This window comes from Buchnera aphidicola str. Bp (Baizongia pistaciae) (assembly GCF_000007725.1).
Classification (GTDB): Bacteria; Pseudomonadota; Gammaproteobacteria; order Enterobacterales; family Enterobacteriaceae; genus Buchnera_B; species Buchnera_B aphidicola_H.
On sequence record NC_004545.1, the window covers coordinates 461,372 to 576,714 of the forward strand.

Here is a 115,343-nt window from a genome sequence, read left to right on the forward strand (position 1 = left end):
AGAACTAAAGTTCTAATTTTAGATCAAAAATTTTAACATACGACGCAGAGGTTCTGAAGCCCCCCATAATAACTGGTCACCAACAGTAAATGCAGACAAATATTTTTGGCCTATGTTTAATTTTCTTAATCTCCCAACAGGAGTATTTAAGGTTCCAGTTACTGCAGCAGGAGTTAATTCTGTCATTGTATCATGTTTTCTGTTGGGAATAACTTTCGTCCAAGAATTATGATTTAATAAAATTTGTTCAATTTCTGGTATAGAAATATCTTTTTTCAATTTTATAACAAAAGATTGGCTGTGACAGCGTAATGCTCCTATTCGAACACATAAACCATCAATTAAAATATCTTTATTAGAAGACAAAATTTTATTGGTTTCTGCTTGAATTTTCCATTCTTCTCGACTTTGTCCATTTCTCATTTTTTTATCAATCCAAGGTATTAAACTTCCCGCTAATGGAACTTTGAAATTTTTTTTAGGAAATTTATCAGAACAACTTAGATTTCTAACTTTTTTCTCTATATTTAAAATACTATGAGCTGGATTTCCTAAATAACCAGAAGCTTCAGTATACATAGATCCCATTTGCATTAATAATTCTTCAATATATTTAGCTCCGCTTCCTGAAGCAGCTTGATATGTAGAAACCGTAATCCATTCTATAAGTTTTTCAGAAAAAAGACCACCTAATGACATTAACATTAAACTAACAGTACAATTTCCACCTACAAATGTTTTAAACCCACTATCAATAGATTCTCTAATCGTATTAGAATTAACTGGATCAAGTATAATTACAGTATCTTGATTCATTCTTAAAACTGATGCAGCATCTATCCAATAACCATTCCACCCAATATCACGTAATTTAAAATACACTTTGTTAGTATAATCACTACCTTGACAAGAAATAAGAATATCTAGTTCTTTTAATATATCCAGATCATACGCATCTTTTAATACACCAAAATATTCCCCATTAATTGTTGGCCCCTTACTATTTTTTTGAGAAGTAGAAAAAAAAATAGGATTAAAATGAAAAAAGTCATTTTCACATATCATTCGTTCTACTAAAACAGACCCAACCATACCTCTCCAACCAATCAAACCAATATTTTTTTTCATCAGAAAAAATACCCAATTATTAGAAATGATACACCAATTCTACCATATCATAAATTAACGAACGCACTTACCAATTACATTTTAATAAAAATACGACAACGATATTATTTATTATATATGTTATATTCGTTTTAATAAAACTTTATTAAAAATACCTAACATTCAAAAACCAAAATATTCTCTTAAATTCTTTTTAAAAAAATGATAAAGATTTAAAGTGCTAAAAAACTTTAAAAAACACAATCTTAATATATTTAAATATAACAGCGTCTCTCAATATTAAAACTATGTTAGTTCACAATATTACTTATATATTAATTCTAAAAACACTGAAACTTACTTTAATATCATGATTCATATATAATTTTGTTAAATGCATCTATAACAATTACATACATATATAAATATGATTTTTACATTAATCACTAATATAAATATTTATATATTATTACAAATAATAATTATATTTAAAATTTTCTAGTTTTTTTTAAAACTTTTATTATATAAGTTTTTAACTATTAAAATCCTGTTACTTTTATTTACTAGGAAATTTATTATGAAAGAAATAATTTCTGTTACCATTTTATTAATTTTAATTATGGATCCACTAGGAAATCTACCTATATTCATGTCCATATTAAAACATTTAGAACCACAAAGACGAAAAAAAATATTAATTCGAGAAATGATGATTGCACTATTAATAATGCTATTATTTTTATTCGCTGGAGAAAAAATTTTAATTTTTCTTAATTTGCGTGCAGAAACAGTATCTGTCTCAGGTGGAATAATATTATTTTTAATAGCAATAAAAATGATTTTTCCGACCTATGAAAGCAAAAAAAAATCAGGTAACATTATTAAAAGAGAAGAACCATTTTTAGTACCATTAGCTATTCCCTTAGTTGCAGGACCATCATTATTAGCTACACTAATGCTATTATCTCATCAATATCCTAAAAAAATTTTATATTTAATCGGATCATTGCTAATCGCATGGATGATAACGGTAGTCATTTTACTATTATCTGACATTTTCTTACGTCTATTCGGATCTAAGGGAGTGAATGCTTTAGAAAGATTAATGGGATTAATTTTAATAATGTTATCTACACAAATGTTTTTAGATGGCATCAAATCTTGGTTTTATATATAAAAACAATATAAAATATCATATTAACATATGTCATCATAGAAATTTTATAAATAACATATACATCATTTTAATTTATAAAAATGTTCAATTTACATACATTAAATACTTCATTCAATATGAAACTATAAAAAAATCCGTCATTATTCATAAAAATATGCAATATGTTTGTTAAAATAAATATTACGATATGACATAATTCTCAGCTAATGTTGTATTTATGAATAAATAATAATATTATATGGAAAAAAAATATGTCTATTATTAAAATTACTGATTTAAATCTTTTAAATAAAAAAGTTCTTATTCGCTCAGATTTAAACGTACCAATAAAAAACAATAAAATTTCATCATATGCACGTATTCATGCATCACTTCCAACAATTAAATTTGCTCTAAAAAATCTAGCTAAAGTAATTGTCACTTCACACCTAGGTAGGCCAACTGAAGGCATATACAAAAAAAAATTTTCATTATTTCCTGTTTTTAAATATTTTAAAAAAATACTTCCTGAAACTAATATATATTTTTCTCAAAATTTAACTGAATGCTCTTCAATAAAATCCGGTGAATTAATTATATTAGAAAACGTGCGATTCAACCAAGGAGAAAAAGAAAATAGCAAAATTCTATCTAAAAAATATGCTACTTTATGTGATATATTTGTCATGGATGCATTTGGTGCAATACATAGAAACGAAGCATCAACTAATGGGATAATAAAATACGCTAAATTAGCATGTTCTGGGTTATTACTTGAATCAGAACTAAAAACATTAAATTCAGCTTTAACTAATCCTGTTCGTCCTATGGTTGCAATTGTAGGAGGAGCTAAAGTATCTACTAAGTTTAAAACATTAACTACATTAGCAAAAATTTCAGATACCTTGATAGTAGGAGGAGGTATTGCTAATACATTTATATCTATTGATCACAATATTGGAAAATCTTTACATGATCCAAAATTTATTGAACAAGCTAAAATACTAAAAGAAAAATACAACATTTTTATTCCAACAGATTCTCGAGTTAGCACTACGTTTACATATGACAGTATAGCCACTATAAAAAGTACATCTGATATTCACGCTAATGAAGAAATTATGGATTTTGGCGATATTAGTATTAAAAATATGATAAATATAATAAAAAAAGCTAAAACTATCTTATGGAATGGACCAATAGGAGTGTTTGAATTCAAAAACTTTAGTAAAGGAACAGAACAATTGTCAAAAGCTATCGCTTCCAGTGATGCATTTTCCATAGCAGGTGGAGGTGATACATTATCAGTTGTTGAAATGTTTAAAGTACAAAATAACATCTCATATCTTTCTACTGGAGGTGGTTCGTTTTTAAAATTTTTAGAAGGGAATAAATTTCGTATAATTGAGTTATTAGAAAAACACTTTAATAAATTTAAAAATAATAATTTTTAATTATACTATTTTGATCTAACAGGAAAATGTAATTCACTATGTGTAATATTCTAAATAAAATTAAACCAGGCGTAATAACAGGAAATGAAGCATTAAAATTATTTAAAATAGCAAAAAAAAATCATTTTGCCATACCAGCTATAAATTGCATTAACACAGATTCTATCAATATAGTACTTGAAACAGCTAAAAAGGCTAAAAGTCCAGTCATAATACAATTTTCTTATGGTGGATCAAATTTTATTTCAGGACCAGGATTAACAACAAATATATTACACAAAAAAGCAATCATAGGCGCACTGTCAGGAGCTAACCACGTACATATTATGGCAAAACATTATAACGTTCCCGTAATTTTACATACTGACCATTGCAATAAAAACATGCTTCCATGGATTGATGAATTAATTAATGTTGGAACAAAACATTTTAAAACATATAACAAACCTTTATTTACTTCTCATATGATAGATTTGTCTAATGAAAAATTAGATTATAATATTAATATTTGTTCAAAATACCTAGAAAAAATGCGAAAAATAAACATGTTACTAGAAATAGAACTTGGATGTACGGGTGGAGAAGAAGATGGTATTAATAATACAAAAATAAATAAATCTTTACTATATACGCAACCTAATGAAGTTAACTATGCTTATGAACGCCTTTCTTCCGTCGGACCAGAATTTATTATAGCTGCGTCATTTGGAAACGTACATGGAGTATATAAATCCGGAAATGTTCGTTTAACACCAGATATTTTAAAAAAATCGCAAAATTACGTAAGCAAAAAACATAATTTATCTTGTAATCCATTATGTTTTGTATTTCATGGTGGGTCTGGTTCCTCAGAAAAAGATATAAAAAAATCCATTAAGTACGGAGTCATAAAAATGAATATTGATACTGACATACAATGGGCGACTTGGCAGGGAATATTAAATTTTTATAACAAAAATAATAAATATTTACATAACCAAATAGGAAATTTAGATAATGAAAATAAACCTAATAAAAAATATTATGATCCAAGAACATGGATCAGATCTTCCCAAATTTCCGTATCAAATCATTTAACAAAAATATTTCGCATATTAAATTCTTGTAATACATTGTAAAAAATTATAAATTTGTTTATACATACTCAAATTGTTAAAATTAAAGGAGAATTGAAATGTCAATGTTCTCCTTAATTTTAAAATTAAAACAATAATATCTATATAATCATTCCAAACATTATTAATATAATCTATTAACATTTATCGAAAATAATACAAATGACACAATTAAATGTAGTAAATGACATCAACCATGCAGGAAATTGGTTAATAAGAAATCAAGAACTATTACTAAGCTATATTATTAATTTAATTTCATCAATTATTATATTAATAATAGGTTTTTTTGCTGCTAAAATAATTTCAAATTTAATTAACAAAGTGTTAATTACTCAAAAAATTGATACTACAATTGCTAATTTTTTAGCTGCATTAGTTAGATATATTATTATTACTTTTGCATTAATAGCTTCATTAGGATGTATAGGGGTACAAACTACTTCTGTAATTGCAATATTAGGTGCTGCAGGAATGGCTATTGGATTAGCTTTACAGGGATCTTTATCAAATTTTGCAGCTGGAGTATTATTAGTTATACTACGTCCATTTCGAACTGGGGAATACGTAAACTTAGAAAAAATATCAGGAACAGTGTTAAATATACATGTATTTTATACAACTTTTAGAACACTAGATGGAAAAATCGTTGTTATTCCTAACGGAAAAATTATATCAGGAAACATAATTAATTATTCTAGAGAAAAAGCCAGAAGAAACGAATTTATTATTGGCGTATCATATGATTCTGATATTGATAAAGTTATCAAAATACTTAAAAATGTTGTGAAAAATGAAAAAAGAGTACTCAAAGATCGAGATATAATAGTGGGATTAAGTGAATTAGCACCTTCTTCTTTAAATTTTATAGTACGATGTTGGAGTCATACTGATGATATAAACATAGTATATTGGGATTTAATGGTAAAATTTAAAAAAGCATTAGACTCCAATAATATAAATATTCCATACCCTCAATTTGACATTAACTTAAAGAAAAAATATTAATAATAAAAATAGAAACCATGTTTACATTATATAAATCTCTTAAATTTAATCTATTTGTTAAATCAGCTTTCAAAGTGATATTAAATGAACCATTACTAAATCCATTAACTAAAGAAATATTCATTGTAAACAACAAAGAAACAGAACAATGGATCAAAATATTTATAGCCAAAAAATATAAAGTTTGCACTAACATTAAATTTTTTAAACTCAAACATTTTATTTTAAATATTTTAAAACAAAATACTCCTAAATTATATTCTAAATCAGAATTTAGTAAATATTCAATAATGTGGAAAATAATAAATATACCAGACATCCAACATTTACTTACTAAAATTGTTTCTAAAAATAATACCTATAGCACATTATTTAAAATAGCATCTTCTATATCAAATTTATTTCAATTATATTTAAAGTATCGACCAGATTATATAAAAAAATGGGAACAAAAGTCTAATATCCCTAAAACTCGTTTAAAACAAAAATGGCAGCAAATAATCTGGATGCGCATTATTAAATATACAAAAGATGCAAACAAACCTATTTTACATTTTTCAAATTTACTATATGACAGTATAAAAAAAATGCAACGAAATAACTTTATTAATACAAAATTACCTGTCAGAATCTTTATTTTTAATATAACACCTATTACCCCGCAATATGCAATTTTTTTAAAATCTATAAGTAAATATTGTTCTGTGCATTTTTTTTATGCAACAGCATCATATAATGATAAACAAATGTTTTCCACTAGTTTTATTAAATTCAAACAAACACAAGAAATTTCAAATAATCAATTATTATCTTTACTACATTCTAAAAATAAAAACATTATTTATCATGAAATTGAAAATTTTCAAAAAAATACTAAATTTCAATCATACTGGATAACATATGAATATGAGCAAATGTTATTTTTGTCATTAATAAAAGACAAAACAATTAATTTAAACTTTAAAATAAAACAAAATTCTCTATTACAATATCTTCAAAATAAAATATTAAATTTACATAGCATTCAAAAAAAAAATAATGAACAAGAAAATAATAAAATACTTATACTGAAGACAGATAAATCTCTTTCAATACATTCTTGCCATACTTTAATAAGAGAAATTGAAGTTTTGCATAATAATTTACTTAATATTTTAAATGATAACAACGACATTTTATTCCAAGATGTACTAGTTATTAGCAAAAATCTAGATACATATATTCCTTATATAAATCAAATTTTTAATTCTGCTTCATCCAAAAATTTTATTCCCTTTTCAATTAATTACAAGAATATAAAAAACATTGAATTTTATAAAACTATATTAGAATTGATAGATTTACCTAATATTGAACTAAATATTAATAAAATTACTAATTTATTGAATATTCCAACTTTATTAAAAAAAGTACAAATAAACGAACAAGAAATACCTATTTTATTACAAATTATAAATCAAACTGAAATACAATGGGAAAACGACAATATCTTATCGAACGATTGGTTGTCTAACGACATAACAAAATGTTGGGAACATGGATTACAAAGAATTTTTTTGGGACAAATTATAAATAATATTGATTATAAATTTTGGGAAAATATTGTACCCTATAACGAATTTAGCACGCTATATTATAACATTTTTAATAAATTAATATCTTTAATATCACTACTCAATAAATGGAAAAAAATATTATCTAAACCTAAATTCTTATCACATTGGGATATTACGTTTAAAAAACTATTAAATGACTTTTTTACAGATCATGAACAAAAACAACCCGAAGCTAAATTAATTATAAAAAAATGGACAGAAATAATACATTCCGGAATGCAAGAAAAATATACTAAAAAAATTTCTATAACATTACTAAAGAACGAACTATGCAATTCTGTTTCATACATTTCTCAATCAAATTATTTATTTTCTGGAAAAATAACATTTTGTAATAACTTTACTTTAACAAATATTCCATTTAAGATAATTTATTTAATAGGATTAAACGATAACATAAGTTCTAATACACATGAATCATTCGACATATATAATTTACTTAAATTACACCCAAGAGCATATGATCCATGTGATGAAATAAATCATAAAAATCTACTTTTAAAAACATTATTATCAGCAAAAAAATTTTTCTATATAAGTCATCAAATTGTCTCTAACAATTATAAAAAGTTAAATAACATTCCTATTGCAATAGACAAAATTATTAAATATATTACTCAATACTTTTATATAAAAAATAAAAACAAAGACAATTTCAATGATAACTTAAAAGATATAAAATCTCACATATATCATAATTATACTTTTTATGCCCATGAAAAAAGAAATTTTTTAGAAAAACTAAATTATCCTAATTTTAATACAACAATATGGAAAATGGCTACTTTAATTAATAATTCTCATAAAGAATTTATAAAAAAATTACCATCCATTAAAAATCAAACGATAAACTATAACACATTAATCTTATTTTGGAAAAACCCTATTCAAACATTTTTTCATGTACGTCTTAATATTCAATTAAATACAACAAAAAATAAACATATGCACCAAAACAAACATTTTATAAACAAATTAGATCAATATAAAATGAATAAAACACTTTTAAAATTTTTTTTATATAAACAAAATACTAACCAATTATTTCAATATTATAAAAACATAGGAATTATTCCTAATAACAATATTGGAAACATTATTTGGGAATATACAAAAAAATTAATAACACCATTATACGACCAAATTATGAAAATAAAAAAAATATTAAATAATTCTAAATTTTGCATAAATGTTAAAAATAAATGTATGTTACACGGACAATTAAAAAATATTAATAGTTCAGGAGGATTATTACGCTGGAAAGCAACAAAACTTAGTTTTCAAGATATCATATCGTGCTGGCTAGAACATTTATTATATTGTTCACTATATAAAAAACATAACAGTATATTAATAGGAACTAATCATCAAATAATTACTTTTTATAAATTAGAAAATAAAACAGCTAAATACTATTTGAAAAAATACATATCGGGCTATTTTGATGGAATGGAACAACCAATATTGCTAACTAAATCTGGAATTAATTGGATTAATGCAATTTATGACAAAAAAAATAACAAGTTTTATACTAATACAAATAAAAACCTAAATGCTTATAAAATATTTCTAAATACATGGAACGGAAATAATTGGATAACTGGTGAAAAAGATGATCCGTATATACAAAAAATGATAGTTTATTTAACTAAAAAAAATATTCAAAAAATATATAAAACAACTAAAAAATGGTTAACACCAATACTAAAAAATATTTCTTATTCGAAATACCATTAATAATTTATAAAATTCATTAAAATATACACAACAAAAACTATGATTACAACTATACCAAAATCTATAAATGTAACAACAATTCCTTTATCTGGAAAAATTTTAATTGAAGCTTCAGCAGGGACAGGAAAAACATTTTCTCTAACTATTTTATATATTCGCCTACTTTTAGGAATCACAAATCATGTTAAATATAAAAAAGGATTATTAATTAAAGAAATTTTAGTAGTTACATTTACCGAACACACTCGAGCAGAACTTGAAATAAGAATTAAAACATATATTAAAATTTTTAAAACAGCATGTATAAAAAAATATAGTAATAACTATGTATTATCAAAGTTACTATCTAAAATCACTGATTTTCCAAAAACTATTGATATACTATCTAAAGCGGAAAACTCAATACACGAATTATCAATTTATACAATTCATGGATTTTGCTATAAAATATTAAAACTAAATAAATTTAATTCAGAGCTAATGCTTCAAAATAAAATTCTAAAACATACATATCCATTATACCTAAAAATAAGTATTAAATTTTGGAAATACTATTTTGCTTTTCTATCATTAGATATTACTTCCATTCTTTTAGAATATTTTAATAATCCTAAAACTTTATTAAAAGAAATTTTACCTTTACTCAATAAAACACAATTAATAAGTAAATTAACTAAAACTAAAAGAAAAAATATTGTCCAAGAATATTATATCTTGATTAAAAAAATAAAACTATTTAAACAAAAATGGGCGAACTATAGCCACTTAATACATTCTGAAATTATAAAAACCAATGTTAATAAACGAATATATACTAAAAGTAATTTAAAAAGATGGATAAATAACATTACCGCATGGGCTACTCAAAAACAAACAAAAAATTTTTTTATACCTTCAGAATTAAAATACTTCAGATATAGTTTTATAATTAAAAAAACAACGTCAGAAAAAATTTTAGACGATAAATTTTTCAAATTTATAGATACATTTTTAGATTCAAAATTCTCTTTAAAAGAAATATTCATAATAGATGCAAGTCTAGAAATAAAAGCTATGTTTATGCAAGAAAAAATAAAAAACAGGTATTTCGAATATGACGATTTAATTACATTTTGCTGGAATATGGTTAACAAAAATAATTTCAATATATCACAAACAATACTAAAAAAATATCCAGTAGCATTAATTGATGAATTTCAAGACACAAATAATAAGCAATATAATATTTTTAAAAAAATTTATAAAAAAGAAAACTTATTAATTCTAATAAGTGATCCCAAACAAGCTATCTACAGTTTTAGCGGTGCAGACATTACTTCCTATTTGCAAGCAAAATCTAATATAAAAAATCAATATTTTCTTGACACTAATTGGAGATCATCACCAAAAATTATAAATAGCATTAATTTATTATTTTCTAGGCTTAAAAATCCTTTTTTAACAAAAAATATTACATTTTATCCTGTAAAGTCATCTCGTATTAACAAAACAACAAAATTTGAAGTTAACGGAAAAAACCAACCCGCACTACGATTTTTACTAAATAAAAATAAAAATATTTCAATAAATGAATATAAAGAATGGATTTCTATTACCACTGCAAAATATATATCTTATTGGATATCTTCTGGAATAAAAGGGAATGCAACTATAACAATATCTAATAAAGTTCGTACTGTAAACTTCAGTGATATTGCTATCATAGTACGAAATAACTTAGAAGCAAAAACAATACAACTAGAACTTACAAAATTAAATATTCAATCTCTATATCTCACTTCTAAAAATAATATCTTTCAAAGCAAAGAAATATTAGAAATATTATGGATATTACAAGCAATTCTTAATCCTAATATTGAACGATTATTAAAAAGAGCCATGTCTACCAACATAATGTCAAAAAATACAAAAGAAATTATATCTATTCCGAATAACCATTCTTATTGGATAAAACTATCTCAAGAATTTAACCAATATTTAATTTTTTGGAACAACTATGGAATTTTATACGTTATTCAACAATTAATAATTAATTATAATATATCTAATAATAACAATTTACTGCACAATTTTTCCCCAAATATTAAAAATATATTGTATATAGGAGAACTACTAGAAGAAAAATCTATTACAATAAAAAATAAATTTTTATTAATAAATTGGCTCAAAAAAAATATTACACAAGATTTTTATCTAACTAAACCAAAATATATAAAACCTAACTATGAAAAAAACAACTATATTAAAATTGTAAGTATACATAAATCAAAAGGATTAGAATATCCCATAACAATTATTCCTTTTGCCACAATAACATTTAACAAAACTGTAAGTACTGTCGAAAAAATATGTTTTAATTTAAATAATACTAAAATAAAAAAACAAAAAACTTTAAAAATAGAAAAACATAAATTTTCAGAAGATATACGATTATTATACGTAGCACTAACTAGATCTATCATACATTGTAGCATTGGAATTTCGTTAGCACAAACAATAACACAAAAAAAAAAGATACAAAAAGAAAAATCTAAATTTAAAATTAACGTTCTAAGATATATTATTCAATCTGGAAAAAATCATATTAGTACAAAAAAATTGTATACTGAATTATCTATTCTAAAAAAAAATAAAAACATAGAAATTATATCCGAAATACCAAACATTATAAAAAAAAATTTTCAAATACCAACACTTAATACTAACAGTCAATCTTTAATGCATTATCAAGTATCTAGAAAATTTAACTATAACTATAATTTTACTAGCTATTCGCAACTAAAAAAAAATATTAAACCGTCTACTATGTATTCAACATTAAACACAAAAAAACTATTTGAGTTAAATGTAAAAAAAAAACACTGTTTCGAAAATAAAATATTAACACCACATACCTTTCCTAGCGGGAAAATATATGGAACTTTATTACACAAAATTTTGAAAAATATTTCATTTCATAAAAGTATTAACTCCAATTGGTTATTAAAAAAACTCTCTGAATACAATCTTGACAAACGTTGGTGTCTAATATTAAAAAATTGGATGTATTCAATACTATACAAAAATTTAGACAAAAATTATAACTTAAGATTATCTAAACTAGATTCTAAAAACTATATCAAAGAACTAAAGTTTTTATTACCTATTAAAAAAAAATTAACAGCTTTAAAATTAAATAATATTTTTCAAACACACCAATGTTCTAGCTTAGAAAACAAATTATGTTTTCATCCAATACAAGGAATACTATCTGGCTCTATAGATTTAGTTTTTCTGTGGAAAACAAAATATTTCTTAGTTGATTATAAATCAAATTGGATAGGAAATTCAAACCAAAGTTATTCACAACAAAACATTAAAAAAATAATAAAAAAACATCATTATAATTTTCAACTTCAACTATATAGTTTAGTATTACACAGATATTTAAAACAACACATAAAAAATTACAGTTTTTACAATCATTTCGGTGGCACATATATACTTTTTATACGATCTATTAATGAAATTCCATCTCAAAATGGAATCTTTTATTCTATTCCTAATATAGAAATAATAAAAAAATTAGAACAAATCTTTTAAAATAAACTTATTCGGACAAATATGACAATAACATCAATATTACAAAAAATGGTTAAACTTAAAATAATCACATCATCAAATTTTTATCTTTCAACTATGTTATTTAATAAAAACACTTTAGCAACATTTCTATCTATATGTGTTAATCACTTCACAAATCATGGACATGTATGTCTACCTCATGTTCTTATTCAACATCAAAAAATATTTTTCACAAATCATATAGCATTAATTACAAAACTATGGGAAATAGCTAAAATAAATACATGTGGTTGGATTGAACAGCTATTAAATAGTAATACCATCAGCAATGGCTCAAAAAATACACCTTTCATATTTTATAAAAACAATTTTTATATTAATAAATTTTGGTTAGCTGAACAAAAAATTTTAAAATTCATTTCTCAAAAACAAAATTTTAAATTAATTAATAAAAATAAAATTCAAAAAATATTGAAAAATATATTTAATACGAATATTGACGACACGCAAAAATTAGCAATAATTTTATCAATAATTAATAATATAACTTTTATTATTGGTGGACCTGGAACAGGAAAAACCACCATAATACTTAAAATATTACTTGTACTAATTCGTTTACATAAAAAAAAAATTAACATAAAACTAACTGCTTTGACGGGAAAAGCTGCAAATCGTTTGTCTGAATCAATTCATGAAAATATAAAAAAATTAAATCTAACTGAACATGAAAAAAACATTTTTAATCAAAAAACAACAACTTTACACAATTTATTAGATTTAAAACCTAACAAATCTTTCAATTATTCATGTTGCAAAAACAAATTATATAATTTAAATCTATTAATAATAGATGAAGCGTCAATGATAGATATAACAATCATGGATAAACTTATTTCTTCTATACCTAAAACTACAAAAATAATTTTTTTAGGAGATTATAATCAGTTACCTTCAATAAGTGGCGGGAATATTTTAAAAAACATATGTAGCTATTATCAAGAAGGGTTTAGTACAACTACAAATAAATTTCTAAAACAACTATTTCCAAATCGTATAACTATTAAAACAATTAAAAAACATCAATTCTCTAATATCAATGATAAAATAATAATGTTAAAAAAAAGTTACAGATTTAAAAAAAAATCAGATATTTTTAAAATATCTGAAATGCTTACAAAAAATAAAATAAATAATATAAAAACACTATACCAAAATATTAATAATGATGTAAATTTTAAACAAATATCGTCTAAAACTAATTACAACAATATAATATTTGAAATTACTAATAGTTATAGCAAATACTGGAGTGCACTAAAGCAATCATTACCATTTCTTAAAATAATAAATATATTTAATAATTATAAAATATTATGCATTTTAAAAAACGGATTATTTGGTATTACAGAATTAAATCTAGCTATAGAAAAAGAAATGAAAAAAATAGGTTGGATTAAAAAAGTAACTATTATTAATGGTCAAACGTGGTATTTTGGAAAACCAATATTAATATTAAAAAATAATGAAGAAATGAATCTTTTTAACGGAGAATGTGGATTAACATTATTAGACGCTAACAAAAAACTAAAAGTATTTTTTTTACCAAAAAATCAAGAACAAATCTATTCAATACCTATACATCTAGTTCCAGAACACCAAACAAACTGGACTATGACAGTTCATAAGTCACAGGGGTCAGAATTTTCTGAAGTAGTATTAATTCTTCCAACGATTATGACATCAATATTGACTAAAGAATTAATCTATACTGCTGTAACTAGGTCAAAAAAAAAACTAACAATATATTCTGACGAAAACATATTTATTAAATCATTAAAAAAAAATATAATACGATATAGTGGATTATCTATACATCAAAAAATAAAATTTTAAAAATAATCTAAAATATAAAAAGTTTACATTCATACTTTTGGTTGCGGGGGTCGGATTTGAACCGACGACCTTCGGGTTATGAGCCCGACGAGCTACCAAACTGCTCCACCCCGCGATTTCTATATATGAGAGTAGTTCATTTTTCTATTAAAAGCAACCTTTTTTTTTAATAAAAGCTTAAAACACAAATAAAAAGTCTATAATTGTTTAAATAACAGTCAAATTACATGTACCATTATTTATAAAATTTTTACTTGAAATTATCACAAAAGATACAAATTAAAATTTTATACATCATATAAATATATTTAAAAATTGCAATAAATATTGCTATCTTCTTAGTAAAAAAACATTTAAAATAAATTAAACTATGTGAAAATTATTACTTACATCAAACATGAAAATAGTTCAAGAAACAATTTCCACAAAAACTAAAAAAAACATTGCCATAATAATAAGTAGATATAATAATTTTATTAATCAACATTTACTAGATGGAGCACTTGATATTCTTAAACGAATAGGCCAAATTAACCAAAAAAACATACCTATAATACATGTTCCAGGAGCATATGAAATACCAATAATCGCTAGCATTATTTCAAAACAAAAAAAATATAATGCTATTATAGCTTTAGGTACTATTATTAAAGGACATACTCTTCATTATTCACATATATCTCATGCTGTTAACTCTGGATTAACTAACATTAGTATTACTAACAATATACCTATTTCTATTGGAATAATAACTGCTAATAATATAGAACAAGCTATAGAAAGAGCAGGTACAAAACTAGGGAATAAAGGCTCAGAAGCTGCATTAACAGCATTAGAAATGATCAATATTATTAATATTCTTGCACAAAATAAATAAACGAAATAAGATTAATCAAAAAAAACCACGCTAAATATTTGTTATAAATGTAACATCTTTATTATAAGTAAGGATTATCGAAATTCGTTATGAAAGATATTTTTTATATGAAAAAAGCTATTAAGTTAGCCAAAAAAGGAAGTTTAACGACATCACCTAATCCTAACGTAGGATGTATTATCGTTAATAATAACATTATAGTAGGAAGTGGATGGCACAAAAAAACTGGGATGAAACATGCAGAAATCTATGCTCTAAAAACTTCTGGAGAAAAAGCAAAAGGAGCTACTGCATACATAACATTAGAACCATGTAGCCATTTTGGTAAAACTCCCCCTTGTTGTGTAGCGCTAACAAAATATGGAATTTCTCGCGTTGTTATAGCAACATTAGATCCCAATCCTAAAGTTTCTGGAAACGGTGTTAAATGGCTTAAAAAACATGGAATATTAGTTACAATAGGAACCTTATCTAAAGAATCTATAAAAATTAATAAAGGATTTTTTCAAAGAATGACAACAGGAATACCGTGGATTAAACTTAAATTAGCTAGTTCAATTGATGGACGTACAGCATTAAATAACGGAAAAAGCAAATGGATTACTTCTGATAAAGCGCGCCATGATGTTCAACATGTTAGAGAAAAATCAGACGCAATTATTAGTAGTAGCGAAACTATACTTTTTGACAATCCACTACTAACTGTGAGAAATACTAATAATAATGATAACAATCAAAAATTATTAAAACACTCTAAAACGTTTTTAAAACAACCTATTCGTGTAATTATTGATAGCAAAAATAGAATAACACCATCACATAAATGCATTAAACAACCAGGTTTACTATTCTTAATAAGAATACACAGCGATAATAATATATGGCCAAGTCATATTAAACAAATTATATTAAATAATAAAAGCAAAAAAATAGATTTAATAGATTTAGTAAAAATGTTAGCCAAATACCAAATTAATAATATACTAATAGAGGCAGGGCCATCATTGTCTAGTTCATTTTTAAAATTAAACATAATTAATGAATTAATTATATATATAGCTCCAAAAATATTAGGAAATTATGCTAAACCCCTATTTTTCCTAGAAAATTATTCAAATTTATCAGATGTTCCACAATTTAAATTTGAAAAAATTACTCAAATAGGAAAAGATTTAAAATTAATATTAACAAAACATAACTCAAGCTAAACAAAAATGTTATTTTACTTTATAAAAAAAGTATCATTAAACATATGACATTCAATTATCCTCACACCAGTTTTTATAATTTAATACATATGATAATAAAATACCTTATTTTAATATTCATATTAAATAAACAAAATAAAACCATTTAGGAACATATAATTTCATGAAATCTAAAACAAAAACTAGACGTAAAGCACGGGAATATGCCGTTCAAGCATTATATTCATGGCAAATATCCAAAAATGATATTTATGATGTCATTAATCATTTTAAAAAAAATAAAACTATTAATGAAATAGACCAAATATATTTTTATGAACTGATAATCGGAATTACTAAAAACTTAAAATATTTAGATGAATTAATGAGACCTTATTTATCTAGAACTATACAAGAACTTGGACAAATTGAAAAAGCAATTCTAAGAATATCATTTTTTGAACTAGATAAAAGATATGATATTCCTTTTAAAGTAACAATTAACGAAAGTATTGAACTAGCAAAATTATTCGGAGCTAAAGATAGTCATAAATTTATTAATGGTGTTCTAGATAAAGCTTCTTTAAAACTTAGAAAAAATAACTCTAACAAAAACTAAAAATTTTAATATCTATAACTAATAAATTTTTGTTGTTTTAAGCAAAATAAAATTTGTTCTCGAATTCCATCTGTATCTAATTTATATTCATTACGAATTTCATTTTGATCACCTTAAGACACAAATTTGTCTAAAATTCTTATATTTAAAACAAAAACATTTATTTTTTGTTTCATGAAAAATTCGTTAACACCACTTCTAGCTCCTCCTGAAATAATATCTTCTTTAATTATAACAAAAAGACTATAATTATGAGTCAAACCAAGCATTAAAGAAAAAATCTAGGGTTTTAAAAAGCGCATATCTACTAAAGTAGCATTTAATTCTCTTTAAATAATCTCTGCATGTATATATAAAATACCAAAGTTTCGAATTACTAAATTCTTTCCATACTGCTGAATTATTTCCTCACCTACAAGAATTAAAGATTTAGGTTTTAACACTTGTCTCCTATTCCAAAACCTTTTTGAATACCTAACCATACTTAAACCGTAGTGATAACAATAACCAGTATACAACATTTACAAACACTCATTTTTATTACTTAGGTGTCATAATAATTAAATTTGGGATGCATCTTAAATATTCTAAATAAAATGTTCCTTGATATGTTTTTTAATCGCAACCAAACTATACCTCTTCAATCAATAGCATAAACAAAACAAGTAATTTTTGAAGTGCAACATCATGTTATCAATTGATTATAAGCACGTTGTTAAAAAGTAAAATAAACCGACAAAACAGGTTTATATCCTCCTAAAACTAATCCAGAAGAAAAAGTTACTGAATATTGTTCAAATGTCGCTACATCAAAACGTCGTTTAGGAAAACACTTTGAAAATGTCTCCATTCCAGATCCCTCTGTCATAGCTGGAGCAACCCCATTAACCTTTTATCCTCATTTGCTACAATACATAAAAAAAATTACCAAAAACTTTGGAATAATTAAAAATTTTTGATTTAGAAGTATAAAACTTTACACTAGAAACACTAAACTTAGGAACGGAATACCATTCCATGGAATTTAATTCAGATAGTAAATAATTTTTTCCTCTTTTAGTTTTTATATGTAACAATTTAATATTAGATTTAATTTTTAATCTGTTCAGAACGTTAATTAATAAATATACATCATGCCCATCTAATAAACCAAAACATTTTAAACCTAAACTTTCAAAAAAAGTATTAGATGAAGCAATATTTTTAAATATTTTTTTAATATATTTTATCTTTGTATAACAAGTCATATTTTTTACAAAACGCACTTTGAAATTTATACGCTATAATATTATCTTTATTAAAACGAGAATTAAATAAATGTTTGTGTAAAAACACCAACATTTTTAGAAATAGACATACTATTGTCATTTAATATTATAAGCAAGTAAATTTTGTTGTATTGAGCATTATTTATTCCTTCAAAAACAATACCTAAAGTTAATGCCCGGGGGGTTCACCAATAACACATACTGTATTTCTATTTTTTTATTCTTTTTTTGATGTAACAGCTAATCCTATCCCTGTACTAATAGACGTAAAAGAATGTCCTACACCAAAAATATCATATTCGCTTTTACTTTTACAAAAAAACATGTAAGCTATTTTTACGAATACTTTGAATGCTATCTCTTCATTTAGCCAAAATTTTGTGGAAATCAATTTGATATCCAACATATCCCATACTAGATTTTCAAAAGAAGTATTTGATACATAATATAATGCTACTATTAATTCTACTTCCCCAAGATTAGATGCTAAGTGCCACTACTGGATTAACTCATTACATCTAATAAATACTATCTTAATTCACAACATAAAATTGGTAATTTTTTAATAGGAAGTAACTTTAATTACTTTACTAAATTTACAAAATTTAATGTAGAATATTTTATACAATCAAAATTCATTAAAAATTACTCATTAAGACATAACACATTTATTTTTAATGATAATGCCATATGAAAATTTTTTAAAAAAACATCCATAAATTTAAACTTTACAGTATTTTAATATTCTAAAAATTTTTATATAAATTTTTATTTTATACGGGATTATAAAAATAAAACAAATGTAACAAAACATGTTTTATTATGTATTTATCATCACTATAATTATTCTTTATACATCAATTAAATTAAATAAATTCATAAATTATATTGTTGTAAATAGATTTAAAATATTATGTTAATTAATTTTGAATAAAATTCTAACTAAAAAAGTTTATGTCTTCTTGAAAAACACATTAATACAAAATTAACACTAATTACATAAAACATTCAAACAATACTTCTGTTTTATACTAATAAATTTAAAATCTAAAAATAACTCTACAAACATTGCTGTTGTTCCGAAAATATAATATAGTTCTAAAATCGTGTTGATATAAATAAAACACTATATGCTCTTGTTATAACATTGTCATTTAGACAAAATATTAACAAACAAACATTTCAACATATTTCCTACTAAATGCCACTTGTAAAATATCCCATATTCATCAATATAACCAAAAAGTAAAATACTCCACCTATATGAATTGTTGTCTAACACTAGTATATTTACTGTAAATTAAAGTTAACCTAATTTTTACCACTATATAACAATAAAATATATTACGTAATATAAAATAACAAATAATATTAAAATAATCATGTTATTCAATAGTCAATACTTAAAATTATTAATATAAATTTTATTTAAACCAGTAAACTTTAAAAAATTTATTTACATACATCCCGTTTTAAATACACCATAAATAATATAAAAGTATTACATTAATATATAAAAACAAAATCATATATGAATAATTAACAATAAAATATTTCTATATTTATACTAAATAACATTATACTATAATTTATTTTATTAAATATAAAATACTTGTTATAAACCATAAAATAGATACTACAAACTCAAAGAATAACACTTCAAAATAATTTAAATAACTAAACAATATACCCCCAATTATTCCTCCCATAGAAGAACCCAAAAATTGACTAGTAGAATAAATCGCCATTGTCGTACTTTTATAATTTTTAGAAGAAAATTTATTTACTAATGCTGGAAGTATAGTTTCTAAAAATATAAATGCTATAAAAAATATCTGCAATCCCAATATTAATGATATATTGTTATGTCCAAATAATAAAAATATCCCATAACATAAAACAAATAAAAACGCAGACGTTGTTATCGTAATATTACTATACAATACTTTTGATTGTATGAAACAAATACAAAATAAAACAATTAAAAATGATACTAACAAAATTACTATATATATAATTTCAGGAACATACTCAAAAAATTCAAATATTTTCTTTAATTCAACCGGTATAATAATAAAATTACACATTAAAAAAAAATGAATAAGAAAAACACTTAAATTTATTTGACATAAAACTCTATTACTTAAAATTTTAAAAAAATTGCTTATTTCACTCCTAAAATTACAAACAACATTTTTATTTAACAATGATGCCGGAATATAAAACATTCCAAAAAAAAGACAAAAAATCGATAACAAAGAATTTATTAAAAATAAACAATAAAAACCAAACATATTTACAATAATAGGACTTAATATTACTGCTAAAAAAAAACTAATTCCAAAACTTACTCCCAATAATCCCATAATTTTAATTCTATTATGAGGTAATACTAATTCAGATAATAATGTCATACATACTGATGAAATTGCACCTGAACCTTGTAATCCTCGACCAAGAATAATACCCCAAATAGAATTAGAGCTCCACGCAATAATATTTCCTAATAAAAAACATAACAATCCAATATTAATAATTAATTTTTGTCCATATTTGTCAGATAACCATCCATATGGAATTTGAAAAATAATCTGAAATATTCCGTAAATACCAATAGCAACTCCCACTAAAAAAATATTACTATTTTTTAAACACATTCCATATGTACTAAGCACAGGAACAATCATAAACATACCAAATACACGTAAAGAGAAGATCATAAATATGCCTATTATAGCCTTCTTATTATGTGTTTTAATTTCATCAAAACTCATATTATATTTCCAATTCATATTGCAAATCTGAACATACCACATATAATAAAGTAGTTTACGTATTTAAAGTTATCATAATAATAAAGTTGCAACATGCATACGTAAATAAAATAACATTCATACTATTAACAAATAATTAATACGCAATATCATGAACTATATACCCGATTGGAATGAAGAATTAGCAAAAAAGATTGCAAAATCAGAATTTATAAACATGACACCAGATCATTGGGAAATAATATACATTATAAGAAATTTTTATCTAAATTTTAATCTAGCACCTTCTATAAGAATATTAATAAAAACACTAGAAAAAATGAAATATAATAAAAAAAAATGTTCAAGTAGATATTTATTAAAACTATTTCCTAAAAATCCTATTAAACAAGCTAGTAAAATTGCAGGAGTTCCAAAAACTAATGATTGTATATAATTATTTACCAAATATCTAAAATATTTATTAAATATTTATTCGAAAAACATTTTTGTTATACAAAACCAAATAACATAATAATATTTAATAAAAAAATGACAATAATAGACCATCTAAAAATGTTTTTAGCCCACAATTTACTATTTTTAATAGTCAATTCTAATAAAGAATAATATAACCATGTTAAACATAAAAAAAACGAAATTATTAAAAATTTATAATTGATACTATTTATAAAAGTAAGCACAATAACAGAAATAAAAAATAGAATAATATGCAATATTATATGATATCTAGTAATTTTAAATCCATATATAACTGGAAATACTGGTATATTAGCAATTTTATAATCTCTAAAATGAAGAATACATATTGCATAAGAATGAGGAATTTGCCATAAAGCAAACATAATTAACAGATTTAATGAACAAAAATCAAAATTATTAGTAACAGAGCAATAACCTACTATAGGTGGCAAAGAGCCAGAAATACTACCAACAATCGTTGATATAGCTGACGTTTTTTTTAAAAAAAAACTATAAAGAAATATATACGTCAACCATCCTAACAGAAACAAACAAAAACATACAACATTAATAAACTTAACACAAAGAATTAATCCTAAAAACAACATAAACATTGCAATTAAAATTGCTAATTTACAAAATTTATTATATTTTACTAATAATCTACATTGAGTTCGAAGCATTATTTTGTCTATATCACAATCAATAACGTTGTTTAATACACATGCAGACCCAACAATTAAAAATAAACTAAGCGAATCTAAAAATAATAATTTAGAATATATATGTCCACGTGCTGCTACACCATATCCTCCATATAAAGATAGTAAATTCCCTAAAATTATTTTTGGTTTCAATACTTCTAGCAGATACAAGATGACATTTACATAATACATAAATTATTATTTAAATTTTTAATAACCCAAATAGAACCTAACAATATAATTAAACCTACAACTAAAGAAAAAATAACGGATATCAACTTCCATCTTTGTTCTAATGAAAAATCTAAATTTAAGAAAAACTTTATATGGGCTAATATTTGAAAAAACAAACATACAATTATAAATGCATACAAATAGTTTCTAGAAAATATTCTATATATAATTGCAAAAATAGGCATTATACTTAAAATACTTAATAAAATTAAAATAAACAGATATTTTAAATATCGATTTTTCAACATAAATTACCTTAAATTTTAAAAAACATTATACCATTCCAAACAAGTATACAAATGAAAATATAAATACCCATACTATATCTAAAAAATGCCAAAATAAATTTAAACACAACATTCGATAATAAATTAAATTAGTAATATTAAAAGTATAAACGTACTTAATCATTACTATAATCCAAATCAATCCTGAAATTACATGTATTCCATGAGTAGCTATTAAGACGAAAAATGACGATAAAAAGCCACTTCGAGTAGGCCCGAATCCTAAATTTATTAAGTGAAAAAACTCAAACAACTCTAAAAAAACAAATAATAATCCTAATAAAAATGTTATACCTAACCATAAAAAAACCATATATAAATTTTTATTCTTCATTTCAAATAATACTAAATTACAAGAAAACGAACTAAACAAAAGCAAAAACGTTTCTATAATGATTAAATTATTCTGAAAAATATTATGACCCGATGGACCTTGAGCAACATTATCTACTAAAATAAAATACACAGAAAACAATGTACAAAAAATAATGCAATCACTCATTAAATATAACCAAAATCCAAGAAGTTCTTTTGAAAAAATATTAGTATCAATCTTATATTTTTTTTTCATATCATTTTTACATTGAAATTTTTTATTTATCACAATTGTTTTAATCCATCTTTTTAATATTAATACATTTTTCAATCTCTTTAATCTCTTCTATAGAAATAATATAATCACAATTTGTATCTAAACTCTTTATAACCAATAAATAAATAATGACAAAAAAAGATATAAAAAATAACCAAAAAATGTACCAAACTGCAGAAAAACCTAATAAAAAAGCAAAAAACCCAATTAAAAAACCAAACTTGGTATTTTTAGGCATATGAAAACTAGTATACAATATTGGTAATTTATTACTTTTGAAACTTTTCTTAGACTCCCAAAAACTATCTCGAAATTGCACTATAGGTAATACTGCAAAATTATAAAATGGTGGAGGAGAAGTAGTCGACCATTCTAACGTCCTACCATTCCAAGGATCACCAGAACAATCCCGATTCAAATTTCTATCTCTAATCGAAACAAATATTTGAATTATCTGGAATACAATTCCAATAAAAATTAAAATTGTTCCCAAAGCAGCAATCGTTAACATAGAATGAAATTGAGGATTAATATTTTGACTAAGACGACGAGTCATTCCCATTAATCCTAAAGCATAAAGAGGCATAAAAGCACAAAAAAAACCAAAAAACCAACACCAAAATGCACGTTTTCCCCATTTTTCCGATAGCATAAAACCAAATAATTTTGGGAACCAATAAGTTATTCCAGCAAAACATCCAAAAACTACTCCACCAATAATAACGTTATGAAAATGCGCTACTAAAAACAAACTGTTATGTAACGAAAAATCTATAACAGGTAAGGATAATAAAACTCCAGCCATACCGCCAATAGAAAACGTAATTAAAAAACCTATTGTCCATAACATAATAGAATTAATTCGAACATTTCCACGATACATGGTAAATAACCAATTAAAAATCTTTACCCCAGTGGGAATAGAAATAATCATGGTTGTAATACCAAAAAATGCATTAACGTTTGCACTTGCTCCCATCGTAAAAAAATGATGTAGCCAAACTATAAAAGATAAAATAGTAATAACAATAGTAGCCCATATTAAAGAAGTATAACCAAACAGTTCTTTACTAGAAAAAGTAGCTACTACTTCAGAAAAAATTCCAAACACAGGTAATATTAAAATATATACTTCAGGATGCCCCCAAATCCAAATTAAATTAACATACATCATCATATTGCCTCCGAAATCATTTGTAAAAAAATGAAATCCAAGATATCGATCTAACGTAAGCAATAATAAACTTACAGTTAAAACGGGAAAAGAAGCAATAATTAAAATATTTGTACAAAAAGACGTCCACGTAAAAACAGGAATTTTAAACCAATTCATTCCAGAAGATCTCATTTTAATAATTGTTACTAAAAAATTAATAGCTGTTAGTGTCGTACCAATACCAGATATTTGTAAACTCCAAATCCAATAATCTACTCCAACACCCGGGCTATATTGTAGTTCTGATAAGGGAGGATACGCTAACCAACCAGTTTGCGCAAACTCTCCTATACCTAAAGAAACGTTCATTAAAAGAGCTGAAAAAATAGTTAACCATAAACTTAAATTATTTAAAAATGGAAACGCTACATCACGAGATCCTATCTGTAATGGAACCACAAAATTCATTAATCCAATTACTAATGGCATAGCCACGAAAAAAATCATGATAACACCATGAGCTGTAAATATTTGATCATAATGATGTGGCGGCAAAAAACCTGTTCCATTTCCATGATATGAAGATACCAAAAATTGTTGCATTCGCATCATAATTGCGTCAGCAAAACCACGAAATAACATTATAAATGCTAAAAAAATATACATCTTAGCTATCTTTTTGTGATCTACTGTACAACACCATTCATTCCATAAATATTGCCACTTTTGAGCTATCGTAATTATTATGCTAATAACAAGAAACACTAAAATCACTACACAGCAAGTAATCATGATAATAGGATCATGATATGGTATTGAATTTAAACTCAACTTACCAAACATTATCTACACTTCCTTAAAAATGTATTCCACTTATTTAGATAAATTAAAAAAAATTGTATATTATTTTATTCTTATAACGAAATTTTTAAAACATTCGCTATTACTACATTAAATAAATTTTCTTTTAAATTAGAAAAATATTTAATAGCATTATTATCACTCGGTATTGCTAATTGATTAAATTGATACATAGAATTTAATTTATATTTAGATTTTTGAATTTTTTTTACCCATTCATAAAAAAAAATATGATCAGAAGTAACTAATACATCAAATTTCATATTTGAAAATCCTTTTCCGCTGTAATTAGAAGAAAATCCCTTAAACTGTCCTAATTTATTAGCTATTAAATTCAAATTAGTTTTCATTCCTGGCATAACATATATTTGACTACCTAACGAAGGAATAAAAAATGAATTCATTACAGAACCAGAAGTTAAATTAAAAATTATTGGAGTATTAATTGGAATTATTAATTTATTAATTGTAGCAATTTTTTGATCTGGATAAATAAATAACCATTTCCAATCCAACGAAATTACATTAATTTTAATAGGTTGAACATTAGATACAATAGGTTTTTTAGGATCTAAATCATGAACCGATTTCCATGAAAAAATAGATAAAAAAACTATTATAATAATTGGAATTCCCCAAATTAATAACTCTATTATATTAGAATGTGACCACTTTGGATCATACGTTTTAGAAAAGTTTGATTCTCTATAACGTAAAACAAAAAAAATAGTCATAAAAATGACTGGAATTATTATTAATAACATTGTAAAGAAAGAAACAAATAATACAAAACGCTGTTCTTGAGCAATCAATCCATTAGGACATAAAATTGTACAGTCACATCCATTAATACAAAAAATACAACTTACTAATAAAAATTTCAAAATATAACTTTTATACTTGATAAATTGCATTTTTATAGCTCCAAACATTTTATCTTTAGAATAAATAATATTACTTTAAAAATAATTAATACAAACTAAAATACTAAAAATAGCGTTTAAATATTCTATACTTATGAAATTATTATAAAAATAATAAATATTTCACTTAAAATTTATGCTAACTAAACTTTTAATATACAAAAATATATTGTATTATTTAATTAACAATGACTAAACTGTCTAAATATTCCATGTAAAACGAAATAAATTTATAAGATATAACAACCTCTAAACACGAATAATGCTATATTATATAGCATACGAAGTAAATATTTACTTATGTATAATTAATTTTATTCTACCTTTAACTAATCAAAAATGATAAAACAAAAAATAATAAATTTACTTCAAAAAAAAATAAACTACGAAAAATTAAAAATATACAACGAAAGTAAAAAACATAATATAACTCACAATAAAAATTCTCATTTTAAAATTTTAATAGTTAGTAACTATTTTATAAACATTGATATTATTGACAGACACAGAAAAATATATTCTTGGTTATCAATATTTTTTTTTAAATATAAAATAAAATCACTATCAATATACGCTTACACTACTTTAGAATGGAAAAATAAAAAATGCAAAAGTTTTTTTAACTCTCCCTTATGTAAAAATAAACCTAATTCATAATCATACTAAATAATACTTTAAATATACGTACTTATTAGAAACAATGCTTAAAATACTTATACAATTACATATATCAAATTTCTAATTTGAAAAATTTTAATATTCATTAATATTCTTACGAGTATAACTAATTTCAACAACGAAAGAATTATTTGTCAATTTTATCTTCCTAAATGTAAAATCGACAAACTATGCATTACGTGTATCAAAAATGTTTAAAAATTTACCAAAATTTTCATTCACAATACAATTTTGACATGCTTCTAAAAAATACACATCATTACTTACAAAAGATATCAAAATATATAAATGACATATCAAAATCTCTAAATAAATCTTAATACTATTTTAACATACATAATAAATAATCTGTTAACTTAAAAACTATACATTCTTCTTTTCAAATATAACTTCTAAACTATATCTAAATTTTAAATAGCGCTAATATTTTTTAAAATAATTTAAATAATAAATATGAATGTTTTGACACTTATTAACACATACTAAAATAAAATTAATATTTAACTAAAATACGACTACATAATGTAAAATATTATTGGTTCAATAATGTAAAACTAAATACATGTAACATAATTCTGGTAAAAAATATAATTTCAATAAATCCTAATATTCAAGAGACACTATAATGACACTTTATGACAAAGAAATTAATAAAAATTCACTTCTTATTCCTATGGTTATCGAAAAAACTTCATATGGAGAACGTTCATATGACATATATTCTAGACTTTTAAAAGAACGAATAATATTTTTAACAGGAACTATAGATGACAACACAGCAAATTTAATAGTAGCTCAAATGTTATTTTTAGAAGCCGAAAATGCCAAACAAGATATTTATATCTATATAAATTCTCCAGGAGGGGTGATTACAGCTGGAATGTCTATTTACGACACCATGAAATTTATAAAACCCAATGTAAATACTATATGTATAGGACAAGCGTGTTCTATGGCTGCATTAATACTAACTGCAGGAAAAAAAGGATATAGATACTGTTTACCTAATTCTAGAATTATGATTCATCAACCTATAGGAGGTTATAACGGACAAGCTTCAGATATCGAAATTCATGCTAAAGAAATCATAAAAGTAAAAAGAAAACTCAATGAACTAATGGCATTTCATACTTCACAAAGTATTAATACTATAGAAAAAGATACCGAAAGAGATTGTTTTCTTTCAGCTAATCAAGCTATAAAATACGGATTAATAGATACTATTTTAAGCTACAGAACATAAAAACTACTATTTAAAAACATTATTACATTTTTAAAATATAAATTATTACATTTAAAATTTTTTGTTAAAATAAAGAGAAATCAATGGTAGATAATAGCAAAAACAATACCGAAACACTATTATGTTGTTCTTTTTGTGAAAAAAATCAAAAAGAAGTAAAAAAACTAATAGCTGGATTATCAGCGTATATTTGCGATGAATGTATAAAATTATGCAATAATATTCTTGAAGAAGAAAATAACAATTTATCATCATATTATGATGTTAAAAAAAAAATACCTACACCATATGAAATATTTAAACATTTAGATAACTATATAATAGGTCAATTACACACAAAAAAAGTACTATCAGTTGCAGTATATAATCATTATAAACGCTTGAACCATTTAAACTCAAAAAAAAATAATAATATTGAACTAGGAAAAAGTAATCTATTGCTAATCGGACCTACAGGATGTGGAAAAACTCTATTAGCTGAAACATTAGCAAAATTTCTTGATGTTCCATTTTCTATATCTGACGCTACAACGCTAACTGAAGCTGGGTATGTAGGAGAAGATGTTGAAAATATCATCCAAAGATTATTACAAAAATGTAATTATAATATAAAAAAAGCAGAAACAGGAATTATTTATATAGATGAAATAGATAAAATTTCTCGAAAATCTGAAAACCCTTCTATCACCCGTGACGTTTCTGGAGAAGGTGTACAACAAGCATTACTAAAATTAATAGAAGGTACATTAGCTTCAGTTCCAATGCAAGGCGGAAGAAAACACCCGCAGCAAGAATTTTTAAAAGTGGATACTTCAAAAATTTTATTTATATGCGGAGGAGCATTTTTGGGTTTAAATAAAATTATTGAAAAAAGAACAAAATTAGGTACTAAAATTGGGTTTAATGCTAAAGTAAACAAAAATCTTAAAATTTGTTCTAAAGACGCACTAATGCAACAAGTCATTCCTGAAGATTTAATTAAATTCGGACTAATACCTGAATTTATCGGGCGCTTACCTATATTAACAATACTACATGAATTAGATAAAAAAATGTTAGTTAAAATTTTATCTGAACCTAAAAATGCACTAATTAAACAATATCAAACACTATTTAAACTTGAAGATGTTGAACTAAAAATTTGTACAAAAGTTATAGAATATATAGCTCAAAAAGCTATGAACCAAAATACAGGAGCACGAGGTCTACGATCAATTATAGAAATGCTTTTACTAGACACCATGTACCGCTTACCTTCTATGACTAATATAAAAACAATTATAATAGACGAATCAACCATAGTGAACAATAATTTAACCCCAATATTAATTTACAAAAAACATGATTCTAAAACCACATCTGGTAAATAAAACACATAACTATCTAGTTTCTAATAAGATTAGATTATTTATTTTTAAGTTAATAACGTTAAATACCTCGAGTATTTATTCAAAACATACTCAAAATTTTATTATAGTTTTTAAATAATATGGTGGTCTACTCAGTATAATTTTTTAATTTTTAAAAAATTATCATTGAAACTAAGAGAGAATCGTATGAATCCAGAGCGTTCCGAATATATTGAAATTCCTGTTTTACCGCTACGTGATGTAGTTATCTATCCGTATATGGTAATTCCATTATTTGTAGGAAGAGATAAATCTATTAAATGTATTGAAGCATCTATGAATAAGAATAAAAAAATAATGTTGGTTACACAAAAAGAAGCAGAAATTGATGAACCTACAGATAATGATTTATTTACCATTGGAACTACAGCTTCTATTTTGCAAATGCTAAAATTACCTGACGGAACAGTAAAAGTATTAGTAGAAGGATTACAGCGTGCAAAAGTTAAAAAAATTAATAATGAAAACGGCTATTTCACTGCTCAAATTCAATTAATATGCACACCTGAAATCACAGAAAAAGAACAGTCTATACTAATCAGAACAACATTAAATCAATTTGAAAACTATGTTAAATTCAATAAAAAAATTTCTCCTGAAATTTTAAATTCATTAAACAATATTACAAATGCTTCGCAATTGTCTGATATGATCGCTATTCATATGCCGCTAAAATTATCAGAAAAACAATCTATATTAGAAACATATAATACTAATGAAAGATTAGAGCGTCTAATGGCAATAATGGAATCAGAAATTGACTTATTGCAAGTAGAAAAACGAATTCGAAATCGAGTTAAAAAACAAATGGAAAAAAGCCAAAGGGAATATTATTTAAACGAACAAATGAAAGCCATACAAAAAGAATTAGGTGAAATGGACGAAACACTCGATGAACACGAAATTTTAAAACGAAAAATAACTACAATAAAAATGCCAAAAGAAGCACAAGAAAAAATGGCATCTGAATTACATAAATTAAAAATGATGTCACCTATGTCTGCTGAGGCTACAGTAGTCAGAAGTTATATAGATTGGATGATTCAAATCCCATGGAATATACGTAGCAAAGTCAAAAAGAATTTAACACAAGCTCAAAAAATTCTTGATTCAGATCATTTTGGATTAGATAAAGTCAAAGAACGAATTTTGGAATACCTCGCAGTTCAAAGTAGAATTAACACAGTAAAAGGACCTATTTTGTGTTTAGTAGGGCCTCCCGGGGTTGGAAAAACATCTTTAGGACAATCAATAGCACGCGCAACAGGAAGAAAATATATTAGAATGGCACTAGGTGGTATTCGAGATGAAGCTGAAATACGTGGACATCGAAGAACTTACATAGGTTCTATGCCAGGAAAAATAATCCAAAAAATGGCAAAAGTAGGCGTAAAAAATCCATTGTTTTTATTAGATGAAATAGATAAAATGTCTTGCGATATACGCGTTGATCCAGCATCAGCACTATTAGAAGTACTAGATCCAGAACAAAATGTAGCATTTAACGACCATTATCTAGAAGTAGACTATGATCTTTCTAACGTAATGTTTATTGCAACATCTAATTCTACTAATATCCCAGCACCTTTGCTAGATCGAATGGAAATTATTCGCATTTCAGGATATACTGAATTTGAAAAATTAAATATAGCAAAATCATATTTAAAACCAAAACAAATTAAGAGAAACGCTTTAAAAAGCAACGAACTAACTATAGAAGACTCTGTTGTTACTAACATAATTCGATACTATACTAGAGAAGCTGGAGTAAGAAACTTAGAACGCGAATTATCAAAAATTTGCCGAAAATGTGTTAAAAACTTAATTCTAAACAAATCCTTAAAAAAAATAAAAATTACCACTGATAATTTACACGATTATCTTGGAATAAAAAAATACGATTTTGGAAAAACAAACTACAAAAATCAAATTGGGCAAGTAATTGGTTTAGCATGGACTGAAGTAGGCGGAGAACTATTAACAATCGAAGCAGCTTGCATATCAGGTAAAGGAAAATTAATTTATACAGGATCTTTAGGAGAAGTAATGCAAGAATCTATTCAGGCTGCTTTAACAGTAGTACGTTCACAAGCAAACAAACTGGGAATTAAAAAAAATTTTTACGAAAAAAATGATATTCACGTTCATGTTCCTGAAGGTGCTACACCTAAAGATGGACCTAGCGCTGGTATAGCTATGTGTACAGCAATAGTATCTTGTTTAACCGGAATTCCTGTAAAATCTGATATAGCTATGACAGGAGAAATAACTTTAAGAGGCCAAATACTAACTATAGGAGGATTAAAAGAAAAACTCTTAGCAGCACATAGAGGTGGTATAAAAAAAGTTTTAATTCCTTATGATAATGAAAAAGATTTACAAGAAATTCCAAAAACAATTCTTAAAGGTCTTTTTGTACATCCTGTAAAGCACATTAAAGAAGTTTTAAACTTATCTTTAGAAAATACTCCTTATTTTAGTTCTAAATAAAATATAACCTTGTTATTAAATAATTTTAAATTTTATCTGGCAAATTAAAACATAGTTTGCCAGACTGCAATTATAAATTTACATATAAGGTAACTTAGTATATTAACAATGCACAAACTAACATCAAAATTATCTAATTTAATTCTACTATTATTAATAATAATAATTTTTATATCATTAATTTTAACAAACTTTAATAACTATTTGTTAGAAAATTTATCAGAATACGAAATTAAAATAAACAATACAGAGATTAGTCGAGAAGAATTTATCCAAAGATATAACCTAGAATGTTTCTATAATGATAAAAATTTTAAAAACGATATTATTACAAATCCTAAAAATCCAAAATATATCTCAGAAATTTATAATATAACATTATCAAACATAATATATGAATCATTATTACAACAATACGTACATCAACTCCATTTTAACATTGATTATTCACATGTAAAAAATTATATATACAAACAAACTATTTTTAGACAAAATCAAAAATTTAATAAAGAAAAATACTATGAATATTTAAAAAAATTACAAATAAGTTCTAATGAATATATTAAAAAAGTTATGACATATTTAGAAATAAAAGAATTTATTAAGACTCTTACTAATACAGACTTTATACTAAATAATGAAAAAAATAATATTCTAAAATTATTTGAACAGGGTAGAATAGTTAACAAATCTTATGTCAATCTTAATAATCTAAAATTAATAGAACACATAAGTAATAAAGAACTCAAAAGATATTACATTAATCATAAACATCAATTTTTATCACCAAAAAAATTTAAAATTAGTTATTTTTTAATAAATAAAAATAATGTTTTTGTACCATGTATTAAAAAATTTTATTTTAAAAACAAAGATAATACTTTTCAACATGAATTATTTTTACAACACAAAAAATCAAAAAAACAAAATGATAATATTATTAAAAAATTACTGACAACACACACAAATACCTCTCAGTTTAAAAATATTATTCAAAAAAATAACATATGTATACATCATACACCATGGTTAACACAAACATTATACAAACACGAAAAATTACCTAAAAAATTATTAAAATATATTATTAACAATAATATTTTATTTCATAATAACAAAAACACTATTAAAAACTATCCTACAATCATACATATGAATAACAATAATGCTTATGTTTTATGGATACAAAAATATGAAAAAGCAACAATAGAAAATTTTTCTAAAAAAATTCGAAAAAAAATTATAAATATTCTAAAAAACGAACATTCTAAAAAAATTCGTTACCAAATTGTTCAAAAAATAGTATATCAATTAAATCATGGTGACACGAACTTGTTTAGTCAACTAAAATTAAAATTCAGTAATTCAGAATATTATTCTAGATTTAACACTAATACATTAACTAATAAAATATTTTCACTGCCAATTCCAAAAAAAGGACAAAAAATTTATTTTATATTTCATGATCAAAAAAAACTATTTTTATACCAATTTTCAAATATCTTCTATTTTAAACTTACTAAAAAACAAAAAAAAATGATTGCGTCTTATATATCACAATCTCATTCAGAAATAATACTAAATGCTATTTTAGAAAATTTATATAAAACAGCACATATTTCTTATAAAGGATATATTAATTAATATTAATAAGTAAGTATATGTTACAAAACAAAATGCAAAATTTATTTTAATTTACTAAACATAATTATCAAAAAAGTACATTGTTTTTCTAAAATTTAAATACAAAAATTATTATTCCAATATTAATATTTATTTAAAAAAATATACTAAGAATATAAATATTAAATTTTAATAAGCATACTATTAAATTATAAAAAATTAAAAATTCTTACTTTTGAAGAAATATTCTATTATCTATTTAAATAAAATTTACTTTTTATTTAATATAAAAATAATGTTATTTCATATTTACTATTTAAACATAATTCAAAAATATAGTTTACTATAAAATAATAATATTAATTTTATAAAATTCTTTAAAATACTGATTGCGTTATCTAAAAAATTACCAAAAAAAAAATAATAAATTAATAAAGAAATTATTATAAAAACAATTACTATAGGAACTATATGTGCAACTACTTAAACAACTAAAATGGTATTTCATACAAGAATACAAAAACTATACCATAGCAATATTCTTATTAATTTCTATTTCTATCTTGCAATTATATCCTCCAAAATTAATAGGAATGCTAATAGATATTAGTATTAGAAAACAAACACAAAAAGCACCAATATTGCCTTTAATTTTAATAATTTTATTTATTTCCATAATTATTTATATTTTACGCTACATGTGGAGACTATTTTTATTCGGCGCATCCTATAAATTGGCTATCAAACTCAGAATTGAAATTTATAATTATTTATGTCAACAAAAAAACGATTTTTATTTAAAACATAAAACAGGTGATCTAATCGCTAGAATTACCAACGATGTAGACAAAGTAGTATTCGCAGCTGGAGAAGGTGTCTTAACTCTAGTGGATTCTTTAATCATGGGAGTATCTGTCATTATAGTTATGATTACTCAAATAAGCTGGAAATTAACTATCATTTCTCTAATTCCTATGCCAATTATGGCTATAATAATAAAACGTTTTGGTAAGAAATTATATTCGAGTTATCATGATGCTCAAACTACATTTTCGCATCTTAATAATTATGCGCAAGAAAATCTTAATAATATCCACATGATTAAAGCATTTGGATTAGAAAATTACTATAGCAAAAAATTTCTTAAAATCGCTCATAAAACAAGAAAAAAAAATATAAAAATCGCAAAAATTGATTCAAAATTTAATCCAATAATTCACTTATTTATTTCAATTTCACACTTATTAGCTATCACTATTGGAAGTTATATGATTACATATAACGAAATTAGCACTGGAGAATTAATGAGTTTTATACTGTATCTAGGACTTATAATCTGGCCAATGTTAGCATTCGCATGGATGTTTAATATCATAGAAAGAGGAAGTGCATCATGGGATAGAATAAAATCAATGATTAATAACAATTTATTTATACATAAAAAAAAATATAAAAATATATCCAATATTCCAGGAATATTAGAAGTTAAAATTAATTATTTTAAATATTCCAAATCTAATAAAACAATATTAAAAAATATCAATTTTAAAATTCGTCCAGGACAAATACTAGGTATTTGTGGTCCTACTGGATCAGGAAAAAGTACACTATTAAAACTAATACAACGTCAAATTGAACTTTACGACGGAAAAATATCATATCATTCCATTCCTATTACACAATTTAATATAGTAGAATGGCGAAAAAAAATGTCTATAGTTAATCAAACCACTTTTTTATTTTCAGATACAATTGCAAATAACATTAAATTAGGAAAGCCATATGCTTCACAAAAAGAAATAGAACAAGCAACTACTTTTTCTGACCTTCATAATGACATTATGACGTTTCCTCAAGGGTACAATACACAAGTAGGAGAACGCGGAATTATGTTATCAGGAGGACAAAAACAAAGAATATCAATCGCACGAGCGCTATTACTAAAATCAGAAATATTAATTTTAGATAATGCTCTATCATCAGTTGATAACAAAACTGAAATAAATATTTTAGAAAACCTAAAGACTTGGAAAAAAAACAAGAATACTATCATAATGTGTACACATAGATTATCTTCATTAATAAACTCAGACCTAATAATCGTTATAGAAAATGGTTCTATAACACAAATTGGAAAACATAAGCTATTAATTCAAAATTTAAAACAATGGTATGGAAAAACATATTTACATCAAAAATTATCCAATCATTAAAAAATAAAAATAAGGACAATTTTATAAAATGAATAATGTTATAGATTTTTGGCCTACGTTAAAACGTCTATTATATTATGGCACAAATGTCAAAAAATATCTAATACTCGGATTTACTTTGTTGTTATTTTCATCTATTTTTGAAGTTTTAAATCCAATACTTATTAGTTGTTTTATTAAACATTACTTCATTAACAATACAGTTAATTATTCATTAAAAATTATTACATATTATTTAATTCTACAAATATTAGCAGCTATATTAAATTATCATCAAAACATAATCTTTAATAAGATATCCCTTACTGTCATTCAAAAATTACGTTATGATGTAATGTCTTCTACACTTCAACTTCCAATTAAAATGTTTGATCAAAGACCAATAGGTCAATTTATCTCTCGAATCACAAACGATACTGAAACTATTAAAGAATTATATGATACTGTAATAAAATCATTATTCCAAAATATTATATTAATATTAATTACCTTAATAACGATGTTTATACTAGAATGGAGAATGGCATGCATAGCTTCTATTATTTTTCCAATCGCGCTAATAATAATGTTATTATACCAATATTTTAGTAAACCTATACTCAGAAAAATAAAAGTTTATATTGCTAATATTTACAATATATTTAACGAAATAATTAACGGAATAGATGTTATTCAACAATTTCATCAAGAACAAAAATTTAGAAAATCCATTAAAAAAATTAGTATATCTCACTATTACTTTCGAATGAAAATTTTAAAATTAGACAGTTTTTTGCTACGACCACTATTAAATTTTTGTTCTACACTAATATTATGTGGACTAATATTAATTTTTGGCATTTATCCAATTGGATTTTTTGAAATTGGAACACTATATGCATTCATTACATATTTAAATAGATTAAATGAACCCCTAATTACTATAACCTCACAACAATCTATTTTTCAGCAAGCTATTGTAGCCGGGGAAAGAATATTTGAAATAATACATACGCCCAAACAACAATATGGAGATGATTCATTACATTTTCGAGAAGGAAATATAAAAGTAAAAAATTTATATTTCAGTTATACCAATAATAACGTTTACGTATTAAAAAATATTAATATTTTTATTCCTTCTAAACAATTTATAGCTTTTGTTGGAAGAACTGGAAGTGGAAAAAGTACGCTATCAAAATTATTAATAGGACATTATCCTGCAACACTTGGTAAAATTTGTTTAGACGAAAGAAACATTCAAACATTTACTCATAATGTCCTTAAAAAAAATATTTCTATTGTGCAACAAGATCCTATAATACTTAATGATACAATTTTAGAAAATATTACTCTTGGAAGAAATATATCAACAAAAAAAGTTTTAAAAATTTTAAAAACAATAAAACTAATACAATTTGTAAATTCTTTGCCAAAAGGACTAAAAACATTATTAGGCGAAAACGGAAATATTTTATCAATTGGTCAAAAACAATTATTATCTATCGCTAGAACTTTAATTTCTTGTCCTAAAATTTTAATATTAGATGAAGCTACATCAAACGTTGATTTAGATACGGAAAACAATATAAAAAAAATACTATCTTCTGTTAAACATCTCACAACAATCATAGCCATAACACATAGATTATCTACAATCAAACACGCAGATAACATTTTCGTATTCAATAATGGGGAAATTGTAGAATCAGGTACTCATTACAATTTAATAAGAAAAAAAAGCTACTATAAGAATATGTATTATTCTCAAGCAATAAAAAATTAAAAAATTAAAAAATTTCAATATAAATTAGATAATATATAATTATACTAAAACTAACAATCTCTGTTAGTAATATTCGTAATACCTGTACTGTCTTAATATGGCTGCTATTTTCCAATCCTGACCAAATTCTTAAGAATTACAGTATTATAGAGTACTAACAGAGATTTATACTAGTTATATTGCACTAAAAATTTATTAATTGCAAATTTTTTTCCTAATTTTTATTTTCGAAACATATATTGTAAAAATCTTCTTAAAAAATTTTATTTGTGATAAAATAAATTAAACAAACTTGATATTTAATCAATCACTTAATACCATGAACTATCATATTTTAGCTAAAAAATGGAGGCCACAAACATTTAATGACGTTATCGGACAACAATATATTGTTTCTGCAATCTCTAATAGCTTATTATTGGGTCGCATACATCATGCTTGGTTGTTTTTTGGAATTCGAGGAACAGGAAAAACTACTATTGCACGAATATTGGCTAAAAGTTTAAATTGTAAATTAGGAATATCTCCAAATCCATGTAGAAAATGTTCTAATTGTGTAGAAGTAGAACAAGGGAACTTTATTGATCTATACGAAGTAGATGCAGCATCTCGTACTAAAGTTGAAGACATGAAAGAACTACTAGATAATATAAGATATTTACCTTCTAAGGGGAGATTTAAAATATATCTAATTGATGAAGTTCATATGTTGTCACGATATAGTTTTAATTTTTTACTAAAAAACATAGAAGAACCACCACAACATATTAAATTTATTTTAGCAACTACTAACTTAGAAAAAATACCAGATACAATACTATCACGCTGTTTACAATTCCAGTTAAAACCAATAAATTTAAATGAAATAGTTGCTTGTATTTCTAATATTTTACACAAAGAAAACATTACATATGAAATCAAAGCTTTATCTTTAATATCTCAAAAATCAGAAGGTAGCTTGAGAGATGCAATTACGTTAACAGAACAAATGATATCCATGGGAAAAGGAAACATAACTGAAAAAATAGTAAGAAAAACTTTGGGAATGTTATACGAAGATCAAATATTATATATTCTAACAACACTATTAAATAAAGACCTAAAAAATTTAGTCTTATGTTTTAAATATATTTCAGATACACACATTAATTTTGAAAATATATTAGTAGAAATATTACAACTATTACACCAAATTTCGATAATAAAAATTATTCCTTCTATAAAACTAAACGATACTAAATATTCTAAAAACATGCAACATGCAATACAAAAAATAGCTGAACTATCTAATTATAATGATATATATTTATATTATCAAACTGCATTATTAGGAAAAAAAGAACTACATATCGCTCCTGATCAAAAAATTAGCATAGAAATGACATTATTACGCATGTTTAATCTAAATACCAAACCTATATACATAAAATAAAAAAAAATACTCTAAATTAGAATTAAAAAACGATTTCTAAAAATAAAAATTATAATTAATAAACATAAACATTTTGACAATATTGATTACATTGACCGAAATATTGCAACTTCAATTTTTTTAAACTATTATACATAATAAAAAGTTTAACGTCTTAAATAATTCTTTAAATAACATATATAAAGCTGCTATATTAACAATAATCTTAATTATTAAGGATTCTTATGTTTTCAAAAGATGGATTAAATAACTTAATGCAACACGCACAAAAGATTCAAGAACAAATGAAAAAAATACAACAAGAAGTATCTGAAATAGAAGTTACTGGAGAATCTGGAGCTGGAGCAGTGAAAGTAACTTTAATTGGATCACACTACTGTAAAAAAATTGAACTAGACAAAAACACAATTTTAGAACATGATAAAGAAATATTAGAAGATTTAATCACAGCCGCATTTAATGATGCAGTACGAAAAATATCTGATCTTCAAAAACAAAAAATGTCATCCATATCATCAGAAATGAAATTTTCTAATAATTTGAATTTACCCTTTTAGTTCACAAAAACTATCTCAAAATAAATATTTTTTTTTTAAATTATTCTTGTACATGGTAAATTATCATTCTAAAACATTTACCTACTTTAATGATCATATTTAACTCTACTACTACAGCGAATAAATTTATGACTGCAAATAAAAATCAAAAAAAAACATATAATTTTAAATCAGAAACAAAAGAATTATTACATTTAATGATTCATTCTTTGTATTCCAATCGAGAAATATTCTTTAGAGAATTAATATCTAATGCTGCAGATGCAATTGACAAATTAAAATTTAACGCAATATCTGCACCAGAACTATACGAAAATGATACTAATCTATACATTAGAATCTTCTCAAATAAAAATAATAATAGTTTAACAATTAGTGACAATGGCATTGGAATGAAATATGAAGATATCATTAATAATTTAGGTACAATAGCTAAATCTGGTACAAAAGAATTTATAAAAACGTTAAATAAAAACAACAAAATAAAAAACGATTTAATTGGTCAATTTGGAGTGGGATTTTATTCTTCATTTATCGTATCTGAAAAAGTTATTGTTAAAACTAGATTTGCAGGATTAAAAGAAAATCAAGGTGTTATATGGACATCAGATGGAAAAGGAACATATGAGGTTAATGAAATTAATAAAAAAGAACGAGGAACTGAAGTTACATTATACCTCACAAAAGATCATTATGAATTCTTAGAAACATGGAAAATACAAAATACAGTTAGTAAATATTCAGATCATATTTCTATTCCTATCGAATTGAACACATACGATGAAAAAGAAAAAACTTATTTTTGGAAACAAATAAATCAAGCTGAAGCTATATGGACTAGACCAAAATCTGAAATCACTGAGTTACAATATAAAAACTTTTATAAAAAAATTGCTAATGATACCAACGATCCTCTCACATGGACACACAATAAAGTAGAAGGAAATCAAGAATATACAATTCTATTATTTATACCTTCAAAATCAGCCTGGGATATTTGGAATAGAGACAATAAACACGGATTAAAATTATACGTAAAACGTGTCTATATCATGGACGATGCAGAACAATTTTTGCCAAATTACTTAAGATTCGTAAAAGGAATTATAGATTCTAACGATTTACCTTTGAACGTCTCTCGAGAAATATTACAAGACCACAAACTAGTTTATAATCTAAAAAAATCACTCACAAAAAAAGTATTACAAGTACTTCATTCATTAAGTCAAAATGTTTCAAAATACGAAATATTTTGGAAACAGTTCGGTTTAATTCTAAAGGAAGGACCTGCTGAAGATTCAGAAAATCGGACATCAATTTCCAATCTTATCAGATTTTCTTCGCTGTTAAACAATACTCAAAAACCAACTATGTCACTAGAAAATTATGTAAAGAATATGAAGCAAAATCAAGAGAAAATATATTTTATAACAGCTGACAATTATGCCTCTGCAGTTAGTAGTCCGCACTTAGAATTTTTCAAGAAAAAAAATATAGATGTATTAATTTTATCAGACAAAATTGACGAATGGATGATGAATTATTTAATTGAATATAATGAAAAAAAATTCCAATCAGTAAGTAAAGATGATAAATCTATTGAAAAATTGGTACATGAACAAAATAGTCAAAATGAAACTTATCAAGAAAACATGAACGATTTCTTAAACAGAGCTAAAAAAACATTAAGTGATAAAATTAAAGATATACGATTTACACATAAACTAACCAATACTCCTGCTATGGTCATCACTGATTCTAATGAAATGAGTACTCAAATGGCTAAACTTTTTTCTGCTGCAGGACAAACAGTCCCAACTATAAAGTACATCCTTGAAATAAACCCAAACCATCTTTTAATAAAAAAAATTAATAATGAAAAAAATGAAAAAAAATTTAAAAATTGGATCAATTTCTTATTTGAGCAATGTTTACTTGCCGAAAAAAATACATTAGACAATCCTAATAAATTTATAGCTAGAATAAATGATTTACTAATAAATAATTAAAAAACTTAACTACATCAAACAAACAATCATTCAAAATTTAACAAGGACAAATTATGCATATCGTTTTAATTGGAGGGCCTGGAACAGGAAAAGGAACACAAGCAGAGCTTCTGTCAAAAAAATATATGCTTCCTGTGATTTCTACTGGACATATATTACGAAAGATTAGTACAAAAAAAACATTGTTTGGAGAAAAAATAAAAAATATTATAAATTCAGGAAAATTAGTTCCAGACACTATAATCATTAAAATAATTACAAATGAAATTCTTCATAAAAATTATACAAATGGATTTATTTTAGATGGATTTCCAAGAACAATAAAACAAGCAAAAAATTTAAAAAATACTAATATACAAATAGATTATGTCTTTGAATTTATATTACCAACAAAGTTGATTTTTAAAAGAATACAAACCAGGACAATTAATCCAATAACAGGAACCATATACAATAATGTAATACAAAAAAATTCAGAATTAAAAAATCTTAAAATAAATACCTTAAAAAGTAGACTTGACGATCAATATCCTATAATTCTAAAACGACTAAAAGAACATAAAAAAAACATTGTTTATCTTAAAGATTTTTACATAAACGAACAAAAACATAAAAGTCTTAAATATCATGAAATAAATAGTCAAAATACAATTAAAAATGTTAATATCGAAATAAAAAAAATTCTTGAAAATAAACTTTAATATACTAAGCGAATTAAAAAATTATAATATCCTTATGTTTTTCTCTGCGCTCTATAGGATTCGAACCTATGACCTACGGCTTAGAAGGCCGTTGCTCTATCCATCTGAGCTAAGAGCGCAAATACTTACTTGTTTTATTTCGATTTATACATACATTAAATAATATAATACCATTAATTTTAATAAAATAAATTTTTTTTTAAATTGAGTGTACACTAATATGCTAAAAAAAGTTTTAAACGGAACACGCATTGCAAAAAAATTAGAATTCAAAATCCTAAAACAAGTTAATTATAAACTTTCTTTAGGACAAAGACCACCCGGTTTAGCTGTTATTTTAATAGGATCTAACTCTGCATCCACAATTTACGTTAAAAAAAAACGTTTCATGTGCGAACAAGTAGGATTTATATCAAAATTTTGGAAATTTTCAAAAAATATACAAGAATCAAAAATTCTTAATCTTATTTATAAACTAAATTATGATACTACTATTGATGGAATTTTAGTACAATTACCCATACCCCCGAACATAAACAATCAAAAATTATTTAGTAGTATTATTCCTACCAAAGATGTAGATGGTTTTCATCCATATAACATAGGTTCTCTATGCCAAAAATCACCTTACTTACGTCCTTGCACACCTTTCGGAATAATTACGATGCTGAAACATTATAAAATAAAAATTCGAGGATTACACGCAGTAGTTATAGGAGCTTCAAATATTGTAGGAAGGCCCATGAGTATGGAATTATTACTGGCCGGGTGTACTACTACAATCACGCACAGATTTACAAAAAATCTCAAACACTACGTAAAACAAGCTGATCTAATAGTTATAGCCATTGGGCACGCCCATTTTTTAAAAGGTACTTGGATTAAAAAGGGAGCTATCGTTATTGACGTAGGAATAAATCGTCTAAAAAATGGAGAAATAGTAGGTGACGTAGATTTTAAAACAGCATACAAAAAATCATCATACATTACACCAGTCCCTGGTGGAGTAGGTCCTATGACTGTAATTACACTATTAAATAATACTTTAAAAGCTTATGAACAAATATCTAAAGATTGCAAATAAAATCTATCATTACACATTTACTGCAATGATCTCCAAAAAGTGTTAAAACTAGTATCCTCTAATACTATGCCTAATTCCAATAATTCTTTGCGTATTCTATCAGCTCTAACCCAATCTTTAACTCGTCTAGCTTTATCTCGTTCATATATTAAACTATTTATTTTCCCTATGATACTATTATTACAATTAAAGTTATTCTGTAAAAAATATTCTGGATCTTTTAATAAAATTCCTAAAATACTTCCTAATTGTCGTAATTTACTAGCTAACTGACTAGCCTTATTGCTATCTATTAATTTAAATTTATTTATTTCTTTAGATAACCTCAATAATATTGACAAAGCCAATGGAGTGTTAAAATCACTATTCATAGCTTTATAAAAATCAGTTTTAAAATTATCAACAATATCAAGACCCTTTATGTCAAAATCTACTCCACGTAAAGACAAATATAACTTTTTCAATAATTTACTCGAATTACTCAAATTTTTGTAACAAAAATACAAAGGGTGCCTATAATGAGTAGACAATAAAAAAAATCGAATAATTTCTGAATCATATTGAGTTAATAAATCTCTTAATAACAAGGTATTATTCAATGATTTTGACATCTTTTCATTATTAATAATCACTAATCCTGTATGCATCCAATGTTTTATAGAAAAATTACTATCAATACAAACCGATTGTGCTAACTCATTTTCATGATGGGGAAATAATAAGTCTACACCTCCCCCATGAATATCTATTTTATTTTTAAATGCAGATCTGCACATAGATGAACATTCAATGTGCCAACCAGGTCGTCCATTACCCCAAGGAGAATTCCAACCAACAAATATACTACTTTTCGAAGTTTTCCATAATGCAAAATCTGCAATATTTTTCTTAGTAGAATAATGTGAAATATTAATTTCTTTATTTAATATTTTTGAAAATTGATTAGATAATGCACCATAATTTAAATAACTGCTTACAGAAAACATAATATCACCATTGCATGCTACATACGCATGCTTTTTATTTAATAAAATAGAAATAAATTTAATAATATCACTAATATTTTCTGTAACACGAGGTTCACTATCTGGAGGCAAAATATTTAATGCAGAAAAATCATCCTTCATATTAGAAATCATTCGATTAGATAAACTTATATAACTTTCATTATTTTTTAAAGATGCAGCAATAATTTTATCATCAATATCTGTAATATTGCGAACATATTTTAATGCATATCCTAGGGAACGTAAATAACGTACTACTACATCAAAAAATATGAATGTTCTACCATGACCAATATGACAAAAATCATAAGCTGTAATGCCGCACACGTACATATTAATTGTTTTTTTTTTATCTACTTCTAACTGTTCTTGTAATCGCGTGTAAGAATTAAAAATTTTTAACATAGTATTAAATTTCATAAAAGAAAAAAGATTATTACTATATAATATGATAAAATTTTATATAAATGCAAAAATATATATAAAAAACTATTACAATTAAAATTAACATAAAAAAACAAAACACATGATCCTAAACTATTATGGCTAGAGGTATTATTTTTATCTAACCTAACTGCACTAAACTCTAACAACTTATAATAATTTCTACACAATTATGTATTCTTAATATTCAACCTAAAATTTTTAATATTATAATGAAAAATAATTAAATTTTTAATTTTTAAAATTTATCAAAAAAATAAATTTTTATCTTATTACAAAAAAACTAACAAAATTAATTCCTAAAAATAAAATATTTAAAAAAAACTCTTATTAAACAAATACGACAATTTTCTATATAAATTCAAAATAGGAATAAAAATGAGAAAAAATAAACTAGAAAAAATGTTAAAATTTCCTTGTTTATTTACATATAAAGTAATTGGATTAGCACAACCAGAACTTGTTGATAAAATAGTTAAAATAATTCAATGTAAATTACCTGGAGATTATGTTCCTCAAATAAAATCTAGCAATAAAGGAAATTATTTGTCTATCTCCATTACTATATGTGCTAATACCTTTGAAGAAATAGAAAGTCTCTATTATGAATTAAGTAATATTAATATAGTTAGAATGGTCTTATAAATAAAAATGCACAAAAAAATAATCACTCCAAACACCAGACAAAATATAAAAATGTAATGCAGCTTTATTACTAGCGCTGCATTACGACATTAAAATATTTTTAAAATAATTTTAATAAAATTATAAACTAATCACATTAGCCGCTGATGGCCCTTTTGCTCCTTCGGTAATTTCGAATTCAACACTTTGACCTTCTGATAAAGTCTTAAATCCGTTGCTTTGGATAGCTGAAAAATGAACAAAAACATCTTTGCTTCCATCTTCAGGAGTAATGAAACCAAACCCTTTAGATTCATTAAACCATTTTACATTACCTTTAATCTTGGACATCTATATTACCTTCACATGAAAAAATATACACTAAACTTTAAATTACAAGTTAGTACAACGAATTGTAGATTATTTTATTTATAACTAATCTATGTTAAATTATTATAAATAAATACTATATAAACTAAAAGATAGATTAACACGTAAATTATCTGTTAGCTAGTATCTATTCTATAAATTCTAAATTTTTCGTAAAAAAAATAAAATTTTTTATAGAATTTACTTTTTTAAATAAATAAAGCTTTTATCAATACAAAAAAAAATCCGAATTTAGATTTCGGATTTTTGAAACCTGGTAATGTCCTACTCTCACACAGGGATACCCTGCACTACCATCGGCGTTGAAATGTTTCACTTCTGAGTTCGGCATGGTTTCAGGTGGTACCATAACACTATTTTTACCAGGTTTAATATTCTTAAAAAATGTAAATAATAAATGTTTAAGAAAATATATCGGATTGCAAGAATATTTTATTTAAATTTTATTTAAACACCTCTGGTGTTGTAAGGTTAAGCCTCTCGGGTCATTAGTACTGGTTAGCTAAACATATTACTACGCTTACACATCCAGCCTATCAACGTCGTAGTCTTCAACGTCCCTTCAGTAAACCAAAATATAAGTTTCAGGGAAGACTAATCTTGGAGCAAGTTTCGCGCTTATATGCTTTCAGCACTTATCTTTTCCGCATTTAGCTACCGGGCAATGCCATTGGCATGACAACCCGAACACCAGAGATGCGTCCACTTCGGTCCTCTCGTACTAGAAGTAGCCCTCCTCAATCTTCCTACGCCCACGGCAGATAGGGACCGAACTGTCTCACGACGTTCTAAACCCAGCTCGCGTACCACTTTAAATGGCGAACAGCCATACCCTTGGGACCTGCTTCAGCCCCAGGATGTGATGAGCCGACATCGAGGTGCCAAACACCGCCGTCGATATGAACTCTTGGGCGGTATCAGCCTGTTATCCCCGGAGTACCTTTTATTTGTTGAGCGATGGCCTTTCCATACAGCACCACCGGATCACTAAGACCTGCTTTCGCATCTGCTCGCATTATCACGCTCGCAGTTAAACTGGCTTATGCCTTTGCACTAACCTTACGATGTCCAACCGTAATTAGCCAATCTTTGTACTCCTCCGTTACTCTTTGGGAGGAGACCGCCCCAGTCAAACTACCCACCAGACACTGTCTCTATACCGGATTACGGTATTAGGTTAGAAAACTAATCATTAAAGGGTGGTATTTCAAGGTTGACTCCACTTAAACTAGCGTCTAAGATTCATTGTCTCCCACCTATCCTACACATTAAAAATAAATTTTCAGTGTCAAGCTATAGTAAAGGTTCACGGGGTCTTTCCGTCTTGCCGCGGGTATACTGCATCTTCACAGAAATTTCAATTTCACTGAGTCTTGGGTGGAGACAGCCTGGCCATCATTACGCCATTCGTGCAGGTCGGAACTTACCCGACAAGGAATTTCGCTACCTTAGGACCGTTATAGTTACGGCCGCCGTTTACCGGGGCTTCAGTCTAGAGCTTTAAGTTGCCTTTAACTCCTTCGATTAACCTTCCGGCACCGGGCAGGCGTCACACCGTATACTTCCACTTTCGTGTTTGCACAGTGCTGTGTTTTTAATAAACAGTTGCAGCCAGCTGTTATCTTAGACTGGATTCAGCTTATAAAAGTAAATTTTATTCACTTACTACCAGTGTGCCTTCTCCCGAAGTTACGGCACTATTTTGCCTAGTTCCTTCACCCAAGTTCTCTCAAGCGCCTTAGTATGCTCTACTTAACTACCTGTGTCGGTTTTAGTACGATTCAATATTACTTATAGCTTAGAGGCTTTTCTTGGAAGTATGGTATAGATTACTTCGTCACCGTAATGACTCGTCATCACGCCTTGTATTTTAAAAGAAGACCGGATTTTCCTAATCTTCATACGTACACGCTTAAACCAGGATAACCGTCACCTGGATAACTTAACCTTCTTCGTCCCCACTTCGCAAATAACATTGAGCACAGGAATATTAACCTGTTATCCATCGATTACGCCTTTCGGCCTCACCTTAGGGGTCGGCTCACCCTGCCCCGATTACCGTTGGACAGGAAACCTTAGTATTTCGGCGAACAGGTTTTTCACCTGTTTTATCGTTACTCATGTCAGCATTCGCACTTCTGATACCTCCAATATACTTTACAATATATCTTCACTGGCTTACAGAACGCTCCTCTACCCAACAAAAAAACATATTTTGTTGCCGCAGCTTCGGTACATAATTTTAGCCCCGTTAAATCTTCCGCGCAAGCCGACTCGACCAGTGAGCTATTACGCTTTCTTTAAATGATGGCTGCTTCTAAGCCAACATCCTGGCTGTTTATGCCTTCTCACATCGTTTCCCACTTAATTATGATTTTAGGACCTTAGCTGGCGGTCTGGGTTGTTTCCCTTTCCACAACGAACGTTAGCACCCGCTGTGTGTCTCCCGTAATAACATTCTTCCGTATTCGGAGTTTGCATCGGATTGGTAAGCCGGGATGGCTCCCTAGCCGAAACAGTGCTCTACCCCAGAAGATGAATTTACGAGGCGCTACCTAAATAGCTTTCGAGGAGAACCAGCTATCTCCCGGTTTGATTGGCCTTTCACCCCTAGCCATAGGTCATCCGCTGATTTTTCAACATCAGTCGGTTCGGTCCTCCAGTCAGTTTTACCTAACCTTCAACCTGCCCGTGGCTAGATCACCGGGTTTCGGGTCTGTATCCTGAAACTAATTCGCCCAATTAAGACTCGGTTTCCCTACGGCTCCCCTTAACTCGGTTAACCTTGCTACAGAATACAAGTCGCTGACCCATTATACAAAAGGTACGCAGTCACTCCTAAAAAAAGCTCCTACTGCTTGTACGTACACGGTTTCAGGTTCTATTTCACTCCCCTAACCGGGGTTCTTTTCGCCTTTCCCTTACGGTACTAGTTCACTATCGGTCAGTCAGGAGTATTTAGCCTTAGAGGATGGTCCCCCCATATTCAGACAAGATTTCTCGTGTCTCGCCCTACTTTTCGAACGTATAAATAAATTGTTTTCGTATACAGGACTATCACCTTGTATCGTTAATCTTTCCAAATTATTCTACTAACAACTAAAAATATAACTATGTTCTAGGCTCCTCCCATTTCGCTCGCCACTACTTAGGGAATCTCGTTTGATTTCTTTTCCTCAAGATACTTAGATGTTTCAGTTCTCTTGGTTTGCTTTACTAATCTATGTATTCAATTAATAATGATACTTATATAAAGTATCAGGTTTCCCCATTCGGATATCGTCGGTTATTAACGTTTCATATCAACTTGCCGACGCTTTTCGCAGATTAGCACGTCCTTCATCGCCTCTGACTGCCAAGGCATTCACCATGTACGCTTTTACGCTTAACCCTACAACCCACAGATGTTTATTGTAAAATTTAATATAATCTTCTTGATTCCGAATTTTTAAAGAACATAACTCAAACTTAACTATTGCTAAAACTAATAAAGAATAACATATTCAATGAACATAGTATACAAATAAATTAAATTATTTTATTAATCACTTGTCCCCTAGGGGATTTGAACCCCTGTTATCGCCGTGAAAGGGCGATGTCCTAGTCCTCTAGACGAAGGGGACCTTATAAAAAAATACTTATAATTTATTTAAAAATGAACTAAATATATCATTCTACATTTCTATGTTACATAATGAAAAAAAAGAGTCAAGTTTTTTTTTAAATTTTTAAATTAAATATTACAACCTCGTAAAAAACACTTAGAAGTTATAGTTATATTAATTAAATCATATCTCTGAATATCCTATTATGTATATTAAAACGTTTTAAAGCATATAAAACTGTCTATTCAACTTACAAATTATAGAATTTGTTTCCGGTAAAATACCATACCATAAATAAAATGAGTGTGCTGCTTGACTCACCAACATACCAATACCATTAGAAACACATATTGCACCATTTTTTATACACCATAATAAAAATTCAGTATACTTGTGTTTTATAGAATAATTTATATCATAACAATAAACATCTTTATGTATTAAAGATTTAATGGTACTCAAATTACTATTTTGACATATATTTATTGTTGTAGCATTAATAATTAAATTAAAAGAATAATTAGATGCAAATTTTTCTTTAAAAATAGAAATAGAACCTACATTTTTAAAATCTTCAACTAGTTGAAGAGCTCTTGTTATTGTTCTATTTAAAACAACAATACTACAACCATATGATAACAATGAAAATATTATACCTCGAGCTGCACCTCCCGCACCAATTAATAAAACACGATTAAACTTTGACTTTATAAATTTTATTCTTTTTAAGTCATGTAAAACTCCTATTCCATCAGTGTTGTCTCCTAAAATTTTATTATTATGTAATTTTTTAAAAGTGTTCACAGCACGAGACATTTTAGCTCTTATTGTCAAATTATTAGATATTACATATGCATTTTCTTTAAATGGAACAGTAATATTAGCACCTTTACCTTTATTTAGAAAAAAATTCAAAACATAACTATTAAATTCTTTAAACGGAACTAACCGTGCACTATATTCATAAACAATTCCAGTTTGTTTTGAAAACAAACTATGAATATATGGTGATTGAGTATGATTAATAGGATTTCCAAACACACAAAACTGATCTATACAATGTTTAACCATGTCTAATTAAACTTCCATTTATTATATTTAAAATTTTAGATGGATTTTTCCTGGTACCTAATGGTCCACATAAAATAGGAACAGTAGTACCAAACTGTTTTAAAAATTCTTCATACGTTCTACACGGATTTCTTCCAGAAATATTAGCACTAGTAGATATTATAGCCTTACCGAACGCACTACACAATTTATTAATACCATTATGAGCGCTAATACGAATTCCTAAAAAATTAGACCTTCCAGTTAACCAATCAGGCACAAAAGATTTGGCTGGTAACAAATAAGTAATAGTATCAGGCCAACTACTATATAAAATTTTTTTATGATAAATAGAAAGTTTACTTTCAGAAATATAAGATCTAATCTGATTAAAATGCGATGCAACTAATATAAATCCCTTATTCAATTTTCGCTTTTTTAATTTTAATAACACTTTTACTGCGTCTATACTTTCAGGATTACAACCTAATCCTAATACCGATTCAGTTGGGTAAGCTATAACTAAATTTTTTCGTAATCTATCAACACATTCAGATAATGAAAGAATATTCACTAATCTTAAACCCCTTATGTTAAATTTTACTTTACTTTAGAATTTTAATAAAATGTCTAAATAAAATTTAAAAAATAATGATAAAATAATTAAAAATGAGAATTTTAATTACTAATTATATAAAACTATTCTATAATAGAATAAAAACTAAATTTAAAATTTTAAAATTACTATGTCAGTGCTAAAAATACTCAAATATCCCGATGACCGTCTACGCATAATTGCTAAACCAATTTCAAAAATAGATACAAAAATACACAACATCATAATTAATATGTTTGATACTATGTATTATGAAAATGGAATTGGATTAGCAGCAACTCAAGTAAATATTCCTCTTCAAATTATAGTCATAGATAAAATTGAAGAATTAAACCATCCTCTCGTTCTTATTAATCCCAAAATTACTAAAAGAAGCGGATTAACTAGTATTCAAGAAGGGTGTTTGTCAATACCAAATTATCAAGCAGAAATATCTAGATCAAAAAAAATAACAGTTACAGCTTTAAATTATTTTGGAAAACGCATTAAACTAAAAACAAGTTCTACTTTATCTATTTGTATTCAACACGAAATAGATCACCTCATAGGTAAACTATTAATAGATTATCTTTCTAATTTAACAAATTTAAAATTATTAAAAAAAAATAAATAATATGATTCTTAACACTCTAAATTCACTTAAAATTGTCTTTGCAGGCACTGATAAATTTTCAAAAGATCATTTAAAAATTCTTGTTACTAACACTACACACAAAATTTTAGGAGTCATTACTAAACCAGATCAACCTCTCGGAAGAGGAAAACAAATTACTTCATCATTAACAAAAAAACTAGCTAAAAAATTAAAAATACCTGTTTTTCAACCAACAGCACTAAATACTAGTACATTTTATAATCAAATATATAACCTTAATGCAGACATTATAATAGTTGTTTCATACGGAAAAATTATCCCTCAACTTATACTGAATATTTTTCCATTAGGAGGTATTAATGTTCATACATCTTTGTTGCCAAGATGGAGAGGTCCTTCCCCAATACAATCCGCATTACTAAACGGAGATAAATTAACAGGAATCACAATCATAAAAATGAATAATAATATTGATACAGGAGATATAATTTATTCATCATCTTGTATCATTAATAAATCAGATACTAGCGTAACTCTTCAAAACAAGCTAAAAATATTAAGTTGCCAAGGATTAATTCAAGTACTTAAAAATTTTAAAAGTTCATACTTCCCAATCCGTCAAAGCAATTTAGCAACCTATTCAAACAAAATCAATAAAGAAGATGCGAAACTAATATGGTTAAAAAGTGCTATCCAATTAGAAAGATCAATTAGAGCATACAATCCCTGGCCAATTTGCTATTTTAAAATTAACAATCAATTATCAATAAAAGTATGGTCAGCTAATGTTATTATTCACTTTAATCAACACAAATACCAAATTGGAGAAATAATTTTAATAAACAAACATGGAATGCAAATTAAAACTAGTAAAAATATTCTCAACATAACGACTGTACAACTTCCTGGAAAAAAAATTATGCATGCCAACAATTTATGCAATTCTAAAAATAAATGGTGTATACCTGGAACAAAACTGACCAATACGTAAACATAATTAAACTAATATCAAAAAATTTATAGTTTAATAAAAATTTTTTTGAAATAAAATTTTATCTTATTATTACAAATTTATTAATTTGTTTTTTAACAAACAATTTTAAAAAAAACAATACTATATTAATATTTAAATACCATTAAACATAACTTGTACAATAATTTTAATTACTAAAATAAAATACCCTATTTATACCTAAATTTTTAGTTAACATAACCAAAATATTTGTTTTATCACAATTAGTTACAAATATAAAAACACCTATTTAATCTAACTGCTCTTAAATGTATAATTATTAATTTTTAACATCCCAAAAAATTATATTCTATAAATTTTTTGACAACTCATTAATTTTTATTACATATATAATTCTATTAATTTTATTACGTATTTTTTAAAATATTTTATAACTTCATCATTAAAACTTATATTTAATACATAAATCAACATAAATAACAATATTTTTAAAATAAATGACTAAAATATACAAATCAATATATTGATTTTATAATAATAATTCAGAAATAATTATTTCAACCAATACACTTTAATCATTTAACTACAAAACTAATATAACAATTATGTTATAATACAGTTTCTTCTATAGTTTTTAGAATTTCACTAAAAACTCAAAAAAACAGTAATTTCATATACAAAAAATCATTCTAGCGAAACAACATAACTTAAACACAACGCATTCATTACTATAAAAAAATAAACAAAAACTGTTTTTGCTTTATGTAATGAAATTCTGATAATACTTTTTGGAACATTAAAAATAAATAAGAAATTTAAAAAGAATTATATTCATCTCCCTAAAATAAGTTACTATTATTATTTAAGTTAAACTATTTCAACTTCTTAAAACATTTTCAGAATAAATAATTATATCCAAATACATAACACATAAACTATATTTGTTTTTTAACCTAAACAAATAATTTTAAAAATCATCTCAATTTCAATTACTTCAATATCTTTATTTTTATTACTAAACATTTAACTAAAATACCTTTTACACAACTTTAATCTAAAACAGAAATTTTTATAACATATATCATATACTCATTAACACATTAATTTATAAATAAACTACTTTACATATTTTACTAAACCCTATTAATTTCAATTTATAACTCGCCATCTTAACAAACAACGTTTTATTTATTGTATTAATGCAATACATTAAAATTAATAACTACCTTTAAAAAATAATATTTTACTCAAATTGAATACAAAGATAATAAATAAATGATTTTATTTTTTATACACTAATTCTTTTTTATTTTTTACTCGATTTATCAATTGAATATATGCCATAGGTGCTTGATCACCAGATCGAAATCCACATCTTAAAATCCGAGTATATCCACCGAATTGACCTAAAAAATGTGGACCTAAATCTCTAAATAACTTAAAAACTATTTTATTATCACGAATTCTAGAAAAAACCAAACGACGATTAGCAACAGAATCTATTTTCGCACAAGTAATTAAAGGTTCTGCGACACGTCGAAGTTCTTTTGCTTTAGATACAGTAGTTTTTATCATTTCATAACGAAACAATGAACAAACCATATTTTTTAACATAGCTTTAACATGAGTAGCACTTTTGTTAAACCTACGTCCAATTTTTCTATGCCTCATAATTAGAAATACTCCATATAAGTAAAGAAAGTTTATAAATTAAATAACAAATTAATTGTCTAAAATATTATCAGGAGGCCAATTTTCTAAATTCATACCTAAAGATAAATTTTTTGCTGCTAATACATCTTTAATTTCAGTTAAAGATTTTTTTCCTAAATTAGGTGTTCTTAACAATTCCACTTCCGTTTTTTGAACTAAATCACCAATATAATGAATCATTTCAGCCTTTAAACAATTAGCAGATCTTACAGTTAATTCTAAATCATCTACCGGTCGGAGTAAAATAGGATCAAATTCTGGTTTTTCTTCTTTAATTTCAGGCTCTCTAATATCTCTTAAATAAACAAACGACTCTAGTTGATTAGACAATATAGTAGCAGCTCTACGAATTGCTTCTTCTGGATCCAAAGTTCCATTAGTTTCCATTTCAATAACTAATTTATCTAAATCTGTTCTCTTTTCTACACGTGCAGCTTCCACTTTATATATCATGCGCTCTACAGGACTATAACAAGCATCTACTAATAGCTTTCCTACATAATTTTCTTTATTATCACTAATTACATTTGTCCTCGAAATAACCGGAACATAACCTCGACCGCATTGAACCTTAATTCGCATAGATATAGATGCATTTTTACATGTAAGAGTACAAATAATATGATCTAAATTAATTATTTCTACATCATTTCCATGATTAATGTCAGCTGCAGTTACAACTCCTATACCTGTCTTCACTAACGTTAAATATACTTGATCTTTTCCATATACTCGTATCGCTAATCCCTTTAAATTTAACAAAATTTCAATAATATCTTCTTGTACACCTTCTTTAGTACTATACTCATGAAGAATTCCATCAATCTCTACTTCAGTAACTGCAAATCCAGGCATTGAAGATAACAAAATGCGACGTAAAGCATTTCCAAGCGTGTGTCCAAAACCTCGTTCTAATGGCTCAAGAGTAATTTTTACATGTGTCATACTAATTTGTTCGATATTTACTAATCGTGGTATTAAAAACTCAGTAACAGAACTCTGCATTATTATTCCTCAAAATAATTTTTACCTTTTACTTCGAATAAAGCTCAATAATTAAATACTCATTGATTTCTGCAGATAAATCAGAACGCTCAGGAACTCTTTTATATATTCCTTGCATCTTGTTAAAATCTACTTCTATCCAAATTGGAGTTTCGCGTTGTTCTGACAATTCTAACGCAGCTTTAATTCGAGATTGTAATTTAGAATTTTTATGAATGCTAATTACATCTCCAGGGGAAACCTGATATGAAGGAATATTGACCGTACAATTATTAACTAATATAGATTTATGACTAACTAATTGACGTGCTTCAGCACGAGTAGAACCAAAACCTATTCTATAGGTGACATTATCTAAACGATTTTCTAAAAGAAATAATAAATTCTCTCCAGTATTTCCTTTTAATCTAGACGCATGTTTATAATAATTTCGGAATTGAGCTTCTAAAATACCATATAATCTACGAACCTTTTGTTTTTCTCTTAACTGCACACCATAATCAGATAATCGTTGTCTTTTAGAACCATGTTGACCAGGAAACTGATCAAATTTACATTTAGAATCAATTGCACGTATACCTGATTTAAAAAATAAATCAGTGTTTTCCCTACGACATAATTTTAATTTTGGACCTAAATATTTTGCCATTTTAAACTCTTTTGAATTATTTAATTAAACTTATTTATTAAAACTAAACTAAACCCTACGCTTTTTAGGAGAACGACAACCATTATGAGGAATAGGAGTCACATCAGTAATATTAATGATACGAAATCCAATAGTGTTTAAAGTTCTAATACTAGATTCTCGACCAGGTCCTGGACCTTTAACCATTACTTCTAAATTTTTTATACCATAACTTTTCACAATATCTGCACAACGCTCAACAGCAACTTGAGCAGCAAATGGAGTAGATTTTCTAGATCCTCGAAATCCAGATCCTCCTGAAGTAGCCCATCCTAAAACATTTCCTTTTTTATCACTAATAGAAATTATAGTATTATTAAATGATGCATGAATATGTGCAATACCATCTAAAATTTGTTTTTTAACACGTTTTTTTACACGAATTAGTTCTTTTACCATATTATTTTACCTTTGTGATTATTTTTTCATTAACTTACGCGGGCCTTTTCTAGTTCTAGCATTTGTTTTAGTCCTTTGACCACGAACTGGAAGTTTTTTTCGATGACGAGAACCGCGATAACAATTAAGATCTTGTAAACGTTTGATACTCAGCGTTACTTCACGACGTAAATCTCCTTCAACTACAAATTTCAATACTTCACATCTCAATAGTTCTAACTGATCTTTAGTTAAATCTAAAATTTTTATACTTTCACTAATATTTGTTCGTAAACAAATTAATTTAGACCTAGTTTTACCAATTCCATATACATCCATTAAAGCAACCACAACATGTTTATGATTAGCAATGTTAATACCTGCAATACGAGCCACTATAAACCCCTATAAATGTCGTTATTTATATTTTATATTTTATACAATAAAAAAATATTCTCTTTTAATACAAACCTATCATAAAATTAAATTTATACATAACTTTTAAAATACTTATAATTGTAAAACTATTTAATATTTTTTAACCTTGACGTTGTTTATGTTTCGGTTCTGATTTACAAATTACGCGAACTACATTATATCTACGAACTATTTTACAATTTCTACATAACTTTTTAACTGAAGTACGCACTTTCATTATTACCTCAATTGTCTTGAACAAAAATTTAAAATCTAAATTTATTTTTTTTAAGCACTGATTCATACTGCGTAGACATAATATATGTCTGTACTTGAGATATAAAGTCTATAATTACCACTACTATAATAAGCAATGAAGTACCACCAAAATAAAATGGAACATCCATAAAAAAACGCATAAGTTCAGGAACTAAACAAATAAAAGCCATATACATAGAACCGAGAAAAGTTAAACGTAACATAATTTTATTAATATATTGAGCAGTCTTTTCGCCAGGTCGAATTCCAAGAATAAAAGCGCCAGATTTTTTTAAATTATCAGCAGTTTCACGAGGATTAAAAGCTAATCCTGTATAAAAAAAACAAAAGAAAATTATCGCAGTAATATAAGTTAATATATATAAAGGTTTTGTAGGTTGCAAATAAAATACAATATCGACTAACCATTTGAAATGGTCTCTATTACCAAACCAAGATGCAATAGTTGCAGGAAACAAAACAATACTTGATGCAAAAATAGCTGGAATAACACCAGACATATTTAATTTTAACGGCAAATGCGTACTATTCATAGAATATGTTCGATGTCCTAAATTTCTTTTAGCATAACTAATAGTAATTTTTCTTTGACTACGCTCAATATAAACAACTAGTAGGGTTACTAAAAATATTACTATTCCGATGAAACAAAATAACAATACATGCAAACTTCCTTGTCTAACTTTTTCAACAGTATTTAAAAAAGAACTAGGTAAACCTGAAACAATACCAGAAAAAATAATTATTGAAATACCATTTCCAATACCCTTTTCAGTAATTAACTCACCCAACCACATTAAAAAAATAGTACCAGTAATTAAACTTATGATTGCTATGCCATAAAAAGAAATACTTGGATCTATAATAACGTCTTTTAATCCAGGTATATTAGGCAAACTTATAGACATTCCAAATGACTGTAATGCCGCTAATATTAACGTAATATATCTAATATATTTATTAATTCTATGACGACCTTGTTCACCATCTTTTTTCATTTCAATAAATTTTGGATGAATTAAAGTTAATATTTGTACAATTATAGATGAAGAAATAAACGGCATAATACCTAAAGCAAAAATAGACGCACGACTTAAAGCTCCACCAGAAAACATATTAAACATTTCTATAATAGTACCTCTATGATGTTCTAATAATGAAGCTAAAGCTACAGTATCAATTCCAGGAATAGGAATATACGAACCCATTCGAAATACTATTAACGAAAATATTACAAAATACATTCTTTGTTTTAATTCGCTAAATTGATTACCAAAATTTTTTAATTTAGTTTCTAGTTTTTTTTTTATCATATTAACTCACAATTAATTATTTTCTTCAATTTTACCACCAGAAGATTCAATAATATTACGAACACTTTTAGAAACAAACAAATTACGAATTATTAATATATTAGTTATAATTGATCCAGACGATATTATTTTAACATATTTAATATTCTTTTTAATAAGACCTGTTTTTTTTAAAAATTGTAAATTAATAATACAATTAGAAAAATTTTTTAAATCTTCTAATCTTACTTCAGCTACTTTTTCTTTTTTTAAAGAAACAAAACCAAATTTTGGAATACGCCTATAAAGCGGCATTTGCCCACCTTCAAAACCTCTTCGTATTTTACAACCAGAACGCGATTTTTGTCCCTTATGTCCTCTACCAGAAGTTTTTCCAAAACCAGACCCAATTCCTCTACCAACTCTTTTAGATTTTTTATGAGATTTAGAATTTGGAGACAAAGTATTTAAATACATTATTACATTCCTAATTAATTCTTAACATAAAAGATAGTAATTTTATCATTCCACGTACAGAAGGAGTGTTCTTACGAAGAACTGTATGTCCAATATAACGTAATCCTAATCCAGATAACGTAGCTTTATGTTTAGGTAAACGACCTATAGAACTCTTAATTTGAGTAATACTAATTAGCTTAATCATAAATAACTATTCTCTAATATTTCTTTTACTAATTTATTTCGTTTTAATGCAATCATTTCCGGAGATTTCATACTCTCTAAAACTAGCATTGTAGCACGTACAACATTAATAGGATTAGTTGATCCATAAGTTTTAGCTAAAACATTGTGTACACCCGCTACCTCTAAAACAGATCTCATAGCTCCACCAGCAATAATACCTGTACCATTCGAAGCTGGCTTCATAAAAATATATGATCCCGTATATGAACCGGTGACAGAATATTGTAATGTGCCATTATTTAACGGAACTTGAATCATATTACGACGTGCTTTTTCCATAGCTTTCTGAATAGCAGAAGGAACTTCACGTGCTTTTCCATATCCAAATCCTACTTTTCCATGACCATCTCCAACTACTGTTAATGCTGAAAAAGAAAAAATTCTTCCTCCTTTAACTGTTTTTGAAACACGATTCACGGATATTAATTTTTCTTTTAAATCTCCACTAACATTTCTTCCAATGTTACTCAAAATTTCTACCTCAAAACTTAAGCCCAGATTCTCTTGCAGCATCTGCAAGTGCCTTTACCCGACCATGATATTGAAAACCAGAACGATCAAAAGAAACATTAATAATACCCTTCATCAATGCTCGTTCTGCAATTTTTTTTCCAATACAAATAGACGCATGTATATTTCCAGTATATTTCACTAAATTAAGTATTTCTTTTTCAACAGTAGAAGCACTAGTTAATACTAGAGCGTTCTTAGAATCTATAATCTGAGCATATATATGCTTAGAAGTTCGATGTACAACTAAACGAATAAGATGTAATTTCTTAATTTGAAAGCGTGTTCTTGCAGCTCTACGAAGACGAGCTTTTTTTTTATTTATTGAAATTATCATATTACTTCTTTTTTGCCTCCTTAACACGCACAATTTCATTACTATAACGAATACCTTTTCCTTTATAAGGTTCAGATTTTCTATATGCTCGCAAATTAGCAGCTACCTGCCCAACTAACTGTTTATTTATTCCTTTAACAATTATTTCTGCTTGGGAAATACTTTCTACAAAAATACCAAAAGGTAAAACGTATTCAATAATATGAGAATATCCTAAAGACATATTTAAATTTTTTGAACTATTTATTGAAATTCTATAACCTACTCCAAATAACTTAAGTTTCTTAAAAAATCCTACGGTTACTCCATGAATCATAGAATTAACTAAAGATCTAGCAGTTCCAGCCTGTGCCCAACCTTTAACACTACTATTAATTCGACTAGAAAAAACTAAACATGACTTCACGCTTTTTACTAAAACACTATCATGAATCAAACGTTTTAACTCACCCTTACTTCCCTTTACAATGACCATTTGTCCAATCAATGTAATACTAACATCAGAAGGAATAACAATCGGTTGTTTAGCAATACGTGACATTTATCCTCCAAATACTATGAAACATTGCAAATAATTTCACCGCCTAAACCTTTCTTGCGAGCTACTTGATCAGTTAAAACCCCTTGAGATGTAGAAATAATAACAATGCCTAAACCAGACATAACTTGAGGTAACTTATTATTTCTAGCATATATTCGTAAACTAGGAGAACTAACTCTAGTTATATTTTCAATAACAGGTTTACTTCTAAAATATTTTAAAAATATTTCTAATATAGGTTTATTAGTACTATTTACAGAAAAATCTTTAATATAACCTTCTTCTTTTAATAAAATACTAATTTTTACTTTTAATTTAGAAGATGGCATAATTACAGAAATCTTACTAGCAAATTGACCGTTTCTAATTCTAGTTAACATATCTGCTATAGGATCTTGCATACTCATATAATATTATTCTCCAAAAAACAAACATAAATCTTTTTACCAACTAGATTTTTTTAAACCAGGAATTTCGCCACGCATAGCAGCTTCACGTACCTTAATTCTACTCAACCCAAACTTTCTTAAAAAAGCATGAGGACGTCCTGTTTGACTACAACGATTTCGCTGACGAATAGGACTAGAATCACGCGGAAATGTTTGCAATTTTAAAACAGCTTTCCACCGATCCTGTTCTAACACAGACAAATCTGAAATAATTGATTTTAAATGTTCTCTCCTAGAATAAAATTTTTTTGCTAATTTTATTCTTTTTACTTCTCGAGCTTTCATAGATTGTTTGGCCATATATTTTACAGTCCCATTTTAAATTTATGTTCGAAAAGGAAAATTAAAAGCTGATAATAAAGCATAACCTTCTCGATCAGACAATGCAGTAGTAGTAATCGTAATATTAATTCCTCTAATACGATCAATTTTATCAAAATCAATTTCTGGAAAAATAATTTGTTCCTTAATACCAATACTATAATTTCCTTTTCCATCGAAAGATTTATTAGAAAAACCACGAAAATCTCGAATTCTTGGAATTACAATAAAAATTAAACGTTCAAAAAAATCCCACTTTCGATTGCCTCTCAAAGTCACTTTACAACCAATGGGATATCCCTTACGAATTTTAAAGCTAGCAATAGATTTACGTGCCTTAGTAATTAAAGGTTTTTGACCAGAAATTTTTGTTAAATCAGATATTGCAAAATCTAAATTTTTTTTATCGATCGTTGCAATTCCTACTCCTATATTTAAAGTAATTTTATCAATTTTAGGAACTTGCATAACCGAAGAATAATTAAAGTTCAACATCAATTTTTTAGATATACTATTTTTATAATAATCATATAAAGCTACCATATAAACTACTCCATTTTAATTACAAATAGTATTATTAGATTTAAAAAACCTTACTTTTTTGCCATTTTTTACTCTAAAACCAATACGATCAGATTTTTTTGTTGTAGGATTTAAAATAGCTATATTTGAAATATTAATACTAGATTCTTGCTCTACAATACCTCCTTTTTTATTTTGTGAAGGAGAAGGTTTTGTATGTTTTTTAACAATATTAACACCTTCTACAATAACTTTACTCTTCGCAATAACTTTTCGAACTATACCAATTTTCCCTTTATCTTTTCCAATTAATACTATTACTTGATCATTTTTTTTTATTTTAGCAGCCATAATATATCCTCCTTACAAAACCTCTGGAGCTAATGAAATAATTTTCATGAATTTATCATTTCGAAGTTCCCGAGTAACAGGGCCAAAAATTCTTGTCCCTATTGGTTGATCATTATTATTTAATACAACACAAGCATTAGTGTCAAATCGAATTATAGAACCATCTGAACGTTTAACACCTTTTTTTGTTCTTATTATTACAGCTTTAAATACTTCTCCCTTCTTTACTTTTCCTCTAGGTATAGCTTCTTTTATAGAAATCTTAATGATATCACCGATTCCTGCATACCGACGACGAGATCCACCAAGTACTTTAATACACATAGCGAGACGAGCACCAGAATTATCCGCTACATTTAATATACTCTGTTCCTGTATCATATTCGAATTCCAAATTTAAATATCAGTTTAAAATGTTCATATATCTAAGAAACTTTTATGTTTATATAATAATTTTAATTTAACTATCAAAACATAAATTTTATATATGCATTTTATTCACACTAACAACAAACGTATAACACTCTAACTTATATTCATGATCTTAAAGATTTTTTTGAAATGCGAACTAACATCCAAGATTTAGTTTTAGAAATTGGACGACATTCACGAATTTCTACGATGTCACCAAACGAACATTGATTATTTTCATCATGTATACACAATTTAGTTGTTTTTTTAACAAACTTTTTATATAAAGGATGCTTAATTAATCTTTTAATAGAAACTATTGCAGACTTTTGCATTTTATTACTAATAACTTGACCAGACAACGTACGAAATTTATCAATCACACTCTTTTTCCTTTTCGGCTAATATAGTATTAACTTGAGCAATATTACGACGAACATGTTGGAGTAAATGCGACTGCTGAAGTTTTTTAGCAGAATGTTGTAAAGTAAGATTAAATTGTTCTCGCAACAAATTCATTAGCTCAATATTTAATTCTTTGATTGTTTTTTTTTTTATCTCAACTTTTTTCATCACATTACCAACTTAGTTACAAACATAGTTTTTACAGGTAATTTAGCTGCTGCTAACTTAAATGCTATTCGCGATAATTCTTCTGATACACCAGATATTTCATATAAAATCTTTCCTGGCTGTACTAATGCTACCCAATACTCAACATTTCCCTTCCCCTTTCCCATTCTTACTTCTAATGGTTTTTTAGTAATAGGTTTATCAGGAAAAATTCGAATCCAAATTTTCCCCTGCCTTTTAATAGCACGAGTAATAGCTCGTCTAGCAGATTCAATTTGACTAGATTTTAAACGCCCTCTAGTAATTGCTTTTAAACCATATAATCCAAAATGAACATTAGTTCCAATAGCTAATCCACGATTTTTACCTTTATGCATTTTTCGAAATTTAGTATTTTTCGGTTGTAACATTAAAACTTCTCCTTATTTCCTATATCTTCGTTGATGCTTTTTTAATTGAGACATAGGTTTTTGTTTTTCTATTTTTGGAATAGATCCTATACCGCCTAAAATTTCTCCCTTAAATATCCAAACTTTTACACCAATAACACCATATGTAGTATGGGCTTCAGAAACATTGTATTCAATATCAGCACGCAATGTATGTAAAGGAACACGACCTTCTCGATACCATTCTCTTCTTGCAATTTCTGTTCCACCCAAACGACCACTTATTTCTACTTTAATACCCTTAGCACCCTGTCTCATAGCATTTTGTACAGCTCTTTTCATAGCTCTACGAAACATAATTCTTCGTTCTAATTGTGATACTATATTATCAGCTACTAATTTTGCATCTAATTCTGGTTTTCGAATTTCAGCAATGTTAATTTGCGTAGGTACACCAGTAATATTTGTTATAGACAACCTCAATTTTTCTACGTCTTCCCCTTTTTTTCCTATTACTATACCAGGCCGCGCACTATATATTGTCACTCGAATACTTTTTGACGGACGCTCTATAACAATCCTAGAAACAGACGCTTTAAATAACTCCTTTCTTAAAAATAAACGCACTTGATAATCACTATCTAAAATTTTAGCAAAATCTTTACTATTTGAAAACCACACCGAATTCCAATGTTTAATTATCCCTAACCTCATACCATTAGGATGTACTTTTTGACCCATTGTACTTAACCTCTACCTTTTTTATCTTTTACTTTACTATCAGAAACTACTATAGTAATGTGACTAGTACGTTTTAAAATACGATCTGAACGACCTTTAGCACGTGGCATCATTCGTTTCATAGTTGGCCCTTCGTCAATTAAAATTTTTTTAACTTGTAAGTTATTTATATCAGATCCATGATTATGCTCAGCATTTGAAATTGCAGATTTCAAAACTTTTTTTACTAAAATTGATGCCTTTTTATTACAAAAAGTTAAAATATTTAATGCATGTTCTATATTTTTTCCTCGAATTAAATCAGCTACTAAACGTAATTTTTGAGCTGAAGAACGAGCTTGACTATGTCTAGCAATTGTTTCCATATATTTTCACCTCGATTTATAAAAATCTAACGTTTTTTAACTTTTTTATCAGCAGTATGACCTCTATATGTTCGAGTCAAAACAAATTCACCTAATTTATGTCCTACCATATCTTCAGTAATAAATACTGGAATATGTTGACGACCATTATGAATTAACATTGTTAAACCAACCATCTTTGGAAATATTGTAGAACGACGAGACCAAGTACGTATCGGTTTTTTATCACGTATTTCTACAGCTTGTTCTACTTTTCTCAATAAAGCTATATCAATAAACGGACCTTTTTTAAGAGAACGTGGCACTGTTATTTATCTCCTTAAATTATTTATGACGATGGCGAATAATAAATTTTTCCGTACGTTTATTTTTTCTTGTTTTCTTTCCCTTAGTTTGCAAACCCCAAGGACTTACTGGATGTTTCCCAAAATTTCTCCCTTCTCCACCTCCATGAGGATGATCTACAGGATTCATAGCAGTTCCTCGAACAGTAGGACGTATACCACGCCATCTAGATGCCCCTGCTTTACCTAACACCCTTAACATAGATTCCGAATTTCCTACTTCTCCTATCGTAGCTCTACATTTTGATTCTAGTTTTCTAGTTTCACCAGATCGCAATCGAATAGTAACATATGAATTTTCGCGTGATATTAATTGAACATAAGTACCTGCTGAACGCGCAATTTGTCCTCCTTTTCCAGGTTTTATCTCTACATTATGTATAACCGTACCTATAGGAATATTTTTCATAGGTAACGCATTTCCTATTTTTATTTCTGCGTTAAAACCTGATACAATTTTTGAACCTACCATTAATCCCTTAGAAGCTAAAATATATCGTCTATCTCCATCAGAATACAATATTAATGCAATATTAGAAGATCTATTAGGATCATATTCTAAACGCTCAACAATAGCAGGAATATTATCTTTATTTCTTTTAAAATCAATTATTCTATAAAATCTTTTATGTCTACCACCAATGTGACGAGTGGTAATTCTTCCACAATTATTACGACCGCCACTTTTACTATTTTTTCTAATTAATGAGGAAATAGGTTTTCCTTTATATAAACTAGGATTTACTACTTTTATAGCATGACGACGACCTGGAGATGTAGGTTTGCATTTAATAATAGCCATTTTTTTTCTCTTTTCATCATTACTAATCTAGTATATTGTCTTATTCCGAACTTCCAATAAAATTTATGTTTTGCCCCCTTTTTAAAGTCACATAAGCTTTTTTCCAATTACTAGAACACGTTATACGACTTTTTTTTCGCTTACATTTTCCTTGAACTACCAATGTATTAACATTTTTTACTGCTACATTAAACATATTTTGCACAGCACGTTTAATTTCTAATTTAGTAGCACAAATAGATACTTTAATAATTACAGTGCTAAAATTTCCTGACAACGTAGAAGATTTTTCAGAAATATGAGGACCTAACAATACTTTTAATAAAATTTTTTCATAAATCATTGTTTTACTAATCAAGTTAATAACTCCTCTACCTTTTGGATAGCTTTAGAAGTAATTAATACGTGATTAAAAGAAATTAAACTTCGTGGATTCATATGATTCACAGTTTGCACATCAACTTTATACAAATTTCGAGATGCTAACTTTAAATTATTATCCTTAGTTTTAGTAATAATTAAAACATCATGTAATTTAATATCTCTTAACTTATCAATTAATAATCTTGTTTTAGGGAACTCTATAGTAAACTCCCTAAAAACTACTAAACGTTTTTGACGAATTAATTCAGAAAAAATACTTTTTAAAGCACCTCTATACATTTTTTTATTAATTTTTTGATAAAAACTTTTTGGTTTAGCTGCAAAAGTAACTCCACCAGAACGCCACAAGGGACTTCTGAGTGAACCTACTCTAGCACGTCCTGTTCCTTTTTGACGCCAAGGTTTTTTACCTGATCCAGAAACTTCTGAACGATTTTTTTGAGCATGAGTTCCTTGTCGAATACTAGAAGAATAAGAAATAATTACTTGATGTACCAATGCTTCATTAAAATCACGACCAAAAGTAATATCAGATACATTGAGAACACTATGTTCATCGTCTCTCAACACTAATTCCATATTAAACTCCTCGTGTTTTAATTGCTGGCTTAATAATAATGTTTCCACCTGAATAACCGGGTACAGCTCCTTTAACCAAAATTATTTCTTGATTTAAATCAATTTTAACTATATCTAAATTTTGTACTGTAACTCTATGATTACCCAAATGCCCTGCCATCTTTTTTCCTTTAAAAACTCTACCAGGAGTTTGATTTTGACCAATAGAACCAGGTGCTCGATGTGACAAAGAATTTCCATGAGTAGCATCCTGAGTATGAAAATTCCATCGCTTTACAGTACCGCAAAACCCCTTTCCTTTCGATGTACCAATTATATCTACTTTTTTTATATTAGAAAATAATTCTAAATTCAAACTTTGACCTATTTTAAAGTCATTTATACTACTATTAGTAAGTTTAAATTCCCATAATCCTTTTCCTATTTTTACTCCAGATTTCAAAAAATGACCTATTTCCGGCTTTAATAATTTATTAGATTTTTTTATACCAGTAGTAACTTGAACAGCATGATATAAATCACGACTAATAGTTTTAATTTGAGTGATTCTATTTTCTTTAACTTTAATTATTGTTACAGGATAAACTGTCCCTTCTTCTGTAAAAATTCGAGTCATTCCAAGTTTTTGCCCAATTAAACCCATCATTACGCTATAAATCCTTGAATAATTTATTGATATAACTAACCTAAACTAATTTGAACATCGACGCCAGCAGCAAGATCTAATCTCATCAATGCGTCTACTGTTTTCTCAGTAGGTTCTACGATATCAATTAATCGTTTATGTGTACGAATTTCATATTGATCACGTGCATCTTTATTGACATGAGGAGAAATTAATACTGTAAATTTTTCTTTATGTGTTGGTAAAGGAATTGGTCCACGAACTTGAGCTCCAGTTCTTTTAGCAGTTTCTACAATTTCTGACGTTGATTGATCTATTAATCTATGATCAAAGGCTTTAAGACGAATACGTATTCTTTGGTTCTGCTGCATAAGACCAGAACTCCCATAATATACAAATTAAAAAACATACCTCTTTTCAAATTTAAAAAGAATATGTAATTATTTAAAATTTAGTTTCCAAATTAGAAACATTGTTAAAAATTTGAACTGTAAGTTAAACAACCTTAAAATCACAACTTAACGAATAGCTTAAAAATCAACATTAATATAAATACATCATACTATTTAAATGTATTCTTATATATAATGTAAATATTAATAATATCATAAAAATAAATTAAATATTAAAATAAAAACATAAATTTTTATAAAAATTTTATTTTAAACGATATTGTTTCTATCTATTTAAATATCTATTACAATTAAACATTATAATATTGTTTCAAAATATTAAATTATTAACATAATTTATAATACCTTAAAAATCTTAAAAAAATCAAGAAAAGAACTTATTCTATGCTTCTTTTCTTGACTTTATTAAATTAATCATATATTTTTTAGATTATTGTTAAAAAATATACTTTTACTGCAGAACTTTAACTACAATTCCAGCTCCTACAGTTTTTCCGCCTTCCCGAATAGCAAATCTCAATCCATCAGACATAGCAATAGGATGAATTAAAGTAATTACCATTTTAACATTATCACCAGGCATAACCATCTCCATATCCTCTGGTAATTCAACCGATCCGGTTACATCTGTAGTTCGAAAATAAAACTGAGGACGATAACCTTTAAAAAACGGCGTATGGCGACCGCCTTCTTCTTTAGACAACACATATACTTCAGATTCAAATTTTATATGTGGGGTAATCGTTCCAGGTTTCGCTAAAACTTGACCACGCTCAATATCATCTCTTTTCGTACCCCTTAACAAAACACCAACATTTTCTCCTGCTCGCCCTTCATCTAATAATTTTCTAAACATTTCTACACCAGTGCATATAGTCTTAACAGTAGATTTTATACCAACTATTTCTACTTCCTCACCTACTTTTATAATACCTCTTTCAATACGTCCAGTAACTACAGTTCCACGTCCTGATATAGAAAATACATCTTCAATAGGTAATAAAAAAGGTTGATCAATAGATCGTTTAGGCTCAGGAATATATGTATCTAAATAATTGGACAAATCTAAAATTTTTTGTTCCCATTGAGGATCACCCTCTAACGCTTTTAAGGCAGATCCTCTGACAATAGGAGTGCTATCACCAGGAAAATCATATTGCGTTAATAAATCACGTACTTCCATTTCCACTAATTCTAATAATTCTTCATCATCAACCATGTCACACTTATTTAAGAAAACTACAATATAAGGAACACCTACTTGACGCCCTAACAAAATATGCTCACGAGTTTGAGGCATCGGGCCATCAGTAGCAGCAACTACCAAAATAGCTCCATCCATCTGTGCAGCACCAGTAATCATGTTCTTAATATAATCTGCATGTCCTGGACAATCAACATGCGCATAATGTCTTATAGAAGTATCATACTCAACATGTGACGTATTAATTGTAATACCTCTAGCTTTTTCTTCTGGAGCATTATCTATTTGATCAAATGCACAAGCAGCACCTCCATACTTTTTAGATAATACAGTAGTAATTGCTGATGTTAAAGTAGTTTTACCATGATCAACGTGACCAATTGTTCCAACATTGATATGAGGCTTAGAACGTTTAAATTTTTCTTTAGACACAACTCATTTCCTTTCTATAAAAATAAAATAATTTAAACAAAATTAATATAAAAATAACAATTACTAATTCTTGTCCCTATTTTGAATAATAGATGACGCTACATGGACAGGCGCTTCAGAATACTTTAAAAACTCCATAGAATAAGAAGCTCTTCCCTGAGTTTGAGATCGAACATCAGTAGCATAACCAAACATACAAGACAATGGAACCTGAGCACGAATAGATTTTCCTATAGATAAATCTATCATACCTTCAATCATACCTCGTCTTCGATTCAAATCACCTATCACGTCGCCCATATACTCTTCCGGAGTCTCTACTTCTACTTTCATAATAGGTTCAAGTAAAACAGGATTAGCTTTTTTAAAGGCGCTTTTAAATGCTAACGATGCAGCTAATTTAAACGCAATTTCAGATGAATCAACATCATGATAAGATCCAAAATGCAACCGAACACCAATGTCTACTACAGAATAACCAGCAAGAGGACCATATAAAAGTTGTTCTTGTATACCTTTATCTATAGCTGAAATATATTCTCCAGGAATAATTCCACCTTTTATATCATTTATAAAAATATACCCTGACTGATTAAGAGGTTTTAATGGAAATAGATCTATAACAACATGTCCATATTGTCCTCTTCCACCAGATTGTTTTATATATTTTCCTTCTACATTCTTAACTGAACTCTGAATCGTTTCTCGATATGACACTTGAGGTTGACCAATATTAGCACCTACTCCAAATTCTCTTCTCATTCTATCAACAATTATTTCTAAATGTAATTCACCCATGCCTGAAATAATAGTCTGATTAGATTCTCGATCTGTATGAACTTTAAATGAAGGATCTTCCTTTGCTAATCTATTTAAAGCAACACTCATTTTTTCTTGATCAATTTTAGTTTTTGGTTCTACTGCTATGGAAATAACAGGATCCGGAAAATCCATTTTTTCTAAAACAACTACATTATTTGGATCACATAAAGTATCTCCAGTAGTAACACTTTTCAAACCAATTGCAGCTGCAATATCACCTGCTCTCACCTCTTTTATTTCTTCCCTTTTATTTGCATGCATTTGAACAATTCTTCCAAATCTTTCTTTTTTTTTCTTAACTGAGTTATAAATAACATCTCCAGAACTTACTTTACCTGAATAAACTCTAAAAAATGTCAAATTTCCTACAAATGGATCTGTAGCAATTTTAAACGCTAATGCTACAAATGCTTCTTGATCATTTGATAAATCCATATTTGAAGAACATGATTTTTTACTATTACTCTTTTGACTAATTTTTTTAACATTGTAAGAAGCTACATCCATAGGAGAAGGTAAATACTCAACTATAGCATCTAACAACGCTTGAACTCCTTTATTTTTAAAAGCTGATCCACAGGTAATCAGAACTATTTCATTGTTTAATACACGTTGACGCAAAGAATTCTTGATTTCATACTCAGATAATTTTTTCCCAGTTAAATACTTATCCATTAAAAAATCATCATTCTCAACAGCTGATTCAATTAATTTTTGACGCCATCTATCTGATAATACTGTTAAATCAGAAGGTATATTATCATATTTAAAAGTAATACCTTTATCTAAATCATCCCAATAAATAGCTTTCATCCTAATTAAATCAATAACCCCAGAAAAATTTTCCTCAGAATTTATTGGAATTTGTATCGGTACAGGATCTATACCCAAACGTTCGTTCATTTGTTTAACTACATTAAAAAAATTTGCCCCCATACGATCCATCTTATTAATAAAAGCTATCCTAGGAACATTATATTTGTTTACTTGTCTCCACACTGTCTCTGATTGAGGTTGTACTCCACCAACGGCACAATAAATCATAACAGCACCATCTAATACTCGCATTGATCTTTCTACTTCTATCGTAAAATCAACATGTCCTGGCGTATCAATAATATTAATTCGATGTGGTAAAAATTGTTTTGACATTCCTGACCAAAAAGTAGTAGTGGCTGCCGAAGTAATTGTAATTCCTCGTTCTTGTTCTTGTTCCATCCAATCCATGGTAGCTGCGCCATCATGAACTTCTCCAATCTTATGATTGATTCCCGTGTAAAATAAAATACGTTCAGTAGTAGTAGTTTTTCCAGCATCAATGTGTGCACTAATACCTATATTTCGATATTGTGACACAGGTGTAATACGAGCCATTCTATCCCTCTAATTTTTAATTTTTATACAGTAAATTATTTCACTTATATAGAAATTAATAATTAATTTCAATTTAAAAACTATAATTTTTCAATGTTTTACCAACGATAATGTGCAAAAGCTTTGTTAGCTTCAGCCATACGATGTACATCTTCACGCTTTTTAACAGCAGATCCCTTGTTTTCTATCGCATCCGATAATTCATTAGACAATCGTATAATCATTGATTTATCTATGCGTTTTCGCGCTGAATGCACAATCCAACGCATAGCTAAAGCATGACGTCGCACTGGACGAACTTCTATCGGAACTTGATAAGTTGATCCACCAACACGACGAGATTTTACTTCAACAGTAGGACGTACATTCTCTAAAGCTAATTCCAACACTTCTAATTCGGGTTTTCCTATCTTTTTTGCTAACATTGTTAAAGCTTGATATACAATTTCTTCAGCAATAGATTTTTTTCCATCAACCATTATTATATTAATTAATTTTGCAACCATTTCAGAAGAAAATTTTGGATCAGACAAAATTTTTCGATGTCCAATACCACGACGTCTTGGCATAATAGTATGTACCCCACATAAAAATTTTTATTAAATTTAATAAAAAATAAAATAAATTATACTAAAGCTATTTTTTCTTTTTAACTCCATATTTAGATCTACCCTGACTTCTACTTTTAACTCCTGAACAATCTAAAGCACCCCTAATAACGTGATAACGAACTCCAGGCAAATCTTTAACCCTTCCCCCTCTAATTAAAATTACTGAATGTTCTTGTAAATTATGACCTTCTCCTCCTATATAAGCAGTGACTTCATATCCATTTGTTAAACGTACTCTACATACTTTCCGCAATGCAGAATTAGGCTTTTTTGGTGTAGTAGTATACACCCGTATACATACTCCTCGTTTTTGAGGACATTTATTTAATGCAGGAACATTATTTTTAATTAACTTTCGTGAACGAGATTTTCGAACTAACTGATTGACTGTTGCCATAATAACTCCTAAATTATCACTAAATATTATAAATAATGTTTAAAAAATGCGATATAATCCATATTATAAAAAAATTACCATGACATTTGCTGCTTATGTTTTACAGTTAAATCAACAAATCTGTTATATCCTATTACGTTAACATTCGGAGAAATATTGTCTAAAATACCACGGGCACACAAATCTTGTTTTAAAGCATACATAGAAACAGAATAAGATAAAATTTTATTTAAAAATACATTATTTTTTAATGCTAACACCACACTATTTTGTAGCATTAATATATCATCTACAGATTCTAACATATTCATTAATAATACCATATTAGTTTCAAACGGAGAACGCATTAAAATATGCAACATTTTTAATCAATTCCCTTTAAAAATTAATTATTAAATCACTATTTTTTAACTTGTTTCGAATTTCAATAGCAGATAATATAGAAACGTCTAATAAAAAGTCTGTCTTTTTAAACAAACCGCGTTCCTTCAAAGACTCATTACATAAAAAAAAATCATAAATACCAAAAAACGGTAATATTTTAAAAGATAAAACATAATTTTTTGACAAAATTTCATCTGGCTTTTGATTTTTTAATAATTGAAAAATACCATCACCAATAAAAAAAACTGAAATCTTACTATTCATAATAGAAACAGACAATAATAAATCTAAACCTTCACGACCTAAACTAACGCCATGCGGTACATAAGAAAAAACAAAAGCTATTTTTTTCATATCATTATCATTATGCTAAAATTGTATAACACGATCGCTAATCTTCAAGTAATTTGAAAATTCACCCAAGCCAGTTAAAAAAAATGATGATTTTAAATTACCTACTTTAATATTCTTATTTTGTTTTGTATTAGATACTACATCAATAACTCCTCTTCTTAAAGCGGCACTAACACATACACATAACTTAACTAAATACTTGTTATGCAACCAAGTCCATTCTTCTACTAAATTACATTCGTTAAAATTAGGAGATATAAATTTATTAGCATTTAATGCTCCATCACAATAAAAAAAAATACTCAATAATTTATGATGATTTAAGATAACTGCACGTGAAAACAAAAACGCACTAGTAGAATTTTGTGTGCTATACGGTGGCCCAATAACTAATACAGTATAATTCATAAAATATATCACCTTATTTCGTAAATTTTAATATAAAATAAAACTTGTTAATACATATTTCTTTTTAAAATAGTAAATTTTACTTAGATTGTATGTCTATTAATTCTATTTCAAATATTAAAGTCGAATTTCCTGGAATTCCAGGTACTCCAGTTTCCCCATATGCTAATTTCGGTGGTATTACTAATTTTATTAAACCACCTTTTTTTATATATTTTAAACCTTCTATCCAACCTGGAATAACGCTATCTAAAGAAAAAGATAAAGGTTGACCTCGCTTGTAAGAATTATCAAACTCATTACCATTAATCAATGATCCTTTATAATGAACTGTGATAACATCACTATCATGCAAAAATTTACCACTTCCTTTTTTCTTAATAAAAAAAACTAAACCCGAAGACGTGTGTCTCGCATCTTTTTTCTTTAGCATTTTTTTAATATATAAATCTCCTTGAATTTTATTATTATGTGCTTCCTTCTTTAAAACTATATCTTCAAAATATTTTAATTTTTTTTCTAATTTTATTAATTCCATTGAAATTTCTTGGTCAGATAATATAGTCTTTCCTGAAAGAGAGTCTCTTATTCCTGATAATAAACTATTTTTATCTAAAATCACTCCTAATCGCTTCTGCTCACGAAAAGAATGATTAATGTAATTTCCTAATGATACTCCCAACGCATAAGCTGATTGATCATCAAAATTTTCAAGATTCTTTTGAATAATATGATCTTTTCGAATCAAAGATGTACTAGCATATAAAGATTTTGGAAAAAATATTGATAGAAAAATCATTACAAAAATTATGTGTATAATTTTCAACAAAATCATAATTTCTCCGACGAATCATTCTAATTAAAATTTTTATTAAAATTCACTTAAACTAATATTTTTAAATATAAATCTTTAATACCTAAAATATTTTTTTATATTATTAAAACTTCAAATATTTTACTGTCCTTTTAAAATAATAAAAAAATAACTATTATATTTAAAACTTCATAAACATATCTAAATTCTTATAATTTCTAACTTTACTTTTATTGTAATAATAAATATTTTTAGCACTTTTAAAAAAAACCATAAAATACATTAATTTATTATACGAATTTATTTTATTACAAATATTAACACTCAAAAACTTTCTAAATATAAACATAAAACATTTAAACAAAAATTATTACTATTAAAAATTTATTGATATATTACAAATATTCACTCTTAAAGTTAACTACAGTTACAACACTTTATAAAGTAATTTTATTACTACAAAACTATACTCACATTTATATTAATTATCTATTATAATAAATATTTTAAGTTATGAACGTATTTTATTTAATGATAAAAAAATTTATATACTCTAAACTATAATTTAATCAACAAATAACCGACATATACGGATTTCTAAAATGATAAATAAAAGTAATCTTATAGGACTTACTTGTATTAGCTTCCTATCTTACGCTTTAACCGGAGCATTAATTACAATCACTGGCATTTTTTTAGAAAATATTTCAAAATATTTTAATATACCTATAACAGACATGGGTAATACGTTTACTTTTTTAAATGCAGGGATTTTATCTTCTATTTTTATAAGTTCTTGGATAACAAATATTATTAATTTAAAAACACAATTAATTTTTGGATTTATATTAACTATCATTGCTACATTAATATTAATTTTTAGTCATAACTTAACATATTTTTCTATCAGTATGTTTATGCTAGGAATAATTAGCGGAATTACCATGTCTATTGGCACATACATCATTACAAATTTGTATACTGATCAAACAAGAGCTTCAATGCTATTATTAACCGATTCTTTTTTTAGCATGTCAGGTATAATTTTCCCCATTATAACAGCACTAATTATTTCCAATAATATGAAATGGTACTGGGTGTATTTTATTATAGGAATTATTTATTTAATAATATTTTTAATTACAATAAATACAAAATTTCCTATAATTTACACAGAAATTTCTAAAAAACGTATTAAAACATGGAATTTTTCTATCTTATGTCTATCCATTTCTGCACTATTATATATTTTAGGTCAATTAAGTTTTATATCATGGATGCCAGAATACACTATGAAATATATTCATATAAGTATTAATCAATCTAGTAAGTTAGTTAGTGCATTTTGGATGGCGTATATGGTGGGCATGTGGATTTTTAGTTTTATACTTAAATTTTTTGATTTAAAAAAAACAATAATAACGCTATCAGGAATTTCCTTATTTTTAATGTCTTTATTTAACATATTTTATGACTACGCATTACTATATATTATAATACTCTCGCTAGGATTTTTTTCAAGTGCAATTTATACAATTATAATTACACTAGCTTCGCAACAAACACCATTATCTTCACCTAAAACAATTAATTATATCCTGACTAGTGGTACTGTTGGTACACTATTAACATTTATTATTACAGGTCCTATAGTTCAAAAATATGGAATTTTCTCAGCACTACTTGTCTCAAACATTTTATATGGAATAGTATTTTTTCTTGTAATAATATTCGCTACGTTAACAAAGACAAAACCAATACATGACTAAAATAATCCCATCGAAGTTTTAACTTTCTTAAGTAATTTTTTTGCATACCAACTCGCTCTTTTCGAACCTTCAGAAAGTATTTTTTCTAAATAATCTTCATTTTTTCTAAAACTAAAATATAAATTTTGAAAATTAGTCATAAAATTCACTATCTCTTTTATTACTACTGATTTAAAATCTTGATACGAATAATAATAAAACTCTTTCTCTATATCCGATATATCCCTATTCTGGAAACAGGATAAAATATTAATTAAATTAGAAATACCTATCTTAGTATCCTTATCATAACGAATTCTAGGAGGATTATCTGAATCAGTTACTGCTAACTTAATCTTTTTTTTAACGGAGCTAAGATTGTCTAATAAAAAAATAACACCGTTCTCATTCACATCTGATTTAGACATTTTTTTAGTTGGGTCAGACAAAGATAAAATATTAGAACCATAATAAGACATTTTATTCTTAGGAATCTTAAACGTGTTTCCATATAATAAATTAAATCTCCGTGCAATATTGCATATCAATTCCATATGTTGTTTTTGATCTAAACCAATAGGAACAACATCAGTATCATATAATAAAACATCTGAAGCCATTAAAATAGGATAACTTAATAAACCAACGTTAATATTTTTAGAATTTTTTCTAGCTTTATCCTTAAATTGAGTCATTCTAATTAACTCTCCATAATATGTACAACACGTTAATAACCAATGCAACTCAGAATGCTCATGAACACAAGACTGCAAAAAAATAACACTTTTACAAGGATCAAGACCACATGCTAAATATGTTGCTACTACATCTAAAACACTATTTTTTAGTATAGCAGATGAACGTCGTACAGTAAGAGAATGCAAATCAGCAATACAAAAAAAACACGTAAAATCATGTTGCATTAAAATCCATTCACGCAACACACCAATATAATTACCAATAGTCAATTGTCCTGACGGTTGTACTGCACTAAATACATTTTTGTTTAACTTTTCCATTAGCGTTGCTTTCCGAAAAATAAAAATATAATAAACTTAATTTACCCAATATTAATTTAAAAATAAATACTAGATAAAATAACATCTAAATTAAATTTTTTTATAAATATTATCTTTTAAATCTAATAAATCATTTTTTACAATTAATGTTTTTTAACACGTCTCTAAAACTTCGAATAGTTAAATCATAATTTATAGAATTAAAAATTGCTGAACCTATTACAAAGATATCCGTACCAAAACTAGCAATTTTAAATATATTACTCAAATTTATACCACCATCTACTTCCAATAAAATATTCTTTTTACTTTTGTCAATTAATTCCCGAACTATACGTATTTTATTTAATATAGATGGAATAAACTTTTGTCCAGGAAATCCTGGATTTACAGACATTAATAATATTAAATCAATTTTATCAAGCACATTGTCTAATACACATAATGGAGTTAAAGGGTTTAAAGCTAAACCAACTTTACAACCATAACTTTTTATTAATTTAATTGTTTTCTCAACATTATTCGTTGATTCTGGATGAAATGAAATAATGTTTACATCTAATTTTGCAAACTTAATAATTAAATCATCCACCGGACAAGTCATAAGATGAACATCGATTACCATTGATTTAATTTTTTCAACACTTCTCAAAGATTCCAATACTATTGGACCAAAAGTTAAATTTTTAACATAATGATTATCCATGACATCATAATGAATCATATCACTTCCACTTTTTAATACATCAAAAATATCTTCGCCTAATCTTGAAAAATTCGCGGACAAAACAGAAGATGATAATAAAAATTTTTTCATAACTTTCCTTAAAATGTAACCAAATTAAAAATAATAAATTTTATCATCATCATGTAATATACATTTCTATAAATATAACATAATACTAAATAAATATTTATCACCTAACAATTTTTTATTACTGACATCAATATATTTTCATGAACATTAGAAAAAATTTTAACATTACCAATAAAAACTGGTAAAACCATTCTTAATTTTCCTGAAATAACTTTTTTATCTCTTTTAAAATTTGAAATATAAGATTCAAAACTCATATTTTTAGGTCCACTAATTGGTAATCCTACCCTCTGTAGTAAAGATATAATACGAGTTATATCATTGTCTTTCATAAATCCTAATAACTCCGACGTTTTAGAAGCCATAACAATGCCCACTGATACAGCTTCTCCATGTAACCATGTTCCATATCCCAAAAACGTTTCAATAGCATGACCATACGTATGGCCTAAATTTAACAACATTCTATCATGAATTTCTTTTTCATCTTTTTCTACAATACTGATTTTAATTTCACAACATCGATTAATACAATAAGATAACGCACTATAATCTAATTTTAAAACACGCTCTAAATTTTCTTCTAACCAATTAAAAAAATTGACGTCAAAAGAAACAGCATATTTTACAATTTCCGCTATTCCGGATATTAATTGACGTCTAGGTAACGTATTTAAAAAATCAAAATTTATAATTACGGAACTAGGTTGCCAAAAAGAACCAATCATATTTTTTCCCAAAACATGATTGACAGAAGTTTTACCACCAATAGATGCATCTACTTGTGCTAATAATGTTGTAGGTATCTGTACGAATTTAATACCTCTTTGATAAATAGAAGCCACAAAACCAGTTATGTCACCAATAACTCCTCCTCCTAATGCAATTAAAACTGCATCTCGACAATACGAATATTTTAATAAAGTAGATAAAATAATTTCTACTGTATCAATGTTTTTATAAATTTCACCATCAGATATGATAACGTTTTTGACTTGTGCTCCCAATTTATGCAAATAATATGTAATCTTTTTATTCCAAATTTTGAATACTACATCGTTAGTAATAATTGCAACTTGAGTGTTCGATTCAATTGGAAAAAAAATATTACTTATTTCCAATAAATTAGATCCTATATAAACTGGATATGTATCTTTTCCTAAATTTACCATTAAATTTTTCAATATTTATAATCTCCTATAATTAAATTAAAAAACTTATATCAAAAATTATTTAACAAACGAATAATGTAAAATACAATAGCTTTAATACTTCTATCATTCATGCGTATTGTAATATCAGCTATTGATTGATAAAGAGGATTTCTATGAAAAGCCAATTCTTCAAGAACAGTTTGAATAGATGTATTATCTACTTGTAATAATGGACGTTGTTTGTTTTTTTTAGTTCTAACTAATTGTTTTTCCACAGAAGTTTCTAAATAAATAACCACGCCACGAGATGATAATTTATTTCTTATTTCTCTTGAAAGAATAGATCCTCCTCCTGTTGACAAAACTATACCCCTTTTGTCAATTATTTCACTAATTATTTTTTGTTCCCGTTTTCTAAACCCTAATTCTCCTTCAATATCAAAAATCCAACTAACATCTACACCAGTACGTTTTTCGATTTCTTGATCTGAATCGTAAAATTCCATACTTAGTTGTTGAGCTAAATGACGACCAATAGTACTTTTTCCAGCTCCCATAGGTCCAATTAAAAAAATATTTCGTTTTTCTGTCATTTTTATTCAAATTATTGAAATGATTTGTTAATAAATTCCATACACAGTATTAACACTGGTAGGACATAAATTCTCAATACACACTTTATGAATATTATTTAATCAAATAAAACTTATTAAAAATTTTAAGTATATAATTTACTCACAATAAAAAAATATAAGATTTTAAATAAACAATTTTACTATTAAAAAAAGACCAAAAATATTTAACATACATATCAACTTAAAAATTCATGTCAAATACTATTTGAATTATAAAAAATTAACTAACAATTTTTAAATATGCACCTTTTATAAAAAAAACCACAATATATTTTGATTATAAAACTAATAATTTGAACTATAACAGTATCAAATAAATCCTTTTAAATTTCTAGAATAATTTTCATAATCTTAATTATAATTAAAAATATAAAACAAACTTTAGATTGAATATATAAAATACTCCATACAAAAATGTAATATAAAAAAGAATTGTATATAATTCTATAAAATAAGTACACATATTCATCGAATGTACATTAATTGATGAACATTTATACAAAATTTTATGTTAAACTAACATCATCCAAATGTATTATCACAAAATATATAAATATACTCTTTATCTAAATATACTTATACTAAATAGAAATTTATTCTACTTACATTCATTTATTAAAAATTTACTAAAAAAGCATAAGTTGACAAATAAAAAACTTAATTTTATGATATACAAGAGTTGTTCGCTTATTTTAGGATCAATACATTTGATGGTGAGATGTCCGAGAGGATTAAGGAGCACGCCTGGAAAGCGTGTATACGATTTTAAAACGTATCAAGGGTTCGAATCCCTTTCTCACCGAATCAAATTTTATATACATTAATTTAAACACTCTAAATCTTAATTAATATAGATAGTATAAATGAAATAAACATACCTATATAAAACATTAATTTATAATACAATTTTAAATAAAATTGTTAACCAAAAAAATCGTTTTTATACTTTTTTGAGTATCAGTGCTTCTAAAGAAATATAAATCATATTATTCAAATTTGACTCTCGATCTATATAGCTCATTTGATCCTTTTTTAAAATATGATCTGATACAGTACATATTGATGCTACTTGTATTCCTAATTCAGAAGCTAAACTATAGATTCCTGCTGTTTCCATATCTATTCCAAGAATATTATATCTCTGTAATGTATCTAATAATTTATCATTTTTAACATAAAATAAATCAGTTGTAAAAAAATTTCCTATATTAATTTTTATGCCGGCATTATTTGCAGAATTAAATAAATCTAAAATCAAATAAAAATCAGCAACTGAAGAAAAATCGTTATCATGAAATCGTAGTCTATTAACTTTAGAATCCGTAGATGCTCCAAGACAAATAATAATATCATTAATATTTATATGCTCAATAACAGTACCACACGTTCCAATACGAATAATTTTTTTCACATTATATTCAGAAACTAATTCCTTAACATAAATTAAAGATGAAGGTATACCTATCCCATGACTCATTACAGAAATACGATGTCCTTTATATCTTCCAGTATATCCTAACATTGAACGAATATTAGTAACTTCTATAGCATTTTTTAAATAATTTTTAGCTATATATCTTGCTCGAAGAGGATCACCAGGCATAAGTACACAATCAGAAAAATCTCCTTTTTTTGCATTAATATGAGGAGTTACCATACAATTATCCTTTATATTCAATTTAACTATATTATTTTAAAATATAGATGTTCCATAACTCATAGTCGACAAATTAAAATATTTTGCTAACGTTTGACCAATATCAGAAAACGTTTCTCGATAACCAAAATTTTTTGATTCCATTGATCTCTGATAAATTAATATTGGCACATTTTCTCGTGTATGATCCGTTCCTATCCAAGTAGGATCACAACCATGATCAGCTGTTATAATTAACAAATCTTCATTATGAACTAATTTCAATAATTTTGGCAAATTATAATCAAACCATTCCAAATCTTTAGCATAACCAGATACATCGCGTCGATGTCCCCATAAAGAATCAAAATCCACAAAATTTACAAATACTATAGTATTATTTTTAGCATTTTTTATCTCTTGAATAGTTGTATTAAATAAATTAACTAATCCTGTAGCGTACATACTACATGATATTCCTTTTCCTGCATAAATATCAGAAATTTTACCTATAGCAATTACCCTTCCTTTTTTTTCTCCAATCAATTTTTCCATTACAGTGATTTTGTGCGGTTCCATTGAAAAATCTCTACGATTTCCAGTACGTCTGAAATGTTCTTTCTTAAATCCAGTAAAAGGACGTGCTATTATTCTCGCAATATTAATTTTTCTTTTATCAAATATTTTTCGAATAGATCTACATAAATTATATAAACGCTTTAAACCAAAAATACTTTCGTGACAAGCAATTTGACAAACTGAATCGATTGAAGTATACAAAATTGGTTTTTTTGTACTAATATGTATTTCTCCAAATCTATCCAATATATCTGTTCCAGACGCATGACAATTTCCTAAAAATCCACTTAAATTACATTGATCTACAATATCTTGGATTAAATATTTAGGAACACTATTTAAAGAAGAACTAAAATAATCCCAATCAAACAAAACTGGAGCACCTGCAATTTCCCAATGACCAGACGATGTATCTTTTCCAGATGAAATTTCATTTGAATAAGCATAACTACCAATCACATTATTTGTATCTTGTATCCCTAACAAATCTTGTCCTGAAGATGCTATAGCTACTTTAGCTAAACCTAATGAAAGCAAATGAGGAATATATAACAATCCTTTTCTACCATAATTATTAGCTTTATTTAAAAAACAAAACTTAGCTATATTTCCAAATGTATTAGCTCCAACATCACCAAATCTATGCGCATCCTTAGTTGCTCCAATTCCAAAAGAATCTAACACTATTAAAAACGCGCGTTTCATATAATCCTCATATTATCATTATCTTAATAAACATTTTATTGCAATAATAACTATTATTAAACACAAAACATCCTTTTATTAAAAAATTACAAAACACAAACATACAATTTTAAAATTAATATGTAAATTCATTCTAACTTATTAAAACTTAATAACATTAATTTTCACATGTAACATTAAAAATTATATCAGGATAACGCGACTGAACTAAACGTAAATTAATTTCGCTAGATGCAAGATAAACTAAATGATTGTTAATATCAAGTGCTAAACAAGATTTGTTTTGATTTTTAAAAGTAGATAGTGTATCTAATGAATTAGATGAAATCCAACGAATAGAAAAAATATTTACTTTATGTACTAAAATAAAAATATTATATTCAATTTTTAATCTTTCTATAACAATATCAAATTGCAAACTTCCAATTGCTCCTAAAATTAACTCATTATTTTCATAAGGTTTAAAAACTTGAATAGCACCTTCTTCCGACAACTGAGTTAATCCTTTTAATAACTTTTTTTTATGAAACGGATCTACTAAAGAAACAAGACGAAACAGTTCAGGAGCAAAATTTGGAATTCCAAAAAATTTTAACTTTTCTCCCTCAGTAAATGTGTCTCCAATTTTTATGCTATTATAACTATGAAAACCAATTATGTCCCCTGGGTATGCTGTTTCTATTATAAAACGATCGCCAGCAACAAAAGAAAAAACTTCCGTTTGTATAATATATTTCTTAATACGAACATGATATAACTTCATCCTTTTTCTATATTTTCCTGAAACTATTCGTATAAACGCCATTCTATCACGATGTCTTAAATCCATATTTGCTTGAATTTTAAACACAAACCCTGAAAAATTTTTTTCATATGGTTGTACTTTTCTAATATTACTTTTTTTAAAAACAGGTGAAGGAGCCCAATCTAATATTCCTTGCATTAAAAAATTAACACCAAAATTTTTTAGTGCGCTACCAAAAAAAATTGGGGTTAAATCACTCTCTAAAAAAATTCTTTTATTAAATGCTTTATAAATAGAATTAACTAATTCTACTTCTTCGCGAAACTCTTGTGCTAATTCTAAACCAATGATTTTATCTAAAAAAACATCATTTAAACAACATGTTTTCAATAAAAAATTATTAGTATCATTAATTCCTTCAGATGTTTTATAAGAATAAAAATATACCAAATTATTATAAATATGATATATTCCTTTAAACGCTTTTCCACAACTAATAGGCCATATTATAGGCGAACATTTTATTTTTAATTCTATTTCAAGTTGATCTAAAATTTCTATAGGATCCAAAGAATTTCTATCTAATTTGTTAATAAAGGTTATAATAGGAGTACGATGCGTTCTAGCAACGTGTATTAATTTCCTTGTTCGTTCCTCCACACCTTTTGCAGCGTCAACTATCATTACACAAAAGTCTACTGCAGTAAGAACACGATACGTATCTTCTGAAAAATCTTGATGCCCTGGCGTATCCAAAATATTTATTAAATATCTATTATATGGAATTTGAATAACTGATGTAGTAATAGAAATTCCTTTTTTCTTTTCAATTTCCATCCAATCAGATTTAGCATATTTTTTAGATCTTCTAGCTTTAATTGTACCAGAAGTACGAATTATTTTACCATTTAATAAAAATTTTTCTGTTAAAGTAGTTTTACCTGCATCTGGATGGGAAATAATTGCAAATGTTCGTCTTTTTTGTAATGCATAAGTATTAATTGTTATCATAATATGCAATTCACTGCCCTAAATAATTCGTTAAATGTATTAATTCTAAAACACCTTTAATCTATGATTGTAAATAAAAAAAAATATATTTAATAACTTTAATGAAAATTAAATTTTCATAAAATGAGTATTACAATTAATAACTTAACAAAATAATAACGCTAAACAAAAATATATTATAAATATTAATTTATGTAAATAATGTTATTAAAATCCAAAAAAAACGCGCAATTAAAAATTAATTTAATAAAATTATTCATAGTAAATTATTATGCTTTATAAATTTAATATACTAATAAATATAAACATACACTTATATACAAAACACTACTTTCATAGTGAATCGAATATATTAGAAATAACTAACTATAAAAATATATCTACATATATATCATAAAACTAAACTTCTAACACGTAAAATTATTACATAAATAAAATGTATATATTAAACACCTACTAAAAAAGAATCACTATGTACCTTCTTCGTATTAATCTAAACATCATTTATTAACTTTGTAAATTAACACTGTAATTATTAAAAATCCTTAACAATAAAATTGTAAAAAATTACTACCGAGAAGAAATTTATAATTATTAACTAAAAAACGTAACATTTTTATTTTTTTGTATAAAATATGTAATAATTAATATTTCTAAAATAAATTTTTACGTACTAAAAATTCACGAAAAAATTAGCCATGACTATTAATTCATAATCTATTTTATCTCAAAATGAAACATTACTTACAATGACATTTTCAAAATTTATTATTTTAAATAATAAATTTTACTTTTTTTAAAAAAATATTGTTACTTGATAATAACTATATTAAACAAATAAAACTAAAAATTATGCATTTAATTAAATAAAATTATTAAATTCCAATTCTATACTATAAATAATAATCAAAATAAAATTATATAATAAATATATCAACTATTAATTATTCATTAACATATTTAATTGCATGATCCAATAACTAAATTAAATAACTAATTTATCTAAAAAATTTAAAAAATATTTATTTATAAATATATTTAAAAATTAAACTTATAAAAGTTATAATAAAAAATACGTTACTATCTAGTAACTCAATATATCAAAATTAATAATAAGAGTGATTGCCACGATTATGTTGCGTTATATCATATACACCTTTAAATTCTGAAAACTTAGCTAATATCTGTTTTTCAATTCCTTCTTTTAACGTTTTTTGAACCATCGAACACCCATTACAACCTCCAGAAAACTTTAAAGAAAGATAACCAGATTCAGTAATATTCATCAAATCAACCTTTCCACCATGAGCAGACAACTGAGGATTTATATTTAAATTCAAAAAATTTTCAACACGACGTTTTAAGTCATTATTTTTAATAAAATAACACTTATTAGCATAAGGAGCTATCAAAGTTAATTGAGAATTACATTCTTCTACATTAATATCAATTTTAGACTCTCTTAAATATGGTATATGAGGCTTGTATACATAAACAATGAACTTATTCATTGTAAACGCAACATCTAATCGCGTAACATCATCTTTATAACAATATGAAACACCACATTTTGCCACAGGAGTACCTGGATATTTGACATATACTCTAATATTTGTGCCATATTTCTGTTTTTTCAACAAATTTAAAAAATAGTTTTGCGCTGATTGTGATACAGAAACCATATATATATCTCCAAAAAAAAATAAAATTTTTAAACTAAATATCTAAAAATAATTTTTATTAAACAACATATATTATGTAATAATATACCACATCAAACACTTATAATTCATAATTAAAATTAAATTGTATGAATAAAAAATTACATTGGAAATCTTTAGGTACAGGAACTACAAATTTAATACTAATCCATGGCTGGGGAGTAAATTCAAAAATTTGGAGTATTTTAGTACAATCACAGCTATATCAACATTTTAAATTACATTTTGTTGATTTACCAGGATTTGGACATAGCAATCAATTACTACCAATGACATTAAATGATACAGCAGAATTACTTTCTGTATATATACCCAAAAACTCTATATTATTAGGATGGTCAATGGGAGGATTAATTGCAAGTAAAATAGCATTAAATTATCCACAAAAAATTAAAGGAATAATTAGCGTTTGTTCTTCTCCCTGTTTCATTGTGCGTCCTAACTGGCCAGGCATTCCTAAAAAAATTTTTCTTAAATTTTATAATAAACTAAACATTAATTTTGATCGTACAATATCCGAATTTATTACATTGCAATCGCACAATACTAATTATTTAGAAATAAAAAATTTAAAACAACAAATCTTGTCTCAACCTTATCCAACTATCTATACACTAAAAAAAAATTTAGAAACAATTTTTAAAACAGATTTAAGAACTAAAATAAAAAAATTGAAAATCCCAATGTTGCGAATATACGGATCTTTAGATACTTTTGTTCCTAAAAAAATTCGCGAAATATTAGATATTTTATGGCCTAAAACTAAGTCTATAACTATAGCACATGCTTCACACATACCATTTGTTTCTCATCAAAAAGAATTTTATGAAAGCATAATAAATTTCAAAAATTATTTAAATACTTTAAAAATAACATGTCAAAAATAAAAATAATGTACAACAATAAGTTTGTTTTAATAAAAAAAATTATTTAGATATTTTAAAAAGGAATATCTTCATCATCAAAATCTAAATTATTATTTTGGAGTTTGCTATCATTAAACGATTCTTGTTTTTTTTCTGACAACAATTGTTTTGATAGATTATCATTATTCTTAGATAAGCCAGACGACGCAGTTAATGAACTAGAATTGCGACTTCCTAACATTTGCATAGTTCCACCCACACTAACTATAATTTCAGTAATATAACGTTCTATCCCATTCTGATCTTTCCATTTTCTAGTCTGCAATGAACCTTCAATATAAACCTGTGATCCTTTTTTTAAATATTCTCCTGCAATTTCAGCTAACTTATTAAAAAAAACAATACGATGCCATTCCGTTTTTTCTTTTATTTCACCATTATTTTTATCTTTCCAAGTTTCAGACGTAGCCAATGTAATGTTGGTTACTGCACTACCATTTTGCATATATCGAACATCCGGATCTTGTCCTAAATATCCAATCAAAATAACTTTGTTAATACCTCTGCTAGCCATATTATCTTTATCCCCCAAAAAAACATAAAAACTATACCAAAGTGTGCATCTTGATATTTTATCAACTAAACTACTCACTATAAAAAATATATAATATTTAAATACTATAAATACAATTGTTTAATTATCTAAATAATTAAATGTCTATTTTTGTAACTATTTACATTTAATTTAAAAAAATAATATTCATTATTAAAATAATATCATTTAACATACGACTAACTAAAATATATCAAATAACATTTCAATAACTAATATGCTAACCAAAAATACAAAAAATTTTAAAACATTTCAAAAAATGATTTACTTAATAAACTTAAAATATACATATAATAATCTCATTTAAAATACAACAATACACATCTTTATAATAAATAATACCACAAATTTCTATTATACCTATGTTATATTATATAAACAATTATAAAGATTCAGACTACCACATAGAAATTTAAAATTAGACATATATTCAATAATAATATCTTTAATATAATAAATATTAAACAAAATAATTAAATTTAATAAAGTACCTAAATAATTAATTATATAAATTAAATAACTGTGTCTAACTAAAAAAATAATTATATACAATAAAATACACCATAATTTTAAAACAAACTAAAACATGCAAATAAAACATTTTTATAATTAAAAATATATTTAAATACATAATTAAATTCAATAAAAAAATCCATCTTTATACGAAAAATCGTATTTAACATATAATATTTAAAAACATTAAAATTAATACACTACATCATACTATAATTTTAAAATACTAATAATAATTATCCATTTCAAAATAAATCATTTAACATGAAGTTTAAAAGAAAAAAATTAATTGTATTTTAACAAACATTTATATTATTGATTAATAATTAATGTTCATATAGAAAATATAAAATACAATTTCAACTTTTGTTAAAAAGTTTATACCCTAATAAAAAACAAGTATCGTATAATATTTTTCTTAAGATGTAACTTTTATAATTAAAATTTGGTATCAAATTAAAAATGTTAAAAAAAAAAATCTTGATAATCAAGTCGAAAAACTGATTGAATTACCTAATTCTCTAGAAGCAGAACAATCAATCTTAGGTGGTTTAATGTTAGATAATGAACAATGGGATTATATTTCCGAAAAAATCTCGGAAAATGATTTTTTTAGTCTATCTCATCAATTAATTTTTCGAGAAATGAAATATTTATTAAATAAAGGATATCCTATTGATCTCATTACATTATCTGAGTCTTTAGAACAAAAAGGAAAACTCGAATATATAGGAAGATTTGCATATTTAGCTGAATTATCAAAAAATGTTCCTAGTACGGCTAATATTACAACTTACGCAGATATAGTCCGCGAACGTTCTATGGTTAGAAAAATAATTAAAATAGCAAACAAAATTATCCAAGCAGGATATGATCCAAGAGGAAAAACAAGCCAAGAATTACTTAATTTAGCTGAATCAAAAATACTTAGCATCTCAGAACAAAACTTTCAAAAAAACTCAGGCCCTAAAAATATTGAAGAATTGTTAGATATTACTCTAGCCAATATTGAAAAGTTATTTAACACTCCATACAAAGGCATAACGGGAATTAATACAGGATACCAAGATCTTAATAACAAAACATCCGGATTACAACCTTCCGATTTAATAATAATTGCTGCACGTCCTTCTATGGGAAAAACTACGTTTGCTATGAATATTTGCGAAAATATCGCTATGACATATAAAAAACCAGTATTAATTTTTAGCTTAGAAATGTCAGGAGAGCAAATTATGATGAGAATGTTATCTTCCTTGTCTCGAGTAAATCAAGAAAAACTAAGAACTGGACAATTAAATGACGAAGATTGGGCAAGAATTTCTAGTACTATTAATATTTTACTCAAAAAGAAAAATATGTACATCGATGATTCTTCAACATTAACACCTTCTGAAATGAGATCACGATCAAGAAAAATTTATCGAGAAAACAATGGACTAAGTTTAATTATGGTAGATTATTTGCAATTAATAAAAGTACCATCATTAATAGGAAACAGAACATTGGAAATAGCAGAAATTTCTAGAATGCTAAAATCATTAGCAAAAGAATTAAAAATTCCAATAATTGCATTATCACAATTAAATCGTTCATTAGAACAAAGAAGAGATAAACGTCCTATAAATTCAGATCTACGCGAATCTGGTTCACTAGAACAGGATGCAGATCTGATAATGTTTATATATCGCGATGAATTATATCATGAACACACAGACTTAAAAGGAATAGCTGAAATAATTATAGGAAAACAAAGAAATGGGCCAATAGGAACGATTAAATTAACATTTAACGGACATTGGTCAAGATTTGATAACTATTCTGAATCTAAATATTCAGACGAATAAAATAATGTAATATATAAATTTTAATTAACTAAAAAATACATATATTAGCTATACAAATAATATTTACTCTAAAAATTCTATTAAAATTCTTGAATTTCAAAAAAAATAAATTTTACTAAAAATATGTAATAATTTATTTATAGTTTAACTAAAAATATTAAATACTATGCAATTAACGAATATATGAAATTAAAATTAATGATTGCTATAACATTTGAACTAATTTAAGATTATAATATAACGTTAATTTTTAATATCTACTGTTTAATTCTAGTAAATACATAAAATATAATGATTTTAAATACTATCTGTAACAATTATTATTACCTTAAATAATAATCTCAAAAAACATTTAAATACTACATAAAATATATGACAATTAACTTAGGTATTATTATGGATCCTATCAGTTCCATAAACATTAAAAAAGATTCTAGTTTTGCTATATTATTGGAAGCACAAAACAGAAAATATAAAATCTATTACATGGAATTAAAAGATTTATATCTAAAAGATAATAAACCATACTCACATACAAAACTACTTAGAATTAAAAATAATAAAAAACAATGGTTTACATTAGAACAACAAAAAGATGTTTCATTATCTAATCTAGATGTAATATTAATGAGAAAAAATCCTCCAATTAATCGAGCATATATCTATGCAACATATATTCTTGAACAAGCAGAACGAAATGGAAGTTACATCATTAATAAACCTAGTAGCTTACGAAGCTACAATGAAAAATTATTTACTACCACTCATTTCCCACAATATATTCCAAAAACCTTAATTACCAGTAACTCTACTAAAATACATAATTTTATAAAAACATACAAAGACATTATAATTAAACCATTACACGGAATGGCTGGATTATCTATTTTTAGAATAAAAGAACACGATCCTAACACCTCAGTAATTATAGAAACTATGACAAAATACGAAACAATACCATGTATCTCTCAAAATTATATTACTGACATACAAAAAGGCGATAAAAGAATATTAATTATTAATGGAATACCATTCCCATGGTGTTTAGCTAGAATTCCAAAAAAACACGAAAATAGAGGTAACTTATCAATTGGAGGATATGGAAACACACAAAAACTTTCTAAAAACGACTGGGAAATAGCTCTATCTATAGCACCAACTTTAAATAAAAAGGGAATATTTTTCGCTGGAATTGACATCATAGGTACTAAATTAACAGAAATAAATATTACTAGTCCAACATGTATACAAGAAATAGAACAAGATACCGGGATATCTATTAGTACTATTATACTGGATAATTTAGAAAAAAATCTAAAAAAACGCAAGACCAATAGGTATTTATAATAAAAAAAATTTATATACATCAACAAAAATGTGTTCATAATATAAAAATAAATAACTTACATATACTCTAATCTTTATAGATAAAAGCATAAAAACGATGATAATAAATTTTAAAAATCACTTTTTAATTGCAATGCCTGGGCTCAAAGATCCCCTGTTTAAAAATTCTGTCATATACATGTGTAAACATGATAATAATGGAGCAATGGGTATAATCATAAATAAAAAAATAAAAAATTTAACAATACAAAAAATTTTACATCAATTAAAAATAAATATTAAATCATCAAATACTTTAGATTTTAAAAATCCTGTAATTATAGGTGGACCTATATTAGAAGATAGAGGTTTTATTCTACACACTTTCAAAAAAAAGTTTACAACAAGTACACATATATCTAACGATTTAAGTATTACCACATCTCGAGATATTTTAGAATACATAGCCAATTTGAATAATCCAAAAAATATATTAATGGCACTAGGTCATTGTATATGGAAACAACATCAATTAGAACAAGAAATAGCAAAAAATATATGGTTAACTACACCCGCTGATATTGATATTATATTTAACACACCTATTTCTGAAAAATGGAAAAAATCAATGTATAGCATTGGTATTATGAACATATTACAATTAACTTCTGAAATAGGACATGCATAATAATAAACATTATGATCATAATTGCACTAGATTTTGGAACCAAAAATATTGGAGTAGCAGTTGGGCAAAACTATACAAACACTGCTCGATCATTACCGTCAATAAAAGTTAAAAATAAAAAACTAAATATAGAAAAATTGAATAAATTAATTGACGAATGGAAACCAAATGCTATAGTTGTAGGTCATCCATTAAATATTGACGGAACCAAACAAAAAATTACTCAATGCTCAGAAAATTTTTCAAAAAAATTAAAAAATATATTTAAAATACCTATTTTACTACATGATGAACGATTGAGTACTGTAGAAGCTAAAGCAATACTATTTGAAAAATATGGATATAAATCTTTAAAAAAAGAAAGAATAGATTCAATGTCAGCTGTAATAATTCTAGAAAGTTGGTTTTTATATTCAAAAAATTAAAATTTTATTAAACACTTATAAAATAATATTATCATTATACACTTATCATATTAAAAATTATCATTTTTAAATACATCAATGTAAAAATATAACTAACTATCTTTACACATACGATAAAATATCTAAATCATATTTAGAAATGATTAATTAAATTTTAAAATTAATTATATAATTTTTATTATATAAAATATTTTATATTATTTTACACTTTTAAATTATAAAACAACATATGACATAACCTATATAACTTAAAAAATAACAATGCTAAAATATCAAAAATTTTTATAAGCAAACATCTCTCTATACTATTTTATGATATATTTAATCCTTTAAATTTTTTAATTTATTATTAAAACATACTAACTGTTTTAAATCACTATCAGATACTCGACCTTTTTTATCAGCTAACTTTAAAAACCTAGAATACAAAATATCTATATTATAATCACTATCTTTATAACCTATCTTTTTCATGCGATATTTTACAGCTGCACGACCAGATCGAGAAGTTAAATTTAATGGCTGAGACACAAATCCTATACTTTCTGGCACTATAATTTCATAAGTTTTTTTATCTTTTAAAATTCCATCTTGATGAATTCCAGATGAATGCGAAAACGCATTACTTCCTATTATCGCTTTATTCACAGGAACAGGTATATTACAAATTGAACTAATAACCCTACAAGTACTGTAAATTTCTTGATATTTTATATTTGTTTTAAAATTTAAAATATCTTTTCTTATTTTTATTGCCATCAATATTTCTTCCAATGCTGCATTTCCTGCACGTTCTCCTACTCCAGTAATAGTTCCTTCGATTTGTCTAGCACCAACTTGAATAGCAGAAATAGAATTAGCTACAGCCATTCCCAAATCATCATGGCAATGTACAGATATTATAGCTTTATCAATATTTGGAACTTTTTTGTAAATAGATGAAATAATATTACTAAATTCATAAGGAATAGTATAGCCTACTGTATCAGGAATATTAATAGTTTTTACTCCTAAATCTATAGCTAATTCTATAATACGACATAAATCATCTAATGATGTTCTACCAGCATCTTCACACGAAAATTCAACATCATCAGTATATTTCTGAGCTCTTTTTACAGAAGAAACCATCATATCTATTATTTGATCAAATGTTTTCTTTAATTTAGATTGAACATGCAAAGCAGATGTTCCCAAAAATATATGTATACGAAATGAATTCGCTTTTTTCATAGCTTTAGCTGCTATATCTATATCCCCATCTATACATCGTGCTAAACTACAAATTTTAGCGTCTTTAATTCTTTCCGAAATTTTTTTAACAGACTCAAAATCACCAGGCGAAGAAATTGGAAAACCTGCTTCAATTACATCAACACCTAATTTTTCTAAAGCAAAAGCAATTTTGAGTTTTTTTTTAACACTTAAACTCATTTTTAGAGACTGTTCTCCATCTCGTAATGTTGTATCAAAAATAATTATTTTTTGAGTCATTTCATTGTCCAAAAAATGCATTTTATGCAATAAAACATAGTATTTAGTTTAATTTTATCATATTCTTTTAAAAAAAATAATTATTTAAAACTTTTGATAATGCACCAATAAGAGTTTTATATATTACATTTAATTTATTTTTAAGTAAAATTGTGTATTAAAAATAAGAAATAAAACACACAACAACTATCTTGTCTTACAAACACATCCGCGAACATAAAAAAAATTTAAAAATCATTTTTTTAAAAATTCAGGAATTAAAGTTTCATAATTCAAAATCTTAGAACTATATTTTAAAGTCAAATCAATATCATCTAATCCATGCATTAAGCAGTATTTATTAAAACTATTAATTTTAAAACTATATTGTTTCTCACGAACAAATATTTTGTTATTAAGTAAATTTACTGAGATAAACATACCCATATTTTTATATACTTCTTGAAATAAAATATCAATTGTTTCTTTGGATAAAGTTATAGGAAGTAAACTATTTTTCAAACTATTACTATAAAAAATGTCTGAAAAACTAGTAGCTATTATTGTTTTAAATCCATAATCAACTAAAGCCCATACTGCATGTTCCCGTGATGACCCACAACCAAAATTTTCTCGAGCTAACAAAATCGTTCCATTTTTATAAATATCGTTATTTAATATAAATTTTCGATTCAGAATTGTACCTTTTTCATCTACATATCTCCAATCATTAAACAAATGTTTGCCAAATCCTTTCTTAGTAATTTTTTGTAAAAATTGTTTAGGAATAATTACATCTGTATCTACATTTGAAACATCTATAGGAACTACAATCCCAGTATGTTGAATAAATTTAGACATTTTTATCCTTATTAATTAATTAATCATTTATCTAAACTATTATAAATTGTTCTAACATCAACAAACCGACCAAATATTGCTGCTGCTGCTGCCATAACAGGACTCACTAAATGCGTTCGACCTCCTCTACCTTGACGACCTTCAAAATTTCTGTTACTAGTAGAGGCACACCGTTCTTTATTATTTAAACGATCATCATTCATAGCCAAACACATAGAACACCCCGAATAACGCCATTCAAATCCAGAATTTTTAAAAATTTTATCCAGTCCTTCTTTTTCTGCTTGCATTTTTACCATACCTGATCCAGGGACAATAATCGCATGCACTGAATTACATACTCTTTTATTCATTACTATTTTAGCAACTGCTCTTAAATCTTCTATTCTAGAATTAGTACATGACCCAATAAAAACTTTTTGTATATTAACATCTATTAAAGACATTCCAGGCTCTAAACCCATATAAAGTAACGAAAGTTCAGCTGAACGTCGTTCAATAGGATCAGAATAAGATTCTAAATGCGGTATTGTGTCATTAATAGATATAACTTGACTAGGATTAGTCCCCCAAGTAACTTGAGGTGACAAGTTAGATATGTCAATATTAAATTCTTGATCAAAAATTGCACCTGTATCAGATTTTAAAGTTTTCCAATAATCTATTGCTAAATTCCAATTTTTTCCTTTAGGGACATATTTTCGATTACATAAATATGAAAAAGTTACCGAATCTGGAGCAATAATTCCAGATTTAGCACCCATTTCAATAGACATATTACATAATGTCATTCTACTTTCCATACTTAATTTAGAAACAATTTCACCAGAAAACTCAATAACATATCCTAAACCTCGAGATACTCCTAATTGTTTAATTACAAATAATATAATATCTTTAGCCGTAATACCTATATCAATATCTCCATTAATCTTTATATGCATACTTTTTAAACGATTTTGTTTTAACGTTTGAGTAGCTAAAACGTGTTCGACTTCCGAAGTACCAATTCCGAAAGCTAGCGCTCCAAACGCTCCATGAGTAGAAGTATGCGAATCTCCACATACAATAGTCATACCAGGCAAAGTAATGCCTTGCTCTGGACCAATTACATGAACAATTCCTTGATGTGGATGATTTAAATCAAATAATTTAATATTAAATTTTGTACAATTTTTTATTAATGCTTCCATTTGTTTTTTTGCCAATAAACCAGAACTATCAATATTTCGATCTATTGTTGAAACATTATGATCCATAGTAGCAAAAGTTTTTTTAGGTTGTCTTACTACTCTATTTTTAGAACACAATGAAAAAAAAGCTTGAGGGGATGTAACTTCATGTACTAAATGTAAATCAATATATAATATTGGCGATTGACTTTTTTCTTCATAAACAATATGTGAATCATATAATTTTTGATATAATGTTTTTTTCATATTTTATGTATTCTATTAGCTAATATTTCAGCAATAATGTCACCCATAGAACTAGTATTAATAAATTTATTATTCTCTGAAATGTCTTGAGTTCGATAACCTAACTTTAAAGTTTTATTTACTGCCCAATCAATCAAATCTGCTACATCATAAAGCTTAAAACTATATCGCATCATCATTCCAATTGAAAGAATTAGTGCTATAGGATTAGCAATATTTTTTCCTTTAATATCCGGTGCAGAGCCCCCAGCAGGTTCATATAAACCAAAATTTTTGTCATTTAAACTAGCAGAAGGTAATAATCCTATAGATCCAGTAATTGCTGCACATTCATCAGAAAGTATGTCTCCAAATAGATTAGAACATAAAAGTACATCAAATTGACTCGGATTTTTAATAATTTGCATAGCAGCATTATCAACATACAAATGTGATAATTTTACTTGAGAATATTGAGTAGATATTCTATTAACTATTTTTCTCCAAAACATAGAACTTTCTAATACATTAGCTTTGTCTATTGAAGTAACTTTGCATCTTCGAGTTAACGCTAAATCAAAAGCCATATGTGCTATTCTTTCTATCTCAAATTGATAATATACCTCAGTGTCAAACGCACAATTCAAAGACTTTGATACCTTACTACCTTTAGGATCACCAAAATATATTCCTCCAGTTAACTCCCGAACACATAAAATATCACAACCTAAATTACTAATTCTAGATTTTAAAGGAGATAATTTTTCTAATCCAGAATATATTCTTGCTAATCTCAAATTTGAAAATAAATTAAAATACTTTCTCAAAGGTAATAACGCTCCTCTTTCCGGTTGTAAATGAGATGGTAAATCTTCCCATTTAGGTCCACCGATAGAACCAAAAAGAATCGCATGAGAATCTCTGCAACCTTGCAATGTTTTTTTAGGTAAAGCAACACCATATTTATCTATTGCAACTCCACCTACATCAAATTCTTGTGTCATAATATTTAACGATAATTTAGATTTTAAAATTCTTAAAATCTTATATCCTTCTCTCATAATTTCTGGGCCAATTCCATCACCAGGCAAAACTGCTATTTTGTAATTTCGTTTCATAAGTTATTATTTTAAGTCACAAAAAATATTTTAAAAAAATAAACATTTTAATTATACCCACTTAATAATGTTTATATTGTTTATAAAAATAAACTTTAAAAAATTAAAATTTTTATAATTTTAAATACAAAAATTCATAAATGTTGAAATCTAAACATTACTAATTGTACTATTTTAGAAAAGTTAAAAAATTCAAATTTTAACTGTTTAATCACACCTATCCCAAAAAAACATTACGAATTCAATAAAATACTAATATAATACCAAAATATCTACTATTACTTAAAAACATTTACCATTGACGTTATGTATTATATATATAATAATGACATTAATACAATGAATTATCATTATAATAATACTTTACAAAATAAAAATTAAATAACACATTTATAATTACTAAATATTTTAAATTAAATAATATCAATATATTTTAAAACAATTGATTATGAAAAATATACAAAAAAATATAAAAAAACTTAAACAAAAAATTACTAACATAAGCAAAAAATTTAAAATTAATACTCAAAAAATAAAATTACTAGCAGTAAGTAAAAATCGTTCAGTTAATGACATAAAAAAAGCCATATTATGCGGGCAAAACTCTTTTGGAGAAAACTATGTTCAAGAAAGTCAACCAAAAATAAAATTATTTAATAACATAGAATGGCACTACATAGGGCAAATACAATCCAACAAAGCACATATAATAGCAAAGAATTTTAGTTGGTGTCATACTATCACAAATAAAAAAACTGCTGTATTATTAAATAAGTATCGTCCGTATTCATTACCTAAATTAAATACATTAATACAAATAAACATCAGAGATAACACTATCAACATAGACGATGATATAGAAACCATAAAACAATTAGCAAAAACTATAAATAGTTTAGATAACTTAAATTTACGCGGAATTATGGCTATGCCATATTTTAAAAATACATATTTAGAACAAATTCAATCATACAAATATATACATTTATACTTTGACATTCTAAAAAAAAAATATACATATATTGATACAGTATCACTCGGGACGAGTCATGACATTCAAGCAGCACTATATTCTGGTAGCACATTACTAAGAATTGGTTCATCTATTTTTGATGTCTGAAATTAGTAGATCAACATAATAATAAATATCAAAACGAAAAATAATTAAATTACCTACTTTTAAAAACATTTAAAACTTTTAATAACTAAAACTAATTTATTATAACCAAAATGAAACTATTAGGTCTTTACATTAACATACCATGGCCTACAAAAAGATATAAATATCATGATTTTAAATTTCCAGAATATAAAAAAAAAATTAATGAAAAAAAATACATTCATCATCTACTTCAAGACCTTAAAAAAGACAGCTTATTAGTTCCAAATAGAACAATTAATACAATTTTCATTGGAGGAATAGCCCCAAATTTTTTTAAACTTACTTCAATAAAATATTTATTAAAAAAAATCAAAAATATTATACCTATCTCTAAAAATGCAGAAAACACTATCGAATTTCATATTAGTAAACTCAGCGAAAAAAAAATCTTTTATTACAAAAAATTTGGAATAAATAGATTTTCCATAAGAATTCAAACTTTTGACCAAAAAAAATTTAATTCACTAAGTAAAGTCCATATTTCAAAAAACATACTACACAAAATAAAAAAAATTAATATAGAAAAATTTAAAAATATAAATCTAGATTTAATATATGGATTACCCAAACAATCGTTACAAGAAGCTCTATTAGATTTAAAAACAGCTATTAGTTTAAAACCAAATCATATTTCTTGGTGCGAATTTTATATTGAAAAAAATAACAATAATTACAAAAATTTATCTAAATCATGCAATTTAAATATAATTTGGAAAATATTTTTACAAGGCGAAAAATTACTTAAAAAATCAGGATATAAAAAATATGAAATATCATCATACTCAAAAACTAACTATCAATGCTTGCATAACTTAAACTATTGGAAATTTGGAGATTATTTAGGAATTGGTTGTAATGCTCATGGAAAAATAACACAAAAAAATGGAAAAATAATTAAAACTATTAAAAATAAAAACCTAAAAAAATTTATGAATGGAAAATATACTTATAAAAATCATATTATATCTAAAAAAAATTTATCACTAGAATTTTTTATGAACCGATTGCGACTAAATACACCCATATATCGCAAAGATTTTAAAAAATATACTTATATTTCTGAATTTTATATTAAAAACGAAATAAAGCAAGCAATTGAACAAAATTACCTAATCGAAACAAAAAAATATTGGAAAATGACATCAAAAGGCATTCAATTTCTCGATTCATTATTAGAAATATTTATTACATAAATTAACATATTTTAAATTATTTAAAAAAAAATAAAATTTTAATAATTTATAAAATAATTTTTGCTAAAATTACTTTAGCATTATAAATAATTATAAAAAATTACTATTATTAAATATAGATTTAAATTTTAAATTAAAAATTTTGTTTCCTAAAACAAGTCCTTTTTTTTCAAACTTTGTCACTAAACGATAATCTGATCTAATAACATAATCTCCTGTATTAGATAAATTTATATATCCTTTAATATTTTCAATAATATTAAGAATACTTTTAGCATATATTTGACAATCTGTAGCTATATTAAGATATCCTCCAAACACCAATTTTTTTAATATGACTTCCAATAATTCCTTCGTAATAATTCTCCTTTTATGATGGCGCCTTTTAGGCCAAGGATCTGGAAAAAGAATGTAAACTTCAGATAAACTATTATTTGAAATCATATAAGAAATCACTTCTACTGCATCATAAAAAATGACTTTCACATTTGGTAAATTATACTTGTGTATATATCGTAAGCAAGACAAAATACTAGGAATATAAACTTCAATACCCAGAAAATTACTAAACAAATTTTTTCTAGCCATATTAATTAAAAATTCACCAGTTCCAAAACCAATTTCTAATATTACTGGATATTCATTATTAAAAATAAAATTAAAATTTACATATGAACAACTAAAATCTATACCATATTTTAATAAATAATTTTTCAAGAACTGACGCTTATTTTGTGTTAACTTCCTATTTCTAGATACAAAACTACGAACTCGACGCATTATCATATTATTTATATTATACTTTAAATAAAAATACATCTAATATTAGAGTTATTCTTTAAAATATTTAAAATATTTATACAACAACAATAACTCTACAAAAATTCACTTTAATATATGAACTATAAAATTAAATATACTAACTGTTTTAATACTATATTAAACCTTATACATACTCTTATATAAAACAACAATTATATGACGACTTTAGTTTTTTATCAAACAATTTTAAATTGGTATCACCATTTTGGAAGAAAAACATTACCATGGCAAATAAAAAAAAACCCATACAAAACATGGATTTCAGAAATAATGCTACAACAGACGCAAGTAAAAACAGTTATTCCTTATTATTGTAAGTTTATAAAAAGATTTCCTAATATTGACACTTTATCAGATTCTCCATTAGATTCTATTTTAAATCTTTGGAGTGGATTAGGATATTACACCAGAGCTAGAAACATCTATAAAACAGCTAAAATTCTTAAACAAAAATTTAATGGCATATTTCCAAATAGTTACGCTGAAATTATCAAACTACCAGGAATCGGAAAATCAACAGCAGGAGCTATACTATCTTTTGGATTTAATTTATATTCTTGTATCCTAGATGGGAATATTAAAAGAGTGCTTATACGTTATTATTCTATAAATATTAATAATAAATATATTGAAAAACTACTATGGAAAACAATAGAATCCATTACGCCTATATATCATACTAATAAATTTAACCAAGCTTTAATAGATATAGGAGCACTAATTTGTCTAAAATCTAATCCAAAATGTAATATTTGTCCATTGAAATCAACATGCAAATCTTATTTAAATAACAAATTATTCCAAATAAACTGTAAAAAAAACAAAAAACATATTATTCCTAAAACAAAATACTGGTTTTTAATACTACAATATAAAAATTACATCTTTTTAGAAAAACGGCAAAATCTTGGAATATGGAAAAAATTATTTTGTTTCCCTCAATTCATACGTCAAAATGATATATTATCTTGGATACAAAAAAATAATACAAAAATAAAAAAAATAAATATATTAAATGAATTTAAACATAAACTGTCGCATTTAACATTATATATTAATCCAATATGGATTATAATTAATAAAATATCAATTTTTTCAAACAATAATAAAACTATTTGGTATAATTTAAATAATCCACAATGTATTGGTTTACCTACACCAGTAACAAAAATAATTACTAAAATAAAAAAGTTTAATACACATCATGAATAAGAAAAATGATATCAATCGAAAAATTTTTTGTAATTTTTTCAAAAAGTACGAAGAAGGTTTAACATATATACCCTATCCAGGATTATTAGGGCATAAAATTTATAATGAAATTTCTAAACTAGCTTGGAACAAATGGATATTACAACAAACAATCATTATCAACGAAAAAAAAATGAATATGCTAAATAAAAATGATCAAAAAAAAATAGAAAATTATATGATCAAATTCTTATTTAAAAATAAACAACAACTTTAATAATGATACTTATTTGTAATAAGTATTTAAATCATTAAATATTAAAAGTATTAACAAGAATAATTAAAATATGAACTTAAAAAATTATATCATAATATTTGATTCAAGTTTAGGCGGATTATCTATTTACAAACAAATAAAAAAAAAATTTCCGTACATGAACTATATTTATGTATGCGATAATAAAAATTTTCCATATGGAGAAAAAGACGAAATTTTTATTCTAAAAAGGAGTATAAAAATAATTTCCACTATAACAAAAAAAATTACTACCATATTAGTCATATTAGCTTGCAATACAATCACTGTTACGAGCTTAACAACATTAAAAAATTTTTTTAATTTTCCAATTATTGGGGTTATTCCTAATTTAAATAAAGCAAGAAAAATCACAAAAAATAATATAATAGGATTACTTGGCACAAAAATAACAATTCATCATTATTATATCCAAAATCATATTTCACTATTTGTTCCAAAATACAAAATAAAACTATTAGCCAATAATACCTTAGTTAAAATAGCAGAACAAAAAATTAAAAATCAATTAATTTCAACTAAAAATATTAAATTTATTTTAGAACCATTATTAAAAAAACATAATATGCCAGATACCCTAATACTAGGATGTACACATTTTTCATTTTTAAAAGAAGAAATAAAAAAAATTTTTCCAAAAAAAATTCAAATTATTGATTCAAAAGTACATATTCCAAAAAATATAAGCACAATACTTGCACGTAATCTTAAAACTACTAACAATAACATAGCTTTTTTCTCTAAAAAAATAATAACTACTAAAACTATACATTATCTATTAAAAAAATATAATTTTAAAAAAATTAAAGAATTAAATACATGAGTTAATTAAAAAAATTAACATAAAATCTATACCTTATAAAATAATTTATAAAAATGTTAATTAGTAAATATACTTTTCAAAAAATTTTTTCTTGTATATTTAACATATTCAAATAGTTCTTCAAGTAATTGGACATTGCGAACGTGATTTTTGTACTTAACTATTAATTTCAAAATTTTATTCTCATACTTTTGAATATTAGCATAACTAAAAATATTTAAATAACGTTGAATCCAAAAATATTTTTCAGAATAATCTAACATATCAGGACGATAACGCGCTAGAAATAAAATAAACAACTGATTAATCCTATTATCGTACTTCATAAAATTTATCTTTATTCGTTTAGGTAAAGTGCTATGTATATTTTTTATAACATTGTTATCAATATAACTAAAAAAAGAATTATACATTTTTAAATCTACATTAGAACCATTATATTTTGGTGCCTCAGCAATAGAACACAAAAATTTCTTCAATTTTTTTTTTAAAAAAATGTTCTTACGTAATAAGACTAAATTATTTTGGAACAACTTATAATTAATTCTTAAACGTATTCTATCTTTCATACGAATAACATTCGTAGGTATTAAAATAGGACAACGATTAACATATATAAACCTAATTCCCATTAAAAAAATTTCTTTGTAATTAACATTTAAAATACTGTTTCTTTTAAAAAAATTTAATATTTTTTGTACGTCCTGAGATAAATCTATACTCACAAGTATATTAGAATTAATCGGGTGCCATAAAATCGGGACAATATAACTTATATAACGATTAACTACTCCAAAAAAACGAGATATATACACAATTGGATTTAAACTATTTACATCAATTAAAGTTAATATGGCTTTTTTTGTTCTATATTTAAAAAAAAAGTTAAATAATTTAGGCTTTTTTTGTTTAATTAACTTTGCGATATTCATAGTTGCATATACATCACTAGAAGCATTATGTGCTACATTATGAACAATGTTATTTGCTAATGAAATATCAGATAATCTAAGACTAACTGAATTATCTTCATTACGCGGCCAATTTATTCCCTCTGGTCTTAAAACATAACAAGCTCGTAACAAATCTAACATATCCCATCTGGAATTTCCATTCTTCCAACTCCATTCATAAGAATTTAAAAAATTTCGATAAAAAATGTTTCTAGTAAATTCATCATCAAAATAAATATTATTATATCCAATAATACAAGTATCAGATTTCATAAATAAACTATAAATTTTTTTAGCGAACTCAAATTCATTAACACCAAATAATGAAGTATATTTTGGAGAAATACCAGTAATCAAAACTGATTCTGGATCTGGCAAATAATCTACAGAAGGATAACAAAAAATTTCTTGAATAGAACCAATGATATTAAAATCAATATCAGTTTGAATACACGAAAATTGAGATGGTTTGTCTAACGCAGGATTTTTTCCAAAAGTTTCATAGTCATAAAATAAAAACGTTAATGAAGTATTTTTTTGTATGTCCATTATTACCAAAAATGTTACAAAAGTTTTTATTTAAAACAAATTATACTTTATGCTAAAAATATAACTAAAAATATATAGTTATCAATAAAAACACATGTTTTATATCATCTCTCCCCTGACTGGATTCGAACCAGTGACATACGGATTAACAGTCCGCCGTTCTACCAACTGAACTACAGAGGAAGGTAAATTATCTTACCAAAAAAAAAAATGTATGTCAAATGAAAATAAAATACAATTAAAAAATTATATATTTATATATAAAAATATTATGAAATATAAAATTAAACTTAAAATTTTTTAAAAATAAGTAAAACTTATGTAGATTAGATAATAAATTTAATTTATACTAATACTCAGTAAATATCGAAATTTCGGCCTCTTAGCTCAGTGGTAAGAGCAGGCGACTCATAATCGCTTGGTCGCTGGTTCAAATCCAGCAGGGGCCACTAAAATTTTCATTTACAAAAATAAAATTATTTATTAAATATAATATTTTACATTAAAAAACACATTTGATATTAGCATGCTTAATTACATTTTATTTAATTAAAAATTTTAGGATATAAAGTGTGTAAATGGAAAATACAATTTCTTGATTTTTGCCTTGAAAAAAAAGTATTAAAATTTGGAAAATTTCAGTTAAAATCTGGAAAATGCAGTCCTTATTACTTTAATTCAGGTTTATTTAACACAGGAAACGACCTTCAAAAACTGGGATATTTTTATGCAAAAACTATAATAGAATCAAATTTAGATTATAAAGCTATCTTCGGAGTAGCATACAAAGGAATACCCATAGTCATATCAACTGCTATAGCTTTAAGAAAATATTTTAACATAAATATACCATATTGTTTTAATAGAAAAGAATTAAAAAAACATGGAGAAAAAGGAAATTTTATAGGACAAAAACTAACAGGAAAAATAATTTTGTTAGACGATGTAATGACTTCTGGTTTTTCTATAAACGATACAATAAATTTTATCCACTCGCATGCTAATACTAAAATATCAGGAATAATAATAGCTTTAGATAGAACGAGAAACATAAATAATAAAAAAAATATTCAAAAAAACATAGAAAAAAAATACAATTTAAAAATATTTTCTATAATTAGCATCCTAGATATAATCAATTATTTTAAAAAAAAGAAACATTTACACATATATCTAAAATACATTATATAGAACATAACAATACTTATACTTTTACTTAACTCCAGAATGTCCAAAACCCTGTACCTTTCTCTCTGTATCTACCACAAAATTTGTTACTATTTCAAAAATAGGACGAATAATTGGGATAAAAACTATTTGCGCTATTCTCATACCCACTTTAACACTAAAATTTCTACTACCACGATTCCACAATGATACCATGACTTGCCCTTGATAATCCGAATCAATTAACCCTACTAAATTTCCTAATACAATCCCTTGAACATGACCTAGTCCTGACCTTGGTAAAATAATAGCAGTAATATAAGGATCATCAATATAAACAGCTATTCCTGTAGGAATTAAAACAGTTTCGTTAGGCAACAAAATAATAGAATCTTTTATACAAGCTCTTAGATCTAAACCTGATGATCCCGAAGTCGCATAACTTGGTAAAGAAAACTGAGTTCCTATTCGATCATCTAAAATTTTTATTTTTATCTTTTTCATTTTTATACTTTTCTTAAATAAACATATACTTATATTAAAACACAACATTAATAATCTTACTTCTATAATACCCACATAAAAACATGGGTACAATAAAAAATCTATATAAAAACGCCGTATCAAAAATCATGTGCATTTATTCATGCAAAACTATTATGCATCTATTATTTTTACAAAAATGTAAAAACATTTTTATTAACATGTCCTAATATACCAATTTTATGAGCAGTAAAATATTTTATATTTAAATCTAAGATATAAAACAAACTACAATTATTACCATCAACATAAAATAACACTAATGCATCAATTCAGATAAAATTTTAATAATTACTAAACTCTAAAAATACAACTTTGACCCCTATTTTTTCATATACCTCTTAACACACCATACTCCTTTGCTATTAATCAAATAATATAAAAAATACATTTAAAATATTTAGTCACCCATACTCAAAAACGTACTTTAAATCATATTGTTAATATTAATTAAATATCTTGAAATTATCGTTTTTAACTTTATTTCTGAAATAGACATTACATCAATATTTAATTCTAAAATGTCCTAAGAAAACAAGCAAAACATCAATATTAATTAATTGAATTATTAAAATTAATTTAAAATATGTATCTAACTAAAATTTTATAAATTTTTAAAATTTAACATAAAAAAACCTACTTTCTTTTTAACAATCTTTAATATTTTCAAATACTTATTTTATGAAATCACTAAATAAATTTTATACATATATTTTATTATACATAACAACTACTTTATTGATCAATATACTAAGAATTATCTCAGCAATTTAAAAAAAACATACTTAAATTATTTATTTGTTGCTTCAAACACATTTAGCAAAATAATAATATTATATTTAAAATTCTACACTCAAGTAAAATTACTTATCTTTATCTTGAGATACTATATTTATTTCAACAGTTATAGAAACACTATGATGGGGTTTAAAAATTACTTTATGTTGACCAACATGTTTCAATGCTCCATTTAAAAAGTAAATCTCATGTTTTTTTATTTTAATATTACTTAATTCAGACAATTTTTTTGCAATATCTCTTGAACCTACAGAACCAAACAATTTTCCTTCAATACCAACTTGAGCAGGAATAACTATTGATTTAATATTCTTTATTTTTTCACATTTAGTTTTAGCAATAGATATTTTCTTAATTAGTTCTCTTTCTAGTTCTTCTTTTTTATTTATTTCAAATTTAATATTATCTTTAGTTGCAAAAATTGCTTTTCCATAAGGTATCAAAAAATTTCTAGCATATCCTGATTTTACAAACAAAATATCACCCTTATTACCTAAATTATCTAATTTTTCCAAAAGAATTATTTGCATAAATTATATTTCCGATATATAAAATGTAACTATACGTCAATTACTGATGTTGATCTGTATATGGTAATAACGAAAGATATCGTGCACGTTTAATAGCCCGAGCTAATTGACGTTGATATCGCGCACTTGTTCCAGTAATTCTGCTAGGAACAATTTTTCCACTTTCTGTAATATAATTTTTTAACATAGATAAATCTTTATAATCTATTTCTTTGATTTTTTCAACAGTAAAACGACAAAATTTTCGACGACGAAAATAACGAACCATAACCTTAATCCTATAACATAAAAATTACATTTATCGTGCAGTTTATTTAAAAATAATTAATTTCACAGAAACATACATTATATCTATATATTAAAAATCTTAATTTTTTAAAACCTAAATCAAGAGACAACAACACGATCCTTTTTATCTAATTTATCCTCTTTACTTTTTAACATAGGTGATATTTCCGTAACTGATTTTTTTACATGCATAATAATATTTCTTATAACTAAATCATCATATCGAAATGTATTTGACAAGTCTTGTATACAATTAGAAGGTACTTCTATATTCATTAAAAAGTAATGTGCTTTATGTAATTTGTTTATAGAATAAGCAAGTTGACGTCTACCCCAATCTTCTAATCTATGTATCCTTCCTTTATAACCAATAACTAATTTTTTAAATTTTTCAATCATTATTGGAAGTTTTTCACTACAATCCGGATGTATGAGAAGTATTATTTCATAATGACGCACTAATATAACTCCTTATTAATAACTAAAACTATACATGAAATATTCGAATGAATATAAAAAAAACATATACAATATCTGAATCTTAATAAATAAATATAAATTAAAATTTAATGCTATGTTCGCATATTTTATAATATCATAAGTGTGACAATAAATTGTATACTAATTATTCGATATATTAAACTACAAAAACTTTATATGACAACTAGTAAATACATATAAATTATTTAAAAACTATCAATTTAATACATTTATTTAATTTGGTATATAAATGTTTTTATTTCATAATTAAAACTTAAATATTATTATATATATTTAAATATAAAAATAAACTAATATGATAAGTGTATTAATTTACTTTTAATGTTTAACATAAAATATTTTAAAAAAATACATCTATGTTAATACATAATTCAATATACCTTGCTTTAAAATCATATTTTAAACATTAAAAACTGTTTATAAAACTAAATATCTATAAACCAACCTACAAAAAAAATTTAATATAAAACAAAACTATAACTAATTTACATTAAAATTAACTTTTATAACAAAATACATCCTAAATAATATTAGAGCTTCAAACTTTAAAATACTTATTTAAATAACATTTAAACCTATTAATTATATATTTATCAATTTCGAATAATAATATCTTGTCTATCTGGACCAGTAGAAATAATATACACAGGTACTTTAATCAACTCTTCAATTCGATGTATATATTTTTTTGCAAGTTTGGGTAACTCATCGAACTCTGTTATTCCCCTCGTATTTTGTTTCCAACCTAAAAAAGTTTCATATACAGGTTTAATTTTATCCCAATCATTACGACAAAATGGCACACTATCCCACTTTTTATTTTTAACACCTTTTAAGTGATAACTTGTACAAATTAATATTTTTTCTAAATTATCTAATATATCTAACTTAGTTAAACAAATTTTTGTAATAGAATTTATAGAAATAACTCTTCGTAATAACACAATATCTAGCCAACCAGTTCGACGTCTTCGACCCGTAGTAGCCCCAAATTCATTTCCAAAACGACAAAAATATGCATCTAATTCTCCGAACAACTCAGTAGGAAACGGTCCATTTCCCACTCGGGTAGAATAAGCTTTCACAACTCCATATATATCACCTAAATTTTTAATACCAACACCTGCACCACTACATACACTCCCAGATACACTACTTGAAGAAGTAACATAGGGATAGATACCATGATCGATATCCAATAACGTTCCCTGTGCTCCCTCGAAAATTATTGATTTATTATCATTTATCGCGTTATTTAATAAATCAGGAATATCATTAATCATACTTATAATAACGTCTGAAACTTTCAACAAATTGCTAAAAATCTCTTTGAAACTAACTTTTTCAGTATGATAAAAATTAGTAAATTGATGATTATAAAAATTAACATTTTCTTCTAATTTACGAGAAAAAAAAGAAAGATCTAACAAATCACCTACGCATAGACCACGCCTAGCAACTTTATCTTCGTAAGCTGGACCAATACCACATCCAGTTGTTCCAATAAAATTACGATACTTTTGTTTTTCCCTTGCTAAATCCATAAAAACATGATATGGAAATATTAAATTACACGATTCTGATATAAAAATTCGTTTTCGAATACATAAATTTTCTGCTTCTAATAATTTAATTTCATTAATAAAAGATTGAGGTTCTAATACTACTCCATTTGCTATTATCGAAATAATATTATTATGCAGTATTCCTGATGGTAAAACATGTAAAACAATTTTTTTGTTATCCACTACTAAAGTATGACCTGCGTTATGCCCACCTTGATAACGGACAACATAATCTGCATGCGTAGCCAAAAAATCAACTATTTTACCTTTTCCTTCATCACCCCATTGCATTCCAATTACAACAATATTTACGCTCATTACCTAATTATCACCTATTTGCTTTGAATATACATTAAACACTTTCCATCATATAAACTTAAACTTCTACTACACTATTTTATATACATATAACGCAAAAATGAACTATTATTTTCATTGACTACTATTAAATTCTGATTTTTTTTCTTGAAAATATTCTCATACGCCTGAAGACTTCGAATAAAACTAAAAAATTCAGGTTCTTGACTAAAAGCATCCGAAAATAACTTTGCCACTAATGCTTCACCTTCACTTTTAATTATTAAAGCACTACGTTGTGCTTTTGATAAAATTTTAACCACTTCATAATTAGCTCTCAATTTAAGTTCTTCAGCTTGTTTATCACCCATCAATCTATAATGTTTAGCTATAGCTCTATACTCAGAATTTATACGACTACATATTAAACTAAAAAAATCTTCTGAAACACTAATTTTTCCAATACGCACATCTAAAATTTGAACACCTATTTCAGACAAATCACTAATACTTTGCAACAAATTATTTTCTTGATTAATATTTTGATTAGAAGTTCCGTTAATCGCTTTTTTAAAAATTACATTTTTATAATTAATTTTACTACTTGCATTTAACGAATATTTTATATTTGAAGTTAACTGATCCTTAACATTAAAAATAATTTCTTTAATATTTAAATGAGAAATTTGAGCACGTAATCGATTATTAAACTTCTGTTTTATTAACGTTTCAGCATAGTAAATATTATCTTCTCCAGTAGATAAATAATAACGACAAAAATCATTAATCTTCCAATTTATGTAAGTATTTAAAACTAAATTTTTATTATCTTTAGTAAGTACGCTATCTAACCTATTATCTATAGTTTGAATTTTAGAATTAAATATTTTAACTGATTCAATAAAAGGTAATTTAATATGCAACCCTGGCTTATAAACCAAAACATGATGATTATCATCATATGAAATTTTTCCAAATCTTAATATAATACCTCGCTGGCCTTCTTTAATTATAAAAAAACATGTAAAAAAATAAATTACTACTACAATAAGAATTATTAATATTACTTTTCTCATTTATTATTCTCTTCCTATTCTCAAATAATCTTTTCTAAATGAGTTTAATTTACGTTGATTTATAATATTGTTTGAACTAATCAATAAATTATTACTATTAACATGATCAATACTCTTTACATGAGAAGAAGAGACTGTATTTAACATAGAACTATGTTTATTACTGTTGGAATGAGACTGAGTTAATGAATTATAATTGTTTTTAAGAAATAAATCATTTAACGAAAACAAAAAAAAGTTATTATCACTGTTAGTTAATACCTTCCTGGTATGGCTAAAAATTTTTTCCATGCAGTCAAAATATAATTGTATAGTGGTTATTTTCTTTGAAGATTTATAAATTGGTAAAATTTTTAAAAATTTAAAAATTATTCCTTGAGCGTTAAGTATTGTTCGCAACCTATCAGACTTAGCTTCTATTAAAATCTTTTTCGCATTATAAAAGGCTTGAGACTTAATTTCATTAGAATATATTCTTGCCTCATTAAGAGATTGTTTTTTACTTTCTATTGCAGAAAAAATATCTTCAAAAGCTAATTTTACTGCTTGAGGAAGATACAGCGTCCTAAAATTTATATCTGAAATAACTATTCCCATATGATATGGTTTAATTATTTTTTGAATATTTACTTTAATATCGTTTTTGGCTAATAACGAAAATTCGTTTTTTAAAAAAATATCTATGTTAGAACGACTAATTACACTACGTAATGCACTATTTATCGATTGACGTAAACAATTATCAGGATTCGTTACTGAAAATAAATATTTCTTAGGATCAACAATACGATATTGAACAGTCATATTTACTTGAACAAAATGTTCGCTATAAGTTAATATAGTCCCAGAAGTATTTATTTCTCTTACAGTTGAAACGTCAATCGGAATGACTTTTTGAATTAAAATAGGTTTCCAATGTAATCCAGGATTCGCTAAATAACTAAATTTTCCAAAACAAGTAACAACACCATATTCAGATTCTTGAATAAAATAAAAACCACTACCTATAAGAAATATTATAGTAGTAAAAATAATCATTGTTATTAAATTTTTAAAATATTTAAATGATCCAGACTCACTAAAGAATATTTTCTTCTTTCGTTTTAAAAAATTTACCAAACATTCTATTTCTAAAAACAAATATAATTTACTTTTTTTGTTCTCATCAAAATTTTTAAGTTTTTTATCTTTTTTGTTCCAAGGATCTTTATCTTTTTCGCTATCACTTGGCTCATTCCAGGCCATATTTTTCTCCATATCTTATTCCTAATTCTAACAAATAATATTCATAAAATTTTAAATTCATATTTAAATCATACTATTATAAATACATTATTATGCTAGAATCATCACTTTTATAACTACTCATATTGAAATTAATTATAACTACGAACAACAAAACTAAACAATATTAATTCTATCAACATTTATATATTGAAACAAACATACAAAATATCAATTTTTCACTAAAAACAATACTTTTCTAAATTAACATTGAATAAATAAACTTACATATACATCTTATTTTACACAAAAATATTAGCATTAATAACACTAATTATCTTAGTAATTAAATTTTTTAACGTATCACTACTACTCAAAACATTCAATTTTTTCCAATTATTTAACCAAGTTAATTGAGATTTGACTAATCGTTTTGTAGCTTTTAATGATTCGCATATCATATCGTCGTAAGTCAAATTATGCATAAAATAATCCCACATTTGACGATAACCTACACATCGAATAGATGGCAAATTTTTATGTAAATCCCCTCGATTAAACAATTTTTTTACTTCATATTCAAAACCACAAGACAACATTTTTTTGAAACGTATAGTAATTTTGTTAAACAACCATTCTTTACTTTCAGGCATTAGTGAAAATTGAACAATGTTATATGGAGAAACAAAGTTTTTTAACCGACACAACTCAGTTAAAGTTTTCCCCGAAATAAAAAAAACTTCTAAAGCTCGTAAAACCCTTTGAACGTCATTAAAATGAATGCGTTCCGCTGATATAGGATCAATTGACTTTAATTGATTAAATAAAAAAAATTTAGATTTTTTTTGTAATAACGTTAATAAATATTTTCGAATGTTATCATTTGATGATGGTAAATTAGATAATCCACCAGTTAATAAAATTTTAAAATAAAACATAGTACCACCAACTAATAAAGGTACTTTATTTATTGAATGAATATAATCAATTATTTTTAAGATGTCTTTATAAAACTCACCTACTGAATAAGTTTGCAATGGATCTCTAATATTTACTAAAAAATGAGGATATTTCAATAATTCCATATTAGAAGGTTTTGCTGTTCCAATATCCATTCCACGATAAATTAAAGCTGAATCAACACTCACTAACTCTATTGGTAAAATATCTTTTAATGTCATTGCAAGTAAACTTTTATTACAAGCAGTTGGACCCATCAAAAATATAACCAAAGGTTTTTTAAGTTTTTCAAATTTTTCAAACTTTACTATCATTCTTAAAAAAATTCACCGTAGAATCAAAATTAATAGGCTGTAAAATATACGATATCACATTTAATTCCAAGATACTTTTATAATATTTTTCACATTCTGATATAACTGACAAAACTTGTAAATGATCCCAATATTTAACTAATATTTTGCTATGATTCATAATTGTAGTTACTAGCCGCGATAAACTCATTTCACGTTTTATTTTGAAAAAATATAATATTTCTGATATAATAATACCCAGATTAGTATCATCAATCATAAATGGTATAGAATTTAGTTCTGCATATTTTAACGTAATGTTAAAATTTAATCCTACATGAGATAAAATTTCATAAAAACGTAAAAAAAAATGATATTCTGTGTTATTTTTAAAAAAATAAAAATATTTTTTACGTAATTTTTTTATTAATAACCCATTTTTAACTCCAAATTTTAATTTTAGTTCACAAATCAATGATTTAGCTCTCGGCAAAAAAAATAAAAACAATTCATCATTTTTTTCAATTAATAAATAAAAATTTTTTATTACCATCAATACATTACCAAATATAGTATTAAGATAATCTTTACATTTAAATCTCTTAAACTTTAACTCTGTCTCTATAATACTAACATTGTCCAAATTAAACAGTTTTTGAGGTATACTATACGAATTTTCTTGAACAATACAACTTGTAATATCTAAATTACTCTGAAAATTGTAATTCAAATTATTTTTTTTTTTATTATTTGAAATATTTTTAATAATTTTAGTACAATCTTTTTTCAAGATACATTCTTTTTTTAAAGAATATAAAATAGCTTGGCATATAAACACATGAATTAAACGAATGTTAATAATCTTTATTATTTTTTTTGCCGGATGAATATTAACATCTAATTCATTGCAATTTAATTTCAAATACAAAATATATGATACGCTATATTGATAATGATTAATTTCAGATACAGCTTGATATACTGCATGATGAACAGACCGATTTAAAATAATACGTCCATTAATATAAAAATACTGAAACTTTTTTTTTGAAGTATGATAAGAACCTAATAAATATAACCAACCAGTAATTTTCATAGTATTTAAAAAATAGTCTACCGGTACAACTTTAATAAC

114 protein-coding genes, 6 tRNA genes, 2 rRNA genes, 1 other RNA gene and 1 pseudogene (1 of these 124 cut by a window edge) are annotated in these 115,343 nt (G+C 25.6%); 40 read left to right on the forward strand and 84 right to left on the reverse strand.

Translation table 11 applies throughout. The features are described 5' to 3' along the window. Positions 1-18 precede the first annotated feature (18 nt). Positions 19-1,128 (reverse strand): aspartate-semialdehyde dehydrogenase, encoded by a 1,110-nt coding sequence (gene asd, locus BBP_RS01990; RefSeq protein WP_011091511.1) that lies wholly within the window; start codon positions 1,126-1,128, stop codon positions 19-21. Between the two features lie 556 nt (positions 1,129-1,684). Here asd and BBP_RS01995 point away from each other — a divergent pair. The 7 genes from BBP_RS01995 (at position 1,685) to recD (ending at position 14,653) form a co-directional block, all read left to right on the forward strand. After that, positions 1,685-2,284 (forward strand): YhgN family NAAT transporter, encoded by a 600-nt coding sequence (locus tag BBP_RS01995; protein ID WP_011091512.1) that lies wholly within the window; start codon positions 1,685-1,687, stop codon positions 2,282-2,284. A gap of 251 nt (positions 2,285-2,535) precedes the next feature. Beyond that, the gene (locus BBP_RS02000; protein WP_011091513.1) at positions 2,536-3,717 is read left to right on the forward strand and encodes a phosphoglycerate kinase; all 1,182 of its coding nucleotides are present in this window, start codon (positions 2,536-2,538) and stop codon (positions 3,715-3,717) included. A gap of 38 nt (positions 3,718-3,755) precedes the next feature. Continuing rightward, complete coding sequence (gene fbaA, locus BBP_RS02005; RefSeq protein ID WP_011091514.1) at positions 3,756-4,835, forward strand: class II fructose-bisphosphate aldolase; 1,080 nt, start codon at positions 3,756-3,758, stop codon at positions 4,833-4,835. A 159-nt stretch (positions 4,836-4,994) separates the two neighbouring features. Beyond that, positions 4,995-5,840, forward strand: a complete 846-nt coding sequence (gene mscS, locus BBP_RS02010) for a small-conductance mechanosensitive channel MscS (protein WP_011091515.1) — start codon at positions 4,995-4,997, stop codon at positions 5,838-5,840. 17 nt (positions 5,841-5,857) lie between these two features. Next, positions 5,858-9,193 (forward strand): exodeoxyribonuclease V subunit gamma, encoded by a 3,336-nt coding sequence (locus tag BBP_RS02020; RefSeq protein ID WP_011091516.1) that lies wholly within the window; start codon positions 5,858-5,860, stop codon positions 9,191-9,193. Positions 9,194-9,232: 39 nt separating this feature from the next. Continuing rightward, positions 9,233-12,775 (forward strand): exodeoxyribonuclease V subunit beta, encoded by a 3,543-nt coding sequence (gene recB / locus BBP_RS02025; protein ID WP_011091517.1) that lies wholly within the window; start codon positions 9,233-9,235, stop codon positions 12,773-12,775. Positions 12,776-12,796: 21 nt separating this feature from the next. Beyond that, the gene (gene recD / locus BBP_RS02030; RefSeq protein WP_011091518.1) at positions 12,797-14,653 is read left to right on the forward strand and encodes an exodeoxyribonuclease V subunit alpha; all 1,857 of its coding nucleotides are present in this window, start codon (positions 12,797-12,799) and stop codon (positions 14,651-14,653) included. Between the two features lie 38 nt (positions 14,654-14,691). On the opposite strand, the gene BBP_RS02035 is transcribed toward recD, so the two are convergent. After that, a tRNA-Met gene (locus BBP_RS02035) sits at positions 14,692-14,768 on the reverse strand. Positions 14,769-15,050: 282 nt separating this feature from the next. Here BBP_RS02035 and ribE point away from each other — a divergent pair. From ribE to nusB, 3 genes are all read left to right on the forward strand, one after another. After that, entirely contained in the window at positions 15,051-15,530 is a 480-nt protein-coding gene (ribE, locus tag BBP_RS02040) for a 6,7-dimethyl-8-ribityllumazine synthase (protein ID WP_011091519.1), read from the forward strand. 89 nt (positions 15,531-15,619) lie between these two features. Then, complete coding sequence (gene ribD / locus BBP_RS02045; protein ID WP_011091520.1) at positions 15,620-16,738, forward strand: bifunctional diaminohydroxyphosphoribosylaminopyrimidine deaminase/5-amino-6-(5-phosphoribosylamino)uracil reductase RibD; 1,119 nt, start codon at positions 15,620-15,622, stop codon at positions 16,736-16,738. A gap of 163 nt (positions 16,739-16,901) precedes the next feature. Continuing rightward, entirely contained in the window at positions 16,902-17,336 is a 435-nt protein-coding gene (gene nusB / locus BBP_RS02050) for a transcription antitermination factor NusB (RefSeq protein WP_011091521.1), read from the forward strand. Between the two features lie 113 nt (positions 17,337-17,449). Here the strand turns inward: nusB and BBP_RS02900 are convergent, their stop codons facing one another. From BBP_RS02900 to BBP_RS02065, 7 genes are all read right to left on the reverse strand, one after another. Next, entirely contained in the window at positions 17,450-17,605 is a 156-nt protein-coding gene (locus tag BBP_RS02900) for a hypothetical protein (protein WP_187145690.1), read from the reverse strand. Positions 17,606-17,665: 60 nt separating this feature from the next. Further along, positions 17,666-17,857 carry a hypothetical protein gene (locus BBP_RS02890; RefSeq protein WP_148140863.1) on the reverse strand — a complete coding sequence of 64 codons (192 nt, stop codon included), beginning with the start codon at positions 17,855-17,857 and terminating at the stop codon, positions 17,666-17,668. A gap of 194 nt (positions 17,858-18,051) precedes the next feature. Further along, positions 18,052-18,204: a hypothetical protein gene (locus BBP_RS02905; protein WP_187145691.1), complete on the reverse strand. Its 153-nt coding sequence runs from the start codon at positions 18,202-18,204 to the stop codon at positions 18,052-18,054. 37 nt (positions 18,205-18,241) lie between these two features. Then, a complete protein-coding gene (locus BBP_RS02955; RefSeq protein WP_050703101.1) occupies positions 18,242-18,583 on the reverse strand; it encodes a 1-deoxy-D-xylulose-5-phosphate synthase N-terminal domain-containing protein in 342 nt (113 codons plus the stop codon). Between the two features lie 62 nt (positions 18,584-18,645). Further along, a complete protein-coding gene (locus tag BBP_RS02990; protein ID WP_416224305.1) occupies positions 18,646-18,720 on the reverse strand; it encodes a 1-deoxy-D-xylulose-5-phosphate synthase N-terminal domain-containing protein in 75 nt (24 codons plus the stop codon). A 101-nt stretch (positions 18,721-18,821) separates the two neighbouring features. Then, positions 18,822-19,064, reverse strand: coding sequence for a 1-deoxy-D-xylulose-5-phosphate synthase N-terminal domain-containing protein (locus BBP_RS02960; RefSeq protein WP_079172728.1), 243 nt, complete (start codon positions 19,062-19,064; stop codon positions 18,822-18,824). 1,129 nt (positions 19,065-20,193) lie between these two features. Further along, positions 20,194-21,378 carry an MFS transporter gene (locus BBP_RS02065; RefSeq protein WP_011091522.1) on the reverse strand — a complete coding sequence of 395 codons (1,185 nt, stop codon included), beginning with the start codon at positions 21,376-21,378 and terminating at the stop codon, positions 20,194-20,196. 151 nt (positions 21,379-21,529) lie between these two features. On the opposite strand from BBP_RS02065, the gene BBP_RS02070 reads away from it, so the two are divergent. Then, entirely contained in the window at positions 21,530-21,814 is a 285-nt protein-coding gene (locus tag BBP_RS02070; RefSeq protein WP_011091523.1) for a TusE/DsrC/DsvC family sulfur relay protein, read from the forward strand. 55 nt (positions 21,815-21,869) lie between these two features. Here BBP_RS02070 and cyoE read toward each other — a convergent pair whose 3' ends face one another. The 5 genes from cyoE to cyoA all read right to left on the reverse strand — a co-directional run bounded on the left by cyoE (position 21,870) and on the right by cyoA (position 26,588). Further along, positions 21,870-22,715, reverse strand: coding sequence for a heme o synthase (cyoE, locus tag BBP_RS02075; protein WP_187145692.1), 846 nt, complete (start codon positions 22,713-22,715; stop codon positions 21,870-21,872). A gap of 8 nt (positions 22,716-22,723) precedes the next feature. Continuing rightward, positions 22,724-23,026, reverse strand: a complete 303-nt coding sequence (locus BBP_RS02810; RefSeq protein WP_011091525.1) for a cytochrome C oxidase subunit IV family protein — start codon at positions 23,024-23,026, stop codon at positions 22,724-22,726. 25 nt (positions 23,027-23,051) lie between these two features. Continuing rightward, entirely contained in the window at positions 23,052-23,669 is a 618-nt protein-coding gene (cyoC, locus tag BBP_RS02085; protein WP_228368073.1) for a cytochrome o ubiquinol oxidase subunit III, read from the reverse strand. 7 nt (positions 23,670-23,676) lie between these two features. After that, a complete protein-coding gene (gene cyoB / locus BBP_RS02090; RefSeq protein ID WP_011091527.1) occupies positions 23,677-25,656 on the reverse strand; it encodes a cytochrome o ubiquinol oxidase subunit I in 1,980 nt (659 codons plus the stop codon). A gap of 71 nt (positions 25,657-25,727) precedes the next feature. After that, positions 25,728-26,588: a ubiquinol oxidase subunit II gene (cyoA, locus tag BBP_RS02095; protein WP_044010653.1), complete on the reverse strand. Its 861-nt coding sequence runs from the start codon at positions 26,586-26,588 to the stop codon at positions 25,728-25,730. Positions 26,589-26,936: 348 nt separating this feature from the next. On the opposite strand from cyoA, the gene BBP_RS02995 reads away from it, so the two are divergent. The 7 genes from BBP_RS02995 (at position 26,937) to BBP_RS02130 (ending at position 38,018) form a co-directional block, all read left to right on the forward strand. Further along, a complete protein-coding gene (locus BBP_RS02995) occupies positions 26,937-27,254 on the forward strand; it encodes a BolA family protein (protein WP_011091529.1) in 318 nt (105 codons plus the stop codon). A gap of 646 nt (positions 27,255-27,900) precedes the next feature. After that, positions 27,901-28,518, forward strand: coding sequence for an ATP-dependent Clp endopeptidase proteolytic subunit ClpP (gene clpP, locus BBP_RS02105; protein WP_011091530.1), 618 nt, complete (start codon positions 27,901-27,903; stop codon positions 28,516-28,518). Positions 28,519-28,601: 83 nt separating this feature from the next. Further along, positions 28,602-29,888 (forward strand): ATP-dependent Clp protease ATP-binding subunit ClpX, encoded by a 1,287-nt coding sequence (clpX, locus tag BBP_RS02110; RefSeq protein ID WP_011091531.1) that lies wholly within the window; start codon positions 28,602-28,604, stop codon positions 29,886-29,888. Between the two features lie 186 nt (positions 29,889-30,074). Next, positions 30,075-32,417, forward strand: a complete 2,343-nt coding sequence (lon, locus tag BBP_RS02115; RefSeq protein ID WP_011091532.1) for an endopeptidase La — start codon at positions 30,075-30,077, stop codon at positions 32,415-32,417. Between the two features lie 108 nt (positions 32,418-32,525). Further along, entirely contained in the window at positions 32,526-34,061 is a 1,536-nt protein-coding gene (locus tag BBP_RS02120; RefSeq protein ID WP_011091533.1) for a SurA N-terminal domain-containing protein, read from the forward strand. A 452-nt stretch (positions 34,062-34,513) separates the two neighbouring features. Then, positions 34,514-36,253: an ABC transporter transmembrane domain-containing protein gene (locus tag BBP_RS02125; RefSeq protein WP_011091534.1), complete on the forward strand. Its 1,740-nt coding sequence runs from the start codon at positions 34,514-34,516 to the stop codon at positions 36,251-36,253. A 28-nt stretch (positions 36,254-36,281) separates the two neighbouring features. Beyond that, positions 36,282-38,018 (forward strand): ABC transporter transmembrane domain-containing protein, encoded by a 1,737-nt coding sequence (locus tag BBP_RS02130; RefSeq protein WP_011091535.1) that lies wholly within the window; start codon positions 36,282-36,284, stop codon positions 38,016-38,018. Positions 38,019-38,078: 60 nt separating this feature from the next. Here BBP_RS02130 and ffs read toward each other — a convergent pair. Beyond that, positions 38,079-38,176: signal recognition particle sRNA small type (ffs, locus tag BBP_RS02855), an RNA gene on the reverse strand. Between the two features lie 161 nt (positions 38,177-38,337). Here ffs and dnaX point away from each other — a divergent pair. The 4 genes from dnaX to BBP_RS02150 all read left to right on the forward strand — a co-directional run bounded on the left by dnaX (position 38,338) and on the right by BBP_RS02150 (position 42,717). Beyond that, positions 38,338-39,450 (forward strand): DNA polymerase III subunit gamma/tau, encoded by a 1,113-nt coding sequence (dnaX, locus tag BBP_RS02135; RefSeq protein ID WP_011091536.1) that lies wholly within the window; start codon positions 38,338-38,340, stop codon positions 39,448-39,450. A 224-nt stretch (positions 39,451-39,674) separates the two neighbouring features. Beyond that, complete coding sequence (locus tag BBP_RS02140) at positions 39,675-40,007, forward strand: YbaB/EbfC family nucleoid-associated protein (RefSeq protein WP_011091537.1); 333 nt, start codon at positions 39,675-39,677, stop codon at positions 40,005-40,007. A gap of 128 nt (positions 40,008-40,135) precedes the next feature. Beyond that, positions 40,136-42,016: a molecular chaperone HtpG gene (htpG, locus tag BBP_RS02145; protein WP_011091538.1), complete on the forward strand. Its 1,881-nt coding sequence runs from the start codon at positions 40,136-40,138 to the stop codon at positions 42,014-42,016. A 53-nt stretch (positions 42,017-42,069) separates the two neighbouring features. Next, complete coding sequence (locus BBP_RS02150) at positions 42,070-42,717, forward strand: nucleoside monophosphate kinase (protein WP_011091539.1); 648 nt, start codon at positions 42,070-42,072, stop codon at positions 42,715-42,717. Positions 42,718-42,762: 45 nt separating this feature from the next. On the opposite strand, the gene BBP_RS02155 is transcribed toward BBP_RS02150, so the two are convergent. After that, a tRNA-Arg gene (locus BBP_RS02155) sits at positions 42,763-42,836 on the reverse strand. Positions 42,837-42,937: 101 nt separating this feature from the next. Between BBP_RS02155 and folD the strand changes: the two genes are divergently transcribed. Then, positions 42,938-43,801 (forward strand): bifunctional methylenetetrahydrofolate dehydrogenase/methenyltetrahydrofolate cyclohydrolase FolD, encoded by an 864-nt coding sequence (gene folD, locus BBP_RS02160; RefSeq protein WP_011091540.1) that lies wholly within the window; start codon positions 42,938-42,940, stop codon positions 43,799-43,801. A gap of 17 nt (positions 43,802-43,818) precedes the next feature. On the opposite strand, the gene cysS is transcribed toward folD, so the two are convergent. After that, positions 43,819-45,213, reverse strand: a complete 1,395-nt coding sequence (gene cysS / locus BBP_RS02165) for a cysteine--tRNA ligase (protein ID WP_044010656.1) — start codon at positions 45,211-45,213, stop codon at positions 43,819-43,821. Between the two features lie 417 nt (positions 45,214-45,630). On the opposite strand from cysS, the gene ybeD reads away from it, so the two are divergent. Next, positions 45,631-45,897, forward strand: a complete 267-nt coding sequence (gene ybeD / locus BBP_RS02170) for a DUF493 family protein YbeD (protein WP_011091542.1) — start codon at positions 45,631-45,633, stop codon at positions 45,895-45,897. A 120-nt stretch (positions 45,898-46,017) separates the two neighbouring features. Here the strand turns inward: ybeD and cspE are convergent, their stop codons facing one another. The 6 genes from cspE to BBP_RS02200 all read right to left on the reverse strand — a co-directional run bounded on the left by cspE (position 46,018) and on the right by BBP_RS02200 (position 51,495). Beyond that, on the reverse strand, positions 46,018-46,227 hold the full coding sequence (gene cspE, locus BBP_RS02175) for a transcription antiterminator/RNA stability regulator CspE (RefSeq protein ID WP_011091543.1): 210 nt from the start codon (positions 46,225-46,227) through the stop codon (positions 46,018-46,020). A gap of 290 nt (positions 46,228-46,517) precedes the next feature. Then, positions 46,518-46,633, reverse strand: a 5S ribosomal RNA gene (rrf, locus tag BBP_RS02180). Positions 46,634-46,733: 100 nt separating this feature from the next. Then, positions 46,734-49,657, reverse strand: a 23S ribosomal RNA gene (locus BBP_RS02185). 159 nt (positions 49,658-49,816) lie between these two features. Continuing rightward, a tRNA-Glu gene (locus BBP_RS02190) sits at positions 49,817-49,889 on the reverse strand. A gap of 204 nt (positions 49,890-50,093) precedes the next feature. Then, on the reverse strand, positions 50,094-50,942 hold the full coding sequence (gene aroE / locus BBP_RS02195; RefSeq protein WP_011091544.1) for a shikimate dehydrogenase: 849 nt from the start codon (positions 50,940-50,942) through the stop codon (positions 50,094-50,096). After that, positions 50,935-51,495 carry an L-threonylcarbamoyladenylate synthase type 1 TsaC gene (locus BBP_RS02200; RefSeq protein WP_011091545.1) on the reverse strand — a complete coding sequence of 187 codons (561 nt, stop codon included), beginning with the start codon at positions 51,493-51,495 and terminating at the stop codon, positions 50,935-50,937. Before BBP_RS02200 ends, aroE begins: the two co-directional genes overlap by 8 nt. Before the next feature lie 172 nt (positions 51,496-51,667). Here BBP_RS02200 and def point away from each other — a divergent pair, with 172 nt between their 5' ends. Next, positions 51,668-52,150, forward strand: coding sequence for a peptide deformylase (gene def, locus BBP_RS02205; protein WP_011091546.1), 483 nt, complete (start codon positions 51,668-51,670; stop codon positions 52,148-52,150). 1 nt (position 52,151) lies between these two features. Next, positions 52,152-53,123: a methionyl-tRNA formyltransferase gene (gene fmt / locus BBP_RS02210; protein WP_011091547.1), complete on the forward strand. Its 972-nt coding sequence runs from the start codon at positions 52,152-52,154 to the stop codon at positions 53,121-53,123. A gap of 1,263 nt (positions 53,124-54,386) precedes the next feature. On the opposite strand, the gene rplQ is transcribed toward fmt, so the two are convergent. The 36 genes from rplQ to fkpA form a co-directional block, all read right to left on the reverse strand. Next, positions 54,387-54,776: a 50S ribosomal protein L17 gene (gene rplQ / locus BBP_RS02215; protein ID WP_011091548.1), complete on the reverse strand. Its 390-nt coding sequence runs from the start codon at positions 54,774-54,776 to the stop codon at positions 54,387-54,389. A gap of 51 nt (positions 54,777-54,827) precedes the next feature. Further along, the gene (locus tag BBP_RS02220; RefSeq protein WP_011091549.1) at positions 54,828-55,823 is read right to left on the reverse strand and encodes a DNA-directed RNA polymerase subunit alpha; all 996 of its coding nucleotides are present in this window, start codon (positions 55,821-55,823) and stop codon (positions 54,828-54,830) included. Between the two features lie 28 nt (positions 55,824-55,851). Beyond that, entirely contained in the window at positions 55,852-56,472 is a 621-nt protein-coding gene (gene rpsD, locus BBP_RS02225) for a 30S ribosomal protein S4 (RefSeq protein ID WP_011091550.1), read from the reverse strand. Positions 56,473-56,520: 48 nt separating this feature from the next. After that, positions 56,521-56,910, reverse strand: a complete 390-nt coding sequence (gene rpsK / locus BBP_RS02230; RefSeq protein WP_011091551.1) for a 30S ribosomal protein S11 — start codon at positions 56,908-56,910, stop codon at positions 56,521-56,523. Between the two features lie 18 nt (positions 56,911-56,928). Beyond that, on the reverse strand, positions 56,929-57,285 hold the full coding sequence (rpsM, locus tag BBP_RS02235) for a 30S ribosomal protein S13 (protein ID WP_011091552.1): 357 nt from the start codon (positions 57,283-57,285) through the stop codon (positions 56,929-56,931). A gap of 142 nt (positions 57,286-57,427) precedes the next feature. Beyond that, positions 57,428-57,544 carry a 50S ribosomal protein L36 gene (gene rpmJ / locus BBP_RS02240; RefSeq protein ID WP_011091553.1) on the reverse strand — a complete coding sequence of 39 codons (117 nt, stop codon included), beginning with the start codon at positions 57,542-57,544 and terminating at the stop codon, positions 57,428-57,430. 28 nt (positions 57,545-57,572) lie between these two features. Further along, positions 57,573-58,898, reverse strand: a complete 1,326-nt coding sequence (secY, locus tag BBP_RS02245) for a preprotein translocase subunit SecY (protein ID WP_011091554.1) — start codon at positions 58,896-58,898, stop codon at positions 57,573-57,575. Between the two features lie 12 nt (positions 58,899-58,910). Further along, positions 58,911-59,354 carry a 50S ribosomal protein L15 gene (rplO, locus tag BBP_RS02250; RefSeq protein ID WP_011091555.1) on the reverse strand — a complete coding sequence of 148 codons (444 nt, stop codon included), beginning with the start codon at positions 59,352-59,354 and terminating at the stop codon, positions 58,911-58,913. A gap of 10 nt (positions 59,355-59,364) precedes the next feature. After that, positions 59,365-59,541 carry a 50S ribosomal protein L30 gene (rpmD, locus tag BBP_RS02255; RefSeq protein ID WP_011091556.1) on the reverse strand — a complete coding sequence of 59 codons (177 nt, stop codon included), beginning with the start codon at positions 59,539-59,541 and terminating at the stop codon, positions 59,365-59,367. Beyond that, positions 59,538-60,095 (reverse strand): 30S ribosomal protein S5, encoded by a 558-nt coding sequence (gene rpsE / locus BBP_RS02260; protein ID WP_011091557.1) that lies wholly within the window; start codon positions 60,093-60,095, stop codon positions 59,538-59,540. The genes rpmD and rpsE overlap by 4 nt, the downstream gene beginning before the upstream one ends. Next, on the reverse strand, positions 60,064-60,417 hold the full coding sequence (gene rplR, locus BBP_RS02265; RefSeq protein ID WP_044010659.1) for a 50S ribosomal protein L18: 354 nt from the start codon (positions 60,415-60,417) through the stop codon (positions 60,064-60,066). Before rplR ends, rpsE begins: the two co-directional genes overlap by 32 nt. Before the next feature lie 13 nt (positions 60,418-60,430). Further along, positions 60,431-60,970, reverse strand: coding sequence for a 50S ribosomal protein L6 (rplF, locus tag BBP_RS02270; protein ID WP_011091559.1), 540 nt, complete (start codon positions 60,968-60,970; stop codon positions 60,431-60,433). A 14-nt stretch (positions 60,971-60,984) separates the two neighbouring features. Then, positions 60,985-61,377: a 30S ribosomal protein S8 gene (gene rpsH / locus BBP_RS02275; protein ID WP_011091560.1), complete on the reverse strand. Its 393-nt coding sequence runs from the start codon at positions 61,375-61,377 to the stop codon at positions 60,985-60,987. A 36-nt stretch (positions 61,378-61,413) separates the two neighbouring features. Then, positions 61,414-61,719, reverse strand: a complete 306-nt coding sequence (rpsN, locus tag BBP_RS02280) for a 30S ribosomal protein S14 (RefSeq protein ID WP_011091561.1) — start codon at positions 61,717-61,719, stop codon at positions 61,414-61,416. Between the two features lie 24 nt (positions 61,720-61,743). Then, entirely contained in the window at positions 61,744-62,283 is a 540-nt protein-coding gene (rplE, locus tag BBP_RS02285) for a 50S ribosomal protein L5 (RefSeq protein WP_011091562.1), read from the reverse strand. 15 nt (positions 62,284-62,298) lie between these two features. After that, complete coding sequence (gene rplX / locus BBP_RS02290; RefSeq protein WP_011091563.1) at positions 62,299-62,613, reverse strand: 50S ribosomal protein L24; 315 nt, start codon at positions 62,611-62,613, stop codon at positions 62,299-62,301. Between the two features lie 12 nt (positions 62,614-62,625). Then, positions 62,626-62,994 carry a 50S ribosomal protein L14 gene (gene rplN / locus BBP_RS02295; protein WP_011091564.1) on the reverse strand — a complete coding sequence of 123 codons (369 nt, stop codon included), beginning with the start codon at positions 62,992-62,994 and terminating at the stop codon, positions 62,626-62,628. 155 nt (positions 62,995-63,149) lie between these two features. Beyond that, positions 63,150-63,407: a 30S ribosomal protein S17 gene (rpsQ, locus tag BBP_RS02300; RefSeq protein ID WP_011091565.1), complete on the reverse strand. Its 258-nt coding sequence runs from the start codon at positions 63,405-63,407 to the stop codon at positions 63,150-63,152. Then, a complete protein-coding gene (gene rpmC, locus BBP_RS02305; RefSeq protein ID WP_011091566.1) occupies positions 63,400-63,597 on the reverse strand; it encodes a 50S ribosomal protein L29 in 198 nt (65 codons plus the stop codon). Before rpmC ends, rpsQ begins: the two co-directional genes overlap by 8 nt. Next, positions 63,597-64,007 (reverse strand): 50S ribosomal protein L16, encoded by a 411-nt coding sequence (rplP, locus tag BBP_RS02310; RefSeq protein ID WP_011091567.1) that lies wholly within the window; start codon positions 64,005-64,007, stop codon positions 63,597-63,599. The genes rpmC and rplP overlap by 1 nt, the downstream gene beginning before the upstream one ends. Before the next feature lie 12 nt (positions 64,008-64,019). Next, positions 64,020-64,727 carry a 30S ribosomal protein S3 gene (rpsC, locus tag BBP_RS02315; protein WP_011091568.1) on the reverse strand — a complete coding sequence of 236 codons (708 nt, stop codon included), beginning with the start codon at positions 64,725-64,727 and terminating at the stop codon, positions 64,020-64,022. Positions 64,728-64,732: 5 nt separating this feature from the next. After that, entirely contained in the window at positions 64,733-65,092 is a 360-nt protein-coding gene (gene rplV / locus BBP_RS02320; RefSeq protein WP_011091569.1) for a 50S ribosomal protein L22, read from the reverse strand. A 26-nt stretch (positions 65,093-65,118) separates the two neighbouring features. Then, the gene (gene rpsS / locus BBP_RS02325) at positions 65,119-65,397 is read right to left on the reverse strand and encodes a 30S ribosomal protein S19 (RefSeq protein WP_011091570.1); all 279 of its coding nucleotides are present in this window, start codon (positions 65,395-65,397) and stop codon (positions 65,119-65,121) included. A gap of 19 nt (positions 65,398-65,416) precedes the next feature. Continuing rightward, positions 65,417-66,238 (reverse strand): 50S ribosomal protein L2, encoded by an 822-nt coding sequence (rplB, locus tag BBP_RS02330; RefSeq protein WP_011091571.1) that lies wholly within the window; start codon positions 66,236-66,238, stop codon positions 65,417-65,419. Between the two features lie 40 nt (positions 66,239-66,278). Continuing rightward, entirely contained in the window at positions 66,279-66,581 is a 303-nt protein-coding gene (rplW, locus tag BBP_RS02335) for a 50S ribosomal protein L23 (protein WP_011091572.1), read from the reverse strand. An 11-nt stretch (positions 66,582-66,592) separates the two neighbouring features. Further along, positions 66,593-67,201 carry a 50S ribosomal protein L4 gene (rplD, locus tag BBP_RS02340; RefSeq protein WP_011091573.1) on the reverse strand — a complete coding sequence of 203 codons (609 nt, stop codon included), beginning with the start codon at positions 67,199-67,201 and terminating at the stop codon, positions 66,593-66,595. A gap of 1 nt (position 67,202) precedes the next feature. Continuing rightward, entirely contained in the window at positions 67,203-67,847 is a 645-nt protein-coding gene (gene rplC, locus BBP_RS02345; RefSeq protein ID WP_011091574.1) for a 50S ribosomal protein L3, read from the reverse strand. 35 nt (positions 67,848-67,882) lie between these two features. Next, on the reverse strand, positions 67,883-68,197 hold the full coding sequence (gene rpsJ / locus BBP_RS02350) for a 30S ribosomal protein S10 (RefSeq protein WP_011091575.1): 315 nt from the start codon (positions 68,195-68,197) through the stop codon (positions 67,883-67,885). Positions 68,198-68,690: 493 nt separating this feature from the next. Then, positions 68,691-69,875 carry an elongation factor Tu gene (gene tuf, locus BBP_RS02355; RefSeq protein ID WP_011091576.1) on the reverse strand — a complete coding sequence of 395 codons (1,185 nt, stop codon included), beginning with the start codon at positions 69,873-69,875 and terminating at the stop codon, positions 68,691-68,693. 63 nt (positions 69,876-69,938) lie between these two features. Beyond that, entirely contained in the window at positions 69,939-72,071 is a 2,133-nt protein-coding gene (fusA, locus tag BBP_RS02360; protein WP_011091577.1) for an elongation factor G, read from the reverse strand. 98 nt (positions 72,072-72,169) lie between these two features. Beyond that, positions 72,170-72,640, reverse strand: coding sequence for a 30S ribosomal protein S7 (gene rpsG / locus BBP_RS02365; protein ID WP_011091578.1), 471 nt, complete (start codon positions 72,638-72,640; stop codon positions 72,170-72,172). Between the two features lie 67 nt (positions 72,641-72,707). Next, positions 72,708-73,079, reverse strand: a complete 372-nt coding sequence (gene rpsL / locus BBP_RS02370) for a 30S ribosomal protein S12 (RefSeq protein ID WP_011091579.1) — start codon at positions 73,077-73,079, stop codon at positions 72,708-72,710. 74 nt (positions 73,080-73,153) lie between these two features. After that, the gene (tusB, locus tag BBP_RS02375; protein ID WP_011091580.1) at positions 73,154-73,441 is read right to left on the reverse strand and encodes a sulfurtransferase complex subunit TusB; all 288 of its coding nucleotides are present in this window, start codon (positions 73,439-73,441) and stop codon (positions 73,154-73,156) included. A gap of 16 nt (positions 73,442-73,457) precedes the next feature. Next, complete coding sequence (gene tusC, locus BBP_RS02380) at positions 73,458-73,817, reverse strand: sulfurtransferase complex subunit TusC (RefSeq protein WP_011091581.1); 360 nt, start codon at positions 73,815-73,817, stop codon at positions 73,458-73,460. Between the two features lie 15 nt (positions 73,818-73,832). Beyond that, complete coding sequence (gene tusD / locus BBP_RS02385; protein WP_011091582.1) at positions 73,833-74,225, reverse strand: sulfurtransferase complex subunit TusD; 393 nt, start codon at positions 74,223-74,225, stop codon at positions 73,833-73,835. 79 nt (positions 74,226-74,304) lie between these two features. Next, positions 74,305-75,060, reverse strand: a complete 756-nt coding sequence (gene fkpA / locus BBP_RS02390) for an FKBP-type peptidyl-prolyl cis-trans isomerase (RefSeq protein ID WP_011091583.1) — start codon at positions 75,058-75,060, stop codon at positions 74,305-74,307. Positions 75,061-75,644: 584 nt separating this feature from the next. On the opposite strand from fkpA, the gene tsgA reads away from it, so the two are divergent. Beyond that, positions 75,645-76,808, forward strand: coding sequence for an MFS transporter TsgA (tsgA, locus tag BBP_RS02395; protein WP_187145698.1), 1,164 nt, complete (start codon positions 75,645-75,647; stop codon positions 76,806-76,808). On the opposite strand, the gene trpS is transcribed toward tsgA, so the two are convergent. From trpS to aroK, 4 genes are all read right to left on the reverse strand, one after another. Next, positions 76,805-77,806: a tryptophan--tRNA ligase gene (trpS, locus tag BBP_RS02400; RefSeq protein WP_011091585.1), complete on the reverse strand. Its 1,002-nt coding sequence runs from the start codon at positions 77,804-77,806 to the stop codon at positions 76,805-76,807. The genes tsgA and trpS overlap by 4 nt on opposite strands. Positions 77,807-77,936: 130 nt before the next feature. Then, a complete protein-coding gene (rpe, locus tag BBP_RS02405) occupies positions 77,937-78,623 on the reverse strand; it encodes a ribulose-phosphate 3-epimerase (RefSeq protein WP_011091586.1) in 687 nt (228 codons plus the stop codon). Positions 78,624-78,727: 104 nt separating this feature from the next. Beyond that, positions 78,728-79,795, reverse strand: a complete 1,068-nt coding sequence (gene aroB / locus BBP_RS02410) for a 3-dehydroquinate synthase (protein ID WP_011091587.1) — start codon at positions 79,793-79,795, stop codon at positions 78,728-78,730. A 50-nt stretch (positions 79,796-79,845) separates the two neighbouring features. Further along, entirely contained in the window at positions 79,846-80,370 is a 525-nt protein-coding gene (gene aroK, locus BBP_RS02415; RefSeq protein ID WP_011091588.1) for a shikimate kinase AroK, read from the reverse strand. 754 nt (positions 80,371-81,124) lie between these two features. On the opposite strand from aroK, the gene BBP_RS02420 reads away from it, so the two are divergent. Next, positions 81,125-81,214 (forward strand) — tRNA-Ser (locus BBP_RS02420). A gap of 138 nt (positions 81,215-81,352) precedes the next feature. On the opposite strand, the gene deoD is transcribed toward BBP_RS02420, so the two are convergent. From deoD to BBP_RS02440, 4 genes are all read right to left on the reverse strand, one after another. Beyond that, positions 81,353-82,069, reverse strand: coding sequence for a purine-nucleoside phosphorylase (gene deoD, locus BBP_RS02425; RefSeq protein WP_011091589.1), 717 nt, complete (start codon positions 82,067-82,069; stop codon positions 81,353-81,355). Between the two features lie 36 nt (positions 82,070-82,105). After that, positions 82,106-83,332 (reverse strand): phosphopentomutase, encoded by a 1,227-nt coding sequence (locus BBP_RS02430; RefSeq protein WP_011091590.1) that lies wholly within the window; start codon positions 83,330-83,332, stop codon positions 82,106-82,108. A gap of 157 nt (positions 83,333-83,489) precedes the next feature. After that, on the reverse strand, positions 83,490-85,088 hold the full coding sequence (locus tag BBP_RS02435; RefSeq protein ID WP_011091591.1) for a peptide chain release factor 3: 1,599 nt from the start codon (positions 85,086-85,088) through the stop codon (positions 83,490-83,492). A gap of 1,106 nt (positions 85,089-86,194) precedes the next feature. Further along, a complete protein-coding gene (locus BBP_RS02440; RefSeq protein ID WP_011091592.1) occupies positions 86,195-86,770 on the reverse strand; it encodes an NfuA family Fe-S biogenesis protein in 576 nt (191 codons plus the stop codon). A gap of 128 nt (positions 86,771-86,898) precedes the next feature. Here BBP_RS02440 and bioH point away from each other — a divergent pair, with 128 nt between their 5' ends. Beyond that, a complete protein-coding gene (gene bioH, locus BBP_RS02445) occupies positions 86,899-87,696 on the forward strand; it encodes a pimeloyl-ACP methyl ester esterase BioH (protein WP_011091593.1) in 798 nt (265 codons plus the stop codon). A gap of 52 nt (positions 87,697-87,748) precedes the next feature. Here bioH and ssb read toward each other — a convergent pair whose 3' ends face one another. Beyond that, positions 87,749-88,249 (reverse strand): single-stranded DNA-binding protein, encoded by a 501-nt coding sequence (gene ssb / locus BBP_RS02450; RefSeq protein WP_011091594.1) that lies wholly within the window; start codon positions 88,247-88,249, stop codon positions 87,749-87,751. Positions 88,250-89,244: 995 nt separating this feature from the next. Between ssb and dnaB the strand changes: the two genes are divergently transcribed. The 4 genes from dnaB (at position 89,245) to ruvX (ending at position 93,087) form a co-directional block, all read left to right on the forward strand. Next, a complete protein-coding gene (dnaB, locus tag BBP_RS02460) occupies positions 89,245-90,648 on the forward strand; it encodes a replicative DNA helicase (RefSeq protein WP_050703102.1) in 1,404 nt (467 codons plus the stop codon). Positions 90,649-91,020: 372 nt separating this feature from the next. Next, positions 91,021-91,995, forward strand: a complete 975-nt coding sequence (gene gshB, locus BBP_RS02465; protein WP_011091596.1) for a glutathione synthase — start codon at positions 91,021-91,023, stop codon at positions 91,993-91,995. 103 nt (positions 91,996-92,098) lie between these two features. After that, on the forward strand, positions 92,099-92,662 hold the full coding sequence (locus BBP_RS02470) for a YqgE/AlgH family protein (RefSeq protein ID WP_044010663.1): 564 nt from the start codon (positions 92,099-92,101) through the stop codon (positions 92,660-92,662). A gap of 11 nt (positions 92,663-92,673) precedes the next feature. Next, on the forward strand, positions 92,674-93,087 hold the full coding sequence (ruvX, locus tag BBP_RS02475; RefSeq protein ID WP_011091598.1) for a Holliday junction resolvase RuvX: 414 nt from the start codon (positions 92,674-92,676) through the stop codon (positions 93,085-93,087). Between the two features lie 342 nt (positions 93,088-93,429). Here ruvX and leuA read toward each other — a convergent pair. The 4 genes and pseudogenes from leuA to leuB all read right to left on the reverse strand — a co-directional run. After that, positions 93,430-94,581: pseudogene (gene leuA, locus BBP_RS02480) on the reverse strand (2-isopropylmalate synthase); the annotation flags it as partial. A 234-nt stretch (positions 94,582-94,815) separates the two neighbouring features. Next, complete coding sequence (gene leuD, locus BBP_RS02485) at positions 94,816-95,421, reverse strand: 3-isopropylmalate dehydratase small subunit (RefSeq protein ID WP_011091600.1); 606 nt, start codon at positions 95,419-95,421, stop codon at positions 94,816-94,818. 23 nt (positions 95,422-95,444) lie between these two features. Then, on the reverse strand, positions 95,445-96,860 hold the full coding sequence (gene leuC / locus BBP_RS02490) for a 3-isopropylmalate dehydratase large subunit (RefSeq protein WP_011091601.1): 1,416 nt from the start codon (positions 96,858-96,860) through the stop codon (positions 95,445-95,447). After that, entirely contained in the window at positions 96,857-97,957 is a 1,101-nt protein-coding gene (gene leuB / locus BBP_RS02495) for a 3-isopropylmalate dehydrogenase (protein WP_011091602.1), read from the reverse strand. Before leuB ends, leuC begins: the two co-directional genes overlap by 4 nt. A gap of 448 nt (positions 97,958-98,405) precedes the next feature. On the opposite strand from leuB, the gene BBP_RS02500 reads away from it, so the two are divergent. Further along, a complete protein-coding gene (locus tag BBP_RS02500) occupies positions 98,406-99,077 on the forward strand; it encodes a YggS family pyridoxal phosphate-dependent enzyme (RefSeq protein WP_011091603.1) in 672 nt (223 codons plus the stop codon). Between the two features lie 110 nt (positions 99,078-99,187). Beyond that, positions 99,188-100,312 (forward strand): radical SAM family heme chaperone HemW, encoded by a 1,125-nt coding sequence (gene hemW, locus BBP_RS02505; RefSeq protein ID WP_011091604.1) that lies wholly within the window; start codon positions 99,188-99,190, stop codon positions 100,310-100,312. Positions 100,313-100,402: 90 nt separating this feature from the next. Here hemW and trmB read toward each other — a convergent pair whose 3' ends face one another. After that, positions 100,403-101,098, reverse strand: coding sequence for a tRNA (guanosine(46)-N7)-methyltransferase TrmB (gene trmB / locus BBP_RS02510; RefSeq protein ID WP_228368074.1), 696 nt, complete (start codon positions 101,096-101,098; stop codon positions 100,403-100,405). 192 nt (positions 101,099-101,290) lie between these two features. Here trmB and mutY point away from each other — a divergent pair, with 192 nt between their 5' ends. The 3 genes from mutY (at position 101,291) to murI (ending at position 103,464) form a co-directional block, all read left to right on the forward strand. Next, complete coding sequence (mutY, locus tag BBP_RS02515; protein WP_011091606.1) at positions 101,291-102,346, forward strand: A/G-specific adenine glycosylase; 1,056 nt, start codon at positions 101,291-101,293, stop codon at positions 102,344-102,346. After that, entirely contained in the window at positions 102,339-102,602 is a 264-nt protein-coding gene (locus BBP_RS02520) for an oxidative damage protection protein (protein WP_011091607.1), read from the forward strand. Before mutY ends, BBP_RS02520 begins: the two co-directional genes overlap by 8 nt. 70 nt (positions 102,603-102,672) lie before the next feature. Next, positions 102,673-103,464, forward strand: coding sequence for a glutamate racemase (gene murI, locus BBP_RS02525; protein WP_011091608.1), 792 nt, complete (start codon positions 102,673-102,675; stop codon positions 103,462-103,464). Positions 103,465-103,520: 56 nt separating this feature from the next. Here the strand turns inward: murI and sbcB are convergent, their stop codons facing one another. Both sbcB and BBP_RS02535 read right to left on the reverse strand, forming a co-directional pair. After that, complete coding sequence (gene sbcB, locus BBP_RS02530) at positions 103,521-104,966, reverse strand: exodeoxyribonuclease I (protein WP_011091609.1); 1,446 nt, start codon at positions 104,964-104,966, stop codon at positions 103,521-103,523. A 110-nt stretch (positions 104,967-105,076) separates the two neighbouring features. Then, positions 105,077-105,149, reverse strand: a tRNA-Asn gene (locus BBP_RS02535). A 193-nt stretch (positions 105,150-105,342) separates the two neighbouring features. Here BBP_RS02535 and BBP_RS02540 point away from each other — a divergent pair. Both BBP_RS02540 and pyrE read left to right on the forward strand, forming a co-directional pair. Next, a tRNA-Ile gene (locus BBP_RS02540) sits at positions 105,343-105,415 on the forward strand. Positions 105,416-105,536: 121 nt separating this feature from the next. Then, the gene (gene pyrE, locus BBP_RS02545; protein WP_011091610.1) at positions 105,537-106,157 is read left to right on the forward strand and encodes an orotate phosphoribosyltransferase; all 621 of its coding nucleotides are present in this window, start codon (positions 105,537-105,539) and stop codon (positions 106,155-106,157) included. Positions 106,158-106,178: 21 nt separating this feature from the next. Here pyrE and dut read toward each other — a convergent pair whose 3' ends face one another. From dut to mutL, 9 genes are all read right to left on the reverse strand, one after another. Continuing rightward, the gene (gene dut / locus BBP_RS02550) at positions 106,179-106,637 is read right to left on the reverse strand and encodes a dUTP diphosphatase (RefSeq protein WP_011091611.1); all 459 of its coding nucleotides are present in this window, start codon (positions 106,635-106,637) and stop codon (positions 106,179-106,181) included. Positions 106,638-107,539: 902 nt separating this feature from the next. Continuing rightward, positions 107,540-108,004, reverse strand: coding sequence for a 50S ribosomal protein L9 (gene rplI, locus BBP_RS02555; RefSeq protein WP_011091612.1), 465 nt, complete (start codon positions 108,002-108,004; stop codon positions 107,540-107,542). 40 nt (positions 108,005-108,044) lie between these two features. Beyond that, positions 108,045-108,272 carry a 30S ribosomal protein S18 gene (gene rpsR / locus BBP_RS02560; RefSeq protein WP_011091613.1) on the reverse strand — a complete coding sequence of 76 codons (228 nt, stop codon included), beginning with the start codon at positions 108,270-108,272 and terminating at the stop codon, positions 108,045-108,047. 119 nt (positions 108,273-108,391) lie between these two features. Continuing rightward, a complete protein-coding gene (gene rpsF / locus BBP_RS02565; RefSeq protein ID WP_011091614.1) occupies positions 108,392-108,751 on the reverse strand; it encodes a 30S ribosomal protein S6 in 360 nt (119 codons plus the stop codon). A gap of 635 nt (positions 108,752-109,386) precedes the next feature. Further along, on the reverse strand, positions 109,387-110,676 hold the full coding sequence (locus tag BBP_RS02570) for an adenylosuccinate synthase (RefSeq protein ID WP_011091615.1): 1,290 nt from the start codon (positions 110,674-110,676) through the stop codon (positions 109,387-109,389). 74 nt (positions 110,677-110,750) lie between these two features. Beyond that, positions 110,751-111,731 (reverse strand): protease modulator HflC, encoded by a 981-nt coding sequence (hflC, locus tag BBP_RS02575; RefSeq protein WP_011091616.1) that lies wholly within the window; start codon positions 111,729-111,731, stop codon positions 110,751-110,753. Between the two features lie 3 nt (positions 111,732-111,734). Beyond that, the gene (gene hflK, locus BBP_RS02580; protein WP_011091617.1) at positions 111,735-112,988 is read right to left on the reverse strand and encodes an FtsH protease activity modulator HflK; all 1,254 of its coding nucleotides are present in this window, start codon (positions 112,986-112,988) and stop codon (positions 111,735-111,737) included. 269 nt (positions 112,989-113,257) lie between these two features. Continuing rightward, entirely contained in the window at positions 113,258-114,172 is a 915-nt protein-coding gene (gene miaA / locus BBP_RS02585) for a tRNA (adenosine(37)-N6)-dimethylallyltransferase MiaA (protein WP_044010673.1), read from the reverse strand. Positions 114,173-114,212: 40 nt separating this feature from the next. Beyond that, positions 114,213-115,343 carry the 3' portion of a DNA mismatch repair endonuclease MutL gene (mutL, locus tag BBP_RS02815; RefSeq protein WP_011091619.1) on the reverse strand. Its footprint extends 663 nt past the window's final position, so 1,131 of the gene's 1,794 nt are visible here — the last part of the coding sequence; its start codon lies off the right edge, out of view — the gene reads right to left on this strand; its stop codon occupies positions 114,213-114,215.

Coding starts and splice junctions, on each gene's coding strand:
- BBP_RS02900 (WP_187145690.1), bottom strand. CDS start 17,605: ATGCTTGGTTTGACTCATAATTATAGTCTTTTTGTTATAATTAAAGAA.
- rpsK (WP_011091551.1), bottom strand. CDS start 56,910: ATGGTAAAAGAACTAATTCGTGTAAAAAAACGTGTTAAAAAACAAATT.
- rplD (WP_011091573.1), bottom strand. CDS start 67,201: ATGGAATTAGTGTTGAGAGACGATGAACATAGTGTTCTCAATGTATCT.
- BBP_RS02810 (WP_011091525.1), bottom strand. CDS start 23,026: ATGTTGAAAAATCGATATTTAAAATATCTGTTTATTTTAATTTTATTA.
- rplI (WP_011091612.1), bottom strand. CDS start 108,004: ATGCAAATAATTCTTTTGGAAAAATTAGATAATTTAGGTAATAAGGGT.
- clpP (WP_011091530.1), top strand. CDS start 27,901: ATGACACTTTATGACAAAGAAATTAATAAAAATTCACTTCTTATTCCT.
- hflK (WP_011091617.1), bottom strand. CDS start 112,988: ATGGAGAAAAATATGGCCTGGAATGAGCCAAGTGATAGCGAAAAAGAT.
- rpmJ (WP_011091553.1), bottom strand. CDS start 57,544: ATGAAAGTGCGTACTTCAGTTAAAAAGTTATGTAGAAATTGTAAAATA.
- rplN (WP_011091564.1), bottom strand. CDS start 62,994: ATGATACAGGAACAGAGTATATTAAATGTAGCGGATAATTCTGGTGCT.
- rpsH (WP_011091560.1), bottom strand. CDS start 61,377: ATGAGTATGCAAGATCCTATAGCAGATATGTTAACTAGAATTAGAAAC.
- BBP_RS02995 (WP_011091529.1), top strand. CDS start 26,937: ATGATAAAACAAAAAATAATAAATTTACTTCAAAAAAAAATAAACTAC.
- BBP_RS02435 (WP_011091591.1), bottom strand. CDS start 85,088: ATGATAACAATTAATACTTATGCATTACAAAAAAGACGAACATTTGCA.
- rpe (WP_011091586.1), bottom strand. CDS start 78,623: ATGAAAAAATTTTTATTATCATCTTCTGTTTTGTCCGCGAATTTTTCA.
- rpsG (WP_011091578.1), bottom strand. CDS start 72,640: ATGCCAAGACGTCGTGGTATTGGACATCGAAAAATTTTGTCTGATCCA.
- BBP_RS02130 (WP_011091535.1), top strand. CDS start 36,282: ATGAATAATGTTATAGATTTTTGGCCTACGTTAAAACGTCTATTATAT.
- BBP_RS02430 (WP_011091590.1), bottom strand. CDS start 83,332: ATGAAACGCGCGTTTTTAATAGTGTTAGATTCTTTTGGAATTGGAGCA.
- clpX (WP_011091531.1), top strand. CDS start 28,602: ATGGTAGATAATAGCAAAAACAATACCGAAACACTATTATGTTGTTCT.
- tusB (WP_011091580.1), bottom strand. CDS start 73,441: ATGTTGCATATTTTAATGCGTTCTCCGTTTGAAACTAATATGGTATTA.
- asd (WP_011091511.1), bottom strand. CDS start 1,128: ATGAAAAAAAATATTGGTTTGATTGGTTGGAGAGGTATGGTTGGGTCT.
- BBP_RS02120 (WP_011091533.1), top strand. CDS start 32,526: ATGCACAAACTAACATCAAAATTATCTAATTTAATTCTACTATTATTA.
- rpsC (WP_011091568.1), bottom strand. CDS start 64,727: ATGGGTCAAAAAGTACATCCTAATGGTATGAGGTTAGGGATAATTAAA.
- rplO (WP_011091555.1), bottom strand. CDS start 59,354: ATGTATTTAAATACTTTGTCTCCAAATTCTAAATCTCATAAAAAATCT.
- murI (WP_011091608.1), top strand. CDS start 102,673: ATGAACTTAAAAAATTATATCATAATATTTGATTCAAGTTTAGGCGGA.
- dnaX (WP_011091536.1), top strand. CDS start 38,338: ATGAACTATCATATTTTAGCTAAAAAATGGAGGCCACAAACATTTAAT.
- BBP_RS02440 (WP_011091592.1), bottom strand. CDS start 86,770: ATGGTTTCTGTATCACAATCAGCGCAAAACTATTTTTTAAATTTGTTG.
- fkpA (WP_011091583.1), bottom strand. CDS start 75,060: ATGATTTTGTTGAAAATTATACACATAATTTTTGTAATGATTTTTCTA.
- BBP_RS02955 (WP_050703101.1), bottom strand. CDS start 18,583: ATGACTTGTTATACAAAGATAAAATATATTAAAAAAATATTTAAAAAT.
- rpsE (WP_011091557.1), bottom strand. CDS start 60,095: ATGCTGCAAGAGAATCTGGGCTTAAGTTTTGAGGTAGAAATTTTGAGT.
- BBP_RS02000 (WP_011091513.1), top strand. CDS start 2,536: ATGTCTATTATTAAAATTACTGATTTAAATCTTTTAAATAAAAAAGTT.
- cyoB (WP_011091527.1), bottom strand. CDS start 25,656: ATGTTTGGTAAGTTGAGTTTAAATTCAATACCATATCATGATCCTATT.
- BBP_RS02070 (WP_011091523.1), top strand. CDS start 21,530: ATGAACTATATACCCGATTGGAATGAAGAATTAGCAAAAAAGATTGCA.
- cyoA (WP_044010653.1), bottom strand. CDS start 26,588: ATGCAATTTATCAAGTATAAAAGTTATATTTTGAAATTTTTATTAGTA.
- rplX (WP_011091563.1), bottom strand. CDS start 62,613: ATGGCTGCTAAAATAAAAAAAAATGATCAAGTAATAGTATTAATTGGA.
- miaA (WP_044010673.1), bottom strand. CDS start 114,172: ATGGGTCCAACTGCTTGTAATAAAAGTTTACTTGCAATGACATTAAAA.
- trmB (WP_228368074.1), bottom strand. CDS start 101,098: ATGATAATGCGTCGAGTTCGTAGTTTTGTATCTAGAAATAGGAAGTTA.
- BBP_RS02500 (WP_011091603.1), top strand. CDS start 98,406: ATGAAAAATATACAAAAAAATATAAAAAAACTTAAACAAAAAATTACT.
- rplE (WP_011091562.1), bottom strand. CDS start 62,283: ATGGTAGCTTTATATGATTATTATAAAAATAGTATATCTAAAAAATTG.
- bioH (WP_011091593.1), top strand. CDS start 86,899: ATGAATAAAAAATTACATTGGAAATCTTTAGGTACAGGAACTACAAAT.
- nusB (WP_011091521.1), top strand. CDS start 16,902: ATGAAATCTAAAACAAAAACTAGACGTAAAGCACGGGAATATGCCGTT.
- fbaA (WP_011091514.1), top strand. CDS start 3,756: ATGTGTAATATTCTAAATAAAATTAAACCAGGCGTAATAACAGGAAAT.
- cysS (WP_044010656.1), bottom strand. CDS start 45,213: ATGTTAAAAATTTTTAATTCTTACACGCGATTACAAGAACAGTTAGAA.
- rpsR (WP_011091613.1), bottom strand. CDS start 108,272: ATGGTTCGTTATTTTCGTCGTCGAAAATTTTGTCGTTTTACTGTTGAA.
- tusD (WP_011091582.1), bottom strand. CDS start 74,225: ATGAATTATACTGTATTAGTTATTGGGCCACCGTATAGCACACAAAAT.
- leuB (WP_011091602.1), bottom strand. CDS start 97,957: ATGAAACGAAATTACAAAATAGCAGTTTTGCCTGGTGATGGAATTGGC.
- folD (WP_011091540.1), top strand. CDS start 42,938: ATGCTAAAAAAAGTTTTAAACGGAACACGCATTGCAAAAAAATTAGAA.
- hflC (WP_011091616.1), bottom strand. CDS start 111,731: ATGAGAAAAGTAATATTAATAATTCTTATTGTAGTAGTAATTTATTTT.
- recD (WP_011091518.1), top strand. CDS start 12,797: ATGACAATAACATCAATATTACAAAAAATGGTTAAACTTAAAATAATC.
- BBP_RS02570 (WP_011091615.1), bottom strand. CDS start 110,676: ATGAGCGTAAATATTGTTGTAATTGGAATGCAATGGGGTGATGAAGGA.
- fusA (WP_011091577.1), bottom strand. CDS start 72,071: ATGGCTCGTATTACACCTGTGTCACAATATCGAAATATAGGTATTAGT.
- rpmC (WP_011091566.1), bottom strand. CDS start 63,597: ATGAAAAAAGTTGAGATAAAAAAAAAAACAATCAAAGAATTAAATATT.
- BBP_RS02905 (WP_187145691.1), bottom strand. CDS start 18,204: ATGACAGAGGGATCTGGAATGGAGACATTTTCAAAGTGTTTTCCTAAA.
- htpG (WP_011091538.1), top strand. CDS start 40,136: ATGACTGCAAATAAAAATCAAAAAAAAACATATAATTTTAAATCAGAA.
- rplW (WP_011091572.1), bottom strand. CDS start 66,581: ATGATTTATGAAAAAATTTTATTAAAAGTATTGTTAGGTCCTCATATT.
- leuD (WP_011091600.1), bottom strand. CDS start 95,421: ATGTCTAAATTTATTCAACATACTGGGATTGTAGTTCCTATAGATGTT.
- trpS (WP_011091585.1), bottom strand. CDS start 77,806: ATGGAAAAGTTAAACAAAAATGTATTTAGTGCAGTACAACCGTCAGGA.
- rplV (WP_011091569.1), bottom strand. CDS start 65,092: ATGGAAACAATTGCTAGACATAGTCAAGCTCGTTCTTCAGCTCAAAAA.
- ribE (WP_011091519.1), top strand. CDS start 15,051: ATGAAAATAGTTCAAGAAACAATTTCCACAAAAACTAAAAAAAACATT.
- mscS (WP_011091515.1), top strand. CDS start 4,995: ATGACACAATTAAATGTAGTAAATGACATCAACCATGCAGGAAATTGG.
- BBP_RS02220 (WP_011091549.1), bottom strand. CDS start 55,823: ATGCAGAGTTCTGTTACTGAGTTTTTAATACCACGATTAGTAAATATC.
- BBP_RS01995 (WP_011091512.1), top strand. CDS start 1,685: ATGAAAGAAATAATTTCTGTTACCATTTTATTAATTTTAATTATGGAT.
- hemW (WP_011091604.1), top strand. CDS start 99,188: ATGAAACTATTAGGTCTTTACATTAACATACCATGGCCTACAAAAAGA.
- rpsN (WP_011091561.1), bottom strand. CDS start 61,719: ATGGCCAAACAATCTATGAAAGCTCGAGAAGTAAAAAGAATAAAATTA.
- rplF (WP_011091559.1), bottom strand. CDS start 60,970: ATGTCACGTATTGCTAAACAACCGATTGTTATTCCTTCTGATGTTAGT.
- fmt (WP_011091547.1), top strand. CDS start 52,152: ATGATTCTTAACACTCTAAATTCACTTAAAATTGTCTTTGCAGGCACT.
- secY (WP_011091554.1), bottom strand. CDS start 58,898: ATGATAAAAAAAAAACTAGAAACTAAATTAAAAAATTTTGGTAATCAA.
- BBP_RS02520 (WP_011091607.1), top strand. CDS start 102,339: ATGAATAAGAAAAATGATATCAATCGAAAAATTTTTTGTAATTTTTTC.
- recB (WP_011091517.1), top strand. CDS start 9,233: ATGATTACAACTATACCAAAATCTATAAATGTAACAACAATTCCTTTA.
- ruvX (WP_011091598.1), top strand. CDS start 92,674: ATGATCATAATTGCACTAGATTTTGGAACCAAAAATATTGGAGTAGCA.
- aroB (WP_011091587.1), bottom strand. CDS start 79,795: ATGGTAAATTTAGGAAAAGATACATATCCAGTTTATATAGGATCTAAT.
- ssb (WP_011091594.1), bottom strand. CDS start 88,249: ATGGCTAGCAGAGGTATTAACAAAGTTATTTTGATTGGATATTTAGGA.
- rplC (WP_011091574.1), bottom strand. CDS start 67,847: ATGATGGGTTTAATTGGGCAAAAACTTGGAATGACTCGAATTTTTACA.
- BBP_RS02140 (WP_011091537.1), top strand. CDS start 39,675: ATGTTTTCAAAAGATGGATTAAATAACTTAATGCAACACGCACAAAAG.
- BBP_RS02065 (WP_011091522.1), bottom strand. CDS start 21,378: ATGAGTTTTGATGAAATTAAAACACATAATAAGAAGGCTATAATAGGC.
- sbcB (WP_011091609.1), bottom strand. CDS start 104,966: ATGGACATACAAAAAAATACTTCATTAACGTTTTTATTTTATGACTAT.
- BBP_RS02020 (WP_011091516.1), top strand. CDS start 5,858: ATGTTTACATTATATAAATCTCTTAAATTTAATCTATTTGTTAAATCA.
- aroK (WP_011091588.1), bottom strand. CDS start 80,370: ATGACAGAAAAACGAAATATTTTTTTAATTGGACCTATGGGAGCTGGA.
- rplP (WP_011091567.1), bottom strand. CDS start 64,007: ATGTTACAACCGAAAAATACTAAATTTCGAAAAATGCATAAAGGTAAA.
- BBP_RS02150 (WP_011091539.1), top strand. CDS start 42,070: ATGCATATCGTTTTAATTGGAGGGCCTGGAACAGGAAAAGGAACACAA.
- BBP_RS02890 (WP_148140863.1), bottom strand. CDS start 17,857: ATGTTGTATACTGGTTATTGTTATCACTACGGTTTAAGTATGGTTAGG.
- gshB (WP_011091596.1), top strand. CDS start 91,021: ATGACAATTAACTTAGGTATTATTATGGATCCTATCAGTTCCATAAAC.
- rpsJ (WP_011091575.1), bottom strand. CDS start 68,197: ATGCAGCAGAACCAAAGAATACGTATTCGTCTTAAAGCCTTTGATCAT.
- rpsD (WP_011091550.1), bottom strand. CDS start 56,472: ATGGCAAAATATTTAGGTCCAAAATTAAAATTATGTCGTAGGGAAAAC.
- rplB (WP_011091571.1), bottom strand. CDS start 66,238: ATGGCTATTATTAAATGCAAACCTACATCTCCAGGTCGTCGTCATGCT.
- dut (WP_011091611.1), bottom strand. CDS start 106,637: ATGAAAAAGATAAAAATAAAAATTTTAGATGATCGAATAGGAACTCAG.
- leuC (WP_011091601.1), bottom strand. CDS start 96,860: ATGAAAAAAACATTATATCAAAAATTATATGATTCACATATTGTTTAT.
- rplQ (WP_011091548.1), bottom strand. CDS start 54,776: ATGAGGCATAGAAAAATTGGACGTAGGTTTAACAAAAGTGCTACTCAT.
- mutY (WP_011091606.1), top strand. CDS start 101,291: ATGACGACTTTAGTTTTTTATCAAACAATTTTAAATTGGTATCACCAT.
- lon (WP_011091532.1), top strand. CDS start 30,075: ATGAATCCAGAGCGTTCCGAATATATTGAAATTCCTGTTTTACCGCTA.
- tusC (WP_011091581.1), bottom strand. CDS start 73,817: ATGAAAAAAATAGCTTTTGTTTTTTCTTATGTACCGCATGGCGTTAGT.
- cspE (WP_011091543.1), bottom strand. CDS start 46,227: ATGTCCAAGATTAAAGGTAATGTAAAATGGTTTAATGAATCTAAAGGG.
- deoD (WP_011091589.1), bottom strand. CDS start 82,069: ATGGTAACTCCTCATATTAATGCAAAAAAAGGAGATTTTTCTGATTGT.
- ybeD (WP_011091542.1), top strand. CDS start 45,631: ATGAGAAAAAATAAACTAGAAAAAATGTTAAAATTTCCTTGTTTATTT.
- def (WP_011091546.1), top strand. CDS start 51,668: ATGTCAGTGCTAAAAATACTCAAATATCCCGATGACCGTCTACGCATA.
- rpmD (WP_011091556.1), bottom strand. CDS start 59,541: ATGATTAAGCTAATTAGTATTACTCAAATTAAGAGTTCTATAGGTCGT.
- ribD (WP_011091520.1), top strand. CDS start 15,620: ATGAAAGATATTTTTTATATGAAAAAAGCTATTAAGTTAGCCAAAAAA.
- rpsL (WP_011091579.1), bottom strand. CDS start 73,079: ATGGCAACAGTCAATCAGTTAGTTCGAAAATCTCGTTCACGAAAGTTA.
- aroE (WP_011091544.1), bottom strand. CDS start 50,942: ATGGTTAAACATTGTATAGATCAGTTTTGTGTGTTTGGAAATCCTATT.